Raw genomic sequence first — 96229 nt, 5'->3', positions numbered from 1 at the left:
ACGGGCGACCGGGGAGAAGCGGCGCGGTGCCGGCATCGACGGATCGCGAGCGAGCTCCACCACCGGCGGCGCAGCGGGGGCAGGCGCCGGACGCGCGACCTGAACCGGGGCGGGCGCGGGCGCCGGCGTCGGCGTCGGTGCAGGCGCCGGGTGAGCGGCAGCCGCGGGCGCGGCTTCCTCGGGCACGGGCGGGGCGGGAACGGGGCGCACCACCGGCGAGAACATCACCGGCTTCGGCATGACCACTTGCGGGGCGGGTGCTTCGGCCGGTGCGGCTGCGGGAGCAGGCGTCGCCTCCACGGCGGGAGCGGGGGCAGCAGGCTCGTGCGCCGGCGGGGCCGCGGCGATGCGGGCCCGCTCTTCGGCGCGCGCGCGCTCGTCATCGGCCGCACGATGGCGGTCAATCTCCTCGCGGCGACGCGAGTCCTCAAGGCTGTGCATGCGCTGCTCTTCGGCTTCGCGCAACAACTTGGCCTGACGCTCCTGCGGCGACAGATTTGCGCCAGACGGCGCGGGCGCGCGCTGCGGTGCGGCGGCCGGGGCGGGCGGCGGCGTCACGGGGGCGGCGACGGGTGCCGCCTCCTGCACCGGGGCCTCAGCCTCGCCGGGCCGTCCGCCGATCACGCGGCGTCGCTTCACCTCGACCACGACGGTGTTCGACCGTCCGTGGCTGAAGCTCTGCTTCACCTTGCCGGTCTCGACCGTGCGCTTGACGCCCAGCGGCGCGCGCATGCCAAGCTTCGGCTTTTCGTTGTCGGTGTCGCTCACTCAAATTCCTCGTGTATCGCCACGGCCGTCAGGTCGCCGGAAGGTCCCGACGCCCCATCCATTTCAGACGCCGATGCGCCCTGCGAGGCCGTTTCGCAAGGTGCGGCAAAGGGTTCGGGTCCGATAAAGTGCATCCACCGGGCAAGCGCCTCGCTCACCCGCTTCGCTGCAGCGCGGTCGGTCAGACCGATATGTACCACATTCTCGCGGCCCAGCGCCAACCCCAATATGGTGCGCGGCACCGGGAGTGCCAAGCCCCTCAGATCGCTGCCTTCGACATCGTTGCCGATGCGCCAGGCCTGGTCGAGCTTGCGGTTGCCGTCGGCGCCTGCATCCGCCGCGTGGTACAGCGCATGGAGCTTGCCCGATCGCGCCGCGGTCTCGATCTTGTCCGATCCGGTCAGCAGCGTGCCGGAGCGCGCCTCCAGTCCCAGCCGGTCCATCGCGCTGCGCTCCAGCGCCGTCGCGATCTGCTGCGGCAGCTCGGGAGTGATGACGAACTCGCCCGTCTTGAACGCGCGCGCCAGGCCGCCTTTCAGCTTGCCCTTCTTCAGCGCGACCTCCAGCTCCGCGCGGGTCACGCCGATCCACGCCCCCCGGCCCGGCGCCTTGGCGCGCACGTCGGGATGGATCGAGCCGTCGGGCGCCAGCGCCAGCCGCACGAGATGATCGCGCGCCGCACGCTCGCCCGACAGGATGCAACGACGGATGGGACCGACGCCATCCGCATCATCGCCACCGGCCGATGCCGCGGGCCGGGCTTTGGAGCTCCGGCCGCGAGCGGCGGGAGAGTTTAGCGTTCGGGTGTCATCGGGAGGGTTCCGCATGAGCGTCCTCCCGTGGCTTGGCGGCGTCGCGGTCGACCAGCAACTGGCCGCCCGCGCCGTAATTTTCCGTCGACACTTCCTCGATCACGATCTGCACCGCGGCGGGGTTCTTGCCCAGCCGCTCGACGAGCGACCGGGTGACATCGGCGACGATGGCGGACTTCTGGTCCTTGGTCGCCGTGCCGGAGATGCGGATCGAGACGAAGGGCATCAGGCGTCCTCACCGTCCGTCGCATTGGCAGCGGCGGGAGCGTCCGCGGCCTCGGCGGCCGGCGCGTCGTCCTCGAACCAGTGCGCGCGCGCGGCCATGATGATCTCGTTGCCCTGCTCGTCGCTCAGGCCATATTCGGCGAGGATGCCGCCCTTGGGCTCGGGGCGCTTGGGGGCATCGTCGTTGCGGCGGCGCTGTTCGACGCGCTTCTTCTCGACCAACTCGTCGGTCGCCAGATCGGCAAGATCGTCGAGCGTCAGGATGCCCGCCTTGCCGAGCGTCACCAGCATGGCCTCGGTGATATAGGGCAGTTCGCCCAGTGCGTCCTCGACGCCCAGTTCGGTGCGCAGCGCCTTGTTGGCGGCGTCGCGGCGCTCCAGCGCTTCCTGCGCGCGGCTCTGCAGCTCCTGGCCCAGGTCCTCGTCGAAGCCCTCAATGCCCGCGATCTCCTCGAGATCGACATAGGCGACCTCTTCCAGCTCGCCGAAACCTTCGGCGACCAGCAGCTGCGCCAGCGTCTCGTCCACGTCGAGCTCGCTCTGGAACATCTCGGTGCGCTCGGTGAATTCCTTCTGACGCTTCTCCGAGGCATCGGCCTCGGTCAGGATGTCGATCGCCTTGGCGGTGAGCTGCGAGGCGAGGCGGACATTCTGGCCGCGGCGGCCGATCGCCAGGCTGAGCTGGTCGTCGGGCACGACGACCTCGATCCGGTCCTCCTCCTCGTCGATCACCACGCGCGACACCGAGGCGGGCTGGAGCGCGTTCACCACGAAAGTGGCGGTGTCGGGCGACCAGGGGATGATGTCGATCTTCTCGCCCTGCATCTCCTGCACGACGGCCTGCACGCGGCTGCCCTTCATGCCGACGCACGCGCCGACCGGATCGATGCTGCTGTCATGGCTGATGACGCCGATCTTGGCGCGGCTGCCCGGATCGCGCGCGGCGGCCTTGATCTCGATGATGCCGTCGTAGATCTCGGGCACTTCCTGCGCGAACAGCTTCTTCATGAAGTCGGGATGCGCGCGGCTGAGAAAGATCTGCGGCCCGCGGTTCTCGCGCACCACCTTCAGGATAAGCGAACGGATGCGGTCGTTCACGCGCACCACTTCGCGCGGGATCTGCGCGTCGCGGCGGATGACGCCCTCGGCGCGGCCCAGATCGACCACCACATGGCCGAACTCGACGCGCTTCACCACGCCGGTGATGATCTCGCCCGCGCGGTCCTTATACTCCTCGTACTGGCGCTCGCGCTCGGCATCGCGAACCTTCTGGAAGATCACCTGCTTGGCGGCCTGTGCTGCGATACGGCCGAATTCGATCGGGGGCAGCGGATCGACGATATAGTCGCCGACGACCGCGCCTTTCTGCAGCTTCTGCGCCTGCGCGACATCGACCTGCTTGAAGTAATCGTCGACGCCCTCGACCACCTCGACGACGCGCCACAGCCGCAGATCGCCGGTGTTGGGATCGAGCTTCGCGCGGATGTCGTTCTCGGCACCGTAGCGCGAGCGCGCGGCGCGCTGGATCGCGTCCTCCATCGCCTCGATCACGATGGCCTTGTCGATCATCTTTTCCGACGCGACCGAATTCGCGATCGCGATCAGCTCCGCACGGTTGGCGGTCACGCCGGATGTCGCTTGGGTGGCCATCTCAGTGCTGTCCTTCTTGCGTGTTCGCGCCGTCTGCGGGCGCTTCCAGATAGGTGAATTCTTCGGCGCCTTCGGTCGACAGCGGGGCGGTCGCGGCGATCAGCCGGTCGGTCATCACCAGCTTCGCATCGGCGACCTGCGCGAAATCAATCGTCATCGGCTTGTGCTTGTTCACGTCGATCGTGATCGCCTGGCCTTCGACGCCGATCAGGTCGCCCGAAAGCTGCTTGCGATCCTCGAACGGCTCGACCAGCCGGATCCGCGCCTCGTGCCCCGCCCAGTCGGCGAAATCCTGCAGGCGGGTGAGCGGCCGGTCGATCCCGGGGCTGGACACCTCCAGCCGGTACGCGCCCTCGATCGGATCCTTGCCCTCGGCCTCCAGCGCGTCGAGCAGGTCCGAGATGCGCCGCGACAGATCGGCGCAATCGTCGATCGTCAGCTGGCGCGTGTCGGGCCGCTCGGCCATCACCTGAAGCGTCGGGTCGGACTTGCCGCCCTGCATCTTGACGCGCACGAGCGCGAGGCCGAGCGCCTTGGCCTCGGGTTCGATCAGATCGGACAATGCGGCGAGATCCGCCAAGCGACACTCCATGAATGCGGCCGATCCACGTACGGGAAAACCCCGCCGCGGAGCGAGCCCCGCAGCCCCTTGCATCTGACGATGTAAGAGAAAGCGAGGCCGATATACGCGGACGCGCCCCTTTCCGCAAGCACGCAACCGGGCCATGGGCGGGACGTTCTTGCCGCAGTCCTTCCTGGGAGACCGCCGATGATCCGTCACGCCCTGATCCTGACGCTGCTCGTCGGCACCGCGTGCGGCGCCCGGCCCCAGGCGACCGCCGGCCCCGAGTCGGGGCCGCAGGGCCCGCAGCCGGTAGGATCCAACCTGCCGGTGCCGCGCGACGCGCCCACCTATCCGGGCATCACCAACGTGCCCGCCACCACCGGCCGCGCGAACCTCGCCAAGACGAAGCCGCCCTTTGCGATCACGACGATCGGGCAGTTCGCGGAGCCGTTCGCGATGGCGTTCCTGCCGAACGGCGATCTGCTGGTGACCGAAAAGGCGGGCGTATTGAAGCTGCGGCGCGGCAATGGCGCCACCTATCCGACCAGCGGCGTTCCCGCCGTCGCGACGGGTGGGCAGGGTGGTCTGCTCGACGTCGCGGTGGCGCCCAATTTCGCCGGCAGTCGGCGTGTCTACCTGACCTATGCCGAGCCGCGGCCGAATGGCGGCAGCAGCCTCGCGCTCGCCGATGCGCGGTTCGTCTCGGCCGGTGACCGAGCGAACCCGCATCTGGAGGATCTGCGGGTCATCTGGCGCGCCGGCTCCGACGGCCCGGGTGGCCAATATGGCGCGACGATCGCGTTCGCACCCGATGGTCAATCGCTGTTCCTCAGCTCGGGCGAACGCCAGCGATTCGCGCCGGCACAGGATCCCGAACAGGCGCTCGGCAAGATCCTCCACCTGACGCTCGACGGCAAGGCATGGCCCGGCAATCCGGATTACAAGGCCGGCGGCGTGCGCGCGCAGACGTGGAGCAGCGGCCACCGCAACCCTTACGGCCTCGTCTTTACGCCGGACGGGCGGCTGTGGGAGGAGGAGATGGGGCCAAAGGGTGGTGACGAGCTGAACCTCATCGAGCCGGGCCGCAACTATGGCTGGCCGATCGTGTCGAACGGCGACAATTACAGCGGCAAGCCGATCCCCGATCATTCCAGCCGCCCCGATCTGGCGGCGCCTGTGCTGTGGTGGAACCCGGCGATCTCGCCGGGCGGCATGATGCTGTATTCGGGCGCGATGTTCCCCGCCTATCGCGGCTCGCTGTTCATCGCCGCGCTATCCGACGAATCGCTGGTCCGCGTGACCGTGGACGGCGCAAGCGCGAAACCCGTCGACCAATGGGCGATGGGCACGCGCATCCGCGACGTGGCGCAGGCGCCCGACGGGTCGATCTGGTTGCTGGAAGACGGCGAAAAGGGCGCGGGCGGAAAGCTGATGCGCCTGACGCCCAAGGCCTAGCGTTCGAGAACATTGCCTCGATCCGTTCGCCCTGAGCGTGTCGAAGGGCCTGTTCAGAATATGAAGTCATGCCTGTTGAGAGCGTGCTTCCACAAGCTCAGCACGAACGGTTTCAGAGATACGGGATCAACCCGACGTCACCCCGTTCTCGTCGCGCACGATCAGATAGTTCATCCGCGCCGCCGCGATCGGCTTTGCGCGATCGTCCTGCCACGCCACCGCCTCGACATTGGCGACGCGCGTGCCGAGCCGCGTGACGATGCCGATCGCGCGCGTCGGCTTGTCGCGGCCGCCGCGCATATAGTCGACGGTGACGTTCACCGGCTTGATCCGGCCCCCCCTTTCGCCCTCCAGCGCATGGGTGAGCGCGACGATCGCCGCCATCTCCAGCAGCCCGGCAATCGCGCCGCCGTGCAGGAAGCCTGGGCGGCCGAGCACGTCGTCGCCGAACGGCATCGCCAGCACGGCGGGGCCACCCGCCTGCGGCTCCGCGACGAGGCCGAGCAATTCGGCATAGGGGGGCAGCGCGGTCATGCGTCGAGCAGCATGAAGGTGCCGGCGACATGCGCCAGCGGATCGTCCGGATCGCCGTCATGCGCCTGACCGCGCACGAACGCGATCGAGCGGGTGAGGCGCAGGCACTCGCCGCGGCCGATCACCGTTCTGCCCGGCGTCGCGGGGCGGAGATAGTCGACGCGCAGGTCGAGCGTCGCCTGCGGGGTGAATCGGTCGCGCTTCACCCACACCGACAGGCTGGTGGCCATGTCCATCAGCGTGACGATCGCGCCCGATGCGATCACGCCGCGCGCCGGATCGCCCACCAGCCGCGCGTCATAGGGGAGCGACAGTTCGAGCCAGCCGGGCCCCTGCGCGTGATAGCCGATGCCGAGCACGCCGGCATGGCCGCTGAGGCGGCCGCTGAGAAAACGCTGGATGTCGAAGCCCATGCGCGCTTGCTCTACACGAGGCGCGCTGGGCCGCAAGATTTGCTATCCACCGCGCCGGGCAGGCCGCCGAGGAGAGAGACGCATGAACGACCGGGTCACCATCGCGCTGGAGGGCGGGGTCGCCGATGTCCGCCTCGCCCGCGCGGACAAGATGAACGCGCTCGACGGGGCGATGTTCGCCGGGATTGCCGACGCCATCGCCACGCTGACGGCGGCGCCCGCGGTGCGCTGCGTCGTCCTGTCGGGCGAGGGGCGGGCGTTCTGCGCGGGGCTCGACATGGCGGCGATGGCGGGCGGCGGTTCGGGCCTGTCGCTCGACGACCGGATCTATGGCGACGCCAATCTGGTGCAGCAGGTCGCCTGGGGCTGGCGGACGCTGCCGATGCCGGTGATCGCCGCGGTGCACGGCGTGGCATTCGGCGGCGGCTTCCAGATCATGTCGGGCGCCGATATCCGGATCGCCGCGCCCACGACGCGCTTCGCGATCCGCGAGCTTCACTGGGGGCTCGTGCCCGACATGGCGGGCTATGCATTGTGGCGGACGCTGGCGCGCGACGACGTGCTGCGCGAGCTGACCTATACCGCACGCGAATTCGCCGCGGACGAGGCGCTGGCGCATGGCTTCGTCACCCGGCTGGCGGACGATCCGCACGAGGCGGCGATGACGCTGGCCCGCAGCATCGCCACGAAGAACCCGCACGCGATCCGCGGCGCGAAATCGCTCTACAACCAGGCGGCGGACCTTGACGGCGGCGCGATGCTCCGCGCCGAAAGCGCGGTGCAGGGCGGCATCCTGCGCACCCCCAACCAGATCGAGGCGGTGCGTGCCAATATGGACAAGCGCGACCCGATCTTCACCGATTGACGCCCACCGCGCGGCGCCCACAATCGGGCGGCGCGCGCGAAGGGGGAGATGGCGGTGATCGGATGGGCGATGACGATGGCGGCGGCGGCGATCCTGGGGGCCGGGGTTCCGGTGGAGGCGCCGGGGCCGAACGGTCCGCTCGCTGGCACGCTGCTGGGCGAGGGGGCGGGCAGGCCGGTGGTGCTGATCGTGCCGGGCTCGGGCCCGACCGACCGCGACGGCGACAATCCGATGGGCATTCGCGCGGCGCCCTATCGGCTGCTGGCCGAAGGGCTGGCGGCCGAGGGCGTGGCGAGCGTGCGGATCGACAAGCGCGGCATGTTCGGCAGCGCTGCCGCGATCCCCAATCCCAACGCGGTGACGATGGCGGATTACGCGCGCGACATCCACGCCTGGGCGCGCACCATCCGCGCGCGCACCGGAGTGCCGTGCGTGTGGGTGCTGGGGCATAGCGAAGGCGGGCTCGCCGCGCTGGTCGCGGCGCAGGACCCGGCCGATCTGTGCGGGCTGATCCTCGTCTCCACCGCGGGGCGGCCCCTGGGCCAGGTGCTGCGCGAACAGATCGCGGCGAACCCGGTGAACGCGCCGCTGCTGCCCGCGCTCGACGCGGCGCTGGCGCTGGCGGCCGCGGGGCGGACGATCGATCCCGCCACCCTGCCGGCGCCGCTCGCCTCGCTGTTTCCGGCCAAGCTCGTCACCTACTGGCGCAGCGTGCTGTCCTATGACCCGGCCACGCTGATTGCCGGCTGGCGCGGCCCCACGCTCATCCTGCAAGGCACGCGCGACATCCAGGTGTCGGTGGCCGATTCGGCGCGGCTCGCGGCGGCGAACCGGCGCGCGGCGTATCGGCTGGTGGCGGGCGCGAACCATGTGCTGAAGCCCGTCGGCAGCGACGATCGCGCCGCCAACATCGCCACCTATGGCGATCCCGCCCTGCCGCTTGCCCCCGGCTTCGTCGCGCCGATCGTGGCGCTGGTGAAGGGGTGATGCCGGTCAGCCCCCGTACAGCCGAGCGGGTATAAGGCGGGCGCATGACCGCGGTGCACGACCTGATCGCCCATATCCTCGCCAATCGCGCCACCTATGTACCGGTGCTGCTGATCGCCATCGCCTTCGTGGTGGCGCTGCGTCTGCCGGTGGTGGGATCGGTGCTGCGCTTCGGCATCACGGTCGCGCTGTTCGCGGTGCTGGTGATGGCGATCGGGCAGCACAGCCGGATCGATCCCTATCTCGGCCGCCTGACCCGCGCGCTGGGGATGGACACGCAGCAGGTGGTGGGCCGCGAGACGCGGATCCGGATCGCGCCCGACGGGCATTTCTGGGCCAAGGTGCGGATCAACGGCGTCGAGCGGCGGCTGCTGGTCGATAGCGGCGCGACGACGACCGCGCTGTCCGCGCGCACCGCGGCGGCGGCGGGGCTCACGCTGCGCGAGGGGCTGGTGCCCGTGGTGATCCGCACCGCCAACGGCGATGTGGGCGCGCAGAGCGCCGATGTCGCGACGCTTCGGCTGGGCGACGTCACCGCGCGCGATCTGGCGGTGGTCGTCTCGCCCGCGTTCGGCGATCTCGACGTGCTGGGGATGAACTTCCTGTCGCGGCTGAAATCCTGGCGCGTCGAGGACGGCACGCTGATCCTCGAGCCGCATCATCCGATCGCGGACGGCGGCGCGTAGATCAGGGCTTCGGCGTTTCCTGCGTATCGCCCTCGGGCTGCGCCTGTTCGCGCACCGATCGGCCTGACAGCACCGTCTCGAACGCGAACGCCGCCAGCGCGATCACCGCGAAGCCGAGCGCGAAGCCGAAAAAGCCGAACAGCAGCCGCCCCGTGCTCGCGTTACGCAGCGCGCCGAGAAACAGCGTGAACGCCGCGCAGCAGGTGAGCGCGCCCGCCAGCGCCGCCAGCAGCACCGCCACATCGAGCGCCAGCGATCGCACGCGCAGCCGCGCGAGCTGGCGCGGGTGGCGATCCGGATCGCCCGACAGGCGATCGACCTGGTCCGCGATCCGGCCGAGCCGCGTGGAGAATACGTTCAGCAACGAGGCGAGTCCCGTCAGCAGGAAGATCGGCGTGAGCGCGAGTTGCACGACATGCGCCGCGCCGCTGAGATTGGCAGTTTCGTTCATCGCCATCCCCATGCGCGCAACCGTCACGCGATCACAATGGTGCTCTTTCCACCGCCTGCGCAAACGCCTAGACGAAATCCATACCCGATCCTCGAAAGGCACCCCCATGCGCGAAGCCGCGATCGTCGCCACCGCCCGTACCCCCATCGGCAAGGCTTACCGTGGCGCGTTCAACGCGACCGAGGCGCCGGTGCTCGCCGGCCATGTCATGAACGCCGTGGTGGAGCGCGCCGGGATCGATCCCGCGCGGATCGACGAGATCTTCTGGGGCGTGGGCAATCAATGGGGCACGCAAGGCGGCAATGCCGGGCGGATGGCGGTGTTCGCCGCCGGGATGCCGCAATCGGTGCCCGCCTTCACGCTCGATCGCAAATGCGGATCGGGGCTGACCGCGGTGGCGCTCGCCGCGCGCTCGATCATGTGCGACGAGATGGACGTGGCGCTGGCCGGCGGCATGGAATCGATCAGCTTCACCGTGAACAAGGATGCGCCGCGCTACGTCAACCGGTCGGTCACCGCGCGCGAGCCCGCCGCTTATATCCCGATGATCGAGACGGCCGAGATCGTGGCCGAACGTTACGGCATCACCCGCGCCGCGCAGGACGAATATGGCGCGACGAGCCAGCAGCGCGCCGCCGCCGGCGTGGCGAACGGCGCCTTTGCCGAGGAGATCGTGCCGATCACCGTCGAAAAGGCGCTGTTCGACAAGGCCGGCACGCAGACCGGCACCGAGACCGTCACCGTCTCGCAGGACGAGGGCATCCGCGCCGGCACCACCGCCGAGGCGCTGGCGGGGCTGAAGACGGTGTGGCCCGGCGGCGAATTCACCGGCCCCGGCACCAGCGTGACGGCGGGCAATGCCAGCCAATTGTCCGATGGCGCGTCGGCGCAGATCGTGATGGACCGCGCCACGGCGGAGGCCGAGGGCAAGGACATCCTCGGCATCTATCGCGGCTTCCAGGCGGCGGGCTGCGGGCCCGAGGAGATGGGGATCGGCCCGGTCTTCGCGATCCCCAAGCTGCTCGCGCGCGCGGGGCTGTCGGTCGGCGATATCGGCTTGTGGGAGCTGAACGAGGCGTTCGCGTCGCAATGCCTCTATTGCCGCGACACGCTCGGCATCGATCCCGAACGCTACAACGTCAATGGCGGCGCGATCGCGGTCGGCCATCCGTTCGGCATGACCGGATCGCGGCTGGTGGGCCATGCGCTGATCGAGGGGCGCAAGCGGGGCGTGCGCTATGTCGTGGTGTCGATGTGTACGGCGGGCGGCATGGGCGCGGCGGGGCTGTTTGAAATCGTCTAGCGCGCGCCCTGGCGAAGCCGGCGCTCGCTAGACGATCGGCCGGCGCCGCTACAGCGGCGTCCGACGACACGGCTTTGCCGGGTCGGGCGTGAGGCCCCGAAAACGAGGCTAGTTCAGCCGGTCGCACTCTCGACCGTTCGCCCTGAGCTAGTCGAAGGGCCTGTTCCGCACGCGAGGGCTCAACGGTGGAAAGCGTGTTTCGACAAGCTCAGCACGAACGGAGTCGGACACCGGATCGAACGAACGTCCTTTCGCGCTAAGCCGCCCGCGCCACTTCGGCCGCCGCGCCGCGCCACTGGATCGGGCGGAACACCACGGTCAGCATCTGCGGCGTGGTGGAGGGCGGGGGCGGGGCCATCAGCAGGCCTTGCGGCGATGCGCGGTAGAGGCCGGGTGCCATCGCCTCCATCGCGTCGGTGACATGCGCGGCGGCGCGGGGCGTCGTGGTATCGTCGGCGGCCACCGGGCGATACAGCACTTCCTCGATCTGCAGCCATTCGCAGACATGGCCGAACTGGATGCCGGGCACGAACCGTCCCGCGCCGACCGGCACGTCGATCCGATAATAGCCGTCGATCGTCGGATAGGCGGTGCGCTCGACGATCCCCTCGCCGCCGTCGCCAAGCAGGATGACGGGGATGGCCACGCCGCCGGTGTCGAAATCGGTGGTGCGCAGGTCCATCGAGAATCGCGCGCTGGCAAACAGCGTCAGCGCGAGCGGCAGGCCCTTGGGCTGGATCTCGCCGGGCACGTACATGCCGTTGCCCTGGTTGAGATAGGGCAGCCCCAGGCGCCGCAATCCGCGCTCGGCGCCTTGCGTATCGAATAGCGGCTTGCAGGCGTTCGTGCCCATGTTGGTGTCGAAGTTGAACGTGGCGAACAAGGCGGCCTCGTCGGCGCTCGGCAGGAAGAACAGCCGGGCCAGCGCCGCGGCGGCGGCCTGGACGCGCGCGTCCAGATCGTCGCTCGCCGCCGGCGCCTGGATGCCGGCCTTGCAGGTGCGGACATAATCGATGCACGCCGCCTGCACCGCGTCGCGCACCGCGCTATGTTCCGCCTTCATGTCGGGCTTCTCGCGGACCGGGGTGCCGTCGGCGGTGAAATCGACCGTCGATCCCTGCGCCACGTTGCACAATTGCTCGAGCAGCGCGACGCTGGAGGTGAGCGCGTGCAGCGTGCGCGCCTCATAGCGGCGCGTGTCGAGCATGCCGCGCTTGTCGAGGCCCGACATCTGCCCTTCGCGCAGGAACAGATAGCGGCCGGCAACGGTCAGCCCCAGCCGGTGCTGGAGCATTGGCGTCACCAGATTCTGGACGGTGCCGTTATAGCCGAGATCGACCAGCATCACGGCATCGCCGGGCGTCACCCCGGCCGCCGCTAGGTGCGCGCACAGTTTGGTGGCGAACGTGTCAGTGCGCCGCAGGATCTTGCGCCGCATTTCGGGTTTGCCGATCAGCCGGACGAACGCGGCCTCCTGCGCCGCGCGGTTCGGGATCTTCGCGATCTTGCCCCAATCGTCGGGCGTGAGCATCATCTGGCGGGCCAGCGCCTGAACCGGCAACCGCGGCAGCCAGTCGCCCAGATAGCGTTCCAGGCTGTCCGGGTCGAACATGGCCGCGCGCCCGGCCACGAAGCGGCTGATCTCGACGCCCACGGCGCCCGCATCGGGGAACAGCGTCTCGAACGCTTGCAGCGGCAGATGCCCGTCGCGCATCATGAACAGCGGGCGCACCGGCCGGCCGAGCCGCGCCGTCATCGCATCGACTTCGGCCTTTACCCAAAGCGCGAAGCCGTGCATCGCCGGGCCTATTACGTCATGGCCCAGCCGATAGGCGGGTTCGTCGCATGCGCGCAGCGACACCGCGGCGCGGTGCGGCTGGAGCACCGGGCGGGTGACGCGCGCCGCGGGATCGATCATCGTCGCGGCGATCGCCTCGTGGCGCAGCCGGGTCTCGCTGGCGGCGTCGAACTGCAGCAGGTGGACCGCGTGCAGCCCGTGCGCGGCGGCGGCCTTCAGATCCGCGGCGGGATTGTCGCCGATGTGGAGGATCGTCGCCGGATCGGCGTCCAGCGTTTCAAGGACATGATCGAACAGCGTGTCGCATTTGCCCGAACCATGGTCGGCCGAGACGAAGACGTGCGCGATCAGCGCCAGCACGTCGTCGCCCGCGGCGCCCGCGATGTGGCGGCGGAGCTCGGCCTCGCTCAGATACATGTCGCTGACGATCACCACGCGCAGGCCGCGCGCATGCGCTTCGCGGATCAGCGCGACCATGGGCGCGAATGCGAAGGCATGACGCGCTTCCTCGCCCAGTTCATGCGCCACCGCCGCCTCGATCCGCTCCGGGGCGGCATCGATGTGAAGATGGCGATAGACATCGGCCAGGCGGATCTCCACCGCCCCGCTGTTCCCGGTTCCGCCGCGCTGCGCCGCGATCTGCCGCGCCGATCCCTCCGACCACATCCGCGGTCCCATCGCGCCGCCCGGCAGATCGATGCCTGCGAACACGTCGACCGCCGCATGCGTCGCGCGCCAGATCAGCGTGTCGAAGCAATCGAGACTGATCGTCGTGACGCCCGCCGGCAGCGCGTCGAGCACGCCGGCGATGTCGGTCGCGCGGATGGCGCGGGTGGTCGGCATACGGTCGTCTCCTCTGATCGGGGCGACCATCGCCGTAAATGGTTAGGAGACGATTAACCGCATTCCCCGGATAGCGCGTGGGGCAGGACTCAAGTGACCATTCCCGTGATGCGCACCTGACCACCGCGATCGACGATCTCGCCGTTCAGCATGCCGCTGACGAGGACGGTAGCGCCGGGCTCCACGATCAGAATCCCGTCGACCATGCCGGCGATTTCCGCACTGGCGCCGGCGGGGACGATCGCGGTGCCGCGGAGCATGCCGCCAAACCGCCCCTCGATCACCAGCGATCCGCTGTGCATGCCCTTCATTGCCGTCCCTCCTCAGTCCGCGAAGAGCAGAACGGGCGTTTCGAGGAAGCGTTTCAGCCCCTGAACGAAGCTCGCCGCATCCCAGCCGTCGACCACGCGGTGGTCGCAACTGATCGACAGGTTCATCAGCTTCGCGCGGCGGATCTCGTCGCCCCCTCGACCACTGGCGACAAAGACAGGGCGCTCGACGATCTTGTTCGGGCCGATGATCGCCACTTCGGGGCGGTTGATGACCGGGGTGGTCGCGATCCCGCCGAGCGGCCCCAGGCTGGTGACGGTGATCGTGCCGCCGCCCATCTCGCCCGGCGTCAGCCGGTTCGCGCGCGCGGCTTCGGCCAGGCGGGCGATCTCGGTGGCGAGCTGCCAGACGTTGCGATCCTGCGCGTCGCGGATGACGGGCACGGTGAGGCCGGCATCGGTCTGCGTCGCCATGCCCATATGCACCCGGCCGCCGCGCGTCACCACGCCCGCCTCGTCGTCGTAGCGCGCGTTGAGCATCGGAAAATCGGGCAGGGTGCGGCAGATCGCGACGATCATCAGCGGCAGCAGCGTGAGCTTCGGCCGGCCGCCCCGGTTTGCGTTCAGGTCCGTGCGCATCGCCTCCAGCGCGGTCACGTCGATCTCGTCGACATAGGTGAAATGCGGGATCGCGCGCTTCGACGCCGCCATGTTCTCGGCGATGCGGCGGCGCATGCCGATCACCTTGATCGCCTCGTCCGCGCGCGCGCGCGAGGCGCCCGGCGCATGATAGCCCTGGCCCGAGCCGTAGCGCAGATATGCGTCGAGATCGGCGTGGCGGACGCGGTCGCCCTCGGTCTTCACCGTGGCGAGGTCGATGCCCAGATCGCGCGCCCGGGCGCGCACCGCGGGGGAGGCGAGCGCGTGAGCGGCAGGCTTTTCGTTCCCCGGCGAAGGCCGGGGCCCAGTTGGTGCGTCGGGCGTGGTGGAGGGCTGCGCGTCGTCGCCGGCGCCTCCCACCTGGGCCCCGGCCTTCGCCGGGGAACCGGATGCGGCGGGGAGAGCCGTCTCCACCCCCTCCTCCACCCCCGGGTTCTCCGCTTCGTACTGCTCGGCCGTCTCGGCCTGTGCCGCGGTTTCGGGCGCGGCGACGACGGTGTCGCCGGCGGCCGCCTCGGTCTCGATCACCACCAGCGCGGCGCCGATCGACACCTGGTCGCCGACGTCGCCCGCCAGTTCGACCACCGTGCCGGAAACGGGCGATTCCATCTCGACGGTCGCCTTGTCGGTCATCATGTCGGCGACCGGCTGGTCCTCCTCGATCCGGTCGCCCACCTTGACGTGCCAGGCGACGATCTCGGCTTCCGAAATGCCTTCGCCGATATCGGGCAGCTTGAACGTGAAACGCGCCATCATGCGTCCTTCATGATTTTCTTGAGGGCTTCGCCGATGCGGACCGGCCCCGGGAAATAGGCCCATTCGAGGCTGTGCGGATAGGGCGTGTCGAAGCCCGTCACGCGCTCGATCGGCGCCTCCAGATGATAGAAGCAGCGTTCCTGCACCAGCGCGGACAGCTCCGCGCCATAGCCGCCGGTGCGCGTCGCCTCGTGCACGATCATGCAGCGCCCGGTCTTCTTCACCGACGCCTCGATCGTGGCGATGTCGAGCGGAACCAGCGTGCGCAGGTCGACGATCTCGGCATCGATCCCCGCTTCCGCGACCACCGCCTGACAGACATGCACCATCGTGCCGTATGCCAGGATCGTCAGCGCCTCGCCCGGCCGCACGATGTTGGCGGTGCCGAGGTCGATCCGGTAATAGCCCTCGGGCACCTCGCCCGCCGGATGTTTGGACCAGTTCTGCGTCGGGCGGTCCCAATGGCCGTCGAACGGGCCGTTGTAGATCCGCTTGGGCTCGAAGAAGAGGACGGGGTCGTTGTCCTCGATCGCCGCGATCAACAGGCCCTTGGCATCATAGGGGGTGGACGGGATCACCGTCTTGATGCCCGATACATGGGTGAAGATGCCCTCGGGGCTCTGCGAATGCGTCTGCCCGCCGAAGATGCCGCCGCCGAAGGGCGAGCGCACCGTGATCGGCGCGGTGAATTCCCCCGCCGAGCGATAGCGCAGCCGCGCCGCCTCGCTGACGAGCTGATCGAGCGCGGGATAGATGTAATCGGCGAACTGGATCTCGGGCACCGGGCGCAGGCCATAGGCGCCCATGCCGACCGCCACGCCGATGATGCCGCATTCGGTGATCGGCGTGTCGAACACGCGCGTCTTGCCGAACTTCGCCTGCAGCCCAGCGGTCGCGCGGAATACGCCGCCGAAATAGCCGACATCCTCGCCCATCACGATCACCGCCGCATCGCGCGCCATCACGACGTCGAGCGCGGAGTTGATCGCCTGGATCATGTTCATACGCGTGGTGGGGGCGTTGTCGGTCATGGTCTCACTCATTGCCCCTCTCCCCTTGTGGGAGAGGGAGGGGCCCGCTCGATGCAACCGAGTGGGAGGGTGAGGGGGACGCTGCTTGGACACACGCCCCCTCATCCGGCGCTGCGCGCCACCTTCTCCCACGAGGGGAGAAGCGTTTCACTTCCGGTCCCATGGCCGGCCGCTCGCGGTTTCCTCGTCGATCATTTGCTGCTGCTGCTCGCGCAGATGCCAAGGCATCTCCTCGAACACGCCGTCGAACAGCGTGTCGAGCGGCTGGTGCAGGCCGTGGCCGAGAATACCGTTCGCCTCGGCCTCCTTCTGCGCGGCCTTCACGAAATCGGCGAGCTCGCGGTCCTGCGCGGCGTGCCGCTCCTCGTCCCATTCGCCGATCGCGATCAGATGTTCTTTCAGCCGCTTGACCGGATCGCCCAGCGGCCAGGCATTGGGCTCGCCTTCGGAGCGATACTGGCCCGGATCGTCCGACGTCGAATGGCCCTCGGCGCGATAGGTGAAATGCTCGATCAGCGTCGGCCCGGCATTGGTCCGCGCGCGCTCGGCCGCCCAGAGCGTCGCGGCATAGACCGCCAGCGCATCATTGCCGTCCACGCGCAGCCCGGCGATCCCGTATCCCACGCCGCGCGCCGCGAACGTCGTCGCCTCGGCACCCGCGAACCCCGAAAAGCTGGAGATCGCCCATTGGTTGTTCACCACGTTCATGATGACCGGCGCGCGGTACACCGCGGCGAAGGTGCAGGCGGAGTGGAAATCGCCCTCCGCGGTCGAGCCCTCGCCGCACCAGGTCGCCGCGATCCGGGTGTCGCCCTTCGCGGCACTCGCCATCGCCCAGCCCACCGCCTGCGGATATTGGGTGGTGAGATTGCCCGAGATCGAGAAGAACCCGGCGTCCTTCGCCGAATACATGATCGGCAATTGCTTGCCCTGTAGCCGGTCGGCGGTGTTCGAATAGATCTGGTTCATCATGTCGACCAGGCTCCAGTCGCGCGCGATCAGCAGCCCCTGCTGGCGATAGGAGGGGAAGCACATGTCGTCGCGGTCGAGTGCATAGGCGGCGGCGATCGACACCGCCTCCTCGCCCGTGGCCTTCATGTAGAAACTCGTCTTGCCCTGGCGCTGGGCGCGAAACATGCGCTCGTCGAACGCCCGCAGCAGCGCCATGCTGCGCAACATGCGGCGCAGCATATCGGGCGAGAGCTTCGGATTCCAGGGCCCCACCGCTTGGCCGTCCTCGTCGAGCACACGGATCAGCGTATAGGCCAGATCGCGGAATTCGCCGGCGTCGGCGGCGGTGTCGGGGCGGCGCGCCTCGCCCGCCGGCGGCACTTCCACCGCGGCGAAATCGACCCGGTCGCCCGGCCGGAACTTCGGCTCGGGCACGTGCAGCGAAAGCGGCTGCAAATTGGCACGCGGGCTGTCGCTGGCCACTCGTCTCTCCATCTCGCGGACCCTGGTGGAACGCTCGGGTCCACTTTCGGACCCTTGTTATAAAATTTCAAGAGCCGTGGCGAGAGGAGAAGCGGGGCCAACTGGTATGGGCGCTATTCCACTACCTGTTCGATCGCGCCGAAGATCGAGTGGTGTCGGTCGTCTTCCGCCCAGATCCGCACCGTGTCGCCGCGTTTGAGGAACGGGGTCTCGGGCTTGCCGCCGCGGATCGTCTCGATCGTGCGCACTTCGGCGAGGCAGGAATAGCCGACGCCGCCCTCCGCGATGGGCCGCCCAGGCCCACCATCCGCATCGCGGTTCGACACGGTGCCCGAGCCGACGATCGTGCCCGCGCCCAGCCGCCGCGTGCGCGCGGCATGCGCGACGAGCGTGCCGAAATCGAACGTCATGTCCTCGCCCGCTTCGGCCCGGCCGAAGGGCTGGCCGTTCAGGTCGACCATCAACTTGCGGTGGAGCTTGCCGTCGTGCCACCAGTCGCCGAGCGAATCGGGGGTGACGAACACCGGCGAGAAGGCGCTCGCGGGTTTGGACTGGAAGAAGCCGAAGCCCTTGGCCAGCTCGCCGGGGATCAGGTTGCGCAGGCTCACGTCGTTGGTGAGCCCCACGAGCCGGATCGCGGCCAGCGCCGCGTCGCGCGTCGCGCCCTGCGCCACATCGCCGGTGACGACAACCACCTCGGCCTCCAGATCGCATCCCCAGGCCTCGTCGGCGAGCGGGATCGGGTCGCGCGGCCCCAGAAACCCGTCCGATCCGCCCTGGTACATCAGCGGATCGTGCCAGAAGGTCTCGGGCATCTCGGCGCCGCGCGCCTGCCGCACGAGCGCCACATGGTTCACATAGGCCGAGCCGTCCGCCCATTGGTAGGCGCGGGGCAGGGGCGCGGCGGCGGCATGTTCGTGAAAGCGCCGCATCGGGATCGCCTCGTGCGCCAGATCGGTCGCCAAATTTTCGAGCAGCGGCGCCACCCGGTCCCAATCGTCGAGCGCGGCCTGCAGCGTGGGCACGATATGGCCCGCATCCGCGCACCAGGCGAGATCGTTGGAGACGACGACGAGCGCGCCGTCGCGCCCCTGCTTCAGGCTTGCCAGTTTCACGCGCGCTCTCCTTCAGGCTTTTGCGCGACCTTAATCGCTGCGGGCGACAGCGGGAAGCGTCTTCGGCGCTGCTCCTCTCGTTCCCCGGCCTTCGCCGGGGAACAGCGATCTTGACTTTCCCCGCATCGCAACATAACTGCCGCCGCAATCGAGGCGTCTAGCAGCGTGATCGGGCGACGGGAGCAACTCCCGCACCCAGCTCCGCCACGATCGTTGAATCAACGGGCTTCCCATTTCACGCGGGGCGTCATTTTCCCCCGCCCTCCGCGTGTCGTTGACGCGCGTTCGGCATCAGTGTCGAAAGTCTTTCCATGTCCTTTTCCGATCTCGGCCTTGCCGAGCCGCTCGTCCGCGCGCTCGAAGCCAAGGGCTATACCACCCCCACCCCGATCCAGGCGCAGTCGATCCCGATCTGCCTCGAAGGCGGCGATCTGCTCGGCATCGCGCAGACCGGCACCGGCAAGACGGCGGCGTTCGTGCTGCCCTCGATCCAGCGGCTGACCGAAAGCCCCAAGCGCGTGCTGCCGACGCATTGCCGCATGCTCGTTCTCGCCCCCACGCGCGAACTCGCCAGCCAGATCGCCGACAGCGCGCGTGGCTATGGCCAGTTCAGCAAAATGTCGGTGACGACCGTGTTCGGCGGCACCAGCATCAACAAGAACCGCCAGGACATGAGCCGCGGCGTCGACATCCTCGTCGCCACGCCCGGCCGCCTGATCGATCTGGTCGAGCAGGGCTTCGTCAACCTGTCGATGATCGAGATCCTGGTGCTCGACGAGGCCGATCAGATGATGGACCTGGGCTTCATCCATGCGCTGCGCAAGATCGTCCGCATGATTCCCAAGAAGCGCCAGACATTGTTCTTCTCGGCGACGATGCCGAACGCGATCCGTGAGCTGGCGGGCCAGTTCCTGATCGATCCCAAGACGGTGTCGGTGAAGCCCGCCGCAACCACCGCCGAGCGTGTCGACCAGTACGTCACCTTCTGCAACCAGGCCGAAAAGCAGGCACTGCTGACGATCACGCTGGCCGATCCGAGCATCGACCGCGCGCTCGTCTTCACGCGCACCAAGCATGGCGCCGACCGCGTCGTGAAGCTGTTGGGGGGCAACGGCATCGCCGCCAACGCGATCCACGGCAACAAGAGCCAGGGCCAGCGCGAGCGGGCCTTGGGCGAGTTCAAGTCGGGCAAGGTGACGATCCTGGTCGCGACGGACATCGCGGCACGCGGCATCGACGTCTCGGGCGTCAGCCACGTCATCAATTTCGAGCTGCCCAACGTGGCCGAGCAATATGTCCACCGTATCGGCCGCACCGCGCGCGCCGGGGCGAGCGGCATCGCGGTCGCGTTCTGCGCCGATGACGAGAAGCCGTACCTGCGCGATATCGAGCGGCTGACCCGGCAGAAGATCACCGTCCAAACGCTGCCGGAGGATTTCAATCAGCAGGCCGCGCAGATCAAGGCGACGCGCACCAAGGCGATCGGCGACGATCCGGCCCCGCGCGTCGATCGCCAGCGCCAGCCCCCACGCCCGCGCGCGACGCATTCGCCGAGCGCCACAGGCACGACGGGAGGCCGCAACTATGCCGGTGCCAGCCGTGGCGGCGGTCAGGGCGGTGGGCGTCCGGCCGGCCAGGGTGGTCGCGGCGGCGGCGGTGGTGGCGGCCGTGGTCGCGGCGGTCCGGGTCGTGGCACGGGCGGCTCCACCGCCCCGCGCTGATTGGGACGACGCATCCTCGCCCGGTGCGGGGATGCGAACCGTTTCAGGCGGCGCCCGGCCGGAAGGTCAGCGCCACGCCGTTCATGCAATAGCGTTTGCCGGTGGGCTTCGGCCCATCGTCGAACACATGGCCGAGATGCCCGCCGCACCGGCTGCAATGCACTTCGGTGCGGCTCATCCCCAGCGACGAATCGTCGCGCGTGCGCACCGCGTTCGGCAGCGGCGCCCAGAAGCTCGGCCAGCCGGTGCCGCTCTCGAACTTGGTCTTCGAGGAAAAGGCCGGCAGCGCGCAGCCCCCGCACGCGAAGATCCCTGCGCGATGCTCGCCGTTCAGCGGCGACGAAAAGGGCCGCTCGGTGCCCTCGTGGCGTAATGTGTCGTAGGCGGCGGGCGACAGGCGCTTGCGCCACTCCGCATCGCTGTGCGTCACCGCGAAGCTCTCGGCGCGCGCCGGGCTGCCGGTGCACCCGAACAGCACGAACGCGGCGGTGCCCGTTCCCGCGAGCGTGAGGAATTGGCGGCGGTCGTGATCGGTCATCGGGCTCTCCATACGTCGGCATATAGGTACGCCGCGACGCGCCGGAAGATGCCGGTGGAACCCGATGCGGCGACGCGCGCTTGAGGGGGGTATCACCGGAGCGTCCCCATGAGTTTCCAGCAGCTTGAACCGCCGATCCCCGTCCATGTGCTCGACAAGGGCGCGGGATTCGCGATCGCGGTGATCGATTACGGGCAGGAGCACAACCTGATCTGGGTGACCGCGATCAACGACACCGGGGAAATCTGGTGCGCGCCCAACCCGCGTGTGCGGATGCAGGCCAATTGGACAATGGGCCGCGTGAAGCCGCCCGCGGTCGCGCGCAGTGGTGGCGATTGTTCGGGCGCCGACGAGCCGATGCGTGCGGAGATCGTCAAGCCGAACTGAGCCTGCCGCTCAATAGCGGCCGATCTCTACCGGCAGTGCGCGATAGCCGTGCACGAAGCAGGCCGCGACGCGCGTCGGCTCGTCCACTACGTTCACGCGCAACCGCCGCTTCGCCATTTCCTCCAGCAGGATGCCGATCTGCATTTCGGCCAGGCGCGCGCCGACGCAACGGTGGATGCCGTGGCCGAACGCCAGGTGCCGCCGCGCGTTGGGTCGATCGACCCGGATCGCGTCGGCATCGTCGCCGAACACCGTCTCGTCGCGGTTGGCGGAGATATACCAAAGCGCCAGCTTGTCGCCCTCGCGGATCGTCTGCCCCATCAGCTCGGTGTCGCGCGTCGCGGTGCGCCGCATATGCGCGAGCGGCGTCTGCCAGCGGACGATCTCCTGCACCGTGTTAGGGATGAGCCCCGGATCCGCCTCCAGCTTCGCGCGCGCATCGGGAAAGCGATCGAGGCCGTAAGCCAGTGCCGACATCGAATTGCGCGTCGTGTCGTTGCCGCCGACGATCAGCAGGATCAGGTTTCCGAGGAATTCGTGATGATCCATATGGCTCATCGCATCCGAATGGATCATCATCGAGATCAGGTCGGGGGTGGGGGCCTGCCCGACCTTGGCGTCCCACAATTGCTGGAAATAGGCGCCGCAGGCGAACATGTGCTCCAACCGCTGGCGGCGCAGCTCGGGTGTCTTGATGAGTTCGATGTCGCCCGCCCAATCGGACCATAAGGTGAGCTTCGCGCGGTCCTCCCAGGGAAAGTCGAACAGGATGGCGAGCATCTGCGTCGTCAGCTCGACCGACACCGTCGCCACCCAGTCGAACGTCTCGCCCTGGGGCAGCGCATCGAGGATCTCGGCGGTGCGCGCGCGGATGTCGGCAGCCATCCGCGCCATCTCGGACGGCGTGAAGGCGGGCGCGACGGTGCGCCGCTGCTGGGTGTGGACGGGCCGGTCGCGCGCGATGAACATCGGCATGCGCACGTCGCTGTCGGGCAGGAAATCGGCGAGCGTGATCCCGCCGGCTTCCGACGAATAGAGATCGGGGAGCGATTCGACCTCGACGATCCCCTTGTAGCTGGAGATCGACCAATAGGGTCCGTAATCGCTGTCGGCGACGTGGTGCACCGGCGCCTCGGCGCGCAGCCGGGCGAAGGGCGCCTGCCATAGGTCGTCGCGGTAGAGTTCGGCCCGGCTTACGTCGAGCGGATCGATCCCGGCCTGCACGTCGGTCGCCAAAGTCGCCATCGTCCGCTCTCCTCGGGACGAGGATGGGCGACAACTGACATCCCTGTCAATTGGCCTTGGCGCGCCGCCACCGTGGCCTCGCGCTGCCCGATTGCAGCACGCCGCGGCGAAACATCCGCGCGCCGATCGCGATGAAGATCGCCACCCACAGCGCCTGCCACGCGATTGCGGCGGCATGCGGCCACAGCCCCGGCGCGTTGGCGGCATGGCCCGCCATGGCGAAGGGGGAGGAGAGCGGGAACGTCTCGGCCAGCGTCGCCACCCAGCTTCCCGGTGCGTGCACGGCAGCCGACGCCAGCGCAAACATCGCCACCTGCAGGATCGTGATCGGCAGCGACAGCATCTGGATCTCGCGCGGCGTGGTCGCCTGCGCACCCACCGCGAGGAACACCGAGCCGAGCAGCAGATACGCCATCGTGAAATAGACGATGAACAAGCCGGTGAAGACGGGCGTGCCCACCGCGGGGCGCAGTTCGCCAAGCGCGCCATGGATCGACGGCGGCATCAGCATGCCGATCTGCCCGACGACCGTCGCCCAGAAGGCGACGAACAGCACCGCCACGCCGAACATGCCGAGCAGCTTGCCCAGGAACACCGATTCGAGCGGCACCGCGGCGGCCAGGATCTCGATCACCTTGTTGTTGCGCTCCTCCGCCATCGTGCCGACCACCTGCCCCGCCAGGAACAGCGTCAGGAAGAAGATGCCGAAGACCGCGAAGAACGCCGATTGGTGCCGCCCGCCGCGCGTGGGGGCCGCGCGGACGACGGGGATGCGCACCGGCGTCACCACGGGCAGCGCGCCGCCCAGCCGCTGCGCCGCCAGCGTCGCCTGCGCGAGCGTCACCAGATATTCGGCCGCGCGATCCCCGCGTGCGCCATAGAGGATGTGCGGGCGATCGAGCGGCCCGTACAGCACCGCCGCCGCATCGTAATCGCGCGCGCGGAACGCCGCATGCGCCTGCGCCGCCGCATTGGCGGCGGGCGCGAGGGTGGTGAGGCCCGGCGGCTGCTCGTCGGGGCGGAACACGCCGCGCAGCCGCGTGTCGACCTCGGCGATCGGGCGCGCGAGCGGCACGGGCACGATCGCCACGATCCGGCTGCGCTCGGGCCCGCCGTCCGCCACGCTCGCCGCGCCCAGGCCGCCGATCGCGCCGAACGATCCCATGATGACGGGCGCGAAGAGGAAGAGGAGGAAGATCGGCGTGAAGACGGTGGCGATGAAATCGCGCCGCGCGATCGTCAGCGTCTGGCGCAGGGTGCGCGACACGCGGCTCATCGCACCGTCTCCACCGCCTGGTCACCGACGATGCGGACGAACGCCTCGTGCAACCCCGGCCGTTCGATCGACAGGCCGGCGATGCCGTGACCCGCATCGATCAGCCGGACGAGCAGCGGCTCGATCCCGTCCGCCGGCAGCTCGAAGCGCCACGCCTCGCCTTCGGCCACCGCATCCCGCGGCAGATCGGCAGCGACCGCCGCGTCGGTGCGGCTGGGGCGATACAGCACGCGTTGCGGCAGCAGCCCGCGCGCGTCGTCCACCGTCCCCTCGAACCGCCGCCGGCCGCCGGCGATGATCGCCAGCCGGTCGCACAGCCGCTCGGCATGCGCCATCACATGCGTCGAGAACAGCACGGTCGCGCCCCGATCGCGTTCGGCGAGGATCAGCGCCTCCAGCCGCTCCTGGTTGACCGGGTCGAGCCCCGAAAAGGGCTCGTCGAGGACCAGCAGATCGGGTTGGTGCACCACCGAGCCGAGCAGCTGGACGAGCTGCGCCATGCCCTTGGACAATTTGCGGATCTTGCTGTCGACCGCATGGCCCAGGCCTGCCGCCTCCATCAGCACCGCGGCGCGGGCGCGCCCCGTCTTGCGATCGAGCCCGCGCAGCGCGCCCATGAACGCGATCGCGTCGCGCGCCTTCATCTGCGGATACAGGCCGCGCTCCTCGGGCAGATAGCCGACCCGGTCGCTGGCATCCCTGGGCGAGGAGTGGCCGAGCAGCTCGCGCGCGCCCTCATCCGGTTCGAGGATGCCGAGCAGGGTGCGCAGGCTGGTCGTCTTGCCCGCACCATTGGGGCCGAGCACGCCGTAGATCGCACCGTAAGGCACCGCCAGGTCGAGCCCGTCGACCACCCGCCGGTCGCCGAACCGCTTCACCAGCCCCGTGGCACTCACCGCCAACCCGTTCGCCACGCGCCAATTCCCCCGACCACGGCGCCTGTGGTAGCGGGTTCGCGTGGACGAACACAACCTCCCGTTGGGCCTGGAAGCGCGGATCAAGGCGAAGGCCGCCGAACTCGGTTTCGTCGCCTGCGGCATCGCGCGCGGCGATGCGGCGCCGATGGCGGGGGTGCGGCTGCACCAGTGGCTGGCCGAGGGGCGGCACGGCGACATGATCTGGATGGCCGAACGCGCACACCAGCGCGAGAGCCCGGCGGCGCTCTGGCCGGCGGTGCGCAGCGTCGTCGCGCTCGGCATGAGCTATGCGCCCGCCGAGGATCCGCTGCGGCTGGCGGACGCGGGGGATGTCGGCCGCATCTCGGTCTATGCGCAGGGTGGCGATTATCACGACGTCATGAAGCGCGCGCTGAAGGCGCTGGGGCGCTGGCTCGCGGTGGAATCGGGCGCCGATCTGAAGGTGTTCGTCGACACCGCGCCGGTGATGGAAAAGCCGCTGTCGGAGGCGGCGGGGCTGGGGTGGCAGGGCAAGCACACCAATCTCGTCAGCCGCGCGCACGGCTCCTGGCTGTTCCTCGGCGCGATCTACACCACGCACGATCTCACGCCCGATGCGCCGGGCGGCGGCGCGTGCGGATCATGCGACGCCTGCCAGCGCGCGTGCCCGACCGACGCCTTCCCCGCCCCCTATCGGCTCGATGCGCGGCGCTGCATCTCCTATCTGACGATCGAACATGCCGGGCCGATCCCGCCCGATCTGCGCACCGGGATCGGCAACCGCATCTATGGCTGCGACGATTGCCTGGCGGTCTGCCCCTGGAACAAGTTCGCCGCCGCGGCCGCCGCGAACCTCGCCTTCGCGCCCCGCGCCGAACTCGCCGCGCCCGAACTCGCCGACCTGCTCGCGCTGGACGATGCGGGGTTCCGCCAGGTGTTCGCCGGCTCGCCGATCAAGCGCATCGGCCGCGACCGGATGACCCGCAACGCGCTGATCGCGGCCGGCAATGGCGGCCAGGCCGCGCTCGCCGGCCCGGTGGCCGCGCTGCTCGACGATCCCGCCCCGGTGGTGCGCGGGACGGCGGTGTGGGCGCTGGCCCGCCTCGATCCCGCGCGGTGGCGGGTGGAGCGAGGGGCGCGGATCGCGGGCGAGGGGGATGCGGGGGTGGTTGGGGAGTGGGAGGGGCTGTTGCCCACGTGCGGCACGGGCCCTTCGACAACCTCAGGGCGAACGGAGCAAGGTAAAACCGTCGAACCGCGGCGCGGATTTTAGTCCAGATACATCCCGCGCAGCTTGGCGATGTCCGCGGCGGACAGCCCCATGTCGTCGCGAAGCCAACCCGCCGCGCCGCCGGCATGCGTATCGACCACCTTCAACGCGGCTTCGATGTAGCGTCGATCGGCCGCCATCATCGCCTGCGCGGCGGCGGGCGGCATCGCCGCCAGTGGACCGGCATTCCCCGCCTGAGCGATCAGCTTGCGCGGGTCGAGATAGCGGTTGGTGAGCAGATAATCGTCGATCACGGTCGCGCGGGGCACGCCCAGGGCGGTCAGGAGCAACGCGGCGGCGATGCCCGTGCGGTCCTTGCCGGCCGAACAGTTGAAGGCCAGCGGCGCATCGCCGGCAAGCAGCTCGGCGAACATCCGCCGGTACTGGCCGCGAAATGGGTCGAGCATGCGCGGATAGCCGGCGGTCATCGCGGCGCGTGCCTGTTCGGCGGTCCAGCTCTTGGGATCGCCCGCCGGCATGAAGCCCGCATTGTCGAGCCGATAATCTTCGCTGAGCACGCGCGGCGGGTTTTTTCCGGGCCAGTTCACCGGCTCCTCGCGCCGCTCGCGGACGTCGCGGAAATCGCACACGATGCGGATGCCGCGCTTAGCGAGATCGGCATAGTCGCGCGGGGTCAGTCCGTGCATCGATCCGGAGCGGAACAGCAGGCCCCATTTCACATGACGTCCATCGGTGGTGCGATAGCCGCCCAGATCGCGGAAGTTGCGACCGCCTTCAAGCGGCAGTAGCCGATCATGCGGCGCGGGCGCGGCAGCGGATACCCGCGGCAGTCGCGGCGAGCAAAGCGATGGATCGGCGATTTCTGATGGACATGCTTTCCCCCTGTTCGACAGGGGCGATGACGCCATATCGTTTCGGGTGCGCTACGTTCTCATGACTTCCGGGTGACCCCGCCGAATATCGTTTTCGGCCGCGCCGTCTCGGACATCGGTGGAAACGGGCTGCCAGGAGCCGCGTGACCGTGCGCAGCCTATCGTCTCACTTCCCGCCCTCGCGCCGGGTGAGCGCGGCGACGCAGCTCGCGCGGTCGATCGTGCTGCCATCGGGTTCGCGCGCGTCGAGATAGGTGACGCGGGGCTCCGCGCCGCTCTTGGGATAGAGATAGGCGTCGAGCACGCAGAACCGCCCCTGGAACTGCAGCTTGCGCGCGCTCCCCTCGCGCACGTCGGCATCGGGCGTGCCGAACAATTGCACCAGCCCGGCCGCGTTCTGGCCGATCACGCGCTCCAGCCCGACGCTGGTATAGGGAACGGCCACGCGCTGCCCGATCGCCACCGGGGGGGCGACGGGCCCGCAGGCCGCGAGCGCGCCTGCCGTCGCGAGCAGAGGCCACAGATTGCGCGTCACGTCCGCCTCCGGTGGAAGATATGGGTCATCATCGCCGCGCCCAGCACGGGCGCCACGAGATTGGCCAGCGGAACCACGAACAGCGCCGCATCCGCAACCCCGATCAGGAACCGACCGCCTCGGCTCGACCGGCGCCAGCCCCGGAGCGCCGCACCCGACAGATGGCGCGCGGCCACCATGTCGCCGAGATCGCGGCCGAGCAGCCAGCCATTGACGACGATGAACGCGATCGCCGTGCCCACCCCCGTCACCAGCAGGGCCAAATAGACGGGCAGCAGGACGAGATTGACCAGCAGCGCGCGCAGGCCCGATCCGAGCCCCATCCAGGCGGCGCGCGGCTTCGACACCGGCCGCGCGGTGGCGAGCGCGTCCGGATAGTGGCGCGCCTCCACCGCGGCGACCACCTCGTCGGCGAAGATGCCGATGACGGGGATGGCGACCGCCCGGAACAACAGCCACAGCGCGACCGCGTCAATCGCTACCGCCACCGCGCCCGCCAGCGTATCCGCGCGTTCGCCGATCAGGTCTTCGATCGGCCCGCGCACGCCGTACCAGAGGCCCAAGCCCAGCACGGCGAAGAGCGCGAGCGTCAGCGCCATGGATTTGGCGAACACGCGCAGGATCGGCGGATCGCCGAGCTGCGCCAGCGACAGGGCGAGCGCGCGGAACATGCCGGGCGGCTTGGAACGTGCGCCCGCGCGCGTCAACGCGTTCGGTTGCGCGCGGGGTGGGCGCCCTCTACGGCGGCGGCTTTATCGCTGCATCGGAGAGCGCCTTGAGCACCCCCACCTATGACGTCGTCGCGATCGGCAACGCCATCGTCGACATCCTGGCACAGGCCGATGACGCTTTCCTCGCCGCCGAGGGCATGACGAAGGGCTCGATGCAGCTCATGTTCTCGCCCGGCGAGGCCGATGCGCTCTATGCCAAGATGGGCCCGGGGCTGGAGGCGAGCGGCGGTTCGGCGGCGAACACCGTCGCAGGGATCGCGGCGCTGGGCGGCAAGTGCGGCTTCATCGGCCAGGTGGCGGACGATCAGCTGGGCGAGGTGTTCGCGCACGACATCCGCTCGGTCGGCATCCAGTTCGACACCGCGGTCCGCGCCGGTGAGCCGACGACCGCGCGCTGCCTGATCTTCGTAACGCCCGATGGCCAGCGTACGATGAACACGTTCCTCGGCGCCTCGCAGTTCCTGCCCGAATCGGCGCTCGACCGCACGCTGATCGCCGACGCGGCGATCCTGTATCTCGAGGGTTATCTGTGGGATCCCGAGGAGCCGCGCGCCGCAATGCGCGCCGCGATCGAGGTGGCGCGCAAGGCCAGCCGCAAGGTGGCGTTCACCTTGAGCGACACCTTCTGCATCAGCCGCCACGGCGACGATTTCCGCAAGCTGATCGCCGACGGGCTGATCGACATCCTGTTCGCCAACGAGGCCGAGCTGCTGGCGCTGGCGGGCGGCGCGGATTTCGAGGGGGCGCTGGCGCAGGTCTCGGCGCAGGTGCCGACCCTGGTTGTCACGCGCGGGGAGCAGGGCGCGTGCGCGATCCAGAACGGAACGCGCGGCACCGTCGCCGCGCAGCCGATCGCCAAGGTGGTGGACACCACGGGCGCGGGCGACCTGTTCGCCGCGGGCTTCCTCCACGGCCAAGCGCAGGGCCACGGCCTGGACGCGTCGCTGACGCTGGGCGCGATCTGCGCGGCCGAGATCATCAGCCATGTCGGCGCGCGGCCGCAGGTGGACCTGAAGGCGCTGGCGGCCAGCCGGCTAGGGTGAAATTTGGTTCCCCGGCGGAAGCCGGGGCCCAGGTGGGTGAAGCTTGGTGATGATCCACCACGGCCTTCTCAACTGGGCCCCGGCCTTCGCCGGGGAACGGGTTCGGGACGACCAAACGAAAAGGGCCGCGGGAGCATTCTCCCGCGGCCCTTTTTCTCAAACCACCGGTCCGGCGATCAGGGCTGCACCCCCGGAGGCGCCATCGCGCCGCCCAGCGGCCGGCCATTGTCGTCCACGCCGTGGTACAGCCGGCTGTTGCGCATGCCGTACACGAAATACAGCACGATCGCGGCGACCGCATACCAGAAGAAGAACACCAGCACGTTCCACTCGATGCCGCTGATGAGCCAGATGCACGAGATGATGCCGAGCGCCGGCAGCACCGGATAGAAGGGCACGACGAAACCGCGCGGCAGTTCGGGATGCGTGCGCCGCAGCCAGATCACCGACAGGCAGACGATCGCGAACGCCAGGAGCGTGCCGACCGAGGTCATGTCGCCCAGCGCGTTGATGTCGAAGATCGCCGCGGCGACGCCAGTGATGATGCCGACGACGATCGTGTTGACCCACGGCGTCTTGAACTTCGGGTGCACCGTCGCGAACACGCGCGGCAACAGGCCATCGCGCGCCATCGTGTAGAAGATGCGCGTCTGGCCGTACATCAGCACCAGCACGACCGAGGTGAGCCCGACGATCGCGCCAGCCTTCACCAGCTTGGCGAACCAGGCCCATTGCGGCCCCAGCGCGTCGACCGCGACGGCGACCGGATCGGGCACGTTCAGCATCTTGTAGTTGACCACCAGCGTCATCACGATCGAGACGAGGATGTAGAGGATCGTGCAGACCACCAGCGAGCCGATGATGCCGATCGGCATGTCCTTCTTGGGGTCCTTGGCCTCCTGGCCCGCGGTCGAGACCGCTTCGAAGCCGATATAGGCGAAGAACACGATCGACGCCGCGCGGATGATGCCGCTCCAGCCGAACTCGCCCTTGTTGCCGTTGTTCTCGGGGATGAACGGCGTCCAGTTCTGTTTCAGCGTGTCGATATGCTCGATCACGTACCAGCCGACGATCAGGATGAAGGCCACGATCACCGTCATCTTAACCGCGACGATGATGTTGTTCACCTTCGCGCTTTCCGACACGCCGACGACGAGCAGGCAGGCGAGCACCGCGCAGATCAGGAAGGCGGGCAGGTTGAAGAGCGTGTGCAGCGGCTGGCCGTTCGCGCCGAGCACGGCCACGCCGTCCTTCAGGATCGGATAGCCGGCCGGGCCGGTCAGCTCGGGCGGAATGACGATGCCGAAATCGCCCAGCAGGCTGACGACATAGCCACCCCAGCCGACCGCCACGACCGATGCCGCCAGACCATATTCGAGCAGCAGCAGCGCGCCCATGATCCAGGCCGCGAACTCGCCCACCGTCGCATAGCTATAGGTATAGGCGGAGCCTGACACGGGAAGGGTGGACGACAGCTCGGCATAGCAGAGCCCGGCCAGCGCACAGATCACGCCCGCGATCAGGAACGACAGCAGCACCGCAGGCCCGGCGTGGAGCGACGCCGCGCTGCCCGTGCGGACGAAGATGCCCGCGCCGATAATGCAGCCGATGCCGAGGAACACCAGGTTCCAGGGCCCCAGCGTGCGCTTGAGTTCGCTCGTCTCGGATTCGCGCTGCACCTGCTCGACCGTCTTGCGAAGCATCATGCGTGCGAGAAGCCCGTGTGCGGGTTCTGCCATCAAATCTCCCTTGGCCACCCCCCGGCGGCCGCCACTTCCGGTTAAGCGGTCGAGCCTAGTGGCAAAACCCGTCAACGCAATCCCCGGCGTTCAGCGCGCCAGCATTGGCCCGAGCGCCGCGCCACCGAACAGGTGGACGTGGAGATGCGGCACTTCCTGCCCGGCATGCGGCCCGGTGTTGGCGAGCAGCCGATAGCCGGGCGCGACCAGCCCGGCCGCGCGCGCCACCTGGCCTACCGCGCGGACGAAGCCGGCGATCTCCGCCTCGCTCCCACGCGCGCTGAAATCGTCCCACGAGACATAGGCGCCGCGCGGGATGACGAGCAGGTGCGTCGGTGCCTGGGGCGCCAGATCGTGGAAGGCGATCGCCCATTCGTCCTCATACACCCGCCGCGACGGGATCTCGCCGCGCAGGATCCGCGCGAAGACGTTCTGGTCGTCATAGGGCAGCGTGGCGTCGATCGGCATGGTCAATCCCCGGTAATGGCCTTCGCGCGGGCGGCCTTCTCGGCGATTCCCGACAGCCCCTCGCGCCGCGTCAGTTCGGCGCGCACGTCGTCGAGCGACAGCCCGGCGTCCGCCAGCAGCACGGCGAGATGGAACATCAGATCGGCGGCCTCGGGGACGATCGCGGCGGGCGAGTCGCCCATCGCCGCGATCACCGTCTCGACCGCCTCCTCGCCCAGCTTCTGCGCGATCTTGGCGCGGCCGCGGGCGAACAGGCTGGCGGTGTAGGAGGTCTTGGCCGGCGCATCGCGGCGCGCGCGGATGGTGGCTTCCAGGCGGTCGAAGCTGTCGTCGCTCATGACGCTCCTGCTGGCGCAAGCGGCGGAGGCGGTCAATCCTTGCGGAAGCGCGCGCGCAGCGCCCGGCGCACCAGCCACACGCCGATCGCCGCGCAGGCGAACAGCGCGAAATCCGAAATCTCGGGCCCGGTGCGGGGATGCGCGACGCCGCTATGCCCCGATTGGACCGCGTCTGCGCGGGCGGCGAGCAGAAGGGCGGGAAGCGCGCGCATGGCCCGGCCGTCAGCCCGTGTGCGTGCCGGCGAGCGGCGTGCGCACCGGCACGCCCGCGGCGGCGAGTGCGGCGTGCGCCTCGCCGATCGACGCTTCGCCGAAATGGAAGATCGACGCGGCGAGCACGGCCGAGGCACCGCCTTCGACGATCCCCGCGACGAGATCGTCCAGGCCGCCCACGCCGCCGCTCGCCACGACGGGCACGCCGGTGCGATCGGCGATCATGCGCGTCAGCGCCAGGTCGTAGCCGCCGCGCGTGCCGTCGCGGTCCATCGAGGTGACGAGCAGCTCGCCCGCGCCCAGTTCGGCCAGCCGGATCGCGTGCGCCACCGCGTCGATCCCGGTGCCGCGCCGCCCGCCATGCGTAAACACCTCCCAGCCTTCGCCCGAGCGGCGCGCATCGATCGAGGCGACGACGCACTGGCTGCCGAACCGCTCGGCCATCTCGCCGACCAGCTCGGGCCGCGCCACCGCGGCGGAATTGACCGCCACCTTGTCAGCGCCCGCCAGCAGAAGTGCGCGCGCATCGTCGATCCCGCCCACTCCGCCGCCGACGGTCAGCGGCATGAAGCACACCGCCGCGGTGCGCCGCACGACGTCAAGGATCGTGCCGCGCGCCTCGTGCGTGGCGGTGATGTCGAGGAAGCACAATTCGTCCGCGCCCGCCGCATCATAGGCGCGCGCCTGTTCGACCGGATCGCCCGCATCGCGCAGCGCCACGAAGTTCACACCCTTCACCACGCGGCCGTTCGCCACGTCGAGACACGGGATCACGCGCGCGCGGACGGTCATGGGCGGTGCTCCGATGAGGGTCCATGCGGAGGCGTGGAGGCGCGGAGGGGGGCGTTGCGCCGCAGGCAGGGTGTTCGCGCGAAGACGCGAAGACGCAAAGAGGGTGGGGGTGCTTCGCGGTCGCTCTTCGCTCCGAACGGGGCGTCCGCTGCCGTAAAAATCGAGGCGGCTGCGCCGCGAAGAACCTCTTCGCGTCTTCGCGTCTTAGCGCGAGAACTCGCCCACAGTGCTACCGGCGCTCCGCGCCTCCGCGCCTCCGCGTGAACGCTCACGCCGCCGCCGCCACGCTCAGCGCCGCCGCCAGGTCGAGGCGGCCGTCGTACAGTGCCCGGCCGGTGATGACGCCCTCCACGCCCCCGTTTCCATCCTTGGCGCGGGCGTGGAGCGCCAGCACGTGGATGTCGCCGATCCCCTTCACGCCGCCGCTCGCGATGACCGGGATCGCCACCGCGCGTGCTAGATCGACCGTCGCCTCGACGTTGCAGCCCTTCAGCATGCCGTCGCGGCCCACATCGGTGAACAGCAGCGCGGCCACGCCCGCATCCTCGAACCGGCGCGCGAGATCGGTGGCGGAGACGGTCGAGACGTCGGCCCAGCCCTTGGTGGCGACCATGCCGTCCTTCGCGTCCACCGCCACGACGATCCCGCCGGGAAAGTCACGTGCAGCGGCGCGGACGAATTCGGGATCCTCCAGAGCCGCAGTGCCGATCACCACGCGCGCCACGCCCAGGTCGAACCAGCGCTCGACGCTGGCCCGGGTGCGGATCCCGCCGCCCAGCTGGACATGGCCGGGAAAGCGTTCGACGATCGCCTTCACCGCCTCGCCGTTGACCGAATTGCCCGCGAACGCGCCGTCGAGATCGACGACGTGCAGATGCTGCGCCCCGGCCCCGGCGAAGAGCATCGCCTGCGCGGCGGGATCGTCGCCATAGACGGTGGCGCGGTCCATATCGCCCTCGGCGAGGCGGACGACCTGGCCTGCCTTCAGGTCGATCGCGGGAAAGACGATGAGGCTCACGGCCGCCACTCCAGAAAGCGTTCGAGCAGGGCCAGGCCGTAGCGCTGGCTCTTCTCGGGATGGAATTGCACGCCCACCATCGTGTCGCGCGCGATCGCGGCGGTGACGGGGCCGGCATGGTCGGTGGTCGCGATCACGTCGGCCCCGTCGAAGGCATAGCTGTGGAGGAAATAGGCCTCGCCCGCCGCGATCAGCGGATGGGACAGTTTGGGTGCTACATCATTCCATCCCATATGTGGCACCTTCGCCAACTTGCGCGCCGGATCGAGCCGCCGCACGGTGCCCGCGATCCAGCCGAGGCCGGCATGAATGCCCATCTCCTCGCCGGTGTCCGCCATCAGCTGCATGCCGACGCAGATGCCCAGGAACGGCGCTGCCTCGCGCCGCACGCGCGTCTCCATCGCCTCGATCATGCCGGGTACGCCGCGCAGCGCCGCCGCACACGCCCCGAACGCGCCGACGCCGGGCAGCACGATCCGGTCGGCCTTCGCGACCACCTCCGGATCGGCGGTCACCGCCACGTCCGCGGCACCGGCGGCGCGCAACGCATTCTCGACCGAATGGAGGTTGCCCGCGCCGTAATCGATCAGCGCAACGCTCCCCGTCACAGCACGCCCTTGGTCGACGGGATCGCGTCCGCCTTGCGCGGATCGATCTCGACCGCGATGCGCAGGGCCCGCGCGAGGCCCTTGTACGCACTCTCGACGATATGGTGGTTGTTCTGCCCGTACAGCGTCTCGACGTGGAGCGTGATCCCGGCGGCCTGCGCGAAGCTGTGGAACCAATGTTCGATCAGCTCGGTGTCGAGATCGCCCAGGCGGTTCATCGTGAACGCGGTCTTCCACACCAGCCAGGGACGGCCCGAAATGTCGAGCGCGACGCGGGTGAGCGTCTCGTCCATCGGCGAGAGCGCGTCGCCATAGCGGCGGATGCCGCGCTTGTCGCCGAGCGCTTTGGCCACCGCCTCGCCGATCGCGATCGCCGAATCCTCGGTGGTGTGGTGCCCGTCGATGTGCAGGTCGCCCGCCACGCTCACGTCGAGATCGATCAGCGAATGGCGCGAAAGCTGTTCGAGCATGTGGTCGAGAAAGCCGATGCCGGTCGCGATTCGGTACGCGCCGGTGCCGTCGAGGTTCACCGTGACGTCGATCCGGGTCTCGGCGGTGGAGCGGTTGATCGTGGCGATGCGCATGGCCGCCGTTCATAACGGCCCTGCCGCACCATGCAATCTTGACCGCCCCCCAAACCCCGCTAGTCCAAGGGGCATGACCGACGGAATGCCCGACAGCCTGATTCCCTATGACGAAATCGTGCAGGAGGCGCTGCGCGCGGTCGTCGGCCGTGTGCTCGGCAGCGTCGCCGAAAGCGGCGGCCTGCCCGGCGAGCATCATTTCTACATCACGTTCAAGACGCAGGCGCCGGGCGTCGACATCCCGCAGCGGCTGATGGAACGGTTCCCCGACGAGATGACGATCGTCCTGCAGAACCGGTACTGGGATCTGCTGGTGGACGATTCGCGCTTCTCGGTGGGCCTGAGCTTCAACCAGGTGCCGTCCAAACTGGTGGTGCCCTATTCGGCGATCACCGGCTTCCACGACCCCGCGGTCAATTTCGAGCTGCGCTTCCAGGCGCAGGAGGGCCCCGACGATGGGCCCGAGCCGCACGACTCGGCCGAGAATGACGGCCCGACGGCGGTGCCCGTCGAGGACGGCTCGAATGTCGTCGCGGTGGATTTCAAGCGGAAGAAATAGTCCGGGGCCGGCGTAAGGTGCCGGACCGCCGGCTTACTCGGGCAGCCAGCGCCGCAGCGCGGCGATCACCGCGTCCGGCTTTTCCCAGGGCACGAAATGCCCGGCGTCCACCTTCGCGACGGTCAGGTCCGGCACATGGTCGGCCAGCCCTTCGAGCTGGCTCGGCAGCAGCGCTGTGTCCTGCATGCCCCAGATCGCGAGCACCGGCATCTGCGTCGGCGGGAAGGGGCCGTCGAGAAAGCCCGGGCGTTCGGGTGTCTCGTCCATGGCGGGGACGATCACCGCGCTCGCGCGATACCAGTTGAGCATGCCGGTCATCGCGCCGGGCTGGCTCCATTCGTCGAGATAGGCAGCCTTGTCCTCGCCCGCGATCGGGCCGGTGATATGCTTGGCGAAGGTGGTGCCGAGGAACCGCTCCAGCCCCGCGCCGACCAGGCCCTGGTCGATGCCGGTGTCGCGGAACGCGCGGATATATTGGCTCGCCCGGCGCTGCGCCGGTTCGTCGAAGATCGTCTTCTGGAAGACGAACGGATGCGGCGCGTTGACGATCGCGAGCCGCGCCACCCGATCCGGATGCTTCAGCGCCGCCATCCAGGCGACCGCGCCGCCCCAATCATGCCCCACGAGCGTGAAACGCGCGATCCCGAAATGATCCGCCAGCGCGAGCAGATCGGCCACGATCCGATCAGCGGCATAGGCGGCGACGCCCTCGGGCTTGGACGAGCGGGCATAGCCGCGCTGATCGGGGGCCAGCACGAAATGGTCGCGCGCGAGATCGGGCATCACGTGCCGCCAGGTGCGATGCGATTCAGGAAAACCGTGGAGCAGGATGATCGGCGGCGCGGCGGGATCGCCGGCCACCGCCACGTCCAGTTCGACTCCGGTGGCAAGTGCTATGCGCTGGAGACCGTCGGCCATGTCTTCCTCTCCCGCCCGCGGCGATCGATATCGCCTGGGGTCGTTCGATCATGAACGTGCCCGATCCCGCCCGCAAGCGGCAGGCGCCGGATCAGGGATAGCTGACCGTCTTGGGCACGGCGGGGATCGGAATCCATTCCTGATCGTCGCCGGGCACCTTGGGGAACGCCCCCGCATTCCAGTCGCAGCGGGCCTGTTCGATCCGGTCACGCCGCGAGGAGACGAAATTCCACCAGACGTGGCGCGGCGTGGTGAAGGCGTCGCCCCCGCACAGCATCGCCCGCCCGCCGCTTGCCGAACGCAACGTGGCGGCGATGCCGGGCCGCAGCACGTACAGCGTCTGCGGGGTGAGCGGCACGCCCTCCAGCGTCGCCTCGCCCATCGCGAGATAGACCGCGCGCTCTTCCGCCGCCGCGTCGATCGGGATCGCGGCACCGGGTTCGAGCAGGAGATCGGCATAGATGGTGCCGGCATGCGTGGTGGTCGGGGCGGTCTGGCCCCAGAGCGATCCCATGATGATCCGCGCCCGCACGCCCTGCGCGTCGATCGTCGGCAGGCGATCGCGCTCGACATGCTCGAAGGCGGGGTCCATTTCCTCGGCCGCCTCGGGCATGGCGAGCCAGGTCTGGATGCCCGACAGCACCGGGCCTTCGGCCCGGGCGTCGCCCGGAGAGCGTTCGGAATGGACGATGCCGTGGCCCGCCGTCATCAGATTGACCGCGCCCGGCTCGATCCGCGCGGCGGTGCCGAGCGAATCGCGGTGATCGATCGCGCCGTCGAACAGATAGGTGACGGTCGACAGGTTGATGTGCGGATGCGGCCGAACGTCGATGCCTTCGCCCACGCCCATCTGCGCCGGGCCCATCTGGTCGAAGAACAGGAACGGCCCCACCATCGTCCGCGCCTTGCTCGGCAAGGTGCGGTGCACCTTGAAGCCGCCCAGATCATGAGTGACGGGCAGGATGGTCTGGAGAATGAAATCGTCAAACATGAGCGTCGTCCCGTGGCGGCGGCTCGGTGGCGTCGAGCAACGCGATCAGGTCCGCGGGGTAGATCACTTCGTCATGCGCCGCGATCTCGTTTCTGGAAAACCAGCGATGCCCGACAAGCAACGTCCGCTCCAGTTCGGTCAAGGCGCCGGGCGCAACGTCGAAATGGTCGATGTCGATCCGGAAATAGCGTTCGTCGGCGGTCACCTCGACCCCCTCGAACGTCCGGAAATCGACGATCCGCCGGGCGACCTCGGGCCCGCAATCCCGGTCGAGGCCCACCTCTTCCCACAATTCGCGCCGGGCCGCGGCGGCATAGCTTTCGCCGGGGTCCACCGCGCCGCCCGGCGTGCACCACAAAGGCGGACGATCGGCCGGCGTGAAGCGGAACAGCAAAGTGCGGCCGCGCGAATCGACCAGCAGGATGCGCGCCGCCGGTCGCGCCGCCCTCACGCGCCATCCAGCTCGGGATAATGGCGGAAGATGCCGTCGTTGGTGAACGCCAGCCGGCGATCGCTCTTCAGATAGGTGCGGATGCCGGGCAATTCGGTCACCTGATCATGGATGCGGATCACGTTGGGATAATCGCCCTCGATCGCCGCCATCCGCTTCGGGAACATATAGCGCAGCCCCTCGACCAGCTGGAACAGCGATGTGTCGACATAGGTCCAGCGGTGATCGATGGTCCAGTCGCCCGGATTGGCGTCGATCGCCTCTTCGAAATAGCCGAGGAATTTGGGCATGCGCTCGGCGCGGAACTGCGTTGCCGCGCGCGCCGCTTCGGGCTTCTGGTCTTCGTAATAGGCCGATGTGGCGACGGGATGGTGGACGCCGTGCACCTCCGCCACGACGTCGGTGATGGTCGATTGCAGTTGCATGAGCCACGCGCGGTCCGCGATGCCAGAGGGTGCGAGGCCATGCCGCTCGCCCAGATAGTTCAGAATATTGGCGACTTGCGCGATGATGAGCCCGTCGAGCTCCATATAGGGCGGCGCGAATGGCCGTCGTCCCTGCCGCGCCGCCATGTCGGCGATCAGGCCCTCCGCGCCGACCGCGCGTGCGGCGTCGTCATAGGCGATCCCCGCCGCTTCCAGCGCCAGACGAACGAACTCGCCCCGCCCCGGTATCGTCGGCCAATACCAGAGCTTGTAGGGCATTATCCTTCTCCGGGAGCGCGGGCCTGGATGGCGAGTGCGTGGATGTTGTTCGCTAACAAATCGGCGAGCGCTTTGTTCACCAGACGCTGCCGCGCGACGCGCGACTGGCCGACGAACGAGGCGGATTCGATCTCGACGCGGAAATGCGTTTCGCCCGTCCCGTCGTCGCCCATATGGCCGGCATGAAGCGCGCTCTCGTTGGTGACGCGGAGGCTGGTGGGATCGAGCAGCCGCGTCAGACGGCTGGTGATTTCGTCGGCGAGCGGCGAGGTGGCGCGTGCGATCATCATCCCCATATACCGGGCTTTTCGGGGTTTGGGGAGCCAGTGGCGCACAGCAAGAACGAACGGCCGGCCCCGCGCTTCCATGGTCGGGTGGAAGGCACCGGGCAGGCGTGCATGCACCCCGAATGCGACGAGGCCGGCGAGTTTCGGGCACCGCCGCTCGAAGGCGCGAGCGATGGCGGGCCGCCCCGGTTCCGCTGGTTCTGCCTCGATCATGTCCGCGCCTTCAACGCCGGATATAATTTCTTCGACGGCATGACCGCGGACGAGATCCACCGCGCCCAGCGGCCGCTTGCCGGCTGGGAACGCGAGACCCGGGCCTTCGCGCATGGCGGTGTCGGCGATGCACCGCCCCGCTGGGCCGAGTTCGCCGATCCGCTGGACGCGATCGGCGGACGGTTCGGCACGCGTGCCAAGGCGCGTACCGATGGCCGCACGCTGTCGGACGGCGAGCGCCGCGCGCTTCGCGTGCTGGGGCTCGATGCCGATATCGACCGCACGGCGCTGCGCAAACGCTATAGCGAGCTGGTGCGCCGCTATCATCCCGATCGCAACGGCGGCGACCGCGGTCACGAGGCCGATCTGCAAAAGGTGATCGCCGCCTATCAGCAGTTGAAGGGCGCGAAGGCCTTCGCATGACCCGCGCCGCTCGCCATCCTCTCGCGACCGCAAGGTTGGCGCAACCGATCGTGGCGCGGTAAGGCGTCGCGATGATCCGCGTCACCGAGCTGAAACTGCCGCTCCATCATGCCGACGAGGCGCTGCCGGCGGCGATCCACAAGCGGCTGCGCATCACCCCGCGCGAGATGATCCGTTTCACGGTGGCGCGGCGCGGCCATGATGCGCGCGATCGGAGCGCCATCACCCTGGTGTATTCGGTCGACGTGGCGGTGAAGAACGAAGCGGCGGTGCTCGCGCGGTTCCGCAAGGACCGCGACGTCCAGCTCACCCCCGACACGCGCTATCGCCCGCCGGCCGGGCCCCCTGCGGGCGAAACCCGGCCGGTCGTGGTTGGGGCGGGGCCATGCGGTCTCTTCGCCGCGCTCGTCCTGGCGCAGATGGGGCACCGGCCGATCATCCTCGACCGCGGCAAGGCGGTGCGCGAGCGGACCAAGGATACCTGGGGCCTGTGGCGCCGCGGCGTGCTCGATCCGGAATCCAACGTGCAGTTCGGCGAGGGCGGCGCGGGCACCTTTTCCGACGGCAAGCTCTACAGCCGCATCAAGGATCCGCGGCACCTCAACCGCAAGGTGCTGACCGAATTCGTGAAGGCGGGGGCGCCGGCCGATATCCTGACCGAGGCGCATCCGCATATCGGCACGTTCCGGCTGGTGACGATGGTCGAAAGCATGCGCGAGACGATCGAGGCGCTGGGCGGCGAATACCGGTTCTCCACGCGGGTCGACGGGCTGGATATCGTCACCGACGGCACGGGCGCGCGGCGCGTGCGCGGCCTGCATCTGCACACCGGCGACTATCTGGCGGCGGACCGCGTCGTGCTGGCCGTCGGGCACAGCGCCCGCGATACCTTCGCGATGCTGCATGCGGCGGGCGTCCATGTCGAGGCCAAGCCCTTTTCGATCGGCGTGCGGATCGAGCATCCGCAATCCTGGATCGATCGCTCCCGCTTCGGCGCGGATGCCGGCAACCCGATCCTGGGCGCGGCCGAATATCATATCTCGCACCATTGTTCGAACGGGCGGACGGTCTACAGCTTCTGCATGTGCCCCGGCGGCACCGTCGTCGCCGCCACATCGGAGGCCGGGCGCGTCGCGACCAACGGCATGAGCCAATATTCGCGCAACGAGCGCAACGCCAATTCGGGGCTGGTCGTCGCGATCGATCCCGCGCGTGATTTTCCCGGCGATCCGCTGGCCGGCATCGCCCTGCAGCGCCATTGGGAGGAGCGCGCCTATGTCGCGGGCGGCTCGAGCTACAAGGCACCGGCGCAGCGGCTGGGCGATTTTCTCGAAGGGCGCGCCTCGACGACGCTCGGCACGGTGGTGCCCTCGTACAAGCCCGGCGTCCAGCCGACCGATCTCGCCTTGTGCCTGCCCGATTTCGCCGTCCACGCCATGCGCGAGGCGCTGCCCGTCTTCGGCCGGCAGATCGCGGGCTACGATCATCCCGACGTGGTGATGACCGGGGTGGAGACGCGCACCTCGTCGCCGATCCGCTTCACCCGCGGCGACGACATGCAGAGCCTCAACACCGCCGGGCTCTTCACCGCTGGCGAAGGTGCCGGCTACGCCGGCGGCATCCTGTCCGCCGCGGTGGACGGGATCAAGGCCGCGGAGGCGGTCGCGCTGAGCATGGCGGGCTGACTCGCGCCGCGCGGTTCGTTACGGAGTCGTCCGCCGCGCGGTGCGTTCGGGCGGCAACACAAGGAGGCGCCCGTGCCGCACGTCAGCGAACCGATCTATTGCGCCGGGCCCGACAGCCCGCATGCGTTCGACATCGTGCCGCTCCAGCCGCGCAACGGCACGCTCGATGCGCGCTGCCCGATCTGCCGCGGCCATGGGCAGTGGAATGTCGAGATCGATCTGGTGAGCTTTCGCTGCCGCCGCGAGGCGTGCGGGCATTGCCTGGGGGCGGGCTGGATCGAGACCGGCGACGATCCGATCGCGTTTCCGGACATCGTCCTGGCGCCCGAGGGCTATCCGAAGTGGATCGTGCGTCACGTCCCCCGGCAGGATATCGAGCCGGGCTGACCCGGTTCTTCGCACCCTTATCGGTTTCCGATCGTTACGCCCCCGGACGTCACCAGCCCGGTGACCATCGATGGAGACGAATGATGAACAGCACCACGCTCGAAGGCCAGGGCCAGAACCTCACCGGCAACGTCAAGGAAGCCGTCGGCAAGGTGACGGGCGACGACAGCCTGCAGGCCAAGGGCACGGCGGATCAGGTGATCGGCGATGCCAAGCAGATGGCGGGTGCGGCGCGCGATGCGATCGGCGATCCCGGCCCGCTGCTCGACAAGGCGCGCGCGTTCGCGAAGGATCGGCCGTGGACGACCGCCGCGCTGGTCGGGACGCTGGGCGTCGCGGTGTTCAACACGCTGCGCGGCAAATAAGCGGGCAGGGGAGCGTCAGGCTCCCCTTGTCTCCCGGGGTGCGTCGCTCTTCTCAGGGCAGAAGAAGCGATGCATCCCCATAGGAATAGAAGCGGTAGCCCGTCTGGATCGCATGCGCATAGGCCGCCTGCATCCGCTCCCGCCCCATCAACGCCGACACCAGCATGAACAGCGTCGAGCGCGGCAGGTGGAAATTGGTCACCAGCCCGTCGATCCCGCGAAAGCGATAGCCGGGCGTGATGAAGATCGCGGTGTCGCCTTCGAACGGGTGGACAATCCCCGCCGCGTCCGATGCACTCTCGATCAACCGGAGCGAGGTGGTGCCGACCGCGATCACCCGCCCGCCTGCCGCGCGCACGGCGTTCAGGCGTTCGGCGGTGGCCGCATCGATCCGGCCCCATTCGGCATGCATGCGATGCTGATCGGTATCCTCCCCCTTTACCGGGAGAAAGGTGCCCGCGCCGACGTGCAGCGTCAGCGTCGCATGACCGATCCCGGCCGCCTCCAGCGAGGCCATCAGCGCCGGCGTGAAATGGAGCGCCGCCGTAGGTGCCGCGACCGCGCCAGGCTCGGCGGCGAACATCGTCTGGTAATCGTCCAGATCGCGTGCGTCGGTCGGGCGCTTGCCGGCGATATAGGGCGGCAGCGGCATGCGGCCGGCGCGCTCCAGGAGCGTCTCGACCGGCTCTTCGCCGGCGAAGTCCAGCGCAAGGCTGCCGTCGTCGTCGCGGTCCGAGGCGATCGCCGTCACGCCTTCGCCGAAATCGATCGTGTCGCCGTCGCGCAGGCGGCGCGCGTTGCGGACGAAGGCGCGCCAGCGGCGTGGCCCTTCGCGCTTGTGGAGCGTTGCACCGACCCGCGCGTCGCCGCGGCGCCCTTCGAGTTGCGCCGGGATCACGCGGGTGTCGTTGAACACGAGCAGGTCGCCCGCGCGCAGCGCGCCGGGCAGATCGGTCACCCGCGCATCGCGCGTCGCCGTGCCGTCCAGTACCAGCATCCGCGCAGAATCGCGCGGCGATGCCGGGCGCAGCGCGATCGATTCGGGCGGCAGGGCGAAATCGAAAAGGCCGACGTCCATCCGGACGGTTACTTCTTCGCCGGCGCCATCTTTTTGGGCGCGAGCTTCGGCGCGGCCACCCCGGCGCTGGCCCCCGTGCCCGGCAGCGTCACCGGCGAGCCGAGCGTCGGTGCGGCGGCCGGCGGCGCGGGCGAATAGGCCGGCGGATTGTCGGCGGCGATATAGGCGTGGACGATCCGGCTGGGGCTCGCGGGCGGCTCGCCCTTTTCGATCGCGTCGACATAGTTCATCCCCGACGTCACGCGGCCGAAGACGGTGTATTTCTTGTCGAGGTTGAGCTTCGGCAGCAGCACGATGAAGAACTGGCTGTTCGCGCTGTTGGGATCGTCGGCGCGCGCGGCCGACACCGCGCCGCGGACATGGGGCAGCGTGTTGAATTCCGCGGCCACGTTCGGCAGCGTCGAGCCGCCGGTGCCGTCGCCCTTGGGATCGCCGCCCTGCGCCATGAAGCCGTCGATCACGCGGTGGAACGTCAGGCCGTCGTAGAAATGCTGGCGGGTGAGCACCTTGATCCGCTCGACCATCTTGGGCGCCATGTCCGGCCGTAGCCGGATGGCGACGCGGCCGCCGGTCGAAAGATCCAGGATCCACTCGTTCTGCGGGTCGATCGCGGGTGCCGCGGCGGGGGCTGGCGTGGTCTGCGCGACGGCGGGGGCGGCAAGCGCGCCGACGGCGAACGCGAACAGGGCGAGGAGACGCATGGGCAGCATACTCGAACGAGGGAAAGCGCGCGACCTAGACCAGATCGGGCATTGCGCCAAACTGAACGTCACGTACCCCGCCGCCCGATCACCGCGACGCGCGCGACCACCTCGTCGCAGACCGCCGGTGGGACGAACCGCCGGATGTCGCCGCCATAGATCGCGATTTCCTTCACCAGCCGGCTGGCGATCGGCTGGAGCGCCACGTCGGCCATCAGGAACACCGTCTCGACGCGCGGATTGATCTGCTGATTCATCCCCGCCATCTGATATTCATATTCGAAATCGGCGACCGCGCGCAGCCCGCGCACGATGATCTTCGCACCCTGCGCCTCGGCGAAATCCATCAGCAGCGAATCGAACGCGACCACCGCGATCTCGCCGTCGACCCCGGCGACTTCGCGCCGGACCGCGGCCAGCCGTTCCTCGACCGAGAACATCGGCGATTTGGACGGATTGGTCGTCACCCCGATCACCAGCCGGTCGACCAGCTTCGCGCCGCGCCGGATGATGTCCATATGGCCCAGCGTCACGGGATCGAACGTCCCCGGATAGACGCCGACCCGCACGCTGGCCGCCCGCATGTTCACCGATCGCGCTCGAAGACGAAATGCGCGATGTCGCGCAACAGATCGGCATCCGCGCCATAGCCGTGAAGATGCTCGACCGCCTGTTCGACCAGCATGGCCGCCTGCGCGCGCGCGCGTTCGGCGCCCATCAGCGTCAGGAACGTCTCCTTCCCCGCGCCGCCGTCCTTGCGCAGCTTCTTGCCGACCGCGGCCTCGTCGCCTTCGGCATCGAGCAGATCGTCGGCGATCTGGAAGGCGAGGCCCAGATCATGCGCATAGCCGCGAAGCCCGGTGCGTGCGTCGGCCGGCACACGGCCGAGGATCGCACCCGCCTCGACCGAGGCGGTGATGAGCGCGCCGGTCTTCATCTGCTGGAGCCGGGTGACGGTCGGCAGGTCGAACCGCGCCTTTTCCGCCTCGATGTCCATCATCTGGCCGCCCGCCATGCCCGAGGGGCCCGCCGCGCGCGCGAGGTCGAACACCAGTTCGGCGCGCACGATCGCATCGGGGTGCGTCGCGGGATGCGCCAGGATCTCGAACGCCAGCGCATGGAGGCAGTCGCCCGCCAGGATCGCGGTCGCCTCGGTGAAGGCCTTGTGCACCGTGGGCTTGCCGCGGCGCATGTCGTCATCGTCCATCGCGGGCAGATCGTCATGGATCAGCGAATAGACATGGACCGATTCGATCGCGGTTGCGGCCCGCGAGGCATGCGCCCGGTCCACGTCGAACAGCGCGGCGGTCGCGAACACGAGCAGCGGCCGCAGCCGCTTGCCGCCGCCGATCGCGGCGTGGCGCATCGCGCGGTACAGCTCGCGGCGCGGATCGTCGGGAAGCGCCAGGAACAGATCGAACTGGCGGTCGATCTCGGTGGACACATCGGCAAGCGCCGCGGCAAGGGCGGGGGTGGGCATCTGGTCGCGTCAGCCGGCCGCGAACGCGCGGGTGCCGGCCGCCTTGCCCTCGGCATCGACGCGGATCGCCTCGATCCGCGCCTGCGCGGCATCGAGCCGCTCGGCGCAGCGGACGCGGAGCCGATCGCCGCGCTCATAGAGCCGGATCGACTCGTCGAGCGTCGCGTCGCCGCTTTCCAGCCGCGATACGATCCGCTCGAGTTCCTTCAGCGCATCCTCGAACGAGAGGTCTTCGATCGGCGTTTCCATGCCCGCGCTATGGCGCAGGCGCTCGGCGGGGGTCAAGGCGGCCAGCGGCATCATAAGCGAACGCGGGCGCACGCCCGAACGTGCGCCAAACTCAATCGACCGGGGCGCTGCGGGCGACGGCGAGCAGATGTTCGATCCGGGCGATTCCCGAATCGCTGAGCTGGAACGGCTCAGCGGGGCCGGCGGCACGATCGAGCAGACCATGCGTGGTCAACGCGGTCACCCAGCGGGCGACCAGAATCGGTGACGCTCCCAGATCGATCGCGAGTTGCTCCGGCGTGGTCGAGCGGCCCTCCATTTCCGCGACATAGGTGCGCAGCAGAACGCCCATCGGATGATCGGCGAACAGCTCGGCCCCGAGGACCTCCTTGCGCAGCTTGCTGAGCGCCTCGATCTTGCGTGCCGTTCGCCACAGCTGATCCGGCCTCGGCGTCGCGGCGGCGACGGCACGCCACTTCACGGTCGCGACCAGCCGGTCGACCCCCGGACCATTGCCCAGGCGGGACACCGAAATCTCGGCCGGCACGGCGCTGCCGTCGCGGCGCAGATAGCGTTTGCGGATCGTGATCGGTGCAGCGCCGCTGGGAAGCGCGTCGATCTGGCGGATATTGGCCGGAAGATCGTCGGGATGGGTGATCTGCAGATAGCTCATTCCGATGAGCTCGATCTCGGTACGCTGGAGCAGATCGCAAACATTCGCATCCGCGGCCAGGATGACGCCGTTTCCGTCCCCGACCGAATGGCCGGACCGCACCACATCTTGAGATACCATGCTGTTATACTAGGACATTTGGTAGTTTGTGCAACATGGGCGATTCCTGGATCAGGCAGCCGCCCGCCGGGCACGACGGGCGCGGTCGCGGCCGGCGGACTTGGCCTCGAACAGCGCACGATCGGCCTCGCGGTAGAGCGTGTTCCAATCGGCTTCCCGCGTGATCGGGCCGTTGCACGTGCCGATGCTCGCGGTCACGCGCAGATCGAACGGCATGCGTTCGGTTCGCAGCGCCGCCAATATGTCGGACGCCGCGATCCCCGCTGTGGCATCGACGATGATCGCGAATTCCTCGCCGCCAATCCGCGCCACCAGTGCGTCGGCCGGAACCGCGGTGCGCAGCGCGCGTGCCACGATCCGCAACACCTCGTCGCCGCCGTCATGGCCGATCGTCTCGTTCACGGCCTTGAAGTGATCGAGATCGGCGATCAGCAGCATCTGCTCGCCTTTGCGCTCGATCGCGCGGGCCAAGAAGGCGCGGCGGTTGAGCAGGCCGGTCAGCGGATCGATGTCCGCCAGTATCCGGGCAGCACTTTCCTGTTCGCGGGCCTCGTCGCGCTCGAGGCTGAGCAGCTTGATCCGATAGGCGATCGCCATGCTGGAGAGCAGCGCTTCCAGCATCATGGCAACGACCGTCGAATTGTCGATCCAGAAACTCCAGGGGAGGAGCTTCAGTGCTTCGGCGATCCGCAGGACGGTGAAGGCGACCGGCACCCCCCAGGCGAGCGCGAACATCACGAGATAGCGGCTCCGCATCCGCCAGGCGCGCCAGAGGATCGCGGGCACAAGCGCGATCAAGCCGCAGAAGCCGAGCGTGTTCAGCCGATCCACCATGGTGGCGTGCCAAGGTAGGGTGGCGGCCATCAACACCGAGGTGAACCCGATCGCGACCATCACCGCAGTGCTGGCCGTGCGGATCGGTCCTTCGAACACCCGACGCTCGAAGAAGGTGCGCGCGAACAGCAGCATCCAGACCGCCGACGCGCCGAGCAGCACGATGTTCAGCCGCATCCGGTCATTATTGGCGAGCCCCGGGAACAGCAGCCCGAGGATCGCCGAGGAACTGAGCGCATAGCCCAGCAGGCACAGCACAAGCGCGCAATAGACCGGCTGGAACCGCTGACGCAGTGCGCGCCACAAGGCGAGATTGTAGACGATCAGTGCGATGGCCAGCCCGATGAAGCTGCCGTAAAATCCCGCCAGAAAGACCTGCTGCTTCTCCTGCGAACGATGATCGTAGAGTTCGGGGCCGATGACGATGCCCCGCGTATTGGCCGCGCCCTCGATGTGCCACAGCAGGCGCACCGGCGGCACCGGCGGCACCGCGGCGCCCGGCAGCGTGAGAGGCGTGGTGAATAGCGCACCGACCAGCAGATGGTCGCCGATCCTCGCGCTCGAGAAGCCCGTGCGGCGCAGCGCGCCATCGGCATAGAGGACGTATAGCGTCGTGCGGTTCTGCCACACGCTGCCCGACTCGACGTCCAGCCCAAGTCCGGACGACGCGATCGCCGGCAGCCGTTCCGAAACGACCCAGAAATCGCCGGCACCGAAGCGGCTTTGCGGCGTGCGGCAGTCGAAACGGCCGGGCGTGCGCAGCAGGTCGACGGCGTTCAGCCCCGGCGCATCGCGCAGGACGCAGGTCGCAATCGGCCGACGGACCGCAGCCGATACGGCGGTCGCGGCGAGCAGCGCGCATAGCAGCATGGCCGCAGCGACCGCCGTCCTGATGCATCGCCCGAAGGTCATCGGTCGCCCTTATACCGAACGCCCCGAACATTCGGTAAATAGCGGCGGCATGGAAAAACCCGGCTGCGGCGGTGGCGCAGCCGGGTCGATGGATTTGCAGGGCCTTCGAGGCGGCCGGTGGTTATTCCGCCTCGACGGTGACGGCCTTGCCACCCTTCTTCTTGGGCTTTTTCGGTGCCGCCGGCTCGATCGCGAACGACAGTGCGCCGTCCTTCATCCTCACCGTCACCTCGCCGCCATGGACGAGCTTGCCGAACAGCAGCTCCTCGGCGAGCGGCTGCTTGATCTTCTCCTGGATCAAGCGGCCCATCGGGCGGGCGCCGTAGAGTTTGTCATAGCCCTTTTCGGTCAGCCAGGCCTTGGACGCGTCGTCGAGCTGGATGTGGACGGCACGATCCGCCAGCTGGAGCTCGAGCTGGAGGATGAACTTGTCGACCACCCGCGCCACCACTTCGGGCGGAAGATAGCCGAACGGCACCACCGCATCGAGACGGTTGCGGAATTCGGGCGTGAACATCTTCTGCACCGCCTGCTCGTCCTCGCCCTCGCGGGTCAACTGGCCGAAGCCCACCGTCTCGCGGGCCATGTCGGATGCGCCCGCGTTGGTCGTCATGATGAGGATGACGTTACGGAAATCGACCGTCTTGCCGTGCTGGTCGGTCAGGCGGCCGTTATCCATCACCTGGAGCAGGATGTTGAACAGGTCCGGATGCGCCTTCTCGATCTCGTCGAGCAGGAGGACGCAGTGCGGGTTCTGGTCGACCGCATCGGTCAGCAAGCCGCCCTGATCGAAGCCGACATAGCCCGGGGGCGCACCGATCAGCCGGCTGACCGAATGCCGCTCCATATATTCACTCATGTCGAAGCGCTGGAGCGGGATCCCCAGGATCGAGGCGAGCTGCTTGGCGACTTCGGTCTTGCCGACGCCGGTCGGGCCGGTGAACAGATAGTTGCCGATCGGCTTTTCCGGCTCGCGCAGACCCGCCCGCGCCAGCTTGATCGCCGACGACAGCTTCTCGATCGCCGAATTCTGCCCGAACACCACGCGCTTCAGATCGGTCTCCAGGCTGGCGAGCGCCACCTTGTCGTCCGACGAAACCGATTTCGGTGGAATGCGCGCCATCGTGGCGATCACCTGTTCGATCTCCTTGGTGGTGATCGTCTTCTTGCGCTTGGCGAGCGGAACCAGCATCTGCATCGCGCCCACCTCGTCGATCACGTCGATCGCCTTGTCGGGCAGCTTACGGTCGTTGATGTAGCGCGCCGACAGCTCGACCGCGGACTTGATCGCATCGGGCGTGTATTTGACCGAATGATGCGCCTCGAACGCGCTGCGCAATCCGGCCAGGATCTTGATCGTATCCTCGATCGTCGGCTCGTTCACGTCGATCTTCTGGAACCGGCGCAGCAGGGCGCGGTCCTTTTCGAAATGGTTCCGGAATTCCTTGTAGGTGGTCGAGCCGATGCAGCGGATCGTTCCGCCCGAGAGTGCGGGCTTCAGCAGGTTGGAGGCGTCCATCGCCCCGCCCGACGTCGCGCCCGCGCCGATCACCGTGTGGATCTCGTCGATGAACAGCACTGCATGCGGCAGCTTCTCGAGTTCGTTGACGACCGCCTTCAGCCGCTCCTCGAAATCGCCGCGATAGCGCGTACCGGCGAGCAGCGCGCCCATGTCGAGCGAATAGATCACCGCTTCCAACAACACGTCGGGCACCTCGCCCTCGACGATCTTGCGCGCGAGCCCTTCCGCGATCGCGGTCTTGCCCACGCCCGGATCGCCCACATAGAGCGGGTTGTTCTTCGAGCGGCGGCACAGGATCTGGATGGTGCGATCCACCTCGGGCCCGCGGCCGATCAGCGGATCCACCTTGCCGATCTTCGCCTTCTCGTTGAGATCGACGGTGAATTGCTTCAGCGCGCTTTCCGTCTTGCCCTTCTCCTGTCCCTTGGCGGGTTTCTCCTCCTCGGCACCCTTGGGGCTGGAGGCTTCGGTCGCGGCACCGCCCTTGCCGACGCCGTGGCTGATGAAGCTGACGGCATCGAGGCGGCTCATGTCCTGCTGCTGCAGGAAATAGACGGCATAGGATTCGCGCTCGCTGAACAGCGCGACCAGCACGTTGGCGCCCGTCACCTCGTCGCGGCCCGACGACTGGACGTGCAGGATCGCGCGCTGCACCACCCGCTGGAAGCCCGATGTGGGCGCCGGGTCGGTCGCGGCATCGACCTTCAGCGCGTCGAGCTCGGTATCGAGATAATGGGCGACGGTGGTCTTGAGCTCGCCGAGATCGGCCTTGCAGGCGAGCATCACCTTGGAGGCGTGTTCGTCGTCGATCAGCGCGAGCAGCAGATGCTCCAGCGTGGCATATTCGTGGCGTCGCGAGGACGCGGCCTTCAGCGCATTGTGGAGGGTGGTTTCCAGCGCGGGGGCAAAGGATGGCATCAGTCTACTCCGATCGGGCCGCGAAGACGCCGGCCCTTTGCAACCATGTCGGGATTGCGCGCGGCCTCATCAAGCACTTGAACCGCGCGACCATCGTCCCTGGCGCCGCCGTGGGCGTGGTACCGGGGCGGGGCCGTGCTGTTCCTCACCGGAATAGCGCGTCGGCGCTTGCACGATGGTTAACGGCGTGTTCGATCTTTCGCCGAACCCGCGCGATCTCGCCCTCCAGCGCGGCGATCCGCGCCTCCAGCTCGGCGAGGGACAGCGGATCCAGATCCTGCCGCACCAGCGCGGCCAGCGCGTCGTTCGACCGGGTAGGGGCGTCGTCCGATTCCATGACCGCCATACGTTGACCCCGGCGCAGCCCCTGTCAATAACGCGCATCTTCCGAGGCGAATGGGGCCAGGCCGATGGACGTTATTCCCGAAACGATGCTGGCGATCGATCCGGAGGCACCGGGCGGCGCCGAAGTGCTGGTGCCCGCCACGCGCCCGGTGCCGCGGCCAGGCGCGGGCGAGGTGCTCGTCCGCGTGGCGGCGGCGGGGATCAACCGGCCCGAGGTGTTGCAGCGCCGCGGCCTGTATCCGCCGCCGCCGGGTGCGCCGACGATCCTCGGCCTCGAACTCTCCGGCACCGTCGTCGCGGTGGGCGAGGGCGTCGACGCGGTGGCGCTCGGCCAGCCGGTCTGCGCGCTGGTCGGCGGCGGCGCCTATGCCGAATATGCGGTGGCGCCCTGGGGCCAGTGCCTGCCGGTGCCCGAGGCGCTGTCGATGGTGGAGGCTGCCGCCATGCCGGAGACGCTGTTCACGGTGTGGACCAATTTGTTCGAGCGCGCCTATGCGACCGAGGGCGACACGGTGCTGGTGCATGGCGGTACCAGCGGGATCGGGACGATGGCGATCGCGCTGTGCAACGCCTTCGGTATCGCCATCGTCGTGACGTGCGGATCGTCCGACAAATGCGCTGCCGTCCTCGCGCTCGGCGCCACCCACGCGATCGATTACAAGGCGGAGGATTTCGTCGCGCGGGTCAAGGCGATCACCGAAGGCAAGGGCGTGGCGGCGGTCCTCGACATGGTCGGCGGCGATTACGTGCCGCGCAATCTCGAATGCCTGGCGGACGATGGCCGCCACGTCTCGATCGCGGTGCAGGCCGGCGCGAGCGCCACCGTGCCGCTGTTCGAGATCATGCGCCGGCGCCTCACCCTCACCGGCTCGACGCTCCGCGCGCGCGACGCCGGGTTCAAGGCGTTGGTGGCGGACGAACTGGCGCGCACCGTCTGGCCGCATGTCGAGGCGGGGCGGATCAGGCCCGCGATCGATCGCACCTTCGCGATGGCCGATGCGGCCGACGCGCACCGCCGGATGGAGGCGGGCGATCATGTCGGCAAGATCGTGCTGACGATGGAGTAAGCCCTTCGTGCGTCATTCCCGCGAAGGCGGGGATGACGCTGCCCCTTGGAGATCGGCGATGCGCGAAGGCTGGGCGTACATGATGTCGGATCGCTATCCGGGCACGATCTATATCGGCGTGACGGCCCACATGGTGGGCGGGCGTTTCAGCACGGCACGCGAACCGGCTCGGAATTTTTGCCGCCGCTATGATCTGACGCGGCTCGTCTCCGCCAAACGGGCGGAGCGCATCACCGACGCGATCATGCGGGAAAAGGCGATGAAGAAGTGGCGGCGTGCATGGAAGATCGCGTTGATCGAGAAAGCCAATCCCGAATGGCGCGACCTGTTTGCCGTCATCAACGGCGGAGCCGAAGAAGCGGGATCCCCGATTTCGCGGGGATGACGGTGGGGGCTGCCCGGATGGCGGCGCGCGCGGCAATAACGGCTGTCGTCACCGCCTCCATCACCCCGCTTGCCCTTCCACCCCCTACGCACTAAGTCCGGTGCCATGCACGGCCGCTCCGAGAGGGGCGGCCCTTTCTGTTTTTAGGGAGTTTCGCCCGTGGCCCAGCCGCTCATGCCCCATGCGACCGCCTCCTGGATGGTCGACAATACCGCGCTCAGCTTCGAGCAGATCGCCGAATTCTGCGGGCTGCACATTCTCGAGGTGCAGGCGATCGCCGACGATACCGCGGCGACCAAGCTGACCGGCCGCGATCCGATCCGCGCGCACGAGGTGACGCAGGAGGAGATCGACAAGGGCTCGGCCGATCCGAACTATCGCCTGAAGATGCTGAAGGGCCCCGAGCAGGTCCGCCGCACCAAGGGGCCGCGCTACACGCCCGTCTCCAAGCGGCAGGACAAGCCGGACGGCATCGCGTGGATCATCCGCAACCATCCCGAGATCACCGACGGCGCGATCGGCCTGCTGATCGGCACGACGCGCACGACGATCGCCGCGATCCGCGATCGCAGCCACTGGAACATTGCCAACATCACCCCCAAGGATCCGGTGACGCTGGGCCTGACGACGCAGCGCGAGCTCGACGCCGCGGTGGCGAAGGCGGCGAAGGCGGCGGGCATCGAGGCGCCGACCGACACGCGGCTCGAGGGCGACCGCGAGGCGCTGATCGAGCAGCTCCGCGCCGAGCGCACCCAGGCCGCTGCGGACGCGCAATTCGTGGCCGAGGGCGGGGTGTTGCCGGTGAAGACGGTGTTCGAGGATCCGTTCAAGCGCTATTGATCGCCGCGCGCGCCCCGCACGGTGCGACGGATGGTTGGCCCGGTCCACGATCGGGCCTAGCCTGCTGCGAACGATGATTCGCAGGAGAGCCGCATGTGCGACGAACATACCGTCCAGGATAATGCCACGGCGCTGGGTGACGTGTCCCGCCGCACCTTCGCGGCGATGACGGGCGCGGCGGGGCTGGCGATGCTGCTGCCCGTGCCCGCCGATGCGAAGCCGGTGGCGGGGCGCGACGTGAGGATCGCCACGCCCGACGGCGCCGCCGACGCCTATTTCGTCTCGCCCGCCGGCGGCCGTCATCCCGGCGTGCTGATCTGGCCCGACATCATGGGCCTCCGCCCCGCGTTCCGGCAGATGGCGGACCGGCTCGCGCAATCGGGCTATGCCGTGCTGGTGGTCAACCAGTTCTACCGGTCGACCAAAGCGCCGTTCCTCGCGCCCGGCGGATCCTACGACCAGCCCGAGGTGCGCGCGAAGATCATGCCGTTCGTGCAGGCGCTGAGCCCCGGGGGCACGGTGCGCGACGCGATCGCCTTCACTGGCTTTCTCGATAAACAGCCGGAGGTGGATACGCGGCGCGGGCTGGCGACCACCGGCTATTGCATGGGCGGCCCGATGGTGGTGCGCACCGCCGCGGCGATTCCCGGCCGGATCCGCGCGGGCGCGACGTTCCATGGCGGCGGCCTCGTCACCGACAAGCCGGACAGCCCGCACCGGCTGATCCCGCAGACCAGGGCCGCCTATCTGATCGCGATCGCCGCCAATGACGACGCCCGCGCGCCGACCGACAAGGACGTGCTGCGCACCGCCTTCGCCGATGCCGGGCGGCCCGCCGAGGTCGAGGTCTATGCCGGCACGATGCACGGCTGGTGCCCGCCTGACAGCCATGTGTACGATGCGGCGCAGGCCGATCGGGCCTGGGGCCGGATGCTGGCGCTGTTCGACCGGGCGCTGGTCTGATGCTCACGCTCTACACCAACCCGATGTCGCGCGGTCGGATCGCGCGCTGGATGCTCGAGGAGGTCGGCGCGCCGTACGATGTGGTGATGCTCGGCTATGCCGACAGCATGAAGGCGCCCGATTATCTCGCGATCAACCCGATGGGCAAGGTGCCCGCCATCGTCCATGACGGCAAGGTGGTGACCGAGGGCGCCGCGATCTGCGTCTATCTGGCCGAGACCTTTCCCGAGGCGGGCCTGGCGCCCACCGCCGACGAGCGCGCGGATTATTATCGTTGGCTGTTTTTCGCCGCGGGTCCGATCGAGGCGGCGGTGACGAACCGGTCGCTCGGGGTCGTGCCGACCGAGCAGCAGCAGCGGATGGCGGGTTACGGCACGTATGATCGGATGGTCGGCGTGTTCGAGCAGGCGGTGAGCGCGCGCGATTACATCGCCGGCGCGCGTTTCACCGCGGCCGACGTCTATGTGGGGGCGCAGGCGATCTGGGGGATGCAGTTCGGCAGCTTGCCAAAGCGCGAGGCGCTGGTCGCCTATGCCGATCGGCTGACGGCGCGGCCGGCTTATGCGCGAGCCGCGGCGATGGACGATGCCTTGATGCCGGCGGCGGTCTGATCGCCGTCCGGCCTGGCCGCCAATCCCGCGGGTGCGGGGCGAGCGGCGGGGCGGATCACGCCGCCCATTGCGCCAGCCAGTCCGCCAGCGCCTGGGGCGACAGCGAACGCGCATCGGCGAGCGCGGTTTCGTGGCCGGCATTGACCAGCCGGTTGGTACGCGGATCGACGATCAGCACCGCGGGCACGCCCTTCAGCCGGCCGGTGATGCCGTAGGCGGCGGGCACCTGGCCGTTCTTGTCGAACCGGCCGATATCCACCGTGACCACCTCATAATGTTTCGCCACGAACGCGCGCAGCTCGGGCAACTCCATCGTGCCCGCCAGCAGCCGGCAGTCGAGGCACCAATTGCCGCCGAGATCGATCAGCAGGCGCTTGTGCCCCCGCAGCGCGCGCGCCTTGGCGGCGGCGACGCCGGCATCGGCGTTCGCGCCCTCGTTATACGGCAACGGGAGCGGCTTGCTCAGCTGCTCGAAATTCTGAGCGGCGACATGCGGAGCGGCCACGGTGCGCGCGTCCGCCGCGGAAACGGCAAGCGCGGCGGCGGCGAGGCCGAGGGTCAGGGCGCGGATCATCGGGATTCTCCTGGAAAGGTCGGGGCCGTCGCGATCATTCACCAGCCCGTGTCGCCGATGGCAAGATCAACCGCCTATCACGGCACGCAGGAATTCTGGGATGGGGCCGTTCCAACCCTCGTCCGGACCATCGTCGCGGGTGTCGTTGCGGTTCGTGCGGCGCGCCGGATCCTTGCGCGGCTTTTCGACGCGTGGCTCCGCCTGGGTGGGGCGATCGCTGCGCGAAGGACGCGCGGCGCGGGCGCGCTCGGCGTGTGGCTCGGGTGCTGGCGCGGCCTCGGCCTGGAATGCCTCGGTCTGCGGTGCCTCGCTCTCGCGAAGGGGGCGGCTGCGTTCGCGGCGGGGGGCGCGGACTTCCTCGGCCGGGGCCGCGGCGTCGGCGGTCTTCGGCGTTTCGAGCCGCTGGATCGTCTGGCCGGTCAGCTTCTCGATATTCTGGATGTTCTCGGCATCCTCGGGCGTGACGAAGGTATAGGCGGTGCCGGTGGCGCCCGCGCGGCCGGTGCGGCCGATGCGGTGGACATAATCGTCCGGATGCCACGGCGCGTCATAGTTGAAGACGGTGCTCACGCCCTTGATGTCCAGCCCGCGCGCGGCGACGTCGGAGGCGACGAGCACGTTCACGGCCCCGGTCTTGAACAATTCCAGTTCGGCGAGCCGCTCGCGCTGTTCCATGTCGCCATGGATCTCGCCCGATTTCAGGCCGGCCTGTTTCAGCACCTTGTTCAGCTCGCGCACCGTCGTCTTGCGGTTGCAGAAGATGATCGCGTTGGTCACCTCCTCCTGCGCCAGGATGCGGCGCAGCGTCTCGCGCTTGGCGGATTGCGAGGCGACGGGGACGAGATACTGGGTGATGTTGGTGTTGGTGGAGGCAGGGCGCGCCACCTCGATCCGCTTCGGATTGTCGAGGAACTTGTCGGCCAGCTTCTTGATCGGTGCCGGCATCGTCGCCGAAAACAGCAAGGTCTGGCGCTGCTTGGGCAGCTTGGTGCAGATCTCCTCGATATCGGGGATGAACCCCATGTCGAGCATCCGGTCCGCCTCGTCGATCACCAGAAGCGAGCAGCCGTTGAGCAGGATCTTGCCACGCCCGAACAGGTCCATCAGCCGCCCGGGCGTCGCGATCAGCACGTCGACGCCCTTTTCTAGCGCGGCGAGCTGGTCGCCCATCGACACGCCGCCGATCAGCAGCGCCATCGAAAGCTTGTGGTTCTTGCCGTATTTCTCGAAATTCTCGGCCACCTGCGCGGCGAGTTCCCGCGTCGGCTCGAGGATCAGGCTGCGCGGCATCCGTGCGCGGCTGCGGCCATGCGCCAGAATGTCGATCATCGGCAGCACGAAGCTCGCGGTCTTGCCGGTGCCCGTCTGCGCGATGCCGATGATGTCCTTCATCATCAGCACCGGCGGGATCGCGGCCGCCTGGATCGGCGTCGGCTCCGTATAGCCGGAATCGTTCACCGCCTTCAGCAGTTCGTCGGAAAGGCCGAGATCGGCAAAGGTCATGCAAGCATCCGAGGCAATGGGCCGGGAAGGCCACGCGGCAGGAGCACATGCGCATCCGCCAACCGCCGTCGGCTCGCGGATTTGGGGCGAAATGTCAAGGAAAGAGGACGGGGATGCCGCTCAGCGCTTCGCTTTCAGCAGCTTGAAGCTGTCGATTCCGCAGCTTGCGCCCGATCGCACGCGGATGCTGTCACGATCGGCGCACACCTGCCCGTCGATACCGGGCTTGATGTAGAAGCCGGGATAGTAATCGAGCGGCCGGCAATCGCGGTCGAGCTTCGCGCGCATCCGGCGGCCGTCGTCGAGCATGATGTCCACGATCCCCGGCCCCGAGATCATCGCGCCCGCGAAATGGCCGGGTATCAGGCATTTCGGCCCCTTCTTCTCCTTCCAGGCGGCGAGTGGGACGGGGGTGTAGGGCGCCCCCGCATCGACGCGCGGCACCCGGATGATGATCCGTTCGTGGATGGTCATCTGCTGGATGCGGAGGCCGGGCTGGGGCGGCGGCTGCGGCATGCGCGAATCCGCGGCCGTGGTGGCGGCGAGCAGCGCAAGCAAAGAGGGAATCGCGGACTGCGGCATGTCGATACCCGCTGGTTAGGCGAAATCATTGAACGTCCGATGAATTGGGCGTAGCGCCCGCGTCATGAACCGGGATCAGGCCGCCATGATCGAGGATCTCGCGCCTCGGCTGTCGCCCCGGTCGATCGTCACCGATCCGGACGCGATCGCACCCTGGCTGGTCGACTGGCGCAAGCGTTTCCGCGGTGCCGCGCCCGCCTTGCTCGCGCCGGAATCGACCGCGGAGGTGGCGGCGATCGTCGCGGCGGCGGCGCATCACGGCGTGGCGCTGGTGCCGCAGGGTGGCAACAGTTCGATGGTGGGCGGCGCGACCCCGCCTCCCGACGGATCGGCGCTGATCCTGTCGCTGCGGCGGATGAACCGCATCCGCCGCCTCGATCCGGCAAGCGGCCTGGCGGTGGCGGAAGCGGGCGTGATCCTGTCGGACCTGAACGATGCCGCGCTGGCGGCGGGGCGCCGTTTCCCGCTCACGCTCGGCGCGCGGGGAACCGCGACGATCGGTGGCCTCGTCTCGACCAATGCGGGCGGAACGCAGGTGCTGCGCTTCGGTACGATGCGCGGGTTGGTGGCCGGCGTGGAGGCGGTGCTGCCCGATGGATCGGTGCACGACGGGCTGGCGGCGCTGCGCAAGGACAATCGCGGCTATGACCTCACGCAGCTCCTGGTGGGGGCGGAGGGGACGCTGGGCATCGTCACCGCCGCCACGCTGCGGATCGTGCCCGCGGTCGCGGCGCGCGCCGTCGGTTGGGCTGGCGTCGCCAGTCCGCATGCCGCACTCGCCTTGCTGCGCCGGCTGGAGGCGCGGACCGACGCACTGGAAAGTTTCGAGTTGTTGCCCGAGGAATCGCTGCGCGCGGCGCTGGCGCATCTGTCGGCGCAGCCGCCGCTCGCGGGGCGCCATCCCTGGCACGTGCTGATCGAGGCGACCGCGGGCGAGGGGCAGGGCGATCCCGCCCAGCTGCTCGAGACGCTGCTGGGCGAGGCGCTGGAGGCCGGCAATGCCGCCGACGCGATCGTTGCGGCGAGCGAGGCGCAGGCGCAGGCCTTCTGGCGGCTGCGCGATTCGCTGTCGGATGCGGAGCGCGCGCAGGGGCCCGCCGTCCAGCACGACATTTCCGTACCGGTGGAGGCGATGCCCGATTTCATGATCGATGCCGCCAGCGCGTGCGATGCCCGTTTTCCCGGCACGCATGCCAGCGGCTTCGGTCACCTGGGCGACGGCAACGTGCACTTCCACGTCCGCGCGCCGGCCGGCGTCGATCCCGTCCGCTGGTATGCCGAGGATGCGCCGGGCATCACCCGCTTCGTGCACGATCTCGTCGTGGCGGCGGGCGGATCGATCTCCGCCGAACACGGCATCGGGCAGATGAAGCTGGGCGAACTCGCGCGGCTGTCGTCGCCGGCGCGGATGGCCGCGTTGCGCGCGGTGAAGGCCGCGTTCGATCCGCAGGGCCTCCTCAATCCGGGCAAGCTCGTCGCGCCCGTGCTTGCACGGGCCGCGCCTACGCCATAGAGCGCCCTCCCAATCGGCGGGAGCGAACACCGTCGGCAACCCGATTGGAGATCCCATGGCCAGCGCCGCTCAGCTTCCGCTTTTCTACAACGGCCTGGAGCCGCTTTCGAGCGAAACCCATGCCGACTGGCGCATCCGCGCCCAGCCGACCGCGCCCTTCCTGGTCGGCCAGCACGCGGTGCCGATCACGACCGACGAGTTCCAGCTCGTCCAGCGGCACATGCCGATCGTGTTCTCGGTGGGCGACGATGCCATCCCGCTCGCGCTGATGGGGCTGAACGAGGGCGTCAACGTCTTCGTCGACGACGAGGGCAAGCTGTCCGAGGAAAATCTCTACATCCCCGCCTATATCCGGCGCTATCCCTATATGCTCGCACGCCTGCGCCCCGATGCGCAGGAACTGTCGCTGTGCTTCGATCCGACCACCGACACGATCGGCGCGTTCGAGGACGGCCAGCCGCTGTTCGAGGATGGCCAGCCGAGCCAGGTGACCAAGGATATCCTCGCCTTCAACGAAACCTTCGAACAGGCCGGCGCGCGCACGCAGAACTTCATGAAGGAGCTGCGCGATCTGGATCTGCTGATGGAGGGCGAGGTGACGATCCAGCCCGACGGTGCGGCACAGCCCTTCCTCTATCGCGGGTTCCAGATGGTGAACGAGGAAAAGCTGATGGCGCTGCGCGGCGATCAGCTCCGCAAGATCACCCAGTCGGGGCTGCTGCCCCTCGTCTATGCGCATCTCTTCTCGCTGGCGCTGATGCGCGAGATCTTCGCGCGCCAGACGATGCTCGGCAAGCAGCCGCAGCCGCAACTGTCGTTCTGATGCGGCTTTCCTGAAAAAAGCGACAGGCCCCCATTTTCGGGTTGAACCCCGAAAAAGGGGGCCTATATCCCACTCGTACGGCGACGTGTCCCCCCCTTTCGCGCCGCCGTATGACGCGCTTTCAGCGTGTCTCCTCCCTGAACCTTGGCCGCCTCGCGCTTCATGCGCGGGGCGGTTTTTTTAAGTCCTACGATCTTTCGCGGTCCGCAAGCGCAGGGGGCTGAAGGGCGCGCTATTCCGCCGCCTGGGCGAGCGGCGCCAGGGCCTCGTCCTCCAGCGCGGCGATGATCCGGGCCAGCAGCGCGACGGTGGCCGGCAGACCGGGGCCGGGCTGGTCGAGTCGCGCGCCCAGATAGGACGACCGGTCGATCTCCAGTTGCACCGCATGGATGCCGTCCGCGGGCCGGCCGTGCATGTCGAGGATATGCGCGCCGGCATAGGGGCTGTTGAGAGCGGCGGGGATGTCGGCGTTCGCCGCCTCCGCCTCGATCCGGGCGACGAAGCGCGACGCCGCCGACCGGCCGAAGCGATCGCCGATGACGATCCGCGGGGGGCTCGCCCCGCCCAGCGGCGGCATCGAATGCACGTCGAGCAGCACCGCCACGCCGAACCGCGTGTGCGCCGCCGCCAGCGCCCGCGTGAGCGCGGCGTGATAGGGGCGGTGATCCTCCGCGATGCGCGCCGCGATCTCGGCTTCGGTGAACCGCCGGCGCCACAATTCCGCGGTGCCGCTCGCGCGGCGCGGCACCAGGCCCAGACCGCTGCGCAGCTTGGGCGAGGCGATCGGCAGCGCGGTCGGCCGCGCGCCCTCGTCCACGCGCGGATCGCGTTCGTCCTCGCTGCGGTTGAGATCGATCCAGGCGCGGGGTGCGGTCTGCACCAGCATCGTGCGCAACCCCCGCGCTGCGCTCGCGACCCGATCCACGAAGCGATCCTCCAGCGGCAACAGCGCCGCCAGGGGCACGCGCAACGCCGATCGCAACGCCTGCGGGTAATCGCGCCCGGCATGCGGCACGGACAGGATGACGGGGCTCGCAGGGGGCCAGGGGCCGAAATGCGCGAACGATGCCATCCGGCGTCAGGCTAGGCGCACGTGTGGGCCGCTGCAATGTCCCCGGGGCGCGTCCATGCGGCCTATCGCCCGACAAGTGCGCCCGATGCGCGTTTTCGAACAGACTTTTAACACCCTGCGCGGTATCGACCGGGCTTCATCCAAGGGGCGATCCATGTACCGAATCCTGCTGGCCGAGGACGACCAGGTCATGCGCGAATATCTGACGCGCGCGCTGGAGCGATCGGGCTATGCCGTTCGCGCGGTGGACCGCGGCACCGCGGCGATCCCGCTGCTCGAAGCCGAGACCTTCGACCTGCTGCTCACCGATATCGTGATGCCCGAGATGGACGGAATCGAACTGGCGCAGCGTGCGGGCGAGATGCGCCCGAACCTGCGCGTCATGTTCATCACCGGGTTCGCCGCGGTGACGCTGAAGGCGGGCCGCGCGATGCCCAACGCCCGCGTCCTCTCCAAACCCTTCCACCTGCGCGACCTCGTCATGGAGGTGGACCGGCTGTTCGAGCCCGGTTCGGCGACGAGCCGCAACTGAACCGCTTGCGCTGGCGGGAAACCCCCGCTAGACGCCGCTTCCTCACGGGCGTGTAGCTCAGTGGTAGAGCACTGTGTTGACATCGCAGGGGTCGCAAGTTCAATCCTTGCCACGCCCACCAAAAGCCCCGCCATCGCACTGGGATGGCGGGGCTTTTCCTTATCTGGCGATGCTTTGGGCCGGGCTGCGTGACCGCTACCGACGGCGCCTGCTGGGTCAGCCGGACTGCGAGGCCAGCGTCGGCAATTTCGCGCAGGCGTCCGCGATCGCTTTGCGTAGCGCGTTCAGGTAGCCGCGATTGTCCTCCGCGCCCGCCGCTTCGATCATCGGGTTGTAATCGGTGGGCACCACGCCTTGGCCATCCAGCACGGCGAACCAGCTCGCGTCGCGGAACAGGTCGTCGCTCGACAGCATGATCCGTCCCGATCGCCGGAACTGATCGATCCGGTAGGCGAGCGTCTCCGGGATCGGCATCGCGCGGCAATAGCGCCACAGCGGTTCGCCGCGCCCGGCAGTCTGCCGGTAATGCAGGATCAGGAAATCCCGGATATCGCGCATCTCCTGCGCGAGCACGCGGTCATATTGTTCGGCCAGCAGCGCATCGTCGCCGTTTCGTGGGAAGAGCGCGAGCAGCTTGGCGATGCCGCTCTGGATCAGGTGGATGCTGGTCGATTCGAGCGGCTCGAGGAACCCGCTCGACAGACCAATTGCCACGACATTCTTCACCCAGGCCCGGCGGCGGCGGCCGGGCGTGAAACGGATCAACCGCGGATCGGCGAGCGGCGGCGTGGGCAGCGCCGCCAGCAGCGAGGCCCGCGCGGCGTCCTCGTCCTGGAAACGGCTGGCGAAGACATAGCCGTTGCCGGTACGGTGCTGGAGCGGAATGCGCCAGCGCCATCCGGCCTCCGCTGCGGTCGCGCGGGTATAGGGGATCACCGCGGCCTCGGCCGCGCCGGGCGCCGCCCAGGCGCGGTCGCAGGGCAGCCATTGCGACCAGTCGTCATAACCGGCGCCCAGCGTCTCCTCGATCAGCAGCCCGCGAAAACCCGAGCAATCGATGAACAGGTCGCCGGCGATCCGCGCACCGGCCTCGGTCGTCAGCGCGGTGATGCAACCGGTTTCGGGATGCTGCTCGACCGTGGCGACCTTGCCCTCGATCCGCGTCACCCCGCGCGCCTCGGCGTGGCGGCGCAGGTAACGCGCGTAGAGACCGGCATCGAAATGATAGGCGTAACCCAGGGTCGACAGCAGCGAACGCGGATCGGCGACGGGCTTGGCGAAGCGGGCGGTCCGCGCCGCACGGGCGGTGAGCGACACGTCTTCGGTGGCGATGTCGAGCCCGTCCAGCCGCCCGCGGATCAGCCGGTGGAGGAACATCACGCCGTCGCCCGGCGGCCCGAAGGTGCCGAACGGGTGGAAATAGGCGCTGCCCGGGCCGTTCCAGCCGGCGAATTCGATGCCGAGCTTGTAGGTCGCCTTGGTCTCGCGGAGGAACTCCGCCTCGTCCAGCCCGACGATCTGGTTGAACCAGTGGATCGTCGGGATCGTCGCTTCGCCGACGCCCACGGTGCCGATCGCGTCGGACTCCACGAGCGTCACGCGGCGCCCCGATCCTTCGAGCGCGCGCACCAGCGCCGCGGCCGTCATCCATCCGGCGGTGCCGCCGCCCAGGATGACGACCTCGCGGACGCCGGCCGTGCTCACGTTCCCGGGCAATCCGCCGTGGGATCGGCGGCCGGCGCCCGCAGCGCGAGATAGACGGTGCTCCAGAGCTGCGCCGCGTTCGATTCGTCCGCATCCTGCCCACTCGCGCCGAACGGGGCGATGCGGTAGCGCCCGGCGTCGAACCGCCACGACCAGAGTTCGGAACTCTGAACGCTGCGCGTTGCCGCGATTGCGCGCCAGAGACAGGCCTGCGTGGTGCGCAGTGCGGTGCGCGTTTCCGGGGCGAGATCGTTGCGCGCGAGCTGACGCGCCAGCCCGGCGGCGGCAAGCGCCTGATGCCACGACCAGATCACCGTGCCGTGATAGGCGCCGGGCCCGAACTTCGCCTGGAGCGCCGGGTTTGCGAATACGGGGTTGGCGACGAGCAGCCCGGCGCCGGTGAGCAGCCCGGCGGGAAAGGGGCGCCCGAGCGTGGCGGCAGCGGTGTCGAGCGCGGCCGCATCGGGACGGCCGAACAGGAGCGCGAAACCTTCGTCCGAATGCTCGATCGGGATGGGCCGGCCGGCGGCGTCGAGCGCGATCGCGTTGAAACGGACGGGCTGCCCGTTCAGCGCGCGCAGTGCGTCCGCTGCGGGCACGCCGGCCTTGGCGGCATAGGCCGCAACCGCCTGCCGTGCCTGATCGGCGGGGATGGTCACCGCGAACATCGGGGCGGCCTGGGCGCGCCAGGCGGCGGCACGCGCGACCAGGCCGGCGAACGCCGGTCGGTCGGCGGGCGAGACATAGGGTGCGAGCAGCCCCGCCTCGTACAGCGCGGCCGCCGCATCGAGCGCCGCGGGGGCGAGGATCGCGTTGACGTCATAGGGATATCGGCCGCCGCCCAGGCCGTCGTTGCTGTCGCGCCATTCCCCCGCATCCATGCCGGGCTTGAGCCCGATCAGGTTGGCGGCGACGGGTGCCCCGGCAAACGCGGCGGTTCGCGTCGCGACGAAGCGCAGGTTGCGCACCAGCGCGGCCCCGGCGCCGGACTCTCGCAGGAACGCGGCCGCCCGCTGCCGTCCGCGCGGATCGTCGAGCAGCCATGCGCGCGCGACTGGCGCGAGGAGGAAGTCGCCGTCGATCATCCGGTAATCGTACACGGGCTTGGCCGAGGTGGGCTCGCCGCGCTTGCGGTGATCGAGAATGGCGAACTCGCCGATATCCTCTTCATGCGCGACCTGGCCCGTGGGCGACAGCCGCTCGAGAACGGAGCGCAGCCCCGTCTCGACTGCCGCCGGTTGCAGCGCGGGCATCAGCAGTCGGACCGACATCAGCGTGTCGCGACCGAAATAGGTGTCGAACCGCCAGGATCCCGCCAGGAACTTCTCGCGATAGCTGAGGAAGGCGAGCGCCCGGCGCGCGGCCGGATCGGCGTTGGCGGCGGGGCCGAGCAGATCGGCTTCGGCGAGGGGCGTCAGCGGCGGCTCGCCGGTGAGCGCGGTGATCTCCAGGCCGATACGGCCATCCGCCGCCGCTTCGATCGCACCGCCGACGATACGGCCATGCAGTATCTTGACGACGAGGCGATAGCCCGCCGCGCCATCGAGCCGGTCGCGCGACCAGCTGATCGTGTCCGCGCCCGTCATCGGATCGGTCAGCACTTCGGCGGGCGAGGTGCCGAGCGCCTGGTAATCGCGCAGCACGCGGATGCTGGAGAGCACCGCCTGTTTGGGGACGAGCCGGGCGGCGGCGATGTCGGCGCGGAACGTCACGCCGTTCAGCGGCCGGCCGCGCGCGTCGCGTTCGCTTACGGGCCGGGCGGGCGCGGGCATCGTCCAGGCGGGTGCACCGCGCACCCCGTCAAACCAGAGCCCCACGCCGCTGTTCCCCGCGGGAAAGGCGACGATCACACGCGGATGATCGCCGGACCGCAGCACGACATGCGCCGCGACATCGCCCGACCGGACGAAGCTGTTGAGGTTCAGCCCCTCCTGAAACGCGAACGGCGCGGCGGCCGGCACCGCGGCCGGTGCCACCACGCAGAGCAGGAGAGCCGACAATCCCCCGCAAACGATATGGGCGCGCATCGATTCTCCTCGGCGGACAGGGTCTGTCGACGGACGATGGCCGGGCTCGATCCGGCCACCGTCCGGGTTTTACAGCTTGATGGTCGCGCTGACGACCGCGTTGCGGCCATAGATCGCGCGACCGTAGAAATAGCCGCCGACGATCGACTGCGTCTGCCCCTGGCGCGGATTGCCCTCGGTAAAGCCCTTGGTGTCGGTCAGGTTGTCGACGCTGACGTTGATCCCGACGCGCGAGGTCAGGTTGAAATTCGCGCCGACCGAGAACACGCTGTAATCGGGCAGCGAGATGCCGTTGCCGGCATCGGCGAAGATCTTGCCGATATATTTCCACCGGCCATAGATCTCGCCCAACCCGTTCGGCAGGATGAACGATGGCGTCACCGTCAGCAGCTTCTTGGGCGTGCGCTCGGGCGTGTTGCCGTCATAGGTGCCGGCGATCGGCGCGTCGAACACCAGATTGGTGAGCTTCGGATCCTGATACACGCCGATCACGTTCAGGCTGAAGAACGACACCGGCTTGATGTCGGCATCGACCTGTACGCCGTTCGTCCGGCTGTTCGCCACCGCATTGGTCGAGATCGCGGGGTTGTTGGGATTGATGATCTGGTACGACAGATCGTTGATTTCGGTGCGGAAGCCGATCACCGAGGCGTTGAGCAGCGCCGAATTGTAGCGCACGCCGCCCTCGTACAGCGTGAGTGCGGTCGGCTTGTGAGTCCCGCCGGTGTCGCCGCCGTTCGTCTGGAAACCATAAGCACCGCGGACATAGACCGAGAAATGCCGCGTGAGCGTGTAGTTGATGCCGCCGGTATAGGCGAGCTTGTTGTAGCTGGCGGCCTGGTAGCTGTAGGTGCCGTCGAACGTGCTGCCGACGTCGCGCACGATACCCGGCGTTCCGACCGGCACCGCGGCGTTCACCAGTGCGGTGTTGCCGATGTGCACGCCGACATGCTCATGCTCGTAGCGCGCGCCGAAATCGATGTGCAGATTGTCGCCGACGCGAAGCTCGTCGTTGAAATAGCCCGCGATCGAGTTCACCTCGTCGTGGAACAGGCCCTGACCCCAATTGCCATAGTTGACCACGCCGTTGTTGGTCAGCGAGCCCAGCACTTGATTCTGGCCGTTCAGCGCGACCAGGTCGTAGACGTGCGAGTTGTTCGTCACGTCGTTGATGACGGTCGCGGTCGCGGACTGGTCGTTGTTGCGGCGGACGTTGTAGTACATGCCGCCGACGGTCAGCGAGTTGTTGATCGCGCCGCTCGTCACATCCCATTTGCCGCCAAAATTGGCGCCGAAATCCTTGGTCGAGAGATATTGGTGATTGAGCACGGTCTGCTGGAGCAGGCCGTTGCCGTTCAGCCCGTTGAGCGTTCCGGTCGCGCTCGCCGGGATCACGGCCCCGGTGCGGATGTCGCGCAGGCCATATTGCGTCGCGCTTGGGAAGACCGCCGCCGCCGCCGAGAAATAGGGCACGCCGCCGACCGACACCGACGCCAGCGGCGAGGTGTTGGGATTGAGATAGTTGACCGCCGATGTCAGCCCTGCCGTGCCGGCACCCGATCCGGGGAAGATGCCGTTGAAATCATAGGAGCCGTCGAGATAGCGCAGGTGCGCGAACAGGCTGACCGCCTGCGACACCGGCTTGTCGATGTCGATCCGATAGGTGTTCGCCTTTACCTTGATGCCCAGATTGGAGCTGAAGGTGCGGAGCGCGTTTCCGGTGGCAGGGCTGTCGGGCACGAGAAATTGCGAGAAGTAACGGCCGCCGACGTCGCCCGTCTTCAGGTCCAGTCCGCGGATGCTGTTGATGTCGCCGTTGCTGCCCACCTGGAACGGCATGTCGGCATAATAAGGATTGCTCTGGTCGATGCGCTTGTAGGTCAGTCGGATCGTACCGCCGTCATCGAACTTCTTTTCGAGAATCGCCTTGAAGTTGTAGCCGTTGAACGAGAACGGCGTGCTGCGAACGCCCTTTTGCGACTGGATGTACCCGCCCACGCTGAACGCCAGGCTGTCGGTGATCGGCGCGGAGAAATAGCCGTCGGCGCGCAGGTCGCCATAGGTCGCGCCGGTGAAGCGGGCCGAGGCAACCGCCTTGTCGTAGCTGGGTTTCAGCGAGATGAAGTTGATCGTCGCGCCGGCGCCGTTGGGGGCGAGCACGCCCGACGTGCCGCCCTCGACCGCTTCGAGACGGGCGGTCGTGATGTCCTGCTGGAAGTAGAAGTCCGCGCCGCCGCCGCCGTAGAGGATCGGCATGCCGTCCTCCTCGAGCGTGATGAAGGTCTGCGCGCCGCCGCGCAGGCCGCGGACCGAATAATTGTTCGAGATCGGACCCGCGGTCGCCTCGACGAAGATGCCCGGCACCAGTTCGAGCGTCTCCGCGGTCGAGCGTGGCGCCTTGCGCAGGATGTCCGCAGCGGTGGCGAGCGTGACGTTGGACGAGCTGTCGAACAGCGTGCGCTTGCCCGAGGTGTTGCCGGTGACGATGATGTCGTTCTGCGGCGACGCGTCGTCGGTGGCCGAGGACGTCGCGGGCTGGGTGGCGTTCACCTCGCCGGCGCCCTGCTGCCCGGCCGGATCGACGGGCGTGGTCTGCGCGAACGCCGCGGTGCCGACGAGTGCGCCGCCCAGCAGCAGCGATGCCTTGAGCGCGGCGGTCATGCGGCGCACCGGCGCTGCAGCCTCGGCCCGTGCCACGCAAAGATCGTGTAATTTCCTCATCGTCGTCCTCCCTTTGGCGTGTCTCTACAGCACGGTTGATCGCGCAATATCGATTTGTGAAACCGATTTCAATACGCCTCGCAGGCGCTGCTTGCCGGTGCGGAGAGCGATCCGTAGAACATGCGTCATGGAACTTCCGCAAACGCCGCCACGGCCAGGGAAAACGCCGGCCGGCGAGGCACTGACGATGGACGATATCGCGCGCCTGGCGAACGTCTCCAAGCCGACCGTTTCGCGCGTGCTGAACGACAGCCCGCTCGTTTCCGCCAAGACGCGCGATCACGTGCTGCAGATCGCGCGTGCCAATGGCTATGCGGTCAACCGCAATGCGCAGCGGCTTCGTCAGGCGCGGGCGCATTCGATCGCAGTGGTGCTCGATTTCGGATCGCATCGGTCGGGCGCGATCGGCGATCCGTTCGTGTTCGAACTGCTGGCGGGCATATCGGAGGCGCTGTCGGTCCGGCGGCAGGACCTGCTGCTGTCTCCGCCGGGTTTGGTGGAGGTGGCCGATTTCGTGGACCTGTACCGCTCGCGCGCGGCCGATGGCTTCATCCTCCTCGGGCAGGGCGCGCGCGGCGCGCTGCTGCGCGATCTCGCGCGGGCGGCGATTCCCTTCGTGGTCTGGGGCGCGGTGGAGCCGAACACCCCCTATTGCGCGGTCGGCAGCGACAATCTGCTGGGCGGCCGCCTCGCCGGAGAGCGGTTTCGCGCGATGGGCAAGCGGCGCTGGCTATTCGTCGGCAACACCGACCATCCGGAAATCGCCCTGCGCGCGGCGGGGTTGCGCGCGGCGGCGGAGGGTGCCGACGGCATCGTCATCGACGAGCTGCGGCTCGATTCGATGGCCTATTCGCTCACCTACGAACGCGCCGTGCATCACATCGCCCATCATCCCCGGCCGGACGCGGTGTTCACCTTTTCGGACACCGCGGCGATGGCGGTCATCAGCGCGTTCCGCGAGGCCGGCCACCTGACCCCCGACGATTACGCGCTGGTGGGCTATAACAATATTCCCCCGTCCGCGCATTTCACCCCGGCGATCACCACGATCGAGCAGCAGACCGACATCGCCGGTGCGATCCTGGTGGAAAAGCTGATGCAGATGGTCGATCGCGCGACGGCCCGATCGGCGGTGCTGCCGACCCGGATGATCGTCCGCGAGACCTGAACGTCCGGGGCGCGCGATCGTCCGCGACTGATCCGATCAGCGGGCCGGCCGGCCGCGCACGAAGAAGTTGGCGGTCAGCCGGCCGTCGCGCGGGTTGGCGCTGAATCGCATGTCCGCCGGGATGATACCCGAATGAAGCAGGCTGCCGCGATAGACGACCAGGCGATTGGGCACCGCCTCCACGAACCCGATCTGTTCGAACCACGCGTTCGAGCCGGCGACATAGCCCTGCGCCGCTTCCGCATCCTGCGCCGCCCTCGCGACGAATTGCGCGACGTTGCTCGCCGACACGCGTTCGATCCCGGTGGCGCGCTGTCGGTAGAAGCCCGTACCCGACCCCTCCGTGCCACCGACATAGTGGAGCAATGCCAGATAATCCGGATCGACCGAATCGAAATGCGGGGATCGCTGCATCGGGATCAGGCTGTCCGGCGGCGCCGTCACCAGCGAGAAGCTCGCGTCGAGCAGGTCGAACCCGTTCAGGCCGAAGGCGGCGTTGATCGCTGGCACGACGGTGCGCAGGGTGCGCTGCGCATAAGCGACGGCATCGCGGTCGCCGGGCGTGATCGTGCGGCGCAAGCCCGGATAGGCGACCCCGCGCGCCGGCGGAAACGGCGCGAGCGCGGCGGCGGTCTCCACCACCGCCGGGATCGACTCGTCCACTCCGTCGAGCACGAGCACGCCATGGCCGCCCGTGCCGATGGCGTGCTGCGTCGCCTGGACCATGCTTGCCGCTCTCCCTCGTTCGTGCATGTCTTTACAGAGGCGCGGACGGCCCGCCTATTCGCCGCCTGCCGCGCGTTGCTGCGCGGCGCGTTCCGTCAGCGTCTTCAGCGTTTCGTCGAACCGGCCTTCGCGTTCGGCCTGGCGCAGGAACTGGACCTCGTCGACCAGGATCTCGCGCGGGGTCGGCTGCTGCGCGAACTGCGCCGCGACCGCGTCGGCAAAGGCCTGCAGCGGCATATAGCCGGGGCGTCGCGCCTGACCCGGCGTCAGGTCCGTCTGAACGCCGGGCGGCGCCACCTCGATCACCTCCACCTTGCCCGCGAGTTGCGTGCGCAAGGACACGGTATAGGAATGCACCGCCGCCTTGCTGGCCGAATAGGTCGGCGCGGCAACCAGCGGGACATGGGCGAGGCCCGAGGTGACGGTGACGATCGCGGCGTCGGGCTGCTGCGTCAGATGACCGATCAGCGCGTCGGTCAGCCGGATCGGCCCCAGGATGTTGATCGCCAGCGTCGCCTCGGCGTCGGCGAGATCGCGGGGCGCGGTCAGGTCTTCGAACTTCATGATGCCGGCATTGTTGAACAGCACGTTGAGCGCCGGGAAATCGGCGATGATCTGCTTCGCGAACGCCGTGACGGCCGCGGCATCCTCGACGTCCAGGGTGACCGGGTGGATGCGATCGCGCCCCGCCGCCGCGCGATCGAGTGCATCCCGGCGGCGCCCGGCGATGATGACGGTGTCGCCCCGATCATGGAAGCGGTGGGCGAGGGCTTCGCCGATGCCGCTGCCGCCGCCCGTCATCAGGATGGTGTTGCCGCTGGTCTTCATGGGATGTGCTCCAGACTGGAAGAGGATCGTCCGCGTCAATGATCGCGGCGCCGGATCGTTCATCGGCGCGGACGTTCACGCCGTGGCGCGTCGACCCGGCAGGCGGAACCGTCGGCGCGGGGCGCGAACCGGCGCGGGGGCGAGCGCGGGCTGGAACAGGCGCACGATCAGGTCGCCGGGCGCCGGCGCGTCGTCGTGCTCGGGGCTGAACAGCGAAAAGGCGCCGGTGGCGCTGACCAGCGCGACGGGCCAACTCGGCTCCCGCGATGCCTTGATCGGCACGCCCTCCGCAACCGGCTCGACGACGAAGGCCGCGCCCTCCTGCATCAGGTCCGACAGTCGCTGGTGGCCCAGATCGGCGTCGACCGCGATCTTGCCGCGCCATTCGCGCGAGGCGGCGTTGCGGCCGGAGCTTTCGTCCGGTGCGGTCTGATAGACGCGCTCGCGGCCGAACTCGCTGGCGAAACGGGTGCAGACCAGTCCGTTATACGCGTCGTCGGGCGTGGCCGCGAGCAGATGCTCGTAGTCGCGCAGATCGACCACCTCCTCGCCAAGCACCGACAGCACCTCGACCCGCATCGTCTGCAGCCCCGCCAGCCGCGCGGCCTTGAGCGCGAGGGCGGAGCGGTCGAGCATCAGCACGGGAACGCCCGCGCCGCGCAACGCCTCGCCGAGCGCCACCGTGAAGGCGGAGGCGCCGACGATCAGCAGCCCGCTGCGCCCGCCCGAGGCGAGGCCCAGGCGGCGTGCCAGCGGCGCGAGCGTGAGGCCGTGCAGCACCACCGTCGATGCGATCACCGCGAAGACGAGCGGCAGCACCAGTCGGGCATCGGGATAGCCGGCATTGGCCAGTCTTTCCCCCGCGACGCCCGCGATCGCGGCGGCGACCACGCCGCGCGGCCCGATCCAGCCGACCAGCAGCCGTTCGGCCCAGGTCACCTTCGCCCCGATCGTCGCAAGACCGATCGCCAGCGGCCGCGCGACGAACAGGATCGCCAGCGTCGTCGCCGCGATCGGCCAGCTCAGCATCGTCACGGTCTGCCGGTCGATATTGGCGGTCAGCAGGATGAACAGGCCGGAGACGAGGAAGACGGTGAGCGATTCCTTGAAGCGGCGCAGTTCCTGCAGGCCGGTGACGTCGATATTGGCCAGCACCACGCCGAACAGCGTCGCGCCGACCAGGCCCGTCTCGGGCTGCACCGCTTCGCCGGCCGCGTACACGCCGAGCGCGCCGGCCAGCAGGATCGGCGTTTTCAGATATTCCGGCGCCAGGTCGCGGCGGAACAGCGTGCGGATGCCGAACGGCACGATCAGCCCCAGGGTCGCCGCCACGCCACCGCCCACCAGCGTGCGCCACGTCAGCCGCAGCAGCGCGTCCCCCGTGCTCATCGTCGTCGACAGCGTCAGGAAGCTCAGCACCAGCAGCGTGACGGTGGCGCCGATCGGATCGTTCACGATCGCCTCCCATTTCAGGAAGGACGCCGGCCTAGGTTCGAGCTTGGCCTGCCGCAGCAGCGGCATGATGACGGTCGGTCCGGTGACGACGAGGATGGCACCCACCAGGATCGCCACGGGCCAGCTCAGCCCCGCGACGAAATGCGTCGCGAGTGTCCCGAACACCCAGTTGAGCGGCAACGCGACCGCAACCAGGCGGAGGACGCCCGATCCGGCCGAGCGAAGCTCGCGCAAATTGAGGTTCAGCCCGCCTTCGAAGACGATGATCGCCACCGCCATGCCGATCGCCGGGCGCATGACCTCGCCCAATGCCACGGATGGCTTCACCACGCCCGCGATCGGACCCGCGATCGCACCGATCACCAAGAGCGGGATGATCGCCGGCAGCCTCAGCCGCCAGCCGAGCCACTGGCCGAACACGCCGGCGACCGCCACGCCGACGATCAGGAGCAGGATCGTGTCTTCCATGCGGGGCGGCCTTCAGATTCGCGTGCGGCAACAAGGCCATGGCCGATGGCTGTAGCGGTTCACCCGGTCGGCGCCAGCCGCGCGATCCTGTTTCCACGGTTATCGCGTGGCGTATCCGATCCTTCGCGCGGCAGATGCGCGCGCACGGCATCGTTGAAATGTTCGGCCGCCACGCCGATCAGCGTTCCCGCGAGCACGTCACCGACATAATGCGTGCCCCGCGGCACCTGGGCGGCGGCGACGGCCATGGCCGCGGTCCGTGCGGCCATGGCATGCTGGGGATAGCTTCGCGCAAAGGCTTGCGCGACGGCGATCGCGCCCGCGCTGTGGCCGGAGGGGAACGCCGTTTCCTCATGATCGTCGCTGTCGCCGGTTCGGACGGCGGGATCGTCGCCGCTGTCGGGCCGGGTGCGGTCGATCACGGCCTTGACGCCGCTCTTGCCCCAGGTGGCCATGGTGTGTGCGGCCAGCATCTTCACGCCGGTCCTGAAAAGACGGCCATCGCGCCGGATGGCGCCGGCCGTCATGGTGGCGGCGCAGATCAGCCGCATCTGCGGTTGGTCGCCGATGTCACTGACCGCACCGATCACGCGCATCGGCCACGTGTCCCGCTGACGGTTCAAGCGATCGGAAATTTCGCCGTCCGCCTGCGCGAGCCGGGAGAGCAACTGTGTTGGTGTCATCTGGCAGGAACCGCCGAGGCGGCGCGTTGGGTCCCTGCATGATCGCGCGATGTCAGGCCGATGGCCGACCAGCATATGCCGGCTCCGATCGGCGCGACGCTCCTGTCGACAGTGGCTAATCGATCGGGGCGATGCCCGCCTCCGCGAGAATTTCCGGTGCACGGGTGCCGAGTTCGAATTGGCAACGCCGTCCCTGGCCCGGCATCGTCTTCATGCGTTCCAGTCCTGCGACCGGGAGGGTCGAGCACGGCACCGCGGGCAGATAGATCGCTCGACCGCACCAGGCGCATTCATTCGAGCCCAGCGCGCTGGGCTCCGTCGCCCATGGAAGATGCACGTCCTCTCCGACCCCGGCGTCCAACAGATGCATCAAGCGTCCCTCCCTTTATGAAAGGGCAACAGCGAGACGGCCATTTCCGTTCCGCCGAATGCGACTGGACCGTCCGTCATGTGGCCGCCCTGCAAGGCGACCTGGCGCTTTCAGGCGACCGGCGAACGGGCGTGTACGTGCCCTAACCGGCAACGCGATCGCAAAGAAGCGGGGCGGCATCGCTGCCGCCCCGGTCGATCAATAGCCGCGATCATTGTGCTTGGCGCGGTAGATGTGCCGGCTCGCGCGGTTCTCGCGCTGCTGGATACGGGCCCGATCGTAGCGCGTGAGGCGCCCACCGTCGCGATAGCGCATATGCGCTTCCTGCCGGTCGATCGAACGCTGCTGATGTTCGACGCGCGCGGCCTCGCGCGGGGTCAGCGTTCCGTTGCGGATGCCGCGATCGATGCGGTGCTGCTGGTCATAGTGACGTTGATCGACCGACTGGGCCTGTGCGGCGCCCGTCATCAGACCAAGTCCCAGCATCGCGGCGGCAACTCGAGTGGCAATCTTCATGTCGTCTCTCCTTAGAAGGAACGTGATAGGGCCGCGAGGCTGAACGCGCCGGGAACGCGGCTTGCAGCATCGGTTCACGCGGTGAAGCGTGATCCTGCGTTCGCCCATCGCCTTGCAGCCATTCCCCATACGAGATTGACCGCAGCCGCAATGCTTTGCATCCTGCGCGAAGGGAGATCGGTTTATGATCGCAATGGCGTTCGTTCTTTCGATGGCGGCGGCTCCGCCATCCGCCGAGGCCGCGACCAAGGCCGCGATCGCGCGCGTGCGGCGGGTCGATCCGGCGATCCACGCCGTGATCGCGCTCGATCCGACCGCCATCGCCCAAGCGCGTGCGCTCGATCGGAGCCGGGCGGCGCGGGGTGCGCTGTTCGGGATGCCCATCCTCATCAAGGACAATATCGAAACGACGGGGCCGCTTCCCACCACCGCCGGCAGCATGGCGCTGCTCGGCAACGTCACCGGCCGCGACGCGCCGCTGGTGGCGCGCCTTCGCGCCTCGGGCGCGGTGATCCTGGGGAAGACCAATCTGTCGGAATGGGCGAACATGCGCTCGTCGGCATCCATCTCGGGTTGGAGCGCGGTCGGCGGCCAGACGCGCAATCCCCATGCGCTCGATCGCGATCCCTGCGGATCATCATCGGGCAGCGGCGCGGCGGTGGCGGCGGGGCTCACCGACGCCGCGATCGGCACCGAAACGGACGGATCGATCACCTGTCCGGCCTCGGTGAACGGCATCGTCGGCCTCAAGCCCACGGTCGGCCTCGTCAGCCGCACGCATGTCGTGCCGATCAGCCACAGCCAGGATACGCCGGGCCCGATGACGAAGGACGTGCGCACCGCCGCGCTGGTGCTGCAGGCGATCGCCGGCACCGACCCGGCCGACGGGGCGACCGCCGAGGCCGATGCGCATCGCGGCGACTATGCCGCCGCGCTCAGGCCCGATGCGTTGAAGGGGGTGCGGATCGGCGTGATGCGGTTCGTGGGACCATGGTCCCCGGCGGTCGAGGCGGTGTTCGCACGCGCGCTCGATGTCCTGCGTGCCCAGGGCGCGACGCTGGTCGACGTCGCCGCACCCAAGGATCGCGAACGGATCGGACCCGCCGAACTCGCGGTGCTGCTGACCGAACTGAAGGTCGATCTGAACGCCTATCTCGCGACCACGCCCGCGACCGTCCCGTCGCGCACCCTGGCCGATCTGATCGCGTTCAACCGCGCCAACCCGCGCGAACTGGCGTTGTTCGGGCAGGACAGTTTCGAAAAGGCGCAGGCGACCAAGGGGCTGAGCGACCCCGCCTACCGCGCGGCACGCGCGCTGTCGCTGCGGCTCGCGGGGCGCGACGGGATCGACGCGCTGCTCGCTGCCAACGGCGTGACCGCGCTCATGGCGCCGACGATGCCGCCCGCCTGGAAGATCGACGTGGTGAATGGCGATCAAGTCGCCGGCAGCGGCCCCGCCGATCTCGCCGCGGTGGCGGGCTATCCGCACCTGACGGTGCCGATGGGTGCGGTGCGCGGGTTGCCGATCGGCCTGTCGTTCGTCGGCCCGGCGTGGAGCGAGGCGCGGCTGCTCGGCTATGGCTATGCCTATGAACAGGCGTCGGGCGCGCGTCTCGCGCCGACCTTCGCCCCGTCGGTAGAAGGCGACGCGGCGACGGCGCCGTTGCTGGCACCGCTCCACCCCGCCACGCCAACCCCTGTCTCCGTTCGGTGAGCGTCGTCTAAGCCACGATCGGGAGCTGCGGGACCGAATGGCGTTCGTGGTTCCATGCGGCCGCCGCGCGATAACAGTATGCACATGGCAGCGAACGCCCTAGACGATCCCCTCCCCGGGGGGCCGCTGACGCGCGGCTGAGAGGTGGGCAGCAGCCCATGACCCGCTGAACCTGATCCGGGTGATACCGGCGTAGGGAGGGTTGGCGGTCTCTTCCGTTGTCCCTCCATGTGGAGTGGACGTGAGACGATGACGGTTATGGCTTGGCGTGATAACGGCGCGACGGTCCTCCGGGGCGGGGCGCTCGCGCTGATGCTGGGTGCGCCGATGGCGTTGCCCATGGTGGCATCGGCGCAGCAGGTCGCTGCCGCCGACCCCGTGCCGGTGGACATCCGGGTGATCGGGCGCCGCGATCCGGAGGACCTGCTGCCCGACCAGACCGAGCCCAAGGCGGTCAGCGCGATCTCCACGGCGTTCATCGCCAAACAGGCGCCGACGCTCAACGCCTTCCAACTGGTAAACCTGCTGCCGGGAGCGAACGTGTCGTCGAGCGATCCCTATGGTCTCTCGACCAGTTCGAGCCTCACCCTGCGCGGGTTGGGCCAGGACGAGATCGGCGTGCTGCTGGAAGGCGCGCCGCAGAACGACATCGGCTATTATTACGCCTATCCCGCGCAGTTCGCCGATGCCGAGAACGTGAAGCGGATCGCGCTCGCGCAAGGCGCGGTCGACATCGATGCCCCGACCATCGGTGGCGCAGGCGGGCTGTTGTCGCTGTCGCTCGACGATCCGCAGGCACGGGCCGGCGGTCTGCTCGACGTCTCGGCCGGATCGTACGCCGCCGCGCGGATATTCGCCCGGATCGATACCGGGACGATCGGGCGAACCGGCCTGCGCGGCTTCGTCTCCTATTCGTACACGCGCGCGGACAATTGGCGTGGCGCGGGGTACGACGTCCGCCAGCATGTCGATGCCAAGCTGCTGGACGAATGGGGCGACGGCAACCGCGCCAGCCTGGCATTGTCGTTCAACGCGGCCAATTCCTCGACCTATCCCAGCCCCACGCTCGCGGACTGGCAGGCGTCTGGCCGCGGCTTCAACTACGACGCGCGCTACACCGCGGGCGATACGAATTACTGGCGGCTCTACCGTGCGCCGTTCCGCAATTTCTACGCCTCCGCGCCGGTGCACCTGACGCTCGGCGACGCCATCGCGCTCGACAGCACGACCTACCTGCAGCTCGGCTATGGCAATTCGCCTTATGGGACGCAGTTGAGCACGACCGGCAATTTCCTCGGCAACGAGGCGCTGGCCCAGCCGATCGCCTTGCCCGGCGCGGTGGACGGGGTGGCGACCGTGCTGGGCAACTATACCGGCGATCAGCTTCGTACCGGCAACGTCAGCAAGCTGACGCTGACCGCGGGCGCGCACCGCATCACCGCTGGGCTGTGGTTCGATTACGGCACCGACCGGGTGATCCAGTCCTACACGCCGATCAACGCCGACGGAAACCCGATCGACCCATGGGGTCACGAGGCGAACGCGATCCGCACCGCCGACGGCCGTCTGCTCGCCTATGAGAACGAGCGCACGGTGACCGTAACCAAGGCGTTCTTCCTGGCCGATCATGTGACGCTCACGCCGCGGCTGTCGGTGGATGTCGGGTTCAAGGGCGTCGACGTCCTGCGGGACGGTCGCAACGATCTGCCCGGCCCGCAGACGAGGGTTCGTCTCGACAGCTTCGCGGCGCTGCCGCGGGCGGCGGTCCATTACGATCTCGACGATCGTCAGCAGATCTTCGCCAACCTCACGACCAATTTCCGCACGCCGAACGAGTTCACGCTGTTCGACAGCTATGAGGGTGGCGCGCTGAGCGATGCGGGCACGACCGTGGTGAAGAACGAATATGCGATCTCGCAGGAACTCGGCTATCGCTATATCGGGCCGAGCCTGTCCGCGTCGGTGACCGGGTTTCATTATGATTTCCGCAACCGGCAATTGGCCACGATCGTCGATGTCGGTGGCGCTCAGGTCAGTTCGACGCTGAACGCCGGATCGCAGCGATCCTACGGCGTCGATGCCGAGATCGACTATCGCCCGGCGCGGAGCGTCAGCGTTTATCTGTCGGGCGAGTATCTTCATGCGCGGCTGGGCGACGATCTGCCGGTCGGCGGGGACCTTTTGCCCACGCGCGGCAAGCATGCGGTGTCCAGCCCGACGTTCCAGTTCGGCAGCGGCGGGACCTATGACGACGGACGCCTCTTCGGCAGCTTCGCGCTGAAATATGTCGGCCGCCAATATGCGACGTTTATGAACGACGAGAGCATCAAGGGCTATGCCACGCTCGACCTGTCCGTCGGCCTGCACCTGGCCGACTGGATCGACGGGAAGCGCACCGACCTGCGCATCAATGCGATCAACGTGACCGATCCGCGCGTGCTGTCGGGCGTCCAGGCGGTCACCACCAACGCGCATGATGCCACCGGCCGGGGCGGCACGGTGATCGCTGGTTCGGCACCCGCCTATTATATCGGAAGCGGGGCGGCCGTGATGGCGACGTTGTCGCGCGGATTCTGAGCGTGACCGGCCACCGGGTTCACGGCATGGGCACCGAGATGACCGCCCCGACCTGGCCGGCGATCACCGCCGACGAGGCGGCGGCGACGCTCGCGCACTTCCCGGCGGCGGGGAGGCTGACCGGGGTCCATTGGCATTCTCCGCGGCCCTTTTCCGCTGCGGCGTTGGTCCACGCCACGCACGGCGCGTTCGTGCTGAAGCGCCATCATCGCGGCGTGCGCTCGCCGCAGGGGCTGGCGGAGGAACATGCGTTCGTCGCGCACCTGGGACGTGGCATCTCGGTGCCCGGTCTGATGACGGCTACGGATGGGACGACGGCCATCGCGCTGGGCGAGTGGACCTACGAGTTGCACCGCCAGGCGCCGGGCGCCGACCTGTACCGCGACCGGCTGTCATGGACGCCGTTCCTGTCGCACGCGCATGCTGGCGCAGCCGGCATGGCGCTTGCGCGGCTGCATCGGGCTTCGCAAGGGTTCGATGCGCCGGCACGCCGCAGCCAGCCCCTCGTCGCCAGTTTCACCATCCTGCCCGCCGCCGACCCGATGGCGGCGGCGGAGGCCTATGTCGCATCGCGGCCGGCGCTGGCTGCATTTCTGTCGAAGCGGCCGTGGCGGCGGCAACTGGCGGCGCTGATCGCGCCATCGGGAGACAGGCTGGCGTCGCGTCTGGCGGCCGAACGACCGCTGTGGACGCACAACGACTTCCATCCCTCCAACCTGTTGTGGAGGGCGGACGGAGCGGTCGAGACGGTGTTCGACTTCGGTCTGGCGGACCGGACCTGCGCCATCCACGATCTGGCGATCGCGATCGAACGCACCGCCATCGCCTGGCTCAGGCTGGGGCAGGGCGACGACGACGACATCGCCGATCCCGGCGCGGCGCTCGCGCTGCTGGCCGGCTATGCGACGATCGTGCCGCTGAGCCGCCGCGAACGTGAGACGCTCATCGGCTTGCTGCCTCTGGTGCATGTCGAATTTGCGCTGTCCGAGATCGACTATTTCGCCGGTGTCGCGTCGGATGGGGCTTCCGCCGCGCTCGCCTGGGACGGATATCTGCTCGGTCACGCCGCATGGTTCCGGTCGCCGCCAGGGCGAGACTTCCTGCTGCGGATCGGGCAGGGCGCCTGATGTCGGCGCTGGAAATCGCCGCCGTCGCCACCAGCTTCCTGGCGATCTGGCTCACCGCGCGGCGTCGGATGCTGTGCTGGCCGATCAACCTCGTTGCTTGCGCGTTGTACTTTGAGCTGTTCCTCGACGTGCGCCTGTATGCCGATATGATGCTGCAGGTGATGTTCGGTGCCGGCATCCTCTATGGCTGGATCAACTGGGCACGCGGAAAGCAGCAAGCGGGAACGGTCGTCGTCGTTCCGCTGCGCGCCGCGCCGGCCGGGGCGGGGCTGGTGGCCGGTGCGCTCGGGGCGGTCGCGATCGGATGGTTCACCAGCAACCACACCGACGCGGCCCTGCCATGGCTGGACGCGACGCTCAGCAGCTTCAGTCTCGTCGCGCAATGGTGGACCGCGCGGCGCCATCGCGAGAGCTGGCTGCTGTGGATCGCGGTGGATGCGATCTATGTCGGGCTGTTCGCGTTCAAGGGGCTGATGCTGACCGCGGGGCTCTACGCCGCGCTCATCGTGCTTGCGGTCCTGGGTTTTGCGGGCTGGCGCCGGAGACGCGTGGACGTTTGCGACGAAGCCTGACGCCTATGGGGTCGTTGCGTCCCACCCGATGGCCGGTGTGCGCGTATCGGCTCCTCCAAGGTCAGCGGAGGAGCCGATCGCCGTCCATCACGCCGTCGCGCCGCCGTCGATGTTGAGCGTGGTGCCCGTGATATAGCTCGCATCGGGCCCGGCCAGGAACGAGACCGCGCCCGCGATCTCCTCGACCTTGCCGTAGCGGCCGAGGGGGATGAACCCGATCATCTGCTGCGCGAACGCGCCGTCGGCGGGATTCAGGTCGGTGTCGATCGGTCCCGGTTGCACGGTGTTGACCAGGATATTGCGCGATGCGAGATCCTTCGCCCAGCCGCGTGCCAGCGCCGCCACCGCTGCCTTGGTGGCGCTGTAGACCGCGGTCGCCGGGAAGGCGAGCTCGCCCGATATGCTGCCGATCAGGATGATCCGCGCGCCGTCTCCCAGGTGCGGCAACGCCGCACGCGTGCCCACGTGCAGGCCCTTCACGTTCACGCCGAACTGGTGATCGAAGGTCTCGTCGCTATCCTCGGCGACGGCGGAGAATTCGGCCACGCCGGCATTGTGGACCAGGATGTCGATCGCGCCCAGCGCCGCTGCGGCCTGTTCGACGCCCGCGCGCTGCGACGCAGGATCGGCGGCATCGGCCTGGAACGCGAAGCCGGTGCCTCCGGCGCTCTCGATCGCCGCCACGGTCGCATCGGCCGCGGCCTTGTTGCCCGCATAGGTGATCGCGACGGCCGCGCCATCGGCCGCCAGCCGCTTGGCGATCGCCGCGCCGATGCCGCGCGAGCCTCCGGTGACGAGTGCCTTCTTGCCCTGAAGTGACATGTGAAATCTCCGCAATGTCGCCCGCGATCACGCCATCGTGCGCTGCCGGCAGGCAGGGAGATAGGGCATGATCCAAACGGTTCAACATTCCCGAACTATTAAACTTGTCGGATCTTCCTATATCCAGGGCATGCCCCGATTTTCCCATCCCAGGCTGGAGGACGTGCCGCTCGATCTGGCGCTCCACGCACTGGCCGATCCCAATCGGCTGAGCATGGTCGCACGCCTGGCGGTGACGGAGCGGCTGAGTTGCACGGATGCGGCACCGTGCGAGTCGATCCCGAAAAGCACGCTGTCGAACCATCTGAAATTGCTGCGCGCTGCGGGGCTGATCGAGACGAACCAGGCCGGGCGCGAGATGATCAACACGCTCCGCCGCGCCGATTTCGATCGCCGCTTTCCAGGCTTGCTCGACGCGGTACTGGCCAATCAGCCGAGGTGAGGCGTCTTACGGGTCATTTCATGGGGATCGGCTTCCCCATCACCATGACATAGGCGACGTGAGTCACCGCGTTCGGATCGACCAGCGGGTCGCCATCGACCGCGATCAGGTCGGCGCTCTTGCCGGGGGTGAGCGTTCCGGTTTCGGTCGATAGCCCCATCAGGTCGGCGCCGCCCTTCGTCGCGGCGATCAGCGCATCGCGCGGGGTCATGCCGCCCTTCGCAACCATGAGCCCGATCTCCTGCGCATTCTGGCCATGGGGAAACACGCCTGCGTCGGTGCCGAGCGCGATCTTGATGCCGCCCTTGTAGGCGCGGTTCAGGCCGACGCCCCAGGCCTCGAACGCCTGCCGGGCCTTCTTCTCGCTCGAAGGCTGCAACAGACCCTTGCCGATCATGCCCACCGCCCCGCGAAAGGCCAGCAATGTTGCGACATAATAGGTGCCGTGCGCCTTCATGTCCGCAATGCCCTGCGCATCGACGAAGGTGCCGTGCTCGACGGAATCGACCCCGGCCCGCACCGCCGCATCGATCCCCTTCGCGCCGTGAGCATGGGCGGCGACCTTCAGGTGAAGCGCGTGCGCGGTGTCGATGATGGCCTTCATCTCGGCATCGGAGAAATGCTGTTCGAGGCCGATGTCGCCGGGATCGAGCACGCCGCCCGTCGCCATGAACTTGATGAGGTCGACGCCTTCGGCCGCGAGCCGCCGAACCGCCTTGCTGCATTCCTCGGTCCCCGTGCAGACGGTGAACATCTCCGGCGTGGCGGCGATCGCATCGCGCAGTTCCGGCGACAGCCCGACCGCGGGATCGGCATGCCCGCCGATCATCGAGAGCGGCTGGCCCGATACTTCGATCCGCGGCCCGGGCACGCTGCCATCGCGCACCGCATCGCGAACCGCGATGGCGGAGGTTCCGCTCGATCCGACATCGCGGACCGTCGTGAAGCCCGCGCGTGCGGTGATGAGCGCGTTCTTGACGCCGGTGATCGCCGCATAGCTCTGGGAATATTTGGGCCGGAGCGTCTCGTACCAGGGAAGGTTCGCGTCGCTGGTCAGATGGACGTGGACGTCGATCAATCCGGGCATCACCGTCTTGGTGCGCATGTCGACGACGGTCGCGCCGGCGGGCGCGGTCGCACCATCTTCGATTCCCGTGATACGCCCGTCGGTGACGATGACGGTCGAGGGGCCGCGCTCGGGCGCAGCGGCATCCACGATCAGCCGGCCCGCTTGGATCGCGAAGGTATCCGCATGCGCCGCGGACGCGACGAGCGCCATGGCGGTAGCAGCGGCGGTCGTGATTTTCAGCATGCGTATCTCTCCTCTGCTGCCATCGTATATGCGGCAGTGGACGGGTTTCGATCCGGCGTTGCAAGCCCCTAAATATCGGAAGAAGCTAGGGTCGATCGGGCGGATCGGTTGCCCCAAGGCAACCGCCGACCACGCCTCTCACCACATTGGCTCTTCCTTCTCTATCCATGATAGCGCTAACTTCGTTGATGCCCGAGACGCGGATGAGCAGCGCCGGGATGGGAGAGAGATGATGTGGAAGAACGTATCGAACGGACTCGCCGGGCTATGGTTATTGGCTGGATTGGCATGTGCGTTCGCCGTGCCGGTGCAGGCGCAGGATGACCGCATGGCGTCCATTCCGATGCCCGCGCAGGCGCGCGCGATCGAACTCGGCACGGGCAAGCTGCCCGGCGCAACGGCGCCCGAGGCTTGGTACACGCAATATGGCAGCCGGTTCGCGCGCAACGTCGTCGTGGCGACGCTGACGCCCTATCTGCCCAACCCGGCCAAGGCGACGGGCGCGGCGGTGATCGTGGCGCCCGGCGGCGGGTTCCGGACGCTGTCGATGGAGAATGAGGGGACCGACGTCGCGCAAGCGCTTGCGGCGCATGGTGTCGCCGCCTTCGTGCTCAAATATCGGCTGAACCAGACGCCGGCGGACATGCCCGGCTTCGAACGGTCGATGCGCGAGATGTTCTCCGGCGCGGCGCGGCCGCCGCAGCCGAACCGGCCGAGCCTGGGCGCGGACCTCGGGCCCCAGCTCGCCGACGCCCGCGCGGCCTTCGCGCTGGTGCGCCGCCGTGCCATGGAATGGCATGTCGATCCGACGAAGATCGGCATGATCGGCTTTTCGGCGGGCGCAATGCTGACGCTGACCACCGAACTCTCGGGCGGCGACGCGAAGCCGGCCTTTCTCGGCGTGATCTACGGCCCGCTCGCCCCCGTGACCGTCCCGTCCGACGCGCCGCCGATGTTCGTCGCGCTGGCGGCCGACGATCCCTTTTTCGGTGGCGGCGGATACGGCCTGATCGATAGCTGGCGCGCGGCGAAGAAGCCGGTCGAGTTCCACCTGTTCGAACAGGGCGGTCACGGCTTCGGCATGTATCACAAGACGACCACCAGCACCGGCTGGTTCGACGAGTTCACGCGCTGGCTGACCATGCACGGCTGGGCCAGGTCGGAGCAGTGAGGCACGGCGTGGGCGGCGGATCGCCGATTGGTCCTGCGCACCTCGGATTCGTCAGGCTCCCGACCGAGCACCCGTTTCCGGTAGGCGCTGTCCGGTCACGGCTCGCCTCGTTTACGGGCGATCGTGAGCGGCTCGGCGTGCCGACCAGGAGCGATGCTGCGTGATCGACACGCTGATGTAATCCTGAAGGGCTTTGACCTGCCGGGCGCTTCGCCCTTATCGCCGCGCGATGGCGAGAAAGAAGCGCTATCTGACCGCGACCATGGCCGATGGCTATGTGAAGACGATCGGCCCCACCGCCGCGCCGTTCACGCATTTCTGGCGGATCGTGGCGGATCTCCACAACGGGAAGACGGAGGTTTTCTGGGGCCATTCCCCGTCCGCAAAAGACGCGGCCGGCAAGAAGACCGCAGCCGCCGAGGCGGCGCGGCAACGCGGCTGGGCCGGCTTCCAGTTCGAAGTCGTCGCGCTTCGCGAAAGCCAGGACGGCTAACGATCGAGGGGCGCAACGGGGCGATGCTTTCGCAAGATCACCACCCCGTGCTTCCCGCCCGCGTCCTTGTGTCAGTTGCCGTCGTCGTAATCGCCATCGTCGCGTTCGTCGTCGCCGTAATTGTTGATGGTCACGTCCTGCGGCGCGCCCATGAACCCCTGACCGCCGCCGAACATCCCGCCGCCGCGATGGCCGAACAGGTCCGACAGGCCGGAGAACAGCATCTCGCCGCCGGCGACGCCGGCCGCGGTCGTGCCGGCGGTTCGGAGGAAGCTGCCGAGGCCGCCGCCGCCCGAGAAGATGCCGGGACGATCGTCGGGCGGCGGCGGCGCATAGGGCTGCGCGGTCCGCGTGCCCCATGGGCCCGCTCCACCCTGGGGCAGGAACGACGCGGATGCGGGCGCGGCCTGCTGCTGCTGCTGCTCGAGTTCGGCGATGCGTTGTTGCGCCGCGTGCAGCGACTGATCGGCGACGATCGCATGCTGAACCAGAAGATAGGCCGCATCGGGGTTGGCGGCGAGCGCCTGCCGGATCAGGCCATCGGCCTCGGCATCCTTCGGTCCCGCCCGCGTCGATGCGAGATCCTCGAGGAAACGGCTCAGCAATGCGCGTTCGTCGGTATTCATGGCCCAAACTCCATCTGACGACGCTCAGATCGTGCGCCTGTCGCGTCCGTCAAGGCCGCCATCGCGCGGGGGTGTGCTCAGCGGTCCGCCACGCGGCCGCCGATGCCGCGTTCGCGCGCCCAGATTACCGCGGCGCTGCGCCGGTTGACGCCGATCTTGGCGTAGAGACGCGAGACATGGTTGCGCACGGTGTTGCCGGTGAGCTTCAGCGCGCCGGCGATGGCATCGTTGTCGAGCCCCTCGCAGATGAACTCCAGGACCTCGCGCTCGCGCTTGCTGAGGTCGGGCGCGGAAGGGGAGGCAGGGGCGCCGGTGCCGCGCAGCGTCGCCAGCTTGTCCATTATCGAGCGGCCGAACCAGCTCGCGTCCTTCATCACCGCCTCGATCGCGTCGACCAGCTCCAGTTCGCTGTGCCGCCGCGCGGTCACGTCCTGGTACAGCCACAGCACGCAACGCCCGCCGCGCACGTCGATCGCCTCCGCCGACACCAGACAGTCGATCGGATCGCCCTGTTTCGGCAGCACGCGGACGTCGCAGGTGCGCACGCCGCCGTTCTGCGCGATCTCCGCCTCCATCGATCGGCGCTGCGCCGCGTCGTTCCAGAGCTGGAATTCGTCCACCATCCGGCCGATCAGTTCGTGCCCGGTATGGCCGGTCATCCGGACGAACGCCTCGTTGACCTCCACGATGCGGTTCTCGGTCGCGGACGTCACCGCCATCGCCACGGGCGCGAGCCGGAACATGGTGGTGGAGCGATGCTCGCTCGCGCGCAGCGCATGCTCGGCCTTGCGGCGCGGATCGAGGTCGGCGAAGGTGAACAACATACAGGCCTGCTCGGCCACCTCGATCGGCTGGCCGGCGAGGATGACGAACCGGGTGGTGCCGTCGGGCAGAGGCAGCTCGGCCTCGATCTGCGGGATGGTCGATCCCTCGGCGAGCCGCGCGGCGACGAAGGCGTGGCGTTCGGTCTTGGCGAGGATGTCGAGATCGCGCAGGTGCTTGCCCTCGATCGCGTCGCGCGCGCAGCCGCACAGTTCGGCGAACCCCGCATTGACGCGGATATAGCGCTGGTCCGCCAGGCGAAGGATTAGCGCCGGGGCGGGGTTGGCCTGAAACATCGCCTCGAACCGTGCCTCGGCGTCGTAGCGCTCCGACACGTCTTGGATGACGAGCGCGAGGCAGTCCGGCTCGCCGCCATCCTCGTCCATCACCACGTCGTGGACCTCGTGGGTCCAGCGCGGCTCGTTGGTGCCGACCGGCGCGACCTCGACCACCAGATCGGGGAAGCTGTCGCCCGCGAGCATGCGCATGATGGGATATTCGCGCTTCGCCAGCCGGCGATGGTTGCGATAGCGCAGCGAGAAACGCTGGCAGTAATCGTCGGCGGTGGCGCCGAGATCCTCCGTTTTCCTGACGCCGTGCATGCGCAGCGCGGCGGCGTTCGCGCTGATGAGCACGCCCGAGGGATCCACCAGGATGACGCCTGCGGTCAGATCCTGCATGAGCTGTTCGAGGTGGCGCAGCGAGGGCGTGTGGATGGCGTTGGTCCTGTCGTCGGTCATGGGGTAGGAAGCCGCCGGCGGGCCCGGCGGTTCCGGCGCGATGTCGCTGAAACTACCAAGTGCATGCGCCTTTTCATACCAACGCGCGCGGTCACGCGAAGGCCGCGCAATGAACGTCCGATTGCGATGGGGGTTGAGCCATCCGAACTACGCTGAGCGAAACGGCATCCCGCCGTATCGCAGCGCGAAGTCGGAGGGCATATGGGTCTCATCATTCTTCTCGTCGTCGGCGGCCTCATCGGCTGGGTCGCCAGCATGATCATGCGCGACAATAACGGCATCATCATCAACGTGATCGTCGGCATTGTCGGTGCCATGCTCGCCGGGTTCGTCGTCACCCCGCTGATCGGCGGCGCGCCCATCACCAGTGGCGTCATCAACATCGGGACGATCGGCGTGTCGCTGCTCGGCGCGATCGTGCTGCTCGCCATCATCAACCTCTTTCGCCGCGGTACGGTCCGCTGAGCGGGCGCCGACCCGATCGGTGAATTTCGCCAAGCGCCGTTCCGGTCTTTCGTACGTTGAGGGCGAGCGCACTGGAACGGCAGGCGCCAACGAACACCCAAGGAGAGAAACATGCACAAAAAGATCATCGTCGCCGCGTTCGCGGCCAGCATGGCGACGGCCGCGTTCGCGCAGGCCGATGCGGGATCGCACAACCCGGCGGTGAAGAACCCAACCGTGCACACCACGGCGATGGCCGCCAAGGGCCGCAACTCGTTCACGGAAAGCCAGGCGCGCGGGCGCATCGCCAAGGACGGCTATACCGGCATCAGCAAGCTCGCCAAGAACCAGAACGGTGTCTGGCAGGGCACCGCGATGAAGGGCGGCGCCAAGGTGAACGTCGCGCTCGACTATAAGGGCAACGTCACCGTCCATTGATCCCGGCATTCAGGAGAACGACCATGTCCAAGACCATCACACGCCTGTTCGACGACTATACCGACGCGAGCGCCGCGGTGCGCGATCTCGAAGCGCTTGGCATCGACCATGACGACATCAGCATCGTCGCCAACAACACGCATGGCCAGCATGCCGTCGGCGACCATGAGGGCGTCAACGACCATGGCGATGTCAGCCGCGGCACGTCGACGGGCGCGCTGCTGGGCGGCGCGGGCGGCCTGCTGGCCGGTCTGGGCCTGCTCGCCATTCCCGGCCTCGGTCCGATCGTCGCCGCCGGCTGGCTCGCCGCGACCGCGGCGGGCGCCGGCATCGGCGCAGCGGGCGGTGCGGCCACCGGCAGCCTCGTGGGCGCGCTGAAGAACTCGGGCCATTCCGAGGAGGAGGCGAACGTCTATTCCGAGGGCGTGCGCCGCGGCGGCACGCTGGTCAGCGCCAAGGTGGACGAGGCCGACGTCGCGCGCGCCGAGGCCGTGCTCGACCGCAACCGCTCGGTCGACATCGCCTCGCGCGGTGCGGCCTATCGCCAGTCGGGCTGGACCAGCTTCGATGCCGACGCGCCCGCCTATACGAGCGACGAGATCGACCGCGACCGGGCAGGCTATGCCGCCACGACGGGGACGACACGCTACTGACATGACGCGCCGGGAGGGTTGATGCCCTCCCGGCCATTCATTCACGCATCGATCGTCGCCATGGTGGCATCCGGATAGCGCGCCCCCGACGCCGCGCCCGGCGGCAGGATGGCATCGATCCGGGCAAGATCGGCGCCGCTCAGCGTCACGGCGAGCGCGCCCGCATTGTCCTCGAGATAGCGGCGACGCTTGGTGCCCGGGATCGGGACGATGTCCTCGCCCTGCGCGATCACCCAGGCGAGCGCCAGTTGTGCCGGCGTGCAGCCCTTCTCCGCCGCCATCGCGCCGATCTCGCCAACGAGATCGAGATTGCGCTGGAACGCCTCTCCCTGAAAGCGCGGGTGATTGCGGCGCGTGTCGTCGGCGGCCAGATCGTCGGGCGTCCGCAACTGCCCGGTGAGAAAGCCCCGGCCGAGCGGGCTGTAGGGCACGAACCCGATCCCCAATGCGCGCACCGTCGGCAGGATCGCGGCTTCCGGATCGCGGCTCCACAGCGAATATTCGGTCTGCAGCGCGGTGATCGGGTGGACGGCGTGCGCGCGGCGGATCGTCTCGGGTGCCGCCTCCGACAGGCCGAGATAGCGCACCTTGCCCGCGCTCACCAGTTCGGCCATCGCGCCGACCGTCTCCTCAATCGGCACCGCCGGATCGACGCGGTGCTGGTAATAGAGGTCGATCACGTCGAGACCGGTGCGGCGCAGGCTGGCGTCGCACGCCTCGCGGACATAGTCGGGCCGCCCGTTGATCCCGCGCGCGCTGCCGTCCGCCCCGCGCACGATGCCGAACTTGGTCGCGACCGTCACCCATTCACGGCGCTCGCGCACCACACGGCCGACGAGTTCCTCGTTGGCACCCAGCCCGTACATGTCGGCGGTGTCGAGAAAGGTGACGCCGAGATCGAGCGCGCGGTGGATCGTGGCGACCGCCTCCGCCTCGTCGCGGCCGCCGTAGAAATCGGACATGCCCATGCAGCCGAGGCCGAGCTGTGACACTTCGAGGCCCTGCGAACCGAGCTTGCGGATCTTCATCGTCGATCGTCCTGTTACGCCCGCGTGGGCCTGTCGCTGCATCAATGATCGGCGGCAGCGCGGGTTGCCAATCGAACCTTGCCGTCAGGTGACTGCCGTCAAAGCTATTGCGAATGATATTCATTACCGTTAGGTGGCAGCCGACAGAAAAAGGGTCGGCGATGATGAAGTTTGGGGCGGCCGCGGTCGCGATGATGGCGGGGCAGGCGGCATGGGCGTCGCCCGTGCACGCGGATCGGCCGGATGTGGCGGCCATGCCGGCCGATCCGGCGGACCAGCAGGAATCGGGCGACGGCTCGATCGTGGTGATCGGCACCCGGCCGGTGTCGCAGGCCTCGGCGGGCACCAAGACCGACACCCCGATCGTCGACACCCCGCAATCGATCAGCGTCATCTCGGCGCGCGAGATCAGCGATCTGGGGCTTCAGAACCTCAACCAGGCGCTGCGCTTCGTGGCTGGGGTCACGCCCGAGCAGCGCGGCGCCTCCGCCGAGGTGTACGACCAGTTCAAGCTGCGCGGCTTCGATGCGCCGGTGTTCCTCGACGGGCTCTATTATGTCGGCCAGAGCGACGCGACCGGCTATGCCGCTGCGCAAGCCGACGTGTCGCGACTGGACCGGATCGAGGTGGTGAAGGGGTCGTCCTCGGCGCTCTACGGCAAGTCGGGGCCGGGCGGGCTCGTCAATCTGGAAAGCAAATTGCCGATCGACCGGGCATCCTATGGCGCGGTGTCGGCCACCTATGGCGATTTCGATCTCTACCGCGTCGACGGCGATATCGGGGGGCGGGTGTCGGATTCAGTGCTGTGGCGCGTCTATGGCAGCGTGAACGGCGCGCATTCGCAGCAGGATTACGGCGTGCGGCGGCGCCAGACGGTGTCCGGGGCGGTGACCCTGGGCGCGAACACGCCCACCACGCTGACGCTGCTCGCCGCCTATTCGCACGATCCGCGCAACGGCAATTACGGCGTCTTCCCGACCTATGGCACCTTCCTGCCCGATCCTGTGGGACGCATTCCGCAGACTTTCTATGGCGGCGAGCCGGGTGACTTCTTCTCGCGCGAGCAGGCGGGCGTGACCTATATCCTGCGCCATGATTTCGGCGGTGGCTGGGCCTTTCGCGCGTCCGGCCGCTACCAATATGTCCGCAGCCGGCTGGGGCTCGTCTATACGAGCGGCGTTCCGCTCACCGACACCAGCTTCGCGCGTGCGTCCTATTCGACGAACGAGCATGACAATGATTGGGTGTACGACAATCAGCTCACCGGCAAGGTGACGACGGGGCCGTTCGAGCATACATTGTTGTTCGGCACGGATCGGCAGGTGCTGCATTACCGCGAGATATCCGCGTTCGGCAGCGGCACGCCGATCGATCCCTTCGCCCCGGTCTATGGAACGATGCCCACGCCCACCACGCCCGCGGCGGTGCCCGACAATTACGGCGTGACCGACGTGACGACGCGGCAGCGCCAGCAGAGCGTCTATGCGCAGGACCAGATCGCATGGCAGGGGCTTCGCCTCACGCTGTCGGGCCGGCAGGATTGGGCGCAGCAGGCGGCGACCGGCAGCGATACGCAGCATGATCGCAAGTTCACCTATCGCGTGGGTGCGCTCTACAAGACCGATCTGGGCATCGCGCCCTATGTTTCCTATTCCACGTCGTTCCAGCCGCAGGCGGCGGTGCTGACGAGCGGCGCGCTCGCCAGCCCCTCGCTCGGCACGCAGATCGAGGGCGGGATCAAATACCAGGCGCGCGATCCGCGGATCCTCGTCACCGCCGCCTATTTCGACATCGATCAGACGAACGTGCTGACCTATGATCCCGTCAGCTTCCGGGCGATGGAAGCCGGCAAGGTGCATTCCTACGGCTTCGAGGTCGAAGCCAAGGCGCCGTTGCCTTACGGCTTCGACGCGGCGGTCGCGTTCAGCCGCCAGACCGTGAAGGTGACCGAGGATACGTCCGATCCGCGCAACGTCGGACGCGGCCTGCTGGGCGTCGGCCGCGGCAACCTGTCGGCCAATCTCGCCTGGACGGGCAAGTCGGGGCCGCTCGACGGGCTGACGGTCGGCGGCGCGGTGCGCCATGTCGACAGCGTCTATGCCGGCATCTATTTCGACGGGGTAGCGCGGAGCACGCCTGGCTATACGCTGATCGATGCGCTCGCCCGCTATGATCTGGGCAAGCTGAGCGACCGGATGACCGGCGTGGAATTGTCGTTCAACGCCACCAACCTCTTCAACAAGCGCTATTTCACCAGTTGCTATGCGACCTATGGCTGGTGCTGGTACGGCAACCGCCGGACGGTGCAGGGCACGATCGGCTTCCATTGGTGACAGGGTCGCTGCCCGTTACCCGCCGCTACCGCCTGGCCGTGGCGTCGCGGGTGGCGGCGGCGGTGGCGGGGGGATATGGCGTCGCCGCGCTGTTGGGGATCGCGCTGGCCGCCGCGCTGCCGCTCGATCCCGCCGATGCGGCGATGGCGGCGACGCTGCTGGCGCTGCTCGCCATGCCGGTCGCGGCCATGGCGTGTTTCTGGGTGCGATCGGCGGCCTATGCCTGGGGCATGATGGCGATCGCGGGCGCGCTGTTCGCCGGCGTCGCGCTGGCGGCGGGCTGGCGACCGTGAAGCCGGGTTTCCGCCAGGCGATGACGTGGCTCCACAATTGGTCGGGCCTGGTGGTCGGCTGGCTGTTGCTGGCGATCGCGGCGGCCGGCACGCTGAGCGTCTTCCGACAGGAGCTCGACGCTTGGTGCCATCCCGAGCTTGCGCGCGGCCCGGTCGATCAGGTCGCCGCGGCGGAGGCCGCGATCCGCTGGCTCGGCGGACATGCCGCCAAGTCTCCCTCCTGGTATCTCGATCTCGCCGATGCGCGCTCGCCCGGCACGCTGGCGTTCTGGAGCGGCGGCCCGGCGAGTGGTTTCGTTCAGCGCACGCTGTCCCCGGTGACCGGTAGCCCGGACGGCGTGCGAGACAGCCTAGGCGGCGAGTTCTTCTACCGGCTGCATTTCGAGCTGCAATTGCCCTATCCCTGGGGGCGGTGGCTCGCGGCGGCGGCGGCGATGGCGTTGCTGACGACGCTGGTGACGGGGATCGTCGCGCACCGGCGGATCTTCAAGGATTTCTTCACGCTGCGGACGCACAAGAGGCAGCGCGGCTGGCTCGATGGCCATGTCGTGCTGGGTGTCTTCGCGCTGCCTTTTCACCTGATGATCGCCTTTACCGGCGCGGTGACGCTCGCCATATTGTGGATGCCGTTCCCGGGCTTGGCCGCCTATCGCGGCGATGCGGCGGCGTTCGCGCAAAGCCTGTCTCCCGCGATCGATCGCCCGGCGACCGGGCACCTTGCGCCGCTCGTCCCCCTCGCGCCGCTGTTGCGCGATGCGCAGCGGCGATTCGGCGAGGCCGGCATCGCCACGCTGTCGATCGCCGATCCGGGCGACGCGGCGCAGGCGGTGACGGTATCGGCCGGGGAGGGGCGCGCCATCGCCGTCCAGCAGCACGACCTCGTCTATGACGGCACCACGGGCCGGTTGCTGCGCGAGCATGTCGAGCGGCGGCCGGCGGTGCGCGTCTATGACGTGCTCTACGGCCTACACATGGGGCGGTTCGCCGGGCTGGCCGCGCGCTGGTTCTATTTCCTGTCGGGGGCGATGCTTACCGCCACGATCGCGAGCGGGGCGATCCTCTGGACCGTCAAGCAGCGCCGCCGCCATGGTTTCGGCTATCATCTGGTCGAGCGTCTCAACATCGGGTTCATCGCCGGCCTGCCGATCGGGTTCGCCGGCTTCCTGCTCGCCAACCGGCTGATCCCAATTGGGCTCGCGAACCGGGCCGCGATCGAAGTGCGCTGCGCCTTCGGTCTTTGGGGCCTGGCGCTGGCCTATGCGGCGCTGCGGCGGCCGGCGCGCGCATGGCCCGAATTGCTGGCCGCCGCCGCGCTGACCTGTGCGGCGGTCGTGGTGGCGGACGTGCCGATGTTCGTTCCCGACGGCGTGGCCATCGGGGTGGACTGCGTGCTGCTGCTCCTGGCGGTGGCGTTCGGCGCGACGGCACTGCGGCTGGCGACGCGCGGACGGGCCGGCGGATGACGTTCGCGCTCATGCTCACCGGTTTCGCCATGCTGGCGGCCGGAACATGGCGTCAGTCGGCGCTGGTCTTCGGGCGCGTCCCGCCGCGCGGGCGCCGGGTGGCGCTGCTCGCCGGCGGCCATGCGGCGATCGCATCGTCGCTGGCGCGCGTGCTGGCATCGGACGATCCGTCCCGCGCGGTGGTCGAATGGTTCGGCGAGCTGACCGTCGCGGGATTGCTGGTCGTGTTCGGCTGCTGGCTGTGGCAGCGCAGGGCGGACCGGGCGGCGCCCAGGAACGCCGGCCGCCGCGCTCACGTCCAGCTGGCGGCGAAGGCGGGCGAGGCGATGAAGCTCGACGGCTGCGGCGACACGGGCGGCGGTTCGCACAGACCCTCCTCGATATAGCGCATCGCCGATTTGAGGCCGTTGCGCGTGAAGGGTTTCGGGATCACGCCGTGCGCGCCGCAAAAATCATCGGGGATCTTCAGCGGGTTGGCGGTCACGAACACGATGACGGTGCTGGCCCACCGATCCTGGATCACCCGGCAGGCATCCAGGCCGCTGCTGCCCTCGGCGAGTTGGATATCGACGAACGCGATCGTCGGCGCCCGCGCGGGCTGCAGCGCCTCGAGTTCGCGGACGGAGGCCGATTCCGCGACGACCTGATGCCCCGCATCCTCGACCATGGCCTCGATATCCATGGCCAGCAACGCTTCATCCTCGACGATGAGCACGTCGAACGGAGCGCGCAGCCGCTTCACGACGGATCGGCCGGGAAGCGGATCGAAACGCACATGCCGGGGGCGGCGTCGGTCCATTCCACCGTTCCGCCGATCTGTTTCGCCAGGCGCCGGATCAGCACCCGGCCAAGGCCGTCGCCGTTCACGGAGGCGGCGTCGAACCCGGGGCCGTCGTCGCGGATCGCGATCGTCGCCATTCCGTCGGCCAGCTCGGTCCGGGCGACGAGGCGGCCGCTGCGCCCATCGGCGAAGGCGTGCTTGACCGCATTGGTGACCACTTCGTTGATGATGAGCCCCAGGGCCGAAGCCCAGGACGACGGCACATCCACCCGGTCGCAATGGCTGTCGACCACGACGTCCGTCCGTCCGCTCGATCCGATCACGTCCGTCACCAGATTTGCGGTGAACGCGCCGATGTCGAACCGGGTGATATCCGACGATTGATACAGCCGGCGATGGACGGTGGAGAGCGCGTCGACGCGTTCCAGCATCGCGTCCAGCTTGGCGGTGATGACGGGATCGTCGATGGTGCGTGCCTGCAGCCGCAGCAGCGAGCCGATCATCGTCAGGTTGTTCTTCACGCGGTGATCGACCTCGTGGAGCAGCAGCGTCTTGGCCTCCAGCGCCGCCTCCAGATCGGCGGTTCGCGATGCGACCTCGCGATCCACCGCGGCCTTCTGCTCGCGCATCCGCTGATGCGCTTCGATCCGATCGGTCACGTCGAGCTGCGAGGCGAAGAAGAACTGGATTTCGCCATCGTCGTTGCGCACCGGGCTGAGATACAGCGCGTTCCAGAAACGCGTGCCGTCCTTGCGATAGTTCAGCAGATCTATGCCGATATCCTGGCCGGCTTCGATCGCCGCGCGGACCTTGGCGACGTCGTCGCGGTTGGTGTCGGGACCCTGGAGGAAGCGGCAGTTGCGACCGATGATCTCGCGGCGTTCATAGCCAGTCAGGGTCTGGAAGGCCTCGTTGCAGAAGATGATCGGATTGTCCGGCCGGGACGGATCGGTGATGACCATCGGCATGCGCGTCGCGCGCACCGCCGCGGCGAACGGATCGGCCCTGCCATGCTCGTAATCGATCGCGTCGGTCAGATGCCAATCGTCACGCTGCTTCATCGGCCAGTCCCCTTGCCGGCCGGTCTATCCGCCCCACTCTATTCTGCAAACTCCGATCAATTGGCGACGTTCCATCCGGTCTGAACCGATGGTCTGTCATACACTTACGCAAGCGGGCCCCGATCATGACCGCGCCGAGCGCCGGCGCGACTGGAGGAGTTTCCAGCCGAGCAGCGCCGTGACGCCGATGCCGAGGACGACCCATGTCAGATTGCCGAGCAGATCGGCGATGGCTTGCACCTTGTCGCTGAACGCGCGGCCGAGCGATACGTAGAGCAGCACCCAGATCAGTTCGCCCGCCACATCGAGCACGGCGAAGCGCAGCCAGGGATAGACGGTCATTCCACTCGTGATGTTGATCCAGGGGCCGAGCGGCCCGACCAGCCAGCGGCTGAAGAAGATGCCCGGGCCACCCCATTTGCGCGAGAACGCCTCCGCCTTGGCGATCCGCTCGGCCCCCGCGACGCGCGCGGCGAGCGGCCGGCCGCCCCAATAGCCGATCGCATAGCCGATCTGGTCGCCCGCGACCGCGCCCAGCGTGCCGACCACCACCACCGGCACGAACTGCAGATCGCCCTGCGCGACGAACGAGCCGACCGCGACGAGCAGTAGCGAATCCGGAAACGGGGCGCCCGCCGAAGTGACTAGCAGGATCAGGAACAGCGCCGGCAGACCATAGCTGGTCAGCAGCGCGAGCAGTTCGCCGCTCACGGACGCGGTGCCGGCGGCGGCGGTGCGGGCCGTGGATAGGGCGGCCGGGCATGGACGATGGCGCGCGTCAGGATCGCGGCGACGGCGGCGACGCTCTGCCCGCGCGCTGCGGCGATCGTGGCCAGGTTGCGGCGTTCGGGCGGCCCCGGATCCATACCGAGCGCCAGGAACAGGATATGCGGGGGGACGTGATAGGAATGCGCAACATAGCCGATCGTCATCCACCCCTCGATCGGCTCGTCCTGATGCGCGTTCCAGTAGATCGCGTCGCGCACGGTGCGCGCCAGATGGAAGCCGGTAAAACCGAGCGCGCCGATGAAGGCGATCAGCAGCAGCGCGCGCAGAAGCCGGTCGGTGCGCGGGGTCATTGCGGACACCCGCTGTCAGTCGTCGAACGCGTCGATACCACCCATCTGCTCCTTGCCGATAACCGCGTTAACTCATGATAAGGCCGAGCCGGTCCGGTTTCCCGGAAATCTTTTCGACCCTGTCGCGGGATGGATCCGCCCGACCGCGCAGCGGTCTCGAACATCTTCGCGTCTTAGCCCAAATACGGCCGCGCTGCTGGGGGCATCAGGTTCGCGCAAAGACGCAAAGACGCGAAGAGAAGGACTTCACGCGGAGGCGCGGAGATATTGCGGCTCACGGCTACGCGTTCGCATCGTCCGTCGGGTATGAAGGGCCGCTGGCGCGACCTAGTGTCGCCTCCGTGCCTCCGCGTGAACCGCATCCGCCGAACGACGCGCCCGGCGGGTGCCGGACGCGTCCGAACGGAGCGCCGCGATCAGCCTTGGGGGGCGGGCGGCGGGGGCGGGGCGACCGGACC

The 96229-nt window shown here is 68.5% G+C and carries 102 protein-coding genes, 1 tRNA gene and 1 riboswitch; of the genes, 38 read left to right on the top strand and 65 right to left on the bottom strand.

Annotation, left to right across the window (positions count from 1 at the left end; genetic code table 11):
- The 5 genes from L8H00_RS14945 to rimP form a co-directional block, all read right to left on the bottom strand.
- Positions 1 to 768 (bottom strand): translation initiation factor IF-2 associated domain-containing protein (locus L8H00_RS14945; protein ID WP_242098100.1); only part of this gene is annotated, 768 nt, incomplete at its 3' end.
- Positions 765 to 1595: a DUF448 domain-containing protein gene (locus tag L8H00_RS14940; RefSeq protein ID WP_242098099.1), complete on the bottom strand. Its 831-nt coding sequence runs from the start codon at positions 1593 to 1595 to the stop codon at positions 765 to 767. The genes L8H00_RS14940 and L8H00_RS14945, both read right to left, overlap by 4 nt.
- Entirely contained in the window at positions 1576 to 1806 is a 231-nt protein-coding gene (locus tag L8H00_RS14935) for a 4-oxalocrotonate tautomerase family protein (protein WP_242098098.1), read from the bottom strand. The genes L8H00_RS14940 and L8H00_RS14935 overlap by 20 nt, the downstream gene beginning before the upstream one ends.
- Entirely contained in the window at positions 1806 to 3455 is a 1650-nt protein-coding gene (nusA, locus tag L8H00_RS14930; protein ID WP_242098097.1) for a transcription termination factor NusA, read from the bottom strand. Before nusA ends, L8H00_RS14935 begins: the two co-directional genes overlap by 1 nt.
- Before the next feature lies 1 nt (position 3456).
- Positions 3457 to 4035 (bottom strand): ribosome maturation protein RimP, encoded by a 579-nt coding sequence (rimP, locus tag L8H00_RS14925; protein WP_242098096.1) that lies wholly within the window; start codon positions 4033 to 4035, stop codon positions 3457 to 3459.
- 189 nt (positions 4036 to 4224) lie between these two features.
- On the opposite strand from rimP, the gene L8H00_RS14920 reads away from it, so the two are divergent.
- Positions 4225 to 5475: a PQQ-dependent sugar dehydrogenase gene (locus L8H00_RS14920; protein WP_242098095.1), complete on the top strand. Its 1251-nt coding sequence runs from the start codon at positions 4225 to 4227 to the stop codon at positions 5473 to 5475.
- A 126-nt stretch (positions 5476 to 5601) separates the two neighbouring features.
- Here L8H00_RS14920 and L8H00_RS14915 read toward each other — a convergent pair whose 3' ends face one another.
- Positions 5602 to 6009, bottom strand: a complete 408-nt coding sequence (locus tag L8H00_RS14915) for a PaaI family thioesterase (protein WP_242098094.1) — start codon at positions 6007 to 6009, stop codon at positions 5602 to 5604.
- Complete coding sequence (locus L8H00_RS14910; protein ID WP_242098093.1) at positions 6006 to 6422, bottom strand: PaaI family thioesterase; 417 nt, start codon at positions 6420 to 6422, stop codon at positions 6006 to 6008. The genes L8H00_RS14915 and L8H00_RS14910 overlap by 4 nt, the downstream gene beginning before the upstream one ends.
- An 82-nt stretch (positions 6423 to 6504) precedes the next feature.
- On the opposite strand from L8H00_RS14910, the gene L8H00_RS14905 reads away from it, so the two are divergent.
- The 3 genes from L8H00_RS14905 to L8H00_RS14895 are packed head-to-tail and all read left to right on the top strand — an operon-like array spanning position 6505 to position 8960.
- Positions 6505 to 7287: a crotonase/enoyl-CoA hydratase family protein gene (locus L8H00_RS14905; RefSeq protein WP_242098092.1), complete on the top strand. Its 783-nt coding sequence runs from the start codon at positions 6505 to 6507 to the stop codon at positions 7285 to 7287.
- Positions 7288 to 7335: 48 nt separating this feature from the next.
- Positions 7336 to 8274 carry an alpha/beta fold hydrolase gene (locus tag L8H00_RS14900; protein WP_242098091.1) on the top strand — a complete coding sequence of 313 codons (939 nt, stop codon included), beginning with the start codon at positions 7336 to 7338 and terminating at the stop codon, positions 8272 to 8274.
- 44 nt (positions 8275 to 8318) lie between these two features.
- Positions 8319 to 8960, top strand: coding sequence for a TIGR02281 family clan AA aspartic protease (locus L8H00_RS14895; protein ID WP_242098090.1), 642 nt, complete (start codon positions 8319 to 8321; stop codon positions 8958 to 8960).
- 1 nt (position 8961) lies between these two features.
- On the opposite strand, the gene L8H00_RS14890 is transcribed toward L8H00_RS14895, so the two are convergent.
- Positions 8962 to 9411, bottom strand: coding sequence for a DUF2721 domain-containing protein (locus L8H00_RS14890; RefSeq protein WP_242098089.1), 450 nt, complete (start codon positions 9409 to 9411; stop codon positions 8962 to 8964).
- A gap of 106 nt (positions 9412 to 9517) precedes the next feature.
- Here L8H00_RS14890 and L8H00_RS14885 point away from each other — a divergent pair, with 106 nt between their 5' ends.
- Positions 9518 to 10714 (top strand): thiolase family protein, encoded by a 1197-nt coding sequence (locus tag L8H00_RS14885; protein WP_242098088.1) that lies wholly within the window; start codon positions 9518 to 9520, stop codon positions 10712 to 10714.
- A gap of 256 nt (positions 10715 to 10970) precedes the next feature.
- On the opposite strand, the gene L8H00_RS14880 is transcribed toward L8H00_RS14885, so the two are convergent.
- The 6 genes from L8H00_RS14880 to L8H00_RS14855 form a co-directional block, all read right to left on the bottom strand.
- Positions 10971 to 13355, bottom strand: a complete 2385-nt coding sequence (locus L8H00_RS14880; protein WP_242098087.1) for an HAD family hydrolase — start codon at positions 13353 to 13355, stop codon at positions 10971 to 10973.
- 89 nt (positions 13356 to 13444) lie between these two features.
- Entirely contained in the window at positions 13445 to 13666 is a 222-nt protein-coding gene (locus L8H00_RS14875; RefSeq protein WP_242098086.1) for a hypothetical protein, read from the bottom strand.
- A gap of 12 nt (positions 13667 to 13678) precedes the next feature.
- Positions 13679 to 15037 (bottom strand): dihydrolipoamide acetyltransferase family protein, encoded by a 1359-nt coding sequence (locus L8H00_RS14870; RefSeq protein WP_242098085.1) that lies wholly within the window; start codon positions 15035 to 15037, stop codon positions 13679 to 13681.
- The gene (locus tag L8H00_RS14865; RefSeq protein ID WP_242098107.1) at positions 15037 to 16044 is read right to left on the bottom strand and encodes an alpha-ketoacid dehydrogenase subunit beta; all 1008 of its coding nucleotides are present in this window, start codon (positions 16042 to 16044) and stop codon (positions 15037 to 15039) included. Before L8H00_RS14865 ends, L8H00_RS14870 begins: the two co-directional genes overlap by 1 nt.
- Positions 16045 to 16218: 174 nt before the next feature.
- Entirely contained in the window at positions 16219 to 17517 is a 1299-nt protein-coding gene (locus L8H00_RS14860) for a 3-methyl-2-oxobutanoate dehydrogenase (2-methylpropanoyl-transferring) subunit alpha (RefSeq protein ID WP_242098084.1), read from the bottom strand.
- A 101-nt stretch (positions 17518 to 17618) separates the two neighbouring features.
- Positions 17619 to 18620: a fumarylacetoacetate hydrolase family protein gene (locus tag L8H00_RS14855; RefSeq protein WP_242098083.1), complete on the bottom strand. Its 1002-nt coding sequence runs from the start codon at positions 18618 to 18620 to the stop codon at positions 17619 to 17621.
- Positions 18621 to 18931: 311 nt separating this feature from the next.
- On the opposite strand from L8H00_RS14855, the gene L8H00_RS14850 reads away from it, so the two are divergent.
- Complete coding sequence (locus L8H00_RS14850; protein ID WP_242098082.1) at positions 18932 to 20341, top strand: DEAD/DEAH box helicase; 1410 nt, start codon at positions 18932 to 18934, stop codon at positions 20339 to 20341.
- A gap of 43 nt (positions 20342 to 20384) precedes the next feature.
- Here L8H00_RS14850 and msrB read toward each other — a convergent pair whose 3' ends face one another.
- Positions 20385 to 20879, bottom strand: a complete 495-nt coding sequence (gene msrB / locus L8H00_RS14845; protein ID WP_242098081.1) for a peptide-methionine (R)-S-oxide reductase MsrB — start codon at positions 20877 to 20879, stop codon at positions 20385 to 20387.
- A gap of 108 nt (positions 20880 to 20987) precedes the next feature.
- Between msrB and L8H00_RS14840 the strand changes: the two genes are divergently transcribed.
- Positions 20988 to 21266, top strand: coding sequence for a hypothetical protein (locus tag L8H00_RS14840; RefSeq protein ID WP_242098080.1), 279 nt, complete (start codon positions 20988 to 20990; stop codon positions 21264 to 21266).
- 9 nt (positions 21267 to 21275) lie between these two features.
- Here the strand turns inward: L8H00_RS14840 and L8H00_RS14835 are convergent, their stop codons facing one another.
- Genes L8H00_RS14835 through L8H00_RS14825 form a run of 3 tightly spaced genes read right to left on the bottom strand, consistent with a single transcriptional unit; the run spans position 21276 to position 24701 of the window.
- Positions 21276 to 22511: a cytochrome P450 gene (locus L8H00_RS14835; protein WP_242098079.1), complete on the bottom strand. Its 1236-nt coding sequence runs from the start codon at positions 22509 to 22511 to the stop codon at positions 21276 to 21278.
- Between the two features lie 46 nt (positions 22512 to 22557).
- Positions 22558 to 23787, bottom strand: coding sequence for an ABC transporter permease (locus L8H00_RS14830; protein WP_242098078.1), 1230 nt, complete (start codon positions 23785 to 23787; stop codon positions 22558 to 22560).
- Complete coding sequence (locus L8H00_RS14825) at positions 23784 to 24701, bottom strand: ATP-binding cassette domain-containing protein (protein WP_242098077.1); 918 nt, start codon at positions 24699 to 24701, stop codon at positions 23784 to 23786. The genes L8H00_RS14830 and L8H00_RS14825 overlap by 4 nt, the downstream gene beginning before the upstream one ends.
- A gap of 43 nt (positions 24702 to 24744) precedes the next feature.
- Here L8H00_RS14825 and queG point away from each other — a divergent pair, with 43 nt between their 5' ends.
- Positions 24745 to 25956: a tRNA epoxyqueuosine(34) reductase QueG gene (gene queG / locus L8H00_RS14820; protein ID WP_242098076.1), complete on the top strand. Its 1212-nt coding sequence runs from the start codon at positions 24745 to 24747 to the stop codon at positions 25954 to 25956.
- Here the strand turns inward: queG and L8H00_RS14815 are convergent.
- The 3 genes from L8H00_RS14815 to L8H00_RS14805 form a co-directional block, all read right to left on the bottom strand.
- Positions 25953 to 26822 carry a tyrosine-protein phosphatase gene (locus L8H00_RS14815; protein WP_242098075.1) on the bottom strand — a complete coding sequence of 290 codons (870 nt, stop codon included), beginning with the start codon at positions 26820 to 26822 and terminating at the stop codon, positions 25953 to 25955. The two genes, queG and L8H00_RS14815, sit on opposite strands and share 4 nt — an antisense overlap.
- A gap of 130 nt (positions 26823 to 26952) precedes the next feature.
- A complete protein-coding gene (locus L8H00_RS14810) occupies positions 26953 to 27321 on the bottom strand; it encodes a hypothetical protein (RefSeq protein WP_242098074.1) in 369 nt (122 codons plus the stop codon).
- Entirely contained in the window at positions 27318 to 27992 is a 675-nt protein-coding gene (locus L8H00_RS14805) for an EI24 domain-containing protein (protein WP_242098073.1), read from the bottom strand. Before L8H00_RS14805 ends, L8H00_RS14810 begins: the two co-directional genes overlap by 4 nt.
- A gap of 104 nt (positions 27993 to 28096) precedes the next feature.
- On the opposite strand from L8H00_RS14805, the gene L8H00_RS14800 reads away from it, so the two are divergent.
- Positions 28097 to 29095: an adenosine kinase gene (locus tag L8H00_RS14800; protein WP_242098072.1), complete on the top strand. Its 999-nt coding sequence runs from the start codon at positions 28097 to 28099 to the stop codon at positions 29093 to 29095.
- Positions 29096 to 29271: 176 nt separating this feature from the next.
- Here the strand turns inward: L8H00_RS14800 and L8H00_RS14795 are convergent, their stop codons facing one another.
- The 8 genes from L8H00_RS14795 to hisB form a co-directional block, all read right to left on the bottom strand.
- Entirely contained in the window at positions 29272 to 30834 is a 1563-nt protein-coding gene (locus L8H00_RS14795) for an amino acid permease (RefSeq protein WP_242098071.1), read from the bottom strand.
- Positions 30835 to 30924: 90 nt separating this feature from the next.
- Positions 30925 to 31302, bottom strand: a complete 378-nt coding sequence (locus L8H00_RS14790; protein WP_242098070.1) for a histidine triad nucleotide-binding protein — start codon at positions 31300 to 31302, stop codon at positions 30925 to 30927.
- Positions 31303 to 31304: 2 nt separating this feature from the next.
- On the bottom strand, positions 31305 to 31640 hold the full coding sequence (locus tag L8H00_RS14785) for a phosphoribosyl-ATP diphosphatase (protein WP_242098069.1): 336 nt from the start codon (positions 31638 to 31640) through the stop codon (positions 31305 to 31307).
- A gap of 32 nt (positions 31641 to 31672) precedes the next feature.
- A complete protein-coding gene (locus L8H00_RS14780) occupies positions 31673 to 31852 on the bottom strand; it encodes a hypothetical protein (RefSeq protein WP_242098068.1) in 180 nt (59 codons plus the stop codon).
- A 10-nt stretch (positions 31853 to 31862) separates the two neighbouring features.
- On the bottom strand, positions 31863 to 32645 hold the full coding sequence (hisF, locus tag L8H00_RS14775; protein WP_242098067.1) for an imidazole glycerol phosphate synthase subunit HisF: 783 nt from the start codon (positions 32643 to 32645) through the stop codon (positions 31863 to 31865).
- A 268-nt stretch (positions 32646 to 32913) separates the two neighbouring features.
- A complete protein-coding gene (gene hisA, locus L8H00_RS14770) occupies positions 32914 to 33663 on the bottom strand; it encodes a 1-(5-phosphoribosyl)-5-[(5-phosphoribosylamino)methylideneamino]imidazole-4-carboxamide isomerase (RefSeq protein ID WP_242098066.1) in 750 nt (249 codons plus the stop codon).
- Entirely contained in the window at positions 33660 to 34271 is a 612-nt protein-coding gene (gene hisH, locus L8H00_RS14765) for an imidazole glycerol phosphate synthase subunit HisH (RefSeq protein ID WP_242098065.1), read from the bottom strand. Before hisH ends, hisA begins: the two co-directional genes overlap by 4 nt.
- The gene (gene hisB / locus L8H00_RS14760) at positions 34268 to 34855 is read right to left on the bottom strand and encodes an imidazoleglycerol-phosphate dehydratase HisB (protein ID WP_242098064.1); all 588 of its coding nucleotides are present in this window, start codon (positions 34853 to 34855) and stop codon (positions 34268 to 34270) included. Before hisB ends, hisH begins: the two co-directional genes overlap by 4 nt.
- 73 nt (positions 34856 to 34928) lie before the next feature.
- Between hisB and L8H00_RS14755 the strand changes: the two genes are divergently transcribed.
- Complete coding sequence (locus tag L8H00_RS14755; RefSeq protein WP_242098063.1) at positions 34929 to 35414, top strand: ClpXP protease specificity-enhancing factor SspB; 486 nt, start codon at positions 34929 to 34931, stop codon at positions 35412 to 35414.
- A gap of 33 nt (positions 35415 to 35447) precedes the next feature.
- On the opposite strand, the gene L8H00_RS14750 is transcribed toward L8H00_RS14755, so the two are convergent.
- The 5 genes from L8H00_RS14750 to L8H00_RS14730 form a co-directional block, all read right to left on the bottom strand.
- Positions 35448 to 36332 (bottom strand): alpha/beta hydrolase, encoded by an 885-nt coding sequence (locus L8H00_RS14750; protein ID WP_242098062.1) that lies wholly within the window; start codon positions 36330 to 36332, stop codon positions 35448 to 35450.
- 91 nt (positions 36333 to 36423) lie between these two features.
- Positions 36424 to 37323 carry a pirin family protein gene (locus L8H00_RS14745; protein WP_242098061.1) on the bottom strand — a complete coding sequence of 300 codons (900 nt, stop codon included), beginning with the start codon at positions 37321 to 37323 and terminating at the stop codon, positions 36424 to 36426.
- The gene (locus tag L8H00_RS14740; protein ID WP_347340743.1) at positions 37316 to 37774 is read right to left on the bottom strand and encodes an NUDIX domain-containing protein; all 459 of its coding nucleotides are present in this window, start codon (positions 37772 to 37774) and stop codon (positions 37316 to 37318) included. Before L8H00_RS14740 ends, L8H00_RS14745 begins: the two co-directional genes overlap by 8 nt.
- Positions 37771 to 38478, bottom strand: coding sequence for a glutathione S-transferase (locus L8H00_RS14735; RefSeq protein WP_242098060.1), 708 nt, complete (start codon positions 38476 to 38478; stop codon positions 37771 to 37773). The genes L8H00_RS14740 and L8H00_RS14735 overlap by 4 nt, the downstream gene beginning before the upstream one ends.
- On the bottom strand, positions 38478 to 38765 hold the full coding sequence (locus L8H00_RS14730) for a BolA family protein (protein ID WP_242098105.1): 288 nt from the start codon (positions 38763 to 38765) through the stop codon (positions 38478 to 38480). Before L8H00_RS14730 ends, L8H00_RS14735 begins: the two co-directional genes overlap by 1 nt.
- Positions 38766 to 38876: 111 nt before the next feature.
- Between L8H00_RS14730 and L8H00_RS14725 the strand changes: the two genes are divergently transcribed.
- The 4 genes from L8H00_RS14725 (at position 38877) to L8H00_RS14710 (ending at position 41838) form a co-directional block, all read left to right on the top strand.
- A complete protein-coding gene (locus L8H00_RS14725) occupies positions 38877 to 39401 on the top strand; it encodes a J domain-containing protein (RefSeq protein ID WP_242098104.1) in 525 nt (174 codons plus the stop codon).
- A 71-nt stretch (positions 39402 to 39472) separates the two neighbouring features.
- A complete protein-coding gene (locus L8H00_RS14720) occupies positions 39473 to 41086 on the top strand; it encodes an FAD-dependent protein (protein ID WP_242098059.1) in 1614 nt (537 codons plus the stop codon).
- A gap of 72 nt (positions 41087 to 41158) precedes the next feature.
- Complete coding sequence (locus tag L8H00_RS14715; RefSeq protein ID WP_242098058.1) at positions 41159 to 41473, top strand: hypothetical protein; 315 nt, start codon at positions 41159 to 41161, stop codon at positions 41471 to 41473.
- A gap of 83 nt (positions 41474 to 41556) precedes the next feature.
- Positions 41557 to 41838 (top strand): CsbD family protein, encoded by a 282-nt coding sequence (locus tag L8H00_RS14710; protein WP_242098057.1) that lies wholly within the window; start codon positions 41557 to 41559, stop codon positions 41836 to 41838.
- Positions 41839 to 41890: 52 nt separating this feature from the next.
- On the opposite strand, the gene queA is transcribed toward L8H00_RS14710, so the two are convergent.
- The 9 genes from queA to L8H00_RS14665 all read right to left on the bottom strand — a co-directional run bounded on the left by queA (position 41891) and on the right by L8H00_RS14665 (position 50641).
- Positions 41891 to 42916: a tRNA preQ1(34) S-adenosylmethionine ribosyltransferase-isomerase QueA gene (gene queA, locus L8H00_RS14705; RefSeq protein WP_242098056.1), complete on the bottom strand. Its 1026-nt coding sequence runs from the start codon at positions 42914 to 42916 to the stop codon at positions 41891 to 41893.
- An 8-nt stretch (positions 42917 to 42924) separates the two neighbouring features.
- A complete protein-coding gene (locus L8H00_RS14700; protein ID WP_242098055.1) occupies positions 42925 to 43617 on the bottom strand; it encodes a peptidylprolyl isomerase in 693 nt (230 codons plus the stop codon).
- Positions 43618 to 43685: 68 nt separating this feature from the next.
- The gene (gene coaD, locus L8H00_RS14695) at positions 43686 to 44201 is read right to left on the bottom strand and encodes a pantetheine-phosphate adenylyltransferase (protein WP_242098054.1); all 516 of its coding nucleotides are present in this window, start codon (positions 44199 to 44201) and stop codon (positions 43686 to 43688) included.
- Between the two features lie 2 nt (positions 44202 to 44203).
- Positions 44204 to 45097 carry a polyprenyl synthetase family protein gene (locus tag L8H00_RS14690; RefSeq protein WP_242098053.1) on the bottom strand — a complete coding sequence of 298 codons (894 nt, stop codon included), beginning with the start codon at positions 45095 to 45097 and terminating at the stop codon, positions 44204 to 44206.
- A 9-nt stretch (positions 45098 to 45106) separates the two neighbouring features.
- Complete coding sequence (locus L8H00_RS14685) at positions 45107 to 45346, bottom strand: exodeoxyribonuclease VII small subunit (RefSeq protein ID WP_242098103.1); 240 nt, start codon at positions 45344 to 45346, stop codon at positions 45107 to 45109.
- Between the two features lie 91 nt (positions 45347 to 45437).
- Entirely contained in the window at positions 45438 to 46118 is a 681-nt protein-coding gene (locus L8H00_RS14680) for a PAS domain-containing protein (RefSeq protein ID WP_242098052.1), read from the bottom strand.
- A 51-nt stretch (positions 46119 to 46169) separates the two neighbouring features.
- Positions 46170 to 47864 (bottom strand): diguanylate cyclase, encoded by a 1695-nt coding sequence (locus L8H00_RS14675; RefSeq protein ID WP_242098051.1) that lies wholly within the window; start codon positions 47862 to 47864, stop codon positions 46170 to 46172.
- A gap of 121 nt (positions 47865 to 47985) precedes the next feature.
- Positions 47986 to 50304 (bottom strand): ATP-dependent Clp protease ATP-binding subunit ClpA, encoded by a 2319-nt coding sequence (gene clpA / locus L8H00_RS14670; RefSeq protein WP_242098050.1) that lies wholly within the window; start codon positions 50302 to 50304, stop codon positions 47986 to 47988.
- A gap of 145 nt (positions 50305 to 50449) precedes the next feature.
- Complete coding sequence (locus L8H00_RS14665) at positions 50450 to 50641, bottom strand: DUF1192 domain-containing protein (protein WP_242098049.1); 192 nt, start codon at positions 50639 to 50641, stop codon at positions 50450 to 50452.
- Positions 50642 to 50714: 73 nt separating this feature from the next.
- Here L8H00_RS14665 and L8H00_RS14660 point away from each other — a divergent pair, with 73 nt between their 5' ends.
- The 5 genes from L8H00_RS14660 to L8H00_RS14640 all read left to right on the top strand — a co-directional run bounded on the left by L8H00_RS14660 (position 50715) and on the right by L8H00_RS14640 (position 54515).
- Positions 50715 to 51716 (top strand): NAD(P)H-quinone oxidoreductase, encoded by a 1002-nt coding sequence (locus L8H00_RS14660; protein WP_242098048.1) that lies wholly within the window; start codon positions 50715 to 50717, stop codon positions 51714 to 51716.
- Between the two features lie 58 nt (positions 51717 to 51774).
- Positions 51775 to 52101 (top strand): GIY-YIG nuclease family protein, encoded by a 327-nt coding sequence (locus tag L8H00_RS14655; protein WP_242098047.1) that lies wholly within the window; start codon positions 51775 to 51777, stop codon positions 52099 to 52101.
- Between the two features lie 159 nt (positions 52102 to 52260).
- On the top strand, positions 52261 to 52941 hold the full coding sequence (locus tag L8H00_RS14650; protein ID WP_242098046.1) for a DUF1013 domain-containing protein: 681 nt from the start codon (positions 52261 to 52263) through the stop codon (positions 52939 to 52941).
- A gap of 93 nt (positions 52942 to 53034) precedes the next feature.
- Positions 53035 to 53904 (top strand): dienelactone hydrolase family protein, encoded by an 870-nt coding sequence (locus tag L8H00_RS14645; RefSeq protein ID WP_242098045.1) that lies wholly within the window; start codon positions 53035 to 53037, stop codon positions 53902 to 53904.
- On the top strand, positions 53904 to 54515 hold the full coding sequence (locus L8H00_RS14640; protein WP_242098044.1) for a glutathione S-transferase family protein: 612 nt from the start codon (positions 53904 to 53906) through the stop codon (positions 54513 to 54515). The genes L8H00_RS14645 and L8H00_RS14640 overlap by 1 nt, the downstream gene beginning before the upstream one ends.
- 55 nt (positions 54516 to 54570) lie before the next feature.
- On the opposite strand, the gene L8H00_RS14635 is transcribed toward L8H00_RS14640, so the two are convergent.
- The 3 genes from L8H00_RS14635 to L8H00_RS14625 all read right to left on the bottom strand — a co-directional run bounded on the left by L8H00_RS14635 (position 54571) and on the right by L8H00_RS14625 (position 57174).
- Positions 54571 to 55089 carry a thioredoxin family protein gene (locus tag L8H00_RS14635; protein WP_242098043.1) on the bottom strand — a complete coding sequence of 173 codons (519 nt, stop codon included), beginning with the start codon at positions 55087 to 55089 and terminating at the stop codon, positions 54571 to 54573.
- 66 nt (positions 55090 to 55155) lie between these two features.
- Entirely contained in the window at positions 55156 to 56592 is a 1437-nt protein-coding gene (locus tag L8H00_RS14630; protein ID WP_242098042.1) for a DEAD/DEAH box helicase, read from the bottom strand.
- 120 nt (positions 56593 to 56712) lie between these two features.
- Positions 56713 to 57174 carry a hypothetical protein gene (locus tag L8H00_RS14625; protein WP_242098041.1) on the bottom strand — a complete coding sequence of 154 codons (462 nt, stop codon included), beginning with the start codon at positions 57172 to 57174 and terminating at the stop codon, positions 56713 to 56715.
- Between the two features lie 64 nt (positions 57175 to 57238).
- On the opposite strand from L8H00_RS14625, the gene L8H00_RS14620 reads away from it, so the two are divergent.
- Together L8H00_RS14620 and L8H00_RS14615 are read left to right on the top strand one after the other, a co-directional pair.
- On the top strand, positions 57239 to 58687 hold the full coding sequence (locus L8H00_RS14620) for an FAD-binding oxidoreductase (protein WP_242098040.1): 1449 nt from the start codon (positions 57239 to 57241) through the stop codon (positions 58685 to 58687).
- 55 nt (positions 58688 to 58742) lie between these two features.
- Positions 58743 to 59510 (top strand): SapC family protein, encoded by a 768-nt coding sequence (locus L8H00_RS14615; RefSeq protein WP_242098039.1) that lies wholly within the window; start codon positions 58743 to 58745, stop codon positions 59508 to 59510.
- A 232-nt stretch (positions 59511 to 59742) separates the two neighbouring features.
- Here the strand turns inward: L8H00_RS14615 and L8H00_RS14610 are convergent, their stop codons facing one another.
- Positions 59743 to 60582 (bottom strand): N-formylglutamate amidohydrolase, encoded by an 840-nt coding sequence (locus tag L8H00_RS14610; protein WP_242098038.1) that lies wholly within the window; start codon positions 60580 to 60582, stop codon positions 59743 to 59745.
- A gap of 154 nt (positions 60583 to 60736) precedes the next feature.
- Here L8H00_RS14610 and L8H00_RS14605 point away from each other — a divergent pair, with 154 nt between their 5' ends.
- Positions 60737 to 61114, top strand: coding sequence for a response regulator (locus tag L8H00_RS14605; protein WP_242098037.1), 378 nt, complete (start codon positions 60737 to 60739; stop codon positions 61112 to 61114).
- 46 nt (positions 61115 to 61160) lie between these two features.
- A tRNA-Val gene (locus L8H00_RS14600) sits at positions 61161 to 61235 on the top strand.
- A gap of 95 nt (positions 61236 to 61330) precedes the next feature.
- Here L8H00_RS14600 and L8H00_RS14595 read toward each other — a convergent pair.
- The 3 genes from L8H00_RS14595 to L8H00_RS14585 form a co-directional block, all read right to left on the bottom strand.
- The gene (locus L8H00_RS14595) at positions 61331 to 62818 is read right to left on the bottom strand and encodes a tryptophan halogenase family protein (protein WP_242098036.1); all 1488 of its coding nucleotides are present in this window, start codon (positions 62816 to 62818) and stop codon (positions 61331 to 61333) included.
- Positions 62815 to 64845, bottom strand: a complete 2031-nt coding sequence (locus L8H00_RS14590) for a hypothetical protein (RefSeq protein WP_242098035.1) — start codon at positions 64843 to 64845, stop codon at positions 62815 to 62817. Before L8H00_RS14590 ends, L8H00_RS14595 begins: the two co-directional genes overlap by 4 nt.
- Before the next feature lie 69 nt (positions 64846 to 64914).
- Entirely contained in the window at positions 64915 to 67542 is a 2628-nt protein-coding gene (locus tag L8H00_RS14585; RefSeq protein ID WP_242098034.1) for a TonB-dependent receptor, read from the bottom strand.
- A gap of 211 nt (positions 67543 to 67753) precedes the next feature.
- On the opposite strand from L8H00_RS14585, the gene L8H00_RS14580 reads away from it, so the two are divergent.
- Positions 67754 to 68734 carry a LacI family DNA-binding transcriptional regulator gene (locus tag L8H00_RS14580; RefSeq protein WP_242098033.1) on the top strand — a complete coding sequence of 327 codons (981 nt, stop codon included), beginning with the start codon at positions 67754 to 67756 and terminating at the stop codon, positions 68732 to 68734.
- 36 nt (positions 68735 to 68770) lie between these two features.
- Here L8H00_RS14580 and L8H00_RS14575 read toward each other — a convergent pair whose 3' ends face one another.
- From L8H00_RS14575 to L8H00_RS14550, 6 genes are all read right to left on the bottom strand, one after another.
- The gene (locus L8H00_RS14575; protein WP_242098032.1) at positions 68771 to 69460 is read right to left on the bottom strand and encodes a DUF6445 family protein; all 690 of its coding nucleotides are present in this window, start codon (positions 69458 to 69460) and stop codon (positions 68771 to 68773) included.
- Between the two features lie 54 nt (positions 69461 to 69514).
- On the bottom strand, positions 69515 to 70288 hold the full coding sequence (locus L8H00_RS14570; RefSeq protein ID WP_242098031.1) for an SDR family oxidoreductase: 774 nt from the start codon (positions 70286 to 70288) through the stop codon (positions 69515 to 69517).
- A 75-nt stretch (positions 70289 to 70363) separates the two neighbouring features.
- Positions 70364 to 72211: a sodium:proton antiporter gene (locus L8H00_RS14565; RefSeq protein ID WP_242098030.1), complete on the bottom strand. Its 1848-nt coding sequence runs from the start codon at positions 72209 to 72211 to the stop codon at positions 70364 to 70366.
- A 59-nt stretch (positions 72212 to 72270) separates the two neighbouring features.
- A complete protein-coding gene (locus tag L8H00_RS14560) occupies positions 72271 to 72807 on the bottom strand; it encodes a phosphatase PAP2 family protein (protein WP_242098029.1) in 537 nt (178 codons plus the stop codon).
- Between the two features lie 202 nt (positions 72808 to 73009).
- Positions 73010 to 73267, bottom strand: coding sequence for a hypothetical protein (locus tag L8H00_RS14555; RefSeq protein WP_242098028.1), 258 nt, complete (start codon positions 73265 to 73267; stop codon positions 73010 to 73012).
- 195 nt (positions 73268 to 73462) lie between these two features.
- The gene (locus tag L8H00_RS14550) at positions 73463 to 73780 is read right to left on the bottom strand and encodes a hypothetical protein (protein ID WP_242098027.1); all 318 of its coding nucleotides are present in this window, start codon (positions 73778 to 73780) and stop codon (positions 73463 to 73465) included.
- A gap of 184 nt (positions 73781 to 73964) precedes the next feature.
- Between L8H00_RS14550 and L8H00_RS14545 the strand changes: the two genes are divergently transcribed.
- The 4 genes from L8H00_RS14545 to pnuC all read left to right on the top strand — a co-directional run bounded on the left by L8H00_RS14545 (position 73965) and on the right by pnuC (position 79770).
- Complete coding sequence (locus L8H00_RS14545; protein ID WP_242098026.1) at positions 73965 to 75494, top strand: amidase; 1530 nt, start codon at positions 73965 to 73967, stop codon at positions 75492 to 75494.
- Between the two features lie 106 nt (positions 75495 to 75600).
- Positions 75601 to 75710: riboswitch (TPP riboswitch) on the top strand.
- A gap of 111 nt (positions 75711 to 75821) precedes the next feature.
- The gene (locus L8H00_RS14540; RefSeq protein ID WP_242098102.1) at positions 75822 to 78071 is read left to right on the top strand and encodes a TonB-dependent receptor; all 2250 of its coding nucleotides are present in this window, start codon (positions 75822 to 75824) and stop codon (positions 78069 to 78071) included.
- 26 nt (positions 78072 to 78097) lie between these two features.
- Entirely contained in the window at positions 78098 to 79198 is a 1101-nt protein-coding gene (locus L8H00_RS14535) for a phosphotransferase (RefSeq protein ID WP_242098101.1), read from the top strand.
- Positions 79198 to 79770, top strand: a complete 573-nt coding sequence (pnuC, locus tag L8H00_RS14530; RefSeq protein WP_242098025.1) for a nicotinamide riboside transporter PnuC — start codon at positions 79198 to 79200, stop codon at positions 79768 to 79770. Before L8H00_RS14535 ends, pnuC begins: the two co-directional genes overlap by 1 nt.
- Positions 79771 to 79857: 87 nt before the next feature.
- Here the strand turns inward: pnuC and L8H00_RS14525 are convergent, their stop codons facing one another.
- Positions 79858 to 80592 carry an SDR family oxidoreductase gene (locus L8H00_RS14525; protein ID WP_242098024.1) on the bottom strand — a complete coding sequence of 245 codons (735 nt, stop codon included), beginning with the start codon at positions 80590 to 80592 and terminating at the stop codon, positions 79858 to 79860.
- A 130-nt stretch (positions 80593 to 80722) separates the two neighbouring features.
- Here L8H00_RS14525 and L8H00_RS14520 point away from each other — a divergent pair, with 130 nt between their 5' ends.
- Complete coding sequence (locus L8H00_RS14520; RefSeq protein WP_242098023.1) at positions 80723 to 81034, top strand: helix-turn-helix domain-containing protein; 312 nt, start codon at positions 80723 to 80725, stop codon at positions 81032 to 81034.
- A 13-nt stretch (positions 81035 to 81047) separates the two neighbouring features.
- Here L8H00_RS14520 and L8H00_RS14515 read toward each other — a convergent pair whose 3' ends face one another.
- Entirely contained in the window at positions 81048 to 82346 is a 1299-nt protein-coding gene (locus L8H00_RS14515; RefSeq protein ID WP_242098022.1) for an amidohydrolase family protein, read from the bottom strand.
- Positions 82347 to 82575: 229 nt separating this feature from the next.
- On the opposite strand from L8H00_RS14515, the gene L8H00_RS14510 reads away from it, so the two are divergent.
- Positions 82576 to 83517: an alpha/beta hydrolase gene (locus L8H00_RS14510; RefSeq protein WP_242098021.1), complete on the top strand. Its 942-nt coding sequence runs from the start codon at positions 82576 to 82578 to the stop codon at positions 83515 to 83517.
- A gap of 229 nt (positions 83518 to 83746) precedes the next feature.
- A complete protein-coding gene (locus tag L8H00_RS14505) occupies positions 83747 to 84010 on the top strand; it encodes a hypothetical protein (RefSeq protein WP_242098020.1) in 264 nt (87 codons plus the stop codon).
- A gap of 71 nt (positions 84011 to 84081) precedes the next feature.
- Here L8H00_RS14505 and L8H00_RS14500 read toward each other — a convergent pair whose 3' ends face one another.
- Together L8H00_RS14500 and L8H00_RS14495 are read right to left on the bottom strand one after the other, a co-directional pair.
- On the bottom strand, positions 84082 to 84636 hold the full coding sequence (locus tag L8H00_RS14500; protein ID WP_242098019.1) for a DUF2076 family protein: 555 nt from the start codon (positions 84634 to 84636) through the stop codon (positions 84082 to 84084).
- A gap of 77 nt (positions 84637 to 84713) precedes the next feature.
- Positions 84714 to 86198 (bottom strand): PAS domain S-box protein, encoded by a 1485-nt coding sequence (locus tag L8H00_RS14495; protein ID WP_242098018.1) that lies wholly within the window; start codon positions 86196 to 86198, stop codon positions 84714 to 84716.
- Between the two features lie 201 nt (positions 86199 to 86399).
- Here L8H00_RS14495 and L8H00_RS14490 point away from each other — a divergent pair, with 201 nt between their 5' ends.
- The 3 genes from L8H00_RS14490 (at position 86400) to L8H00_RS14480 (ending at position 87733) form a co-directional block, all read left to right on the top strand.
- Positions 86400 to 86663 (top strand): GlsB/YeaQ/YmgE family stress response membrane protein, encoded by a 264-nt coding sequence (locus L8H00_RS14490; protein ID WP_242098017.1) that lies wholly within the window; start codon positions 86400 to 86402, stop codon positions 86661 to 86663.
- A 111-nt stretch (positions 86664 to 86774) separates the two neighbouring features.
- Complete coding sequence (locus tag L8H00_RS14485) at positions 86775 to 87080, top strand: hypothetical protein (RefSeq protein ID WP_242098016.1); 306 nt, start codon at positions 86775 to 86777, stop codon at positions 87078 to 87080.
- Positions 87081 to 87103: 23 nt separating this feature from the next.
- The gene (locus L8H00_RS14480) at positions 87104 to 87733 is read left to right on the top strand and encodes a general stress protein (RefSeq protein ID WP_242098015.1); all 630 of its coding nucleotides are present in this window, start codon (positions 87104 to 87106) and stop codon (positions 87731 to 87733) included.
- A 41-nt stretch (positions 87734 to 87774) separates the two neighbouring features.
- On the opposite strand, the gene L8H00_RS14475 is transcribed toward L8H00_RS14480, so the two are convergent.
- The gene (locus L8H00_RS14475) at positions 87775 to 88761 is read right to left on the bottom strand and encodes an aldo/keto reductase (protein ID WP_242098014.1); all 987 of its coding nucleotides are present in this window, start codon (positions 88759 to 88761) and stop codon (positions 87775 to 87777) included.
- A gap of 164 nt (positions 88762 to 88925) precedes the next feature.
- On the opposite strand from L8H00_RS14475, the gene L8H00_RS14470 reads away from it, so the two are divergent.
- The 4 genes from L8H00_RS14470 to L8H00_RS14455 are packed head-to-tail and all read left to right on the top strand — an operon-like array spanning position 88926 to position 93236.
- Entirely contained in the window at positions 88926 to 91094 is a 2169-nt protein-coding gene (locus tag L8H00_RS14470; protein WP_242098013.1) for a TonB-dependent siderophore receptor, read from the top strand.
- On the top strand, positions 91091 to 91387 hold the full coding sequence (locus tag L8H00_RS14465) for an iron transporter (protein WP_242098012.1): 297 nt from the start codon (positions 91091 to 91093) through the stop codon (positions 91385 to 91387). The genes L8H00_RS14470 and L8H00_RS14465 overlap by 4 nt, the downstream gene beginning before the upstream one ends.
- Positions 91384 to 92850, top strand: a complete 1467-nt coding sequence (locus tag L8H00_RS14460; RefSeq protein ID WP_242098011.1) for a PepSY-associated TM helix domain-containing protein — start codon at positions 91384 to 91386, stop codon at positions 92848 to 92850. The genes L8H00_RS14465 and L8H00_RS14460 overlap by 4 nt, the downstream gene beginning before the upstream one ends.
- Positions 92847 to 93236, top strand: a complete 390-nt coding sequence (locus tag L8H00_RS14455) for a DUF3325 domain-containing protein (protein ID WP_242098010.1) — start codon at positions 92847 to 92849, stop codon at positions 93234 to 93236. Before L8H00_RS14460 ends, L8H00_RS14455 begins: the two co-directional genes overlap by 4 nt.
- On the opposite strand, the gene L8H00_RS14450 is transcribed toward L8H00_RS14455, so the two are convergent.
- The 4 genes from L8H00_RS14450 to L8H00_RS14435 form a co-directional block, all read right to left on the bottom strand.
- On the bottom strand, positions 93143 to 93592 hold the full coding sequence (locus tag L8H00_RS14450) for a response regulator (RefSeq protein WP_242098009.1): 450 nt from the start codon (positions 93590 to 93592) through the stop codon (positions 93143 to 93145). The two genes, L8H00_RS14455 and L8H00_RS14450, sit on opposite strands and share 94 nt — an antisense overlap.
- Positions 93589 to 94692, bottom strand: coding sequence for a PAS domain-containing protein (locus L8H00_RS14445; protein ID WP_242098008.1), 1104 nt, complete (start codon positions 94690 to 94692; stop codon positions 93589 to 93591). Before L8H00_RS14445 ends, L8H00_RS14450 begins: the two co-directional genes overlap by 4 nt.
- Before the next feature lie 123 nt (positions 94693 to 94815).
- Positions 94816 to 95403, bottom strand: a complete 588-nt coding sequence (locus tag L8H00_RS14440) for a DedA family protein (RefSeq protein ID WP_242098007.1) — start codon at positions 95401 to 95403, stop codon at positions 94816 to 94818.
- Entirely contained in the window at positions 95400 to 95771 is a 372-nt protein-coding gene (locus L8H00_RS14435) for a hypothetical protein (protein ID WP_242098006.1), read from the bottom strand. Before L8H00_RS14435 ends, L8H00_RS14440 begins: the two co-directional genes overlap by 4 nt.
- Positions 95772 to 96229 lie beyond the last annotated feature (458 nt).

It is taken from the genome of Sphingomonas sp. CROZ-RG-20F-R02-07, assembly GCF_022662335.1.
GTDB lineage: Bacteria > Pseudomonadota > Alphaproteobacteria > Sphingomonadales > Sphingomonadaceae > Sphingomonas.
Note: the sequence above shows the minus strand (reverse complement) of the source record. Positions and strands in the feature narration are given on the sequence as shown.

Coding starts and splice junctions, on each gene's coding strand:
- L8H00_RS14940 (WP_242098099.1), bottom strand. CDS start 1,595: ATGCGGAACCCTCCCGATGACACCCGAACGCTAAACTCTCCCGCCGCT.
- L8H00_RS14935 (WP_242098098.1), bottom strand. CDS start 1,806: ATGCCCTTCGTCTCGATCCGCATCTCCGGCACGGCGACCAAGGACCAG.
- nusA (WP_242098097.1), bottom strand. CDS start 3,455: ATGGCCACCCAAGCGACATCCGGCGTGACCGCCAACCGTGCGGAGCTG.
- L8H00_RS14920 (WP_242098095.1), top strand. CDS start 4,225: ATGATCCGTCACGCCCTGATCCTGACGCTGCTCGTCGGCACCGCGTGC.
- L8H00_RS14915 (WP_242098094.1), bottom strand. CDS start 6,009: ATGACCGCGCTGCCCCCCTATGCCGAATTGCTCGGCCTCGTCGCGGAG.
- L8H00_RS14910 (WP_242098093.1), bottom strand. CDS start 6,422: ATGGGCTTCGACATCCAGCGTTTTCTCAGCGGCCGCCTCAGCGGCCAT.
- L8H00_RS14905 (WP_242098092.1), top strand. CDS start 6,505: ATGAACGACCGGGTCACCATCGCGCTGGAGGGCGGGGTCGCCGATGTC.
- L8H00_RS14900 (WP_242098091.1), top strand. CDS start 7,336: ATGGCGGTGATCGGATGGGCGATGACGATGGCGGCGGCGGCGATCCTG.
- L8H00_RS14895 (WP_242098090.1), top strand. CDS start 8,319: ATGACCGCGGTGCACGACCTGATCGCCCATATCCTCGCCAATCGCGCC.
- L8H00_RS14890 (WP_242098089.1), bottom strand. CDS start 9,411: ATGAACGAAACTGCCAATCTCAGCGGCGCGGCGCATGTCGTGCAACTC.
- L8H00_RS14885 (WP_242098088.1), top strand. CDS start 9,518: ATGCGCGAAGCCGCGATCGTCGCCACCGCCCGTACCCCCATCGGCAAG.
- L8H00_RS14880 (WP_242098087.1), bottom strand. CDS start 13,355: ATGCCGACCACCCGCGCCATCCGCGCGACCGACATCGCCGGCGTGCTC.
- L8H00_RS14875 (WP_242098086.1), bottom strand. CDS start 13,666: ATGAAGGGCATGCACAGCGGATCGCTGGTGATCGAGGGGCGGTTTGGC.
- L8H00_RS14870 (WP_242098085.1), bottom strand. CDS start 15,037: ATGGCGCGTTTCACGTTCAAGCTGCCCGATATCGGCGAAGGCATTTCG.
- L8H00_RS14865 (WP_242098107.1), bottom strand. CDS start 16,044: ATGAACATGATCCAGGCGATCAACTCCGCGCTCGACGTCGTGATGGCG.
- L8H00_RS14860 (WP_242098084.1), bottom strand. CDS start 17,517: ATGGAGAGACGAGTGGCCAGCGACAGCCCGCGTGCCAATTTGCAGCCG.
- L8H00_RS14850 (WP_242098082.1), top strand. CDS start 18,932: ATGTCCTTTTCCGATCTCGGCCTTGCCGAGCCGCTCGTCCGCGCGCTC.
- msrB (WP_242098081.1), bottom strand. CDS start 20,879: ATGACCGATCACGACCGCCGCCAATTCCTCACGCTCGCGGGAACGGGC.
- L8H00_RS14840 (WP_242098080.1), top strand. CDS start 20,988: ATGAGTTTCCAGCAGCTTGAACCGCCGATCCCCGTCCATGTGCTCGAC.
- L8H00_RS14835 (WP_242098079.1), bottom strand. CDS start 22,511: ATGGCGACTTTGGCGACCGACGTGCAGGCCGGGATCGATCCGCTCGAC.
- L8H00_RS14830 (WP_242098078.1), bottom strand. CDS start 23,787: ATGAGCCGCGTGTCGCGCACCCTGCGCCAGACGCTGACGATCGCGCGG.
- L8H00_RS14815 (WP_242098075.1), bottom strand. CDS start 26,822: ATGGCGTCATCGCCCCTGTCGAACAGGGGGAAAGCATGTCCATCAGAA.
- L8H00_RS14805 (WP_242098073.1), bottom strand. CDS start 27,992: ATGTTCCGCGCGCTCGCCCTGTCGCTGGCGCAGCTCGGCGATCCGCCG.
- L8H00_RS14795 (WP_242098071.1), bottom strand. CDS start 30,834: ATGGCAGAACCCGCACACGGGCTTCTCGCACGCATGATGCTTCGCAAG.
- L8H00_RS14790 (WP_242098070.1), bottom strand. CDS start 31,302: ATGCCGATCGACGCCACGCTGCCCTATGACGACCAGAACGTCTTCGCG.
- L8H00_RS14785 (WP_242098069.1), bottom strand. CDS start 31,640: ATGAGCGACGACAGCTTCGACCGCCTGGAAGCCACCATCCGCGCGCGC.
- L8H00_RS14780 (WP_242098068.1), bottom strand. CDS start 31,852: ATGCGCGCGCTTCCCGCCCTTCTGCTCGCCGCCCGCGCAGACGCGGTC.
- hisF (WP_242098067.1), bottom strand. CDS start 32,645: ATGACCGTCCGCGCGCGCGTGATCCCGTGTCTCGACGTGGCGAACGGC.
- hisB (WP_242098064.1), bottom strand. CDS start 34,855: ATGCGCATCGCCACGATCAACCGCTCCACCGCCGAGACCCGGATCGAC.
- L8H00_RS14755 (WP_242098063.1), top strand. CDS start 34,929: ATGACCGACGGAATGCCCGACAGCCTGATTCCCTATGACGAAATCGTG.
- L8H00_RS14750 (WP_242098062.1), bottom strand. CDS start 36,332: ATGGCCGACGGTCTCCAGCGCATAGCACTTGCCACCGGAGTCGAACTG.
- L8H00_RS14745 (WP_242098061.1), bottom strand. CDS start 37,323: ATGTTTGACGATTTCATTCTCCAGACCATCCTGCCCGTCACTCATGAT.
- L8H00_RS14735 (WP_242098060.1), bottom strand. CDS start 38,478: ATGCCCTACAAGCTCTGGTATTGGCCGACGATACCGGGGCGGGGCGAG.
- L8H00_RS14730 (WP_242098105.1), bottom strand. CDS start 38,765: ATGATCGCACGCGCCACCTCGCCGCTCGCCGACGAAATCACCAGCCGT.
- L8H00_RS14725 (WP_242098104.1), top strand. CDS start 38,877: ATGCACCCCGAATGCGACGAGGCCGGCGAGTTTCGGGCACCGCCGCTC.
- L8H00_RS14720 (WP_242098059.1), top strand. CDS start 39,473: ATGATCCGCGTCACCGAGCTGAAACTGCCGCTCCATCATGCCGACGAG.
- L8H00_RS14710 (WP_242098057.1), top strand. CDS start 41,557: ATGAACAGCACCACGCTCGAAGGCCAGGGCCAGAACCTCACCGGCAAC.
- queA (WP_242098056.1), bottom strand. CDS start 42,916: ATGGACGTCGGCCTTTTCGATTTCGCCCTGCCGCCCGAATCGATCGCG.
- L8H00_RS14700 (WP_242098055.1), bottom strand. CDS start 43,617: ATGCGTCTCCTCGCCCTGTTCGCGTTCGCCGTCGGCGCGCTTGCCGCC.
- coaD (WP_242098054.1), bottom strand. CDS start 44,201: ATGCGGGCGGCCAGCGTGCGGGTCGGCGTCTATCCGGGGACGTTCGAT.
- L8H00_RS14690 (WP_242098053.1), bottom strand. CDS start 45,097: ATGCCCACCCCCGCCCTTGCCGCGGCGCTTGCCGATGTGTCCACCGAG.
- L8H00_RS14685 (WP_242098103.1), bottom strand. CDS start 45,346: ATGGAAACGCCGATCGAAGACCTCTCGTTCGAGGATGCGCTGAAGGAA.
- L8H00_RS14680 (WP_242098052.1), bottom strand. CDS start 46,118: ATGGTATCTCAAGATGTGGTGCGGTCCGGCCATTCGGTCGGGGACGGA.
- L8H00_RS14675 (WP_242098051.1), bottom strand. CDS start 47,864: ATGACCTTCGGGCGATGCATCAGGACGGCGGTCGCTGCGGCCATGCTG.
- clpA (WP_242098050.1), bottom strand. CDS start 50,304: ATGCCATCCTTTGCCCCCGCGCTGGAAACCACCCTCCACAATGCGCTG.
- L8H00_RS14665 (WP_242098049.1), bottom strand. CDS start 50,641: ATGGAATCGGACGACGCCCCTACCCGGTCGAACGACGCGCTGGCCGCG.
- L8H00_RS14660 (WP_242098048.1), top strand. CDS start 50,715: ATGGACGTTATTCCCGAAACGATGCTGGCGATCGATCCGGAGGCACCG.
- L8H00_RS14655 (WP_242098047.1), top strand. CDS start 51,775: ATGCGCGAAGGCTGGGCGTACATGATGTCGGATCGCTATCCGGGCACG.
- L8H00_RS14645 (WP_242098045.1), top strand. CDS start 53,035: ATGTGCGACGAACATACCGTCCAGGATAATGCCACGGCGCTGGGTGAC.
- L8H00_RS14640 (WP_242098044.1), top strand. CDS start 53,904: ATGCTCACGCTCTACACCAACCCGATGTCGCGCGGTCGGATCGCGCGC.
- L8H00_RS14635 (WP_242098043.1), bottom strand. CDS start 55,089: ATGATCCGCGCCCTGACCCTCGGCCTCGCCGCCGCCGCGCTTGCCGTT.
- L8H00_RS14630 (WP_242098042.1), bottom strand. CDS start 56,592: ATGACCTTTGCCGATCTCGGCCTTTCCGACGAACTGCTGAAGGCGGTG.
- L8H00_RS14625 (WP_242098041.1), bottom strand. CDS start 57,174: ATGCCGCAGTCCGCGATTCCCTCTTTGCTTGCGCTGCTCGCCGCCACC.
- L8H00_RS14620 (WP_242098040.1), top strand. CDS start 57,239: ATGAACCGGGATCAGGCCGCCATGATCGAGGATCTCGCGCCTCGGCTG.
- L8H00_RS14615 (WP_242098039.1), top strand. CDS start 58,743: ATGGCCAGCGCCGCTCAGCTTCCGCTTTTCTACAACGGCCTGGAGCCG.
- L8H00_RS14610 (WP_242098038.1), bottom strand. CDS start 60,582: ATGGCATCGTTCGCGCATTTCGGCCCCTGGCCCCCTGCGAGCCCCGTC.
- L8H00_RS14605 (WP_242098037.1), top strand. CDS start 60,737: ATGTACCGAATCCTGCTGGCCGAGGACGACCAGGTCATGCGCGAATAT.
- L8H00_RS14590 (WP_242098035.1), bottom strand. CDS start 64,845: ATGCGCGCCCATATCGTTTGCGGGGGATTGTCGGCTCTCCTGCTCTGC.
- L8H00_RS14580 (WP_242098033.1), top strand. CDS start 67,754: ATGGACGATATCGCGCGCCTGGCGAACGTCTCCAAGCCGACCGTTTCG.
- L8H00_RS14575 (WP_242098032.1), bottom strand. CDS start 69,460: ATGGTCCAGGCGACGCAGCACGCCATCGGCACGGGCGGCCATGGCGTG.
- L8H00_RS14570 (WP_242098031.1), bottom strand. CDS start 70,288: ATGAAGACCAGCGGCAACACCATCCTGATGACGGGCGGCGGCAGCGGC.
- L8H00_RS14565 (WP_242098030.1), bottom strand. CDS start 72,211: ATGGAAGACACGATCCTGCTCCTGATCGTCGGCGTGGCGGTCGCCGGC.
- L8H00_RS14560 (WP_242098029.1), bottom strand. CDS start 72,807: ATGCGCGTGATCGGTGCGGTCAGTGACATCGGCGACCAACCGCAGATG.
- L8H00_RS14550 (WP_242098027.1), bottom strand. CDS start 73,780: ATGAAGATTGCCACTCGAGTTGCCGCCGCGATGCTGGGACTTGGTCTG.
- L8H00_RS14545 (WP_242098026.1), top strand. CDS start 73,965: ATGATCGCAATGGCGTTCGTTCTTTCGATGGCGGCGGCTCCGCCATCC.
- L8H00_RS14540 (WP_242098102.1), top strand. CDS start 75,822: ATGGCGTTGCCCATGGTGGCATCGGCGCAGCAGGTCGCTGCCGCCGAC.
- L8H00_RS14535 (WP_242098101.1), top strand. CDS start 78,098: ATGGGCACCGAGATGACCGCCCCGACCTGGCCGGCGATCACCGCCGAC.
- pnuC (WP_242098025.1), top strand. CDS start 79,198: ATGTCGGCGCTGGAAATCGCCGCCGTCGCCACCAGCTTCCTGGCGATC.
- L8H00_RS14525 (WP_242098024.1), bottom strand. CDS start 80,592: ATGTCACTTCAGGGCAAGAAGGCACTCGTCACCGGAGGCTCGCGCGGC.
- L8H00_RS14520 (WP_242098023.1), top strand. CDS start 80,723: ATGCCCCGATTTTCCCATCCCAGGCTGGAGGACGTGCCGCTCGATCTG.
- L8H00_RS14515 (WP_242098022.1), bottom strand. CDS start 82,346: ATGCTGAAAATCACGACCGCCGCTGCTACCGCCATGGCGCTCGTCGCG.
- L8H00_RS14510 (WP_242098021.1), top strand. CDS start 82,576: ATGATGTGGAAGAACGTATCGAACGGACTCGCCGGGCTATGGTTATTG.
- L8H00_RS14505 (WP_242098020.1), top strand. CDS start 83,747: ATGGCGAGAAAGAAGCGCTATCTGACCGCGACCATGGCCGATGGCTAT.
- L8H00_RS14500 (WP_242098019.1), bottom strand. CDS start 84,636: ATGAATACCGACGAACGCGCATTGCTGAGCCGTTTCCTCGAGGATCTC.
- L8H00_RS14495 (WP_242098018.1), bottom strand. CDS start 86,198: ATGACCGACGACAGGACCAACGCCATCCACACGCCCTCGCTGCGCCAC.
- L8H00_RS14490 (WP_242098017.1), top strand. CDS start 86,400: ATGGGTCTCATCATTCTTCTCGTCGTCGGCGGCCTCATCGGCTGGGTC.
- L8H00_RS14485 (WP_242098016.1), top strand. CDS start 86,775: ATGCACAAAAAGATCATCGTCGCCGCGTTCGCGGCCAGCATGGCGACG.
- L8H00_RS14480 (WP_242098015.1), top strand. CDS start 87,104: ATGTCCAAGACCATCACACGCCTGTTCGACGACTATACCGACGCGAGC.
- L8H00_RS14475 (WP_242098014.1), bottom strand. CDS start 88,761: ATGAAGATCCGCAAGCTCGGTTCGCAGGGCCTCGAAGTGTCACAGCTC.
- L8H00_RS14470 (WP_242098013.1), top strand. CDS start 88,926: ATGAAGTTTGGGGCGGCCGCGGTCGCGATGATGGCGGGGCAGGCGGCA.
- L8H00_RS14455 (WP_242098010.1), top strand. CDS start 92,847: ATGACGTTCGCGCTCATGCTCACCGGTTTCGCCATGCTGGCGGCCGGA.
- L8H00_RS14445 (WP_242098008.1), bottom strand. CDS start 94,692: ATGAAGCAGCGTGACGATTGGCATCTGACCGACGCGATCGATTACGAG.
- L8H00_RS14435 (WP_242098006.1), bottom strand. CDS start 95,771: ATGACCCCGCGCACCGACCGGCTTCTGCGCGCGCTGCTGCTGATCGCC.